68 protein-coding genes, 1 tRNA gene and 2 riboswitches (1 of these 71 cut by a window edge) are annotated in these 87,873 nt (G+C 59.8%); of the genes, 27 read left to right on the top strand and 42 right to left on the bottom strand.

Annotated features, from left to right (window positions below; translation table 11 throughout):
- Positions 1 to 462 (bottom strand): sulfite exporter TauE/SafE family protein (locus JZX87_RS22045; protein WP_206828027.1); only part of this gene is annotated, 462 nt, incomplete at its 3' end.
- Between the two features lie 264 nt (positions 463 to 726).
- Between JZX87_RS22045 and rplS the strand changes: the two genes are divergently transcribed.
- Entirely contained in the window at positions 727 to 1,263 is a 537-nt protein-coding gene (rplS, locus tag JZX87_RS22040) for a 50S ribosomal protein L19 (protein WP_148147784.1), read from the top strand.
- A gap of 60 nt (positions 1,264 to 1,323) precedes the next feature.
- Here rplS and JZX87_RS22035 read toward each other — a convergent pair whose 3' ends face one another.
- Positions 1,324 to 2,631 carry an MFS transporter gene (locus JZX87_RS22035; RefSeq protein WP_206828025.1) on the bottom strand — a complete coding sequence of 436 codons (1,308 nt, stop codon included), beginning with the start codon at positions 2,629 to 2,631 and terminating at the stop codon, positions 1,324 to 1,326.
- 119 nt (positions 2,632 to 2,750) lie between these two features.
- Positions 2,751 to 3,776, bottom strand: a complete 1,026-nt coding sequence (locus tag JZX87_RS22030; RefSeq protein ID WP_148147782.1) for a sensor domain-containing diguanylate cyclase — start codon at positions 3,774 to 3,776, stop codon at positions 2,751 to 2,753.
- A 351-nt stretch (positions 3,777 to 4,127) separates the two neighbouring features.
- Here JZX87_RS22030 and leuC point away from each other — a divergent pair, with 351 nt between their 5' ends.
- Positions 4,128 to 5,537 carry a 3-isopropylmalate dehydratase large subunit gene (gene leuC / locus JZX87_RS22025; protein ID WP_206828024.1) on the top strand — a complete coding sequence of 470 codons (1,410 nt, stop codon included), beginning with the start codon at positions 4,128 to 4,130 and terminating at the stop codon, positions 5,535 to 5,537.
- Between the two features lie 61 nt (positions 5,538 to 5,598).
- Here leuC and JZX87_RS22020 read toward each other — a convergent pair whose 3' ends face one another.
- Positions 5,599 to 6,162, bottom strand: a complete 564-nt coding sequence (locus JZX87_RS22020) for a L,D-transpeptidase family protein (RefSeq protein WP_206828022.1) — start codon at positions 6,160 to 6,162, stop codon at positions 5,599 to 5,601.
- A 135-nt stretch (positions 6,163 to 6,297) separates the two neighbouring features.
- Here JZX87_RS22020 and JZX87_RS22015 point away from each other — a divergent pair, with 135 nt between their 5' ends.
- Complete coding sequence (locus JZX87_RS22015) at positions 6,298 to 6,978, top strand: response regulator transcription factor (RefSeq protein ID WP_112453880.1); 681 nt, start codon at positions 6,298 to 6,300, stop codon at positions 6,976 to 6,978.
- A complete protein-coding gene (locus JZX87_RS22010; RefSeq protein ID WP_206828020.1) occupies positions 6,979 to 7,434 on the top strand; it encodes a cyclic nucleotide-binding domain-containing protein in 456 nt (151 codons plus the stop codon). It abuts the gene before it with no gap.
- A gap of 203 nt (positions 7,435 to 7,637) precedes the next feature.
- Here JZX87_RS22010 and JZX87_RS22005 read toward each other — a convergent pair whose 3' ends face one another.
- The 6 genes from JZX87_RS22005 to tesB form a co-directional block, all read right to left on the bottom strand.
- On the bottom strand, positions 7,638 to 8,438 hold the full coding sequence (locus JZX87_RS22005; RefSeq protein WP_206828019.1) for an exodeoxyribonuclease III: 801 nt from the start codon (positions 8,436 to 8,438) through the stop codon (positions 7,638 to 7,640).
- Positions 8,439 to 8,647: 209 nt separating this feature from the next.
- Positions 8,648 to 9,295, bottom strand: a complete 648-nt coding sequence (locus JZX87_RS22000; RefSeq protein ID WP_206828017.1) for an outer membrane lipoprotein carrier protein LolA — start codon at positions 9,293 to 9,295, stop codon at positions 8,648 to 8,650.
- A 105-nt stretch (positions 9,296 to 9,400) separates the two neighbouring features.
- Positions 9,401 to 12,097 carry an FtsK/SpoIIIE family DNA translocase gene (locus JZX87_RS21995; protein ID WP_206828015.1) on the bottom strand — a complete coding sequence of 899 codons (2,697 nt, stop codon included), beginning with the start codon at positions 12,095 to 12,097 and terminating at the stop codon, positions 9,401 to 9,403.
- 208 nt (positions 12,098 to 12,305) lie between these two features.
- Positions 12,306 to 13,667, bottom strand: a complete 1,362-nt coding sequence (locus tag JZX87_RS21990) for an ammonium transporter (protein WP_148147774.1) — start codon at positions 13,665 to 13,667, stop codon at positions 12,306 to 12,308.
- A 28-nt stretch (positions 13,668 to 13,695) separates the two neighbouring features.
- A complete protein-coding gene (locus JZX87_RS21985) occupies positions 13,696 to 14,046 on the bottom strand; it encodes a P-II family nitrogen regulator (RefSeq protein WP_183686359.1) in 351 nt (116 codons plus the stop codon).
- 207 nt (positions 14,047 to 14,253) lie between these two features.
- Complete coding sequence (gene tesB, locus JZX87_RS21980; protein ID WP_286194997.1) at positions 14,254 to 15,132, bottom strand: acyl-CoA thioesterase II; 879 nt, start codon at positions 15,130 to 15,132, stop codon at positions 14,254 to 14,256.
- 87 nt (positions 15,133 to 15,219) lie between these two features.
- Between tesB and JZX87_RS21975 the strand changes: the two genes are divergently transcribed.
- Positions 15,220 to 16,434: a ubiquinone biosynthesis hydroxylase gene (locus tag JZX87_RS21975; RefSeq protein ID WP_183828585.1), complete on the top strand. Its 1,215-nt coding sequence runs from the start codon at positions 15,220 to 15,222 to the stop codon at positions 16,432 to 16,434.
- Positions 16,435 to 16,587: 153 nt separating this feature from the next.
- Here JZX87_RS21975 and JZX87_RS21970 read toward each other — a convergent pair whose 3' ends face one another.
- The 4 genes from JZX87_RS21970 to JZX87_RS21955 form a co-directional block, all read right to left on the bottom strand.
- Entirely contained in the window at positions 16,588 to 16,776 is a 189-nt protein-coding gene (locus tag JZX87_RS21970) for a Trm112 family protein (RefSeq protein ID WP_183995044.1), read from the bottom strand.
- 282 nt (positions 16,777 to 17,058) lie between these two features.
- Positions 17,059 to 17,736 carry an LON peptidase substrate-binding domain-containing protein gene (locus JZX87_RS21965; RefSeq protein WP_183828588.1) on the bottom strand — a complete coding sequence of 226 codons (678 nt, stop codon included), beginning with the start codon at positions 17,734 to 17,736 and terminating at the stop codon, positions 17,059 to 17,061.
- A gap of 105 nt (positions 17,737 to 17,841) precedes the next feature.
- Positions 17,842 to 18,846 carry a thioredoxin gene (trxA, locus tag JZX87_RS21960; protein WP_206828013.1) on the bottom strand — a complete coding sequence of 335 codons (1,005 nt, stop codon included), beginning with the start codon at positions 18,844 to 18,846 and terminating at the stop codon, positions 17,842 to 17,844.
- A gap of 62 nt (positions 18,847 to 18,908) precedes the next feature.
- Positions 18,909 to 19,418, bottom strand: a complete 510-nt coding sequence (locus tag JZX87_RS21955; RefSeq protein ID WP_148147769.1) for a prolyl-tRNA synthetase associated domain-containing protein — start codon at positions 19,416 to 19,418, stop codon at positions 18,909 to 18,911.
- A 255-nt stretch (positions 19,419 to 19,673) separates the two neighbouring features.
- On the opposite strand from JZX87_RS21955, the gene JZX87_RS21950 reads away from it, so the two are divergent.
- A tRNA-Gly gene (locus tag JZX87_RS21950) sits at positions 19,674 to 19,748 on the top strand.
- A gap of 181 nt (positions 19,749 to 19,929) precedes the next feature.
- Positions 19,930 to 20,166 (top strand): hypothetical protein, encoded by a 237-nt coding sequence (locus JZX87_RS21945; RefSeq protein ID WP_206828011.1) that lies wholly within the window; start codon positions 19,930 to 19,932, stop codon positions 20,164 to 20,166.
- A gap of 129 nt (positions 20,167 to 20,295) precedes the next feature.
- Here the strand turns inward: JZX87_RS21945 and JZX87_RS21940 are convergent, their stop codons facing one another.
- Both JZX87_RS21940 and metA read right to left on the bottom strand, forming a co-directional pair.
- Entirely contained in the window at positions 20,296 to 21,318 is a 1,023-nt protein-coding gene (locus tag JZX87_RS21940) for an aldose epimerase family protein (protein ID WP_206828009.1), read from the bottom strand.
- A gap of 118 nt (positions 21,319 to 21,436) precedes the next feature.
- Positions 21,437 to 22,357 (bottom strand): homoserine O-acetyltransferase MetA, encoded by a 921-nt coding sequence (gene metA / locus JZX87_RS21935; RefSeq protein WP_148147766.1) that lies wholly within the window; start codon positions 22,355 to 22,357, stop codon positions 21,437 to 21,439.
- Positions 22,358 to 22,419: 62 nt separating this feature from the next.
- Positions 22,420 to 22,497, bottom strand: a riboswitch (SAM riboswitch).
- Between the two features lie 123 nt (positions 22,498 to 22,620).
- Here metA and JZX87_RS21930 point away from each other — a divergent pair.
- From JZX87_RS21930 to JZX87_RS21895, 8 genes are all read left to right on the top strand, one after another.
- Positions 22,621 to 23,277 (top strand): thiamine diphosphokinase, encoded by a 657-nt coding sequence (locus JZX87_RS21930; protein ID WP_206828007.1) that lies wholly within the window; start codon positions 22,621 to 22,623, stop codon positions 23,275 to 23,277.
- Positions 23,278 to 23,286: 9 nt separating this feature from the next.
- On the top strand, positions 23,287 to 25,113 hold the full coding sequence (locus JZX87_RS21925) for an ABC-F family ATP-binding cassette domain-containing protein (protein WP_206828005.1): 1,827 nt from the start codon (positions 23,287 to 23,289) through the stop codon (positions 25,111 to 25,113).
- A 172-nt stretch (positions 25,114 to 25,285) separates the two neighbouring features.
- Positions 25,286 to 25,738, top strand: coding sequence for a response regulator (locus JZX87_RS21920; RefSeq protein WP_206828004.1), 453 nt, complete (start codon positions 25,286 to 25,288; stop codon positions 25,736 to 25,738).
- A gap of 101 nt (positions 25,739 to 25,839) precedes the next feature.
- Complete coding sequence (locus JZX87_RS21915; protein WP_206828002.1) at positions 25,840 to 26,235, top strand: VOC family protein; 396 nt, start codon at positions 25,840 to 25,842, stop codon at positions 26,233 to 26,235.
- Between the two features lie 227 nt (positions 26,236 to 26,462).
- Positions 26,463 to 26,568, top strand: a riboswitch (TPP riboswitch).
- A gap of 39 nt (positions 26,569 to 26,607) precedes the next feature.
- Entirely contained in the window at positions 26,608 to 27,618 is a 1,011-nt protein-coding gene (gene thiB / locus JZX87_RS21910) for a thiamine ABC transporter substrate binding subunit (protein WP_206828000.1), read from the top strand.
- A 27-nt stretch (positions 27,619 to 27,645) separates the two neighbouring features.
- Complete coding sequence (gene thiP, locus JZX87_RS21905) at positions 27,646 to 29,265, top strand: thiamine/thiamine pyrophosphate ABC transporter permease ThiP (protein ID WP_206827998.1); 1,620 nt, start codon at positions 27,646 to 27,648, stop codon at positions 29,263 to 29,265.
- The gene (locus JZX87_RS21900; protein ID WP_206827996.1) at positions 29,258 to 29,965 is read left to right on the top strand and encodes a thiamine ABC transporter ATP-binding protein; all 708 of its coding nucleotides are present in this window, start codon (positions 29,258 to 29,260) and stop codon (positions 29,963 to 29,965) included. Before thiP ends, JZX87_RS21900 begins: the two co-directional genes overlap by 8 nt.
- 316 nt (positions 29,966 to 30,281) lie before the next feature.
- A complete protein-coding gene (locus JZX87_RS21895) occupies positions 30,282 to 31,700 on the top strand; it encodes a M48 family metalloprotease (RefSeq protein WP_244654442.1) in 1,419 nt (472 codons plus the stop codon).
- A gap of 26 nt (positions 31,701 to 31,726) precedes the next feature.
- Here JZX87_RS21895 and JZX87_RS21890 read toward each other — a convergent pair whose 3' ends face one another.
- From JZX87_RS21890 to JZX87_RS21870, 5 genes are all read right to left on the bottom strand, one after another.
- Positions 31,727 to 32,593, bottom strand: a complete 867-nt coding sequence (locus tag JZX87_RS21890) for an RNA polymerase factor sigma-32 (RefSeq protein WP_148147757.1) — start codon at positions 32,591 to 32,593, stop codon at positions 31,727 to 31,729.
- Positions 32,594 to 32,872: 279 nt separating this feature from the next.
- Positions 32,873 to 33,445: a CarD family transcriptional regulator gene (locus tag JZX87_RS21885; RefSeq protein ID WP_148147756.1), complete on the bottom strand. Its 573-nt coding sequence runs from the start codon at positions 33,443 to 33,445 to the stop codon at positions 32,873 to 32,875.
- 404 nt (positions 33,446 to 33,849) lie between these two features.
- A complete protein-coding gene (fdxA, locus tag JZX87_RS21880) occupies positions 33,850 to 34,188 on the bottom strand; it encodes a ferredoxin FdxA (protein ID WP_112505794.1) in 339 nt (112 codons plus the stop codon).
- A gap of 193 nt (positions 34,189 to 34,381) precedes the next feature.
- The gene (locus JZX87_RS21875; protein WP_148147755.1) at positions 34,382 to 34,819 is read right to left on the bottom strand and encodes an RNA-binding S4 domain-containing protein; all 438 of its coding nucleotides are present in this window, start codon (positions 34,817 to 34,819) and stop codon (positions 34,382 to 34,384) included.
- Between the two features lie 6 nt (positions 34,820 to 34,825).
- Positions 34,826 to 37,936, bottom strand: a complete 3,111-nt coding sequence (locus JZX87_RS21870) for a helicase-related protein (RefSeq protein WP_206828039.1) — start codon at positions 37,934 to 37,936, stop codon at positions 34,826 to 34,828.
- A 494-nt stretch (positions 37,937 to 38,430) separates the two neighbouring features.
- Between JZX87_RS21870 and JZX87_RS21865 the strand changes: the two genes are divergently transcribed.
- Positions 38,431 to 38,586 (top strand): DUF3309 family protein, encoded by a 156-nt coding sequence (locus tag JZX87_RS21865; protein WP_112458869.1) that lies wholly within the window; start codon positions 38,431 to 38,433, stop codon positions 38,584 to 38,586.
- 32 nt (positions 38,587 to 38,618) lie between these two features.
- Positions 38,619 to 38,873, top strand: coding sequence for a YMGG-like glycine zipper-containing protein (locus JZX87_RS21860; protein ID WP_148147754.1), 255 nt, complete (start codon positions 38,619 to 38,621; stop codon positions 38,871 to 38,873).
- Positions 38,874 to 38,980: 107 nt separating this feature from the next.
- Here the strand turns inward: JZX87_RS21860 and phbB are convergent, their stop codons facing one another.
- Positions 38,981 to 39,709: an acetoacetyl-CoA reductase gene (gene phbB, locus JZX87_RS21855; RefSeq protein WP_206828038.1), complete on the bottom strand. Its 729-nt coding sequence runs from the start codon at positions 39,707 to 39,709 to the stop codon at positions 38,981 to 38,983.
- 44 nt (positions 39,710 to 39,753) lie between these two features.
- The gene (locus JZX87_RS21850) at positions 39,754 to 40,935 is read right to left on the bottom strand and encodes an acetyl-CoA C-acetyltransferase (RefSeq protein ID WP_206827993.1); all 1,182 of its coding nucleotides are present in this window, start codon (positions 40,933 to 40,935) and stop codon (positions 39,754 to 39,756) included.
- A gap of 222 nt (positions 40,936 to 41,157) precedes the next feature.
- Here JZX87_RS21850 and phaR point away from each other — a divergent pair, with 222 nt between their 5' ends.
- Complete coding sequence (gene phaR, locus JZX87_RS21845; protein WP_183829193.1) at positions 41,158 to 41,739, top strand: polyhydroxyalkanoate synthesis repressor PhaR; 582 nt, start codon at positions 41,158 to 41,160, stop codon at positions 41,737 to 41,739.
- A gap of 83 nt (positions 41,740 to 41,822) precedes the next feature.
- Here the strand turns inward: phaR and rpmF are convergent, their stop codons facing one another.
- The 3 genes from rpmF to mtgA form a co-directional block, all read right to left on the bottom strand.
- The gene (gene rpmF, locus JZX87_RS21840; RefSeq protein ID WP_112458846.1) at positions 41,823 to 42,008 is read right to left on the bottom strand and encodes a 50S ribosomal protein L32; all 186 of its coding nucleotides are present in this window, start codon (positions 42,006 to 42,008) and stop codon (positions 41,823 to 41,825) included.
- A gap of 167 nt (positions 42,009 to 42,175) precedes the next feature.
- Positions 42,176 to 42,838 (bottom strand): glutathione S-transferase family protein, encoded by a 663-nt coding sequence (locus JZX87_RS21835; protein ID WP_206827992.1) that lies wholly within the window; start codon positions 42,836 to 42,838, stop codon positions 42,176 to 42,178.
- 67 nt (positions 42,839 to 42,905) lie between these two features.
- Positions 42,906 to 43,652 carry a monofunctional biosynthetic peptidoglycan transglycosylase gene (mtgA, locus tag JZX87_RS21830; RefSeq protein WP_206827991.1) on the bottom strand — a complete coding sequence of 249 codons (747 nt, stop codon included), beginning with the start codon at positions 43,650 to 43,652 and terminating at the stop codon, positions 42,906 to 42,908.
- Positions 43,653 to 43,793: 141 nt separating this feature from the next.
- Between mtgA and JZX87_RS21825 the strand changes: the two genes are divergently transcribed.
- Entirely contained in the window at positions 43,794 to 44,717 is a 924-nt protein-coding gene (locus tag JZX87_RS21825; RefSeq protein ID WP_206827990.1) for a polyprenyl synthetase family protein, read from the top strand.
- Positions 44,718 to 44,785: 68 nt separating this feature from the next.
- On the opposite strand, the gene JZX87_RS21820 is transcribed toward JZX87_RS21825, so the two are convergent.
- Positions 44,786 to 45,442 carry a YiaD family glycine zipper/OmpA-like lipoprotein gene (locus tag JZX87_RS21820; RefSeq protein ID WP_148147748.1) on the bottom strand — a complete coding sequence of 219 codons (657 nt, stop codon included), beginning with the start codon at positions 45,440 to 45,442 and terminating at the stop codon, positions 44,786 to 44,788.
- A 123-nt stretch (positions 45,443 to 45,565) separates the two neighbouring features.
- A complete protein-coding gene (locus JZX87_RS21815; RefSeq protein WP_206827989.1) occupies positions 45,566 to 46,042 on the bottom strand; it encodes a cupin domain-containing protein in 477 nt (158 codons plus the stop codon).
- Between the two features lie 73 nt (positions 46,043 to 46,115).
- Between JZX87_RS21815 and JZX87_RS21810 the strand changes: the two genes are divergently transcribed.
- Positions 46,116 to 46,718, top strand: a complete 603-nt coding sequence (locus JZX87_RS21810) for a TetR/AcrR family transcriptional regulator (protein ID WP_206827988.1) — start codon at positions 46,116 to 46,118, stop codon at positions 46,716 to 46,718.
- On the opposite strand, the gene ispG is transcribed toward JZX87_RS21810, so the two are convergent.
- The 5 genes from ispG to JZX87_RS21785 all read right to left on the bottom strand — a co-directional run bounded on the left by ispG (position 46,719) and on the right by JZX87_RS21785 (position 54,523).
- Positions 46,719 to 47,972 (bottom strand): flavodoxin-dependent (E)-4-hydroxy-3-methylbut-2-enyl-diphosphate synthase, encoded by a 1,254-nt coding sequence (gene ispG, locus JZX87_RS21805; RefSeq protein WP_206827987.1) that lies wholly within the window; start codon positions 47,970 to 47,972, stop codon positions 46,719 to 46,721. It abuts the gene before it with no gap.
- Between the two features lie 98 nt (positions 47,973 to 48,070).
- Positions 48,071 to 49,264 carry an MFS transporter gene (locus JZX87_RS21800; protein WP_206827986.1) on the bottom strand — a complete coding sequence of 398 codons (1,194 nt, stop codon included), beginning with the start codon at positions 49,262 to 49,264 and terminating at the stop codon, positions 48,071 to 48,073.
- Positions 49,264 to 50,073, bottom strand: coding sequence for a DeoR/GlpR family DNA-binding transcription regulator (locus tag JZX87_RS21795; protein WP_286194996.1), 810 nt, complete (start codon positions 50,071 to 50,073; stop codon positions 49,264 to 49,266). The genes JZX87_RS21800 and JZX87_RS21795 overlap by 1 nt, the downstream gene beginning before the upstream one ends.
- Positions 50,074 to 50,196: 123 nt before the next feature.
- Complete coding sequence (gene pyc / locus JZX87_RS21790; protein ID WP_206827982.1) at positions 50,197 to 53,670, bottom strand: pyruvate carboxylase; 3,474 nt, start codon at positions 53,668 to 53,670, stop codon at positions 50,197 to 50,199.
- Between the two features lie 112 nt (positions 53,671 to 53,782).
- Positions 53,783 to 54,523 carry a LuxR family transcriptional regulator gene (locus tag JZX87_RS21785; protein ID WP_148147741.1) on the bottom strand — a complete coding sequence of 247 codons (741 nt, stop codon included), beginning with the start codon at positions 54,521 to 54,523 and terminating at the stop codon, positions 53,783 to 53,785.
- A gap of 272 nt (positions 54,524 to 54,795) precedes the next feature.
- On the opposite strand from JZX87_RS21785, the gene JZX87_RS21780 reads away from it, so the two are divergent.
- Positions 54,796 to 56,583, top strand: a complete 1,788-nt coding sequence (locus tag JZX87_RS21780) for a glucan ABC transporter ATP-binding protein/ permease (protein WP_183829228.1) — start codon at positions 54,796 to 54,798, stop codon at positions 56,581 to 56,583.
- A gap of 658 nt (positions 56,584 to 57,241) precedes the next feature.
- Here the strand turns inward: JZX87_RS21780 and JZX87_RS21775 are convergent.
- On the bottom strand, positions 57,242 to 65,704 hold the full coding sequence (locus JZX87_RS21775) for a glycoside hydrolase family 94 protein (RefSeq protein WP_206827980.1): 8,463 nt from the start codon (positions 65,702 to 65,704) through the stop codon (positions 57,242 to 57,244).
- A 341-nt stretch (positions 65,705 to 66,045) separates the two neighbouring features.
- Between JZX87_RS21775 and JZX87_RS21770 the strand changes: the two genes are divergently transcribed.
- Positions 66,046 to 67,215 carry a M20 aminoacylase family protein gene (locus JZX87_RS21770; RefSeq protein ID WP_502711331.1) on the top strand — a complete coding sequence of 390 codons (1,170 nt, stop codon included), beginning with the start codon at positions 66,046 to 66,048 and terminating at the stop codon, positions 67,213 to 67,215.
- A gap of 174 nt (positions 67,216 to 67,389) precedes the next feature.
- Here JZX87_RS21770 and JZX87_RS21765 read toward each other — a convergent pair whose 3' ends face one another.
- The 6 genes from JZX87_RS21765 to JZX87_RS21740 form a co-directional block, all read right to left on the bottom strand.
- Complete coding sequence (locus tag JZX87_RS21765) at positions 67,390 to 67,527, bottom strand: hypothetical protein (RefSeq protein WP_206827978.1); 138 nt, start codon at positions 67,525 to 67,527, stop codon at positions 67,390 to 67,392.
- A gap of 190 nt (positions 67,528 to 67,717) precedes the next feature.
- Positions 67,718 to 68,692 carry a threonine ammonia-lyase gene (locus tag JZX87_RS21760; RefSeq protein ID WP_206827976.1) on the bottom strand — a complete coding sequence of 325 codons (975 nt, stop codon included), beginning with the start codon at positions 68,690 to 68,692 and terminating at the stop codon, positions 67,718 to 67,720.
- 119 nt (positions 68,693 to 68,811) lie between these two features.
- On the bottom strand, positions 68,812 to 69,624 hold the full coding sequence (locus JZX87_RS21755) for an endonuclease/exonuclease/phosphatase family protein (protein ID WP_206827974.1): 813 nt from the start codon (positions 69,622 to 69,624) through the stop codon (positions 68,812 to 68,814).
- A gap of 52 nt (positions 69,625 to 69,676) precedes the next feature.
- A complete protein-coding gene (locus JZX87_RS21750; RefSeq protein ID WP_206828036.1) occupies positions 69,677 to 71,137 on the bottom strand; it encodes a phospholipase D-like domain-containing protein in 1,461 nt (486 codons plus the stop codon).
- A gap of 65 nt (positions 71,138 to 71,202) precedes the next feature.
- Positions 71,203 to 72,558, bottom strand: a complete 1,356-nt coding sequence (locus tag JZX87_RS21745; protein WP_206827973.1) for an aspartate aminotransferase family protein — start codon at positions 72,556 to 72,558, stop codon at positions 71,203 to 71,205.
- Positions 72,559 to 72,713: 155 nt separating this feature from the next.
- Positions 72,714 to 74,147, bottom strand: a complete 1,434-nt coding sequence (locus JZX87_RS21740; RefSeq protein ID WP_206827970.1) for a M20 family metallopeptidase — start codon at positions 74,145 to 74,147, stop codon at positions 72,714 to 72,716.
- Positions 74,148 to 74,671: 524 nt separating this feature from the next.
- On the opposite strand from JZX87_RS21740, the gene JZX87_RS21735 reads away from it, so the two are divergent.
- From JZX87_RS21735 to JZX87_RS21715, 5 genes are all read left to right on the top strand, one after another.
- Positions 74,672 to 76,270 (top strand): ABC transporter substrate-binding protein, encoded by a 1,599-nt coding sequence (locus JZX87_RS21735; RefSeq protein ID WP_148147733.1) that lies wholly within the window; start codon positions 74,672 to 74,674, stop codon positions 76,268 to 76,270.
- 158 nt (positions 76,271 to 76,428) lie between these two features.
- A complete protein-coding gene (locus JZX87_RS21730; RefSeq protein WP_148147732.1) occupies positions 76,429 to 77,433 on the top strand; it encodes an ABC transporter permease subunit in 1,005 nt (334 codons plus the stop codon).
- A 16-nt stretch (positions 77,434 to 77,449) separates the two neighbouring features.
- The gene (locus JZX87_RS21725; RefSeq protein ID WP_206827968.1) at positions 77,450 to 78,370 is read left to right on the top strand and encodes an ABC transporter permease subunit; all 921 of its coding nucleotides are present in this window, start codon (positions 77,450 to 77,452) and stop codon (positions 78,368 to 78,370) included.
- A gap of 2 nt (positions 78,371 to 78,372) precedes the next feature.
- Entirely contained in the window at positions 78,373 to 79,236 is an 864-nt protein-coding gene (locus tag JZX87_RS21720; protein WP_206827966.1) for an ABC transporter ATP-binding protein, read from the top strand.
- Positions 79,233 to 80,087, top strand: a complete 855-nt coding sequence (locus tag JZX87_RS21715) for a dipeptide ABC transporter ATP-binding protein (protein WP_206827964.1) — start codon at positions 79,233 to 79,235, stop codon at positions 80,085 to 80,087. Before JZX87_RS21720 ends, JZX87_RS21715 begins: the two co-directional genes overlap by 4 nt.
- Before the next feature lie 55 nt (positions 80,088 to 80,142).
- Here the strand turns inward: JZX87_RS21715 and pbpC are convergent, their stop codons facing one another.
- Both pbpC and JZX87_RS21705 read right to left on the bottom strand, forming a co-directional pair.
- The gene (gene pbpC, locus JZX87_RS21710; RefSeq protein WP_206827962.1) at positions 80,143 to 82,224 is read right to left on the bottom strand and encodes a penicillin-binding protein 1C; all 2,082 of its coding nucleotides are present in this window, start codon (positions 82,222 to 82,224) and stop codon (positions 80,143 to 80,145) included.
- Positions 82,225 to 82,490: 266 nt separating this feature from the next.
- Positions 82,491 to 87,873, bottom strand: partial view of an alpha-2-macroglobulin family protein gene (locus JZX87_RS21705; RefSeq protein ID WP_206827961.1) — the 3' portion only. 71 nt of this gene lie beyond the right edge of the window; 5,383 of the gene's 5,454 nt are visible here — the last part of the coding sequence; its start codon lies off the right edge, out of view; its stop codon occupies positions 82,491 to 82,493.

Genomic DNA, 87,873 nt, shown 5'->3' with positions numbered 1-87,873 from the left:
TATCATCGGCAGTGCGGTGAAGCTCCCTCCTCCGGGCGGATGAGATGGGGCACGAAGCCGATTAGCCCATCTATGCTCCTCGGAAGAAACCTTCGGCTTGAGCAAGGGCCCCGCCGCAAAAATTGCCGTCGCCGCAGCAAGCAGCCACGGCACAAGCGCGCGGAAGGACGGATTGTCGAGCGACAGCAGGATCAGCGCGCCGGCGAGCCCTCCCACAAGCGACACGACGCCCAGCACGGCAATGCTCCGCCATCGATGCAGAATTTCCGCCCGATAGGCGATCGTCGATGTCACATACCCTGGAAACTGCACGATCGATGACGTGGCATTGGCCGAGATTGGCGGAATGCCGGCGAGCGTCATCACCCCGAAAGTAAGAAACGTGCCGCCGCCCGCAATCGCGTTGACAGCACCCGACAGAAACCCCGCCGCGGCCAGCAGCAGAATCATCATTATTGTCATTTCGCAATTTCCTCTTCCCGGAAATCCAGATATCCCGTTCCGAGCAAGGCAGCAACGATGCTCGCGACAAAAATTGCGACTGCGGGATGACAAACGCCCCGTATTGGTGTATTGGCCGGCGCGGAAATGGGAAAACTCCCGTCGACCAGCAACAAAGAATGGCGAATTCGCTAGCCCACAAGGCACGTCGCGAGGCCCTCGGATGAGGTGACCAAGGACGGGAGGCGCTCTGGCTGTTTCAGAAGAACTGAAAAGGTTTGACCGATGAACATCATCCAGCAGCTGGAAGCCGAACAGGCAGCCAAGATCGAAGCTCAGCGCAAGCTTCCTGAATTCTCCCCGGGCGACACGGTCCGCGTCAACGTACGCGTGACGGAAGGTACCCGCACCCGCGTACAGGCTTACGAAGGCGTCTGCATCGCTCGTTCAGGCGGCGGCATCAACGAGAGCTTCACCGTTCGCAAGATCTCCTACGGCGAAGGTGTTGAGCGCGTATTCCCGGTTTACTCGCCGCTCGTCGAAGGCGTCGAAATCGTTCGCCGCGGTAAGGTCCGTCGCGCCAAGCTGTACTACCTGCGCGATCGTCGCGGCAAGTCGGCTCGTATCGTCGAGAACACCGGCACCCGCGCCCGTAAGCTGAACGACGCCGAGCGCGCCGCAGTTGCCGAGGAAAAGGCACGCATTGAAGCTGAAAAGATTGCAGCAGCACAGGCACTGGCCGCCGAAAAGGCAGCACAGGAAGCCGCTGAAGCAAAGGCTGCTGAAGAAGCAGCAAAGGCAGCAGAAGCTTCTGCAGAATAAGATTGCCGGTTACGGCATGAGAAAAAGGCGACCTTCAGGTCGCCTTTTTTGTTTGTGCGACTAGCGTGGACCGTCCGCATGTGCCGACGGCGGCACGTCCTTCGTCTCGCGCCCGAGCATCTGGCCCACGATGATCACCAGCACACCCGCTACAGCAAGGCATGCCGCCAGGAAGAACATTGGCAGGATGTTACTGCCCGTCGCGTCATTGATCCAGGGCACGACATTTTGCGCGATGAAGCCGCCGAGATTGCCGACCGAGTTGATCGCAGCCAGCCCAGCCGCAGCCCCGGCTCCCTTCAGAAAGCGTGACGGCAGGCTCCAGAACACCGGCTGGCCGGCAAAGATGCCCGCTGCGGCAATGCAGAGGAAAGCGAACTGCAGATAGGGCGAGGTCACCAGGACGGAAGCCGCCAGGGCCGCGGCACCGACAAACGCTGGCCCCACAATATAAGGCGTCTTTTTCTCGGTCTTATCGGCAGCCGAAGGAACCACCCAAAGCGCGACGGCGACGATCAGCCAGGGAATGATGTTGATGAAGCCGTTGGTCGTGTTCGATACGCCAAAACCCTTGACGATCGTCGGCAGCCAGTAGCTCAGGCCATAGGCCGCCAGCGGGAAGCCGATGAAGCAGAGGGCCATCAACAGCACGCGCGGATTGATCAGCGCCTTGAAGCCGTGGCCCGCATCCTCGTCCATTCCAGCATTTTCCTGCGCCAGCCGATCTTTCAGCCATTGCTTCTCGTCATTCGTCAGAAACTCTGCCTTTTCGGGCGTGTCGGCGAGATAGAAGAAGGTGAAGGCGCCGGCGATGACGGCGGGAATGCCGGTCGCGAGAAACACCCATTCCCATCCCTCAAGCCCCAGTGTGCCATCGAGATCGAGCAGCATGCCGCCGAGCGGCGCGCCGACCGCATTTGCGAGCGCACTGAAGATCATGAACAGGCCGACCATGCGACCGCGATAATCTTTCGGAAACCAGAGCGTCAGCAGATAGAGCACGCCCGGAAAGAACCCCGCCTCACAGGCACCGAGCAGAAAGCGAAGGATATAGAACATCGTCATGTTCTGGGTGAAGGCCAGCGCGATCGTCACCAGCCCCCAGGACACGATGATCCGGGTGAACCAGATTCGCGCCCCGAAACGGGTCAGGAAGAGATTGGCCGGCACCTCGAAGATGAAATAGCCGATGAAGAACAGCGAGGCGCCGAGGCCATAGGCATATTCGCTCATCCCGAGTGAATCGACCATCTGCAGCTTCGCGTAACTCACGTTCTGCCTGTCGATATAGGCAATGAGATAAAGGACGCCGAGAAGCGGCATCAGCCGCCAGGTGATCTTAGAGATCGTATTGCTTTCAGAGACCAAGATTTCCTCCCCGGCCAGCAGCCGTGTCTGATCTGTGGGGAGGAAATTAGGTGCATCACTGGATGCGGCAAGAGACCGCAGGCCTCTTTGAGACGAGGAAGCCGTTGCCCCGTGCAGGATTACCGCAGCACAAACCGGTCGCGGCCCGCTTCCTTGGCTTGATAAAGCGCCTCATCTACGGCCTTTAAGAGACCCAGCCGCTCCGACCCCGCCTCCGGCGCGAGAGCAGCGCCGATGCTGAGACGCGCGGTGACGATGTTGTCGTCAACGACGAAAGGCCGGCGAAACTCTTGGAGCAGGGATTCGGAAAGCTCGGAAAGCGCTGCGACATCCGGCGGATCGGGCACGAAGATCGCAAACTCGTCACCGCCCATGCGCACGACCACATCCTGCGCCCGCACACACTCGCTGATCCGTTTGGCGGCATGGGTCAGAACCTGATCGCCCGCATGGTGCCCAAGCTTGTCGTTGATCTGCTTGAAACCGTCCATATCGAGATAAAGCACGCCGAACCCCTGCTGCGAGGAAAGCGCGTTGGCGAGCATCACGTCGATCAACGAGACAAGTGCCGACCTGTTGTAAAAACCGGTCAGCGGATCGGTCATGGCCGCAAGCTTCAGCTTTTCCTCGGCAAACTCCATCATGAAATTCGCCTTCTGCAGCCGCAGGAGACCGCTTGCCACGTCGGCAAACTGGCGCAGGTTGCGAATCTCGACATCGGTAAGGTCCCGCTGCTCGACATCGAGTAGGCAGAACGAACCGACCGGAAGATCAGGCTCCAGCGATACCGGAGCACCGGCATAAAACCGGAAACCTGGAGCGCCTTGAATTGCGGGAAAACTTCGGAATTCCGGGTGCCGGCTGAGGTCGGGCACCACGACGACTTCGTTGGCATAAACCACGCGGGAGCAGACGGAATCTTCCCGACTGCATTCACCGATCGGAATGCTACCGACCTGGCAGGCAACCCGCTGCCAGTCCTCGTCTATGATATTGACCGCAGCACAAGGGGTGCCGAAAACATCCTTGGCCAGTTGCACGAGCGTGGAAAGTTCAGACGTCGCATTGCCATCGACCGAAATCAGCCCCCGGACGGAAAGCAGACGATCAGCTTCATTGGCAGGAAGCTGGGCTGTAAGTGCCATACGCACCTCCTCGTTGTCCTCATCACCGCCGCCGCATGCAAATAAGGACACAAAAAAAGAGCTTTAACTGCCTGTCGCTTGTGCCATGCGCCCCTAATCGAAGCAATTGCCGTCCCTCTAAAAAACTGGTAATAGACCGGCCATGGGATCGAAATTCGGATGCCTCGCGAACAAATTTATCGTGCTGCAGGACCACAAGCGTCTGCCGGCACGCTTCTTCGCATCCGTATCCGGCGCTCTCAACAGCCGACTTAGCTGACGGTCGCTTAAACGCGACCCGTGCTGCGGCACACGCTTTTGCCGCGACAAATCCCCCTTTTCAAAAAACTGTTCTCGAACGGAATGGCAGCCATGAGCGCACCTCGCACCCTCTACGACAAGATCTGGGACGACCACGTCGTCTTTCAGGACGAAAACGGCACCTGTCTTCTCTACATCGACCGTCACCTGGTTCACGAGGTGACGTCGCCGCAGGCTTTCGAAGGCCTGCGCATGGCCGGCCGCAAGGTCCGCGCGCCCGAAAAGACGCTCGCCGTCGTCGACCATAACGTCCCGACCACGGCAGACCGCCACGAAGGCATCAAGAACGAGGAAAGCCGCATCCAGGTCGAGGCGCTTGCCCAGAACGCTCGTGATTTCGGCGTCGAATATTATTCCGAAAAGGACGTCCGCCAGGGCATCGTCCATATCGTCGGACCGGAACAGGGGTTCACCCTGCCGGGCATGACCATCGTCTGCGGCGACAGCCACACCTCCACCCACGGCGCATTCGGCGCGTTGGCGCATGGTATCGGCACGTCCGAGGTCGAGCATGTTCTCGCCACTCAGACGCTGGTGCAGAAGAAGGCCAAGAACATGCTGGTGCGTGTCGATGGCAAGCTGCCGGAAGGCGTCACCGCCAAGGATATCATCCTCGCCATCATCGGCGAGATCGGTACCGCCGGCGGCACCGGCCACGTTATCGAATTCGCCGGCGAGGCGATCCGATCGTTGTCTATGGAAGGCCGCATGACGGTCTGCAACATGACGATCGAAGGCGGCGCTCGCGCCGGCCTGATCGCGCCGGACGAGACGACTTTCGAATACATCAAGGACAAGCCGCGCGCACCGAAGGGCAAGGCCTGGGACATGGCGCTCGACTACTGGAAGACGCTCTACACCGAAGAAGGCGCTCATTACGACAAGGTCGTCGTCCTCGATGCCGCAAACCTGCCGCCGATCGTCACCTGGGGTTCTTCGCCGGAAGACGTCACGACCATCGAAGGCACAGTGCCGAATCCAGACGAGATCCAGGATGAGAACAAGCGCACGTCGAAATGGCGCGCGCTGGATTACATGGGCCTGAAGCCGGGCACGAAGATGACTGACATCGCCGTCGATCGCGTCTTCATCGGCTCCTGCACCAACGGTCGCATCGAAGACCTGCGCGCCGCCGCAAAGGTAGTCGAAGGCAAAAAGGTGGCCTCGACCGTTTCCGCCATGATCGTGCCGGGCTCCGGCATCGTCAAGGAACAGGCGGAAGCCGAAGGCCTCGACGTGATCTTCAAGGATGCCGGCTTCGAATGGCGCGAGCCGGGCTGCTCGATGTGCCTTGCAATGAACGACGACCGTCTCAGCCCCTACGAGCGCTGCGCCTCCACCTCGAACCGCAATTTCGAAGGTCGCCAGGGCTACAAGGGCCGTACCCACCTCGTCTCGCCTGCAATGGCGGCGGCGGCGGCCGTGGCAGGACACTTCGTCGATATCCGCGACTGGAAGTAAACTGCTTTCGTTGAATGACGTTTGAGATGCCCGGCCAAAGTGCCGGGCATTTTGTTTTGGATTACCCCAGAACCTTCACTAACGTCCCTTTTCGCAGATGCGGCAACAGCCGCTTCATGTCGCGCGGATGAACCGCCACGCACCCGGCCGTCGGCTGATAACCCGGCTTGATCAGATGAAAAAAGATTGCCGAGCCGCCGTAGCGCTTGCGAGAGGTAATGTTCCAATCCATCACCAGACAGACATCATAAAGCCCGTCCGTCCGCTTCATTTCTTCATGGCTCGGCTTGAAAGGTGCCCCCATGCGCTGAGTGACCAGCCGGTTATAGGCCGCATGCTTCGGCTCGTCGCACCACAACATGTCCCCGGATATTCGCCGCATCGAAAGCGGCGTCTGCGGCAGCCTGATCCGCTCGCCGCGGGTGAAGCCGGAAATCAGCTTCATGGCCGCAATCGGCGTCGCCCCATCCCCTTCCCGCTTGAAGGCAGAGGTGCCGGAACGACCGAGCGCCGCCTGCAAAGTGATTCCCTTGAACGAGATAATCGCCCTTTGCCGGTTGCGAGGCGCAGTCCGGACGGTCACGACGGATTGCTTTTGGGACTTTTGCACACGGAAAAGCGGCATTTTCTCACGAGGTTTTGCTTTGAATATCATTTTGTTTGAAATCATAGCATCTTGGGCTTTACATCGGGGAGCCCTAAATACGCTTAGATTCCGACAACACGGACGAAAACGGGCGACACGAAAGGCAAGAGCTGTATGGCAAGAACGATACTCCTGGTAGATGACGACAACGACCTGCGTGAGACGCTGGTCGAGCAATTGTCGTTGTACGACGAGTTTTCGCTGTTGCAGGAGGAGAATGCCACCAAGGCCATGAACACGGCCAAGACGGCGCAGGTCGACCTTCTGATCATGGATGTCGGCCTTCCCGACATGGATGGCCGCGAAGCCGTCAAGCTCCTGCGCAAGAACGGCTTCAAGGCGCCGATCATCATGCTCACGGGCCATGACACCGACAGTGACACGATCCTCGGCCTCGAAGCCGGCGCCAACGATTATATCGTCAAGCCGTTCCGCTTTGCCGTCCTGCTCGCCCGTATCCGCGCACAGCTGCGCCAGTACGAGCAGAGTGAGGATGCGACCTTCACTGTCGGCCCCTACATCTTCAAGCCGAGCCAGAAGCTGCTGACCACTGACGACGGCAAGAAGATCCGCCTGACGGAAAAGGAAGCGGCAATCATCCGGTATCTTTACCGCGCCGGCCAGAAGGTTGTTACCCGCGATGTGCTACTGGAAGAGGTCTGGGGTTACAATTCCGGCGTCACCACACACACGCTAGAAACCCATGTCTACCGTCTTCGCCAGAAGATCGAACGCGACCCGTCCAACGCCGAGATCCTCGTGACCGAAAACGGTGGCTACAAGATCGTCCCGTAAATGGCACTGAACGACGATATAAAGCTTCTTTCAAGCGTTCCGCTGTTCCGCGAGCTGGATGGCGATCAGCTGCGTCTGATCGCCTTTGGCGCGGAACGCCGTTCGCTTGCCGAAACGCAGGAACTCTTTCGCGAAGGCTCTCCCGCAGAAGCAGCCTATATCGTCGCCAGGGGGCAGATCGGGCTTTATGCAGCCGACCGCTTTGGCGATATCCGCCACCAAAAAACGGTCGGTCCCGGCACGCTTCTGTCCGAACTGGCGCTGGTGACGATGGTAGAACGTAAATTCACCGCCGTTGCGGCTTCCGATGCCGAAGTGATGAAAATCAGCCGCCAGCTTTTTCAGCGCCTGCTGGAAGAATACCCGCAGGTCGGTCGGTTGATCGAAGCCCGTATCCGGGAAAATATCGCCGGGCTTGCCAAGGCGGCTGCGGCGATGGAACATCGGTTCCGGTAAAGCGCCTCCTCTTACGCTCTCACAGCGCTTGTGTTTCGATCCTCGGGTCAAGCCCGAGGATGAAGAATGCTGAACGGATGATATGCCCAAAGCAGGCTTCGATAATGGAAATATGCTCGCTCACCGCGAGACACCAGGAAATCTACGCACTACTCCGTCATCCTCGGGCTTGACCCGAGGATCCAGACACAAGCCTGCCAGCCTCAGAACTTGAACACCGCCGTCACCGGCACATGGTCCGACGGCTGGTTCCAGCCGCGAGCCTCTTTCAGAATATCGATCCGTTCGAGGAATGGCCCAAGCTCCGGCGAGGACCAGACGTGGTCCAGGCGACGGCCCTTGTTTGCGGCTTCCCAGTCCTTGGCGCGGTAGCTCCACCACGTATAGATCTTCTCCGGCTCCGGCGTGAACTGGCGCATCAGGTCCAGCCAGCCGCCCTTGGCGATCACGTCCTTCATCCCGTCGGTCTCGACCGGCGTGTGGCTGACAATCTTGAGCAACTGCTTATGCGACCAGACGTCGTGCTCGAGCGGCGCGATGTTGAGATCGCCGACAAGGATCGACGACACGCCGGGCATATCCGCCTTCAGCGTCTTCATTTCCTCGACGAAATCAAGCTTGTGGCCGAATTTCGGATTGATCTCCCGGTTCGGCTCGTCGCCGCCCGCCGGCACATAGAAATTATGCAGCCGAATGCGGCGCGACCCGCGCTCGAAGATCGCCGATATGTGCCGCGCATCGCCCATGCCGCAATAATTCTGCCGATGGTCTTCCAGAAGCGGGATCTTCGAGGCGATGGCAACGCCGTGATAGCCCTTCTGGCCATGTACGATGATGTGCTCGTAGCCGAGATCCTTGAGCGGCTGATACGGGAACTCCGGCTCCTGGCACTTGATTTCCTGCAGGCACAGAATGTCCGGCTGGTTGCGGACGATGAACTGCTGCACGATCGGCATGCGCAGGCGTACCGAGTTGATATTCCAGGTGGCCAGGGAAAATGTCATGGAGAACCTCGATTGTCCGTCGAGGTCTAGAGCAATTCCAGCAAAAGTGGGAACCGGTTTTGCGTCCGGAATTGCGTAAGACCAAAGGAGATAGAGCACTACTGGCGATCCAATGATCGCTGGCAATGCTCTATGTTATTTGGCGATTGATGAGAAGCAAAAAGGGCCGCGAATGTCGCAGCCATTTAGACAGTATCGGGATGTAAATCTCAGCCGCGACCGCGCACTTCGGCATAGTCGATCGCAAACACCTTCTCGTCGAGGCTGACGCCTGTCTTGACGTTATAGATCATCACCGAGGTATCCTTGCCCTGATTGTCGGTGATCGTCCACTGACGCAGGTCATAGGTCTTGCTGTCGAACATCATGGTGATCGTCGAATCGCCAAAGATCGTCTTGTTACCGAGCACGATCGTGGTGAGATCGCTCTCTTCTTTCACGCCGCGCACGGCATCGTTGGAAAGATCGATCCGGTCTGCCAGAAGCAGCGTCAAAGGCGTCTTTGAAAGCGGATAGAGATCCCAGGTCTTCAGTTTGATATTGCCGACAACGACATTTTTTCCATCGGAAATCACGCGCAGCGGCGATGGATCCTCGAAATTGAAACGCAGCCTGCCGGGACGTTCGATATAGAATTTTCCGCCCGTCTGCTCGCCGCGCGGGCCGAACTGCACAAACTCGCCCATCATCGTCTTCACGGACGAAAAGTGGTCGGCGATCTTCTGCGCGGCCGCGCCGCCACCGCTCTGTGCGGAAGCCGCCACAGGCAGAAATGCGGAAGCGGCAAGGCCGAACAGGCCTGCGGAAAACTGTCTACGATCAATCCGGATGGAAAGAGCTGTTTTTTCTTTGGTCATTCTGGTCTCCATCCAAATGCACTGGGCCGCAAACGCGGCGTCATGATGACTTGCCGGCGGCTTGGCAAGCCGTAGCCGACACGATCACGAAAGACTTACCCGCGACTAGCGCTCGATAATATCGGCCTCGGTCGGCACGAGGATCTCGCGCTTGCCGGCGTGGTTTGCCGGACCGATCAGCCCTTCCTTCTCCATCCGCTCGATCAGCGAGGCGGCACGGTTGTAGCCGATGCCGAGACGCCGCTGGACATAGGAGGTCGAAGCCTTGCCATCTCTCAACACGACTGCAACGGCCTGGTCGTATGGGTCATCCGAATCCGACAGATTGGACATGCCCGCCGGGCCGCCACCGCCGCCGTCTTCATCCTCATCGTCGGCCGTGATCGCTTCGAGATATTGGGGCGACCCTTGAGTTTTCAAGTAGGCGACGATTTCTTCAACCTCATTGTCTGAAACAAACGGCCCGTGAACGCGCTGAATGCGCCCGCCGCCGGCCATGTAGAGCATGTCGCCCTGGCCGAGCAGCTGCTCGGCACCCTGCTCGCCGAGAATGGTGCGGCTGTCGATCTTCGACGTCACCTGGAAGGAGATACGGGTCGGGAAGTTCGCCTTGATCGTACCGGTAATGACGTCGACGGACGGACGCTGCGTAGCCATGATAACGTGGATACCGGCGGCACGTGCCATCTGCGCCAAGCGCTGCACGGCGCCTTCGATATCCTTGCCGGCGACCATCATCAGGTCCGCCATTTCGTCGATGATGACGACGATATAGGGCATCGGCTCGAGATCGAACTCTTCTGTCTCGTACATGGCCTCGCCCGTCTGGCGGTCAAAACCGGTCTGCACGGTGCGGGTCAGGATCTCGCCCTTTTCCTTCGCCTGCTCAACACGGGAATTGAAGCCGTCGATATTACGAACACCGATCTTCGACATCTTTTTGTAGCGCTCTTCCATCTCGCGGACGGTCCACTTGAGCGCAACGACAGCCTTCTTCGGATCTGTCACGACCGGAGACAGCAGATGCGGAATTCCGTCATAGACGGAAAGTTCGAGCATCTTCGGGTCGATCATGATCAGGCGGCATTTCTCCGGCGTATAGCGATAGAGAAGCGACAGGATCATCGTATTGATGGCAACCGATTTACCGGAGCCGGTGGTACCGGCGACGAGAAGGTGAGGCATCTTGGCAAGATCGGCTACGACCGGCTCACCGCCGATCGTCTTGCCGAGCGCCATGGCGAGCTTTGCCTTGCTGCCTTCAAAATCCTTCGAACCGATCATCTCGCGCAGATAGACCATCTCGCGAGTGCGGTTCGGCAACTCGATACCGATCGCGTTGCGGCCAGGCACGACGGCGACACGGGCGGCGATCGCGCTCATCGAGCGGGCGATATCGTCGGCCAGGCCAATGACGCGGGAAGACTTGATACCTGGCGCCGGCTCCAGTTCGTAAAGCGTTACGACCGGGCCGGGGCGCACATGGATGATCTCGCCCTTGACGCCAAAGTCTTCCAGCACGCCCTCCAGCATGCGGGCATTCTGTTCCAGCGCATCGGCCGAAAGCGATGCATCACGTGCAATGGCCTTCGGCTCGGTGAGCAGATGGACCGAAGGAAGCTGGAAACCGTCCGGACGAATAAACGAGCCCTGCGCATCGCGCGAGACGCGTGCACTGGGCTTCGGCGCGGGAGCTGCGGGCGTGACACGTGCAGAACGGCCACCAGCCTGAGGTGTACGCGATGCCAGGAACGGAGCGTCGTCATCATCCTCGTCATCGGCAAGAATGCCGGACGGACGGCGGGGGATATCGTCCATGTCGAATGGCGGATCATCATCGTGGTCATGGCCGTAGATCGGCGGAGCGGAAACCACCCGGCGCGGATTGCCGGCAACCCGTTCACCAGCGCCGTCGAGCGACGGCTCCGTCCGGCGCGTGTCGCCACCGGCAGCCTTTGCCCGCACGGGCTCGTTCAGCTTGCCGAACTCGTCCTCGTTGAAATCGTAAGGCTGGTCGTAAGCTTGGCGCGCACGCGGCTTCATGCCCACCATACGGCGCAGACGGGCCTGGGTAATGTACCAATAATGCGCGGCAAGGCCGAGCGGCAGGAAGCGTTCAAGGAACCCGCCGTCATCCTCCTCTTCGTCTTCCTCGTCGCGCCGCGCGCGAGAGACGACGGCCGCAACAGGCTTGTCGTCATCTTCCTCTTCCACATCCAGCTCGAGCGGATCACCGACGAGACCGGAGGCGAACAGCATCAGCCAGATGCAGGGAACGGTGAAGATGCCGCCCAGCACCATAGCGACCATGCCGGTCGGATAGGCGCCGACAAACAGTGCCGGAAACCGCAGGATCATGTCGCCGATAACGCCGCCGATACCGTTCGGGATCGGCCATGTCTGCGGCGCGGGAAAACAGCCGAGCGTAGCCGAAGCCAGCAGCGTTCCACCGCCCCAGGCGGCGATACGCGCCGGAATGCGATCGAAACGACGGCCGGAGATCAGCGCCAGCGCAAAGGAAAGCACAGGCAGAAGCGCGATGAGCCCGGCAAGGCCGAGAAACTGCATCATCAGGTCGGCAAAGGCCGCACCGCCGAAACCTAGAAGATTGGTGGGGGGATTATCGGTAGCGTAGGAAAAGCTCGGGTCGGCGACATTCCAAGTGGCAAGCGCCGCAACGGCAAGCGCAAGGCCCAGGAAAATACCGAAGCCGATCAGCGCAAGCGCCTGCCGGAGCACGAAAGAGCTGAGAACCGAGCGGGTTGACCGGTTTGCCAATGCCGCCGAACTGCTTCTGCTCATCGTATCTGCCCGCCGCCTGTGAAACGAAATAAGGTGCGCAAACCGGCAAATGCCGTCGCACAATTCCAAGACAAGGTAACGCGGGGATGGTTAACGCAGCTTTAACCACATGATCCACTGGCCGCTTCCAAACACGAAAATGGCCCGGCACAAGGCCGAGCCATCTGATTTTGGCAAAGGATCGGGCCGGTTGATACCGGCCGGCCTCTTAGCTGTGATAGGCGGATTCGCCGTGTGCAGCGAGGTCGAGACCTTCGCGTTCGGCTTCGACCGGAACGCGCAGGCCGACGATCAGGTCGACAACCTTGTAGAGGATGATCGAGCCGATACCGCACCACAGGATGGTGACGACGACTGCCCAGACCTGGGTCATGAACTGGCCGCCCATCGTCACGCCTTCGGCATAACCGATGCCGCCGAGCGACGAGGATGCGAAGATGCCGGTTGCCAGAGCGCCGAAGAGACCGCCTGCCCCGTGAACGCCGAATACGTCGGCCGTGTCGTCATAACCGAACTTGTTCTTGATGACGGAGACAAAGAAGTAGCAGATCGGCGAAACGAGCAGACCCATGATGATCGCGCCCATCGGACCGGCAATGCCGGCAGCAGGCGTGATGGCGACGAGACCTGCGATCATGCCCGAAACTGCGCCGAGCAGCGAAGCCTTGCCACGGGTGAAGGTTTCGACGACCGACCAGGAAACGACGGCAGCAGCGGTTGCCAGGAACGTGTTGACGGTTGCGAGCATCGCACCGCCCGAAGCTTCGAGGTTCGAACCGGCATTGAAGCCGAACCAGCCGAGCCACAGCATGGCGGAACCGACCAGCGTCAGCGTCATCGAGTGCGGAGCCATCATGTCCTTGCCGAAGCCGGTACGCTTGCCGACCATGATCGCACCGATGAGGCCTGCAAGACCCGCATTGATGTGAACGACGGTGCCGCCAGCGAAGTCAAGCGCGCCCCAGCCGAAGATCAGGCCGTTTGCGTCCCAGACCATGTGTGCGATCGGGAAGTAGACGAAGGTGACCCAGAGCAGGCAGAAGAGCACGGCAGCCGAGAACTTGATGCGTTCGGCGAAGGCGCCGACGATCAGAACCGGCGTCAGGGCCGCAAACGTCATCTGGAACAGCATGAAGATGAATTCCGGAATGACGACGCCATCCGAGAAGGTCGAAGCCGTCGACTCGATCGTGACGCCGGAGAGGAACATCTTGGCCGTACCGCCCCAGAAGGCAGAGGTGCCGCCGCCGAAGGCGAAGGAATAACCGTAGATGACCCAGGCGAGCATGATGGAGGAACCGATCACGGTGCACTGCATCAGCACGGAGAGCATGTTTTTCGAGCGGACGAGACCGCCGTAGAACAGCGCAATGCCCGGCATGATCATGAAGAACACCAGAAGGGTGCAGAGGAACATGAAGGCGGTGTCGCCCTTGTCCGGAACTGGAGCGGCAGCAGCAGCCTCGGCAGCGGGTGCTGCTGCGGTCTGCGCGAAAGCGACAACCGGCGCAAACAGGGCTGCAGCAGCTGCGCCCATGCGTCCGAGGTTGGAAATCTTGGTCAATTGCATGGTTTGAAAACTCCCCTGTAAGCCGTGCTTAGAGCGCTTCGGTATTGGTTTCGCCGGTACGGATGCGCACGGCCTGCTCGATCGAATAGACGAAGATCTTGCCATCCCCGATCTGGCCGGTCTTCGCAGAAGAAGCGATCGCCTCGACAGCCTTCTCGACGAGATCTGCGGAAACCGCGATCTCGATCTTCAGCTTAGGCAGAAAGCTGACGGCGTATTCGGTGCCGCGATAGATTTCGGTGTGTCCCTTCTGGCGTCCGTAACCTTTGACTTCGGTGACGGTCAGGCCTTGGATACCGACAGCCGTGAGTGCTTCGCGCACCTCATCCAGCTTGAACGGCTTGATAATGGCCATCACGATTTTCATCTGGCTTCCCATCCTTTGTTTATTTCGGCCAAAGCCGACTCTCCTCATCACCGGCAGTAAAGCCTGCGACTGAGCATCTACATTCAAAGGGCGTGCCAGTTTCGAACGGCGTTTAAGTTATTGAAAAACAAAGATAGAAATCCGAGGCCTCATAAATGAGGCAAACGAGCGCCATAAAGACGCCGAATTTCTGTGCATTTTCATTTTTATGCACAATAATTATTCATTTGCCTTTTTACGAATCAAACCTTCCTGAGCCACGGACGCCACCAGCACTCCCGAGCGCGTATAAAGACTGCCGCGCGTCATTCCCCTGCCGCCCGAAGCGCTTGGGCTGTCCTGACTATAAAGCAGCCAATCGTCGAACCGGATCGGCCTGTGGAACCACATGGCGTGATCAAGGCTTGCTGCCTGCAGTCGCGGATCGAAAACGGAGGTGCCGTGCGGATAAAGCGAGGCATCGAGCAGCGTCATATCGGAGAGATAGGCAAGGATGGCCGCCTGCAAGCCACGATCGCCGGGCACATCACCGACCGTGCGAACCCAGACATCCTGAAGCGGCTCCAGCTTCTCCGTCGTCAGGTAATGCTTGAGCGACGTAGGGCGAAGCTCAATCGGGCGGGGCCGCTCCCAATAGCGGCGAATGGCTTCCGGCGCCTTGGGCAGGAAAATCCGTTTGAACTCGGCCTCGTCAATCAGCTCCTCCGGTGCCGGCACATCCGGCAGGGCGATCTGATGCTCATAGCCCTCCTCATCCCGCTGGAACGATGAGGACAGGGTGAAGATCGCCCGCCCATGCTGGATCGCCTGCACCTGGCGCGTGGCAAAGCTGCCGCCATCACGAAGCCGCTCCACCTGATAGACGATCGGAACGCTCGGATCGCCAGGACGCACGAAATAGGCATGCAGCGAATGAACGAATCGATCGGCATCGACCGTTCTTTGCGCCGCCACCAGCGCCTGCGCGATCACCTGTCCACCGAACACGCGCTGCCAGCCGATATCCGGGCTCGTGCCGCGATAAAGATTGTGCTCCAGCTGCTCCAGATCGAGCGTCTTGATGAGCTGTTCCATCGGGTTAGGGCGCGAACCTGACATTTTTACGAACTCCGGCAATAGGAAGCGACGACCGGATGATCTATATCCACCCCATCAACAACCACAAGACTGACGGGAGCCTGTGAGATGCTGGACATGATGGTGGTCGGAGCGGGATATGTCGGCTTGGCGGCAGCAGTCGCGGTCAAGCAGGCCGCCCCGCACCTCAACATCGAAGTCGTGGAAGCGGCTCCGGCGCATGTATGGGAGAAGGATGAGCGCGCCTCTGCGATCATCACGGCTGCCAGCAAGATGCTCGACGTACTAGGCGTCTGGGACGATATCCTCGTCCACTCCCAGCCGATCAACCGGATGATCGTCACCGACAGCCGCACCTCCGATCCCGTGCGCCCGGTTTTCCTCACCTTCGACGGCGAGATCGAGGAAGGCAAACCCTTCGCCCACATGGTGCCGAATGTCGAAATGGTGAGAGCACTAAGGGGAGCCGCAGAACGGCTGGGGATCGCCATCCGCCACGGCCTTTCCGCTACTGCTTTCACGACCACGAACACCAGCACGACCGTCACGCTGTCAGACGGCTCCACCATCGAGACCAAGCTGCTCGTCGCCTGCGATGGCGTGCGCTCGAAATTGCGCGACATGGCCGGCATCCGCACAGTCAACTGGCAATACGGACAGTCGGGTATTGTCACGACCGTCGCCCATGAGCGTCCGCATGAAGGCGTGGCCGAAGAACATTTCCTGCCCTCCGGCCCCTTCGCCATCCTTCCCCTACCGAACAACCGCTCGTCTCTGGTCTGGACGGAACGGACGGACGATGCGGAAAGGCTGATCGCCTCCGATGATCTGATCTTCGAGGACGAATTGCAGCGCCGCTTTGGCCATAAGCTCGGCGAACTGACAGTTGTCGGCGGCCGCAAGGCCTTTCCGCTCGGCCTCACCCTGTCACGCGCCTTCGTCGCCCCGCGTTTCGCCCTTGCTGGCGATGCGGCCCACGGCATCCATCCGATCTCCGGCCAGGGCCTCAATCTCGGCTTCAAGGATGTCGCAGCTCTTGCCGAGACCATTGTCGAGGCCGATCGACTGGGTCTGGATATCGGCTCGCTCAACGTACTGGAGCGCTACCAGTCCTGGCGCCGCTTCGACACGTTCCGCATGGGCGTCACCACTGATGTCCTCAACCGGCTATTCTCCAACGACATCACTCCGATCCGCATCGCACGCGATTTCGGCCTCGGCCTCGTCGAGCGCATGCCGAAACTGAAGGATTTCTTCATCACTCAGGCAGCCGGAACGGGCGCGGAAGGAAACCCGAAGCTTCTGGCCGGCGAGCAGATTTGAGTAGCGCAGCGATCACAGGCAAAGCCAACGTACATTGCCGTCATCCTAGGGCTTGTCCCTAGGATCTAATCACGTCGCAAAAAATCGAAGCCCAGCAGATCCTCGGGACATCCTCGGGTTAAACCCGAGGACGACGAAGAGCGATAGGAAACGTCAGTCCTCGATCTTCCGCGCTTCGGACACCAGCATGATCGGAATGCCGTCACGGATCGGATAGGCTAAACGCGCGCCTTCCGAAATCAGCTCGTTGCGCTCGCGATCAAGCGAAAGCGTGCCCTTGGTCAGAGGGCACACGAGCAGATCGAGCAGCTTCGGATCGACATTGCTGAGCTTTTCGTCCACCACTTAGAGCCTTTCCTGGTTAAATTGAAACGTTCTGTTGGCTCAAACGGAGTCGGATAGTCGTCCGGCCGGCGCGAGTCGTAGCCAAAGCATACGGCCAAGCCGGCCGGACGACTAGGCGGCCCGTTTCAGCCAACCCGAAGGGCCGGGCATCTTTCCGCCAGGATCAAAGGCGATCGGCTCGACCGTACCTTCGGGTATGCCCTTCGCCAATCGCCTTTGCCCTGACGAAAACCTGCTCCGGCAGAACGCTTCAATTTAACCAGGAAAGGCTCTGAGGCCTCACTGTAAAATCGTATCGGTATCCGCCAGCCCTCTTGCCAGCATGATTTCCGTGATCGCGATCAGCGTTTCCGCCCGCGTCTTCAGATCCGGCGCTTCCAGCAGCGCCTGCTTTTCCGCCGGGCCGAAAGGCGACATCATCGACAGCGAATTGACCAGCGTGCGATTGCCCGCGCGCCCGACACTGTCCCAATCCACTTCCAGCTTGTTGGCGTCGAGATAGGCCCTGAACACCCGCAGCAGTTCCCGCCGGTCGACAGAGGCCTCGTCATCCTCTTCCGACAGATCGCTCATGAAAGGCGCGAACCGGAACATTCGATAGGGCTGACTATCGTCTGCTTCGTCCAGCAGCCGGAAACGGCACACACCGCTGAGCGAAAGGATATAGCGCCCGTCGCCGGTCTCGGCGAAAGAGGTGATACGCCCCAGGCATCCGACGGAGGAAAGCGCCGGCCGCAACGGATCGGACGCATCCGACGGCTCCAGCAGGGAAGGCTGCACGACGCCGATCAACCGGTCGCCGGCAAGGGCCGCATCGAACATGGCAAGATAACGCGGTTCAAAGATATTCAGCGGAAGCTGGCCACCCGGAAGCAAAAGCGCTCCGGTCAGCGGAAACACCGGCATGACTTCCGGCAGATCTTCACGTTTTACGTACCGCGCGTTTCCCACATGCATCGGTTCGGCACCTCCCGCAGACTGCTCCTGATTACAGGTTTATAACCCGATATCTGGGGCTCCAACCGCCGATCGCAAGACCGGCGGCAGTGGATAACGTATTGTTTAGGAAAAGAGGATGGACGAAAGACGGCGACGGGCTGCAATCGTCGCGGGATCCTTCGGACCCCAAACCTCGAAGAACTGCAAAAGTTCCCGACGCGCGCCGTCATCGTCAAAAGTCCGGTCCTTGCGCATGATCGTCAGAAGATGGTCGGCCGCCTGTTCACGCTCGCCCTGAACGTTGAGGATCTTCGCAAGCTTCATCCGCGCCGCATGGTCATCCGGATTGGCGTCCAGCTCGCGTGTCAGCGCCACCGGGTCACCGAGCTTGCGGGCTTCGATGATCTGGTCGAGCTTCTTGGAAACCGCCTGGATGGCCGGATTGGCCGTCATCTCTTCAGGCAGGGATTGCAGCATCTGGCCGACACGCTCCGTTTCGCCCATGGCGATCAGGCATTGCATCATGCCGGCCGCCGCCTTGGCGTTCTCCGGATCGGCCTGCAGAACGGCGCTGTAAAGCTGTGCAGCACCCTCGATGTCGCTTGCGGCAAGCAGGCCATCCGCTTCACCGAGGATCGCCTCGATTTCGGCTGCCTGATCGGCACCGGCCGGACCTGCAACCTTGTCGATGAACTCGTTGACCTGACTTTCCGGCACAGCTCCCATGAAACCATCGACTGGACGGCCGTCGACGAAAGCAATGACCGCGGGGATAGACTGGATACCGAGCTGGCCGGCGATCGATGGATGGTCGTCGATATTCATCTTGACCAGCTTGACGCGTCCCTGAGCTTCGTTAACGGCCTTTTCGAGCACGGGTGTCAGCTGTTTGCACGGACCGCACCAGGGCGCCCAGAAATCGACCAGAACCGGCTGGCGGCGCGATTCGTCCAGAACATCCTTAGCAAAGCCGGCCGTCGTCGTGTCGCTCACGTAACCACCCGCCGCCGGCTCGGCGGAAGCAGGACTTGCCGCGGGCGAACCGAAGCTTGCCGTCTGGCTACCGTATCCGCCGCCATAGGATCCGGCGCCGTAAGATCCAGCGTAGGGATTATCGTTGCCGCTCATGGATGTTCTCCCGGGAAATCAGGGTGTGAACCCTTTTAATTGTCTGCCCGAAACATCGTATGTCAGTCCGTAACTTTCAAGACAAGCGGCGTGTGACCGGTCGCCTCCAGAAAACGGATGAGATCGTTTCGTCCAATTGATGTCGTCGCATCATTGGAAAGCGGATGGCCGTTGATGATCTCGTGTTTCATCAGGTCTTCATCCAGCACAAAGGTGACATTCCTGTCCGTGTCGCAAAACGCGCCGAACACCGTCACCGAGCCCGGCACGACGCCGAGATATTCGAGCATCATCTCCGGTCTACCGAACGAGACACGGCTCGACGCGCCGATGACCTTGTGAACCGTCTTGAGATCCACCACCGCATGTTCCTCAACCGTCAGGACGAAATACTGGTCCTTCTTGTCCTTCACGAACAGGTTCTTGGTGTGCCCGCCGGGAATCTGATCTCTCAGCTCCTGCGATTCGGCCACGGTGAAAACCGGCTCGTGCTGTTTCGTTGTGTGGGAAATGTCGAGACTGTCGAGAAAAGCGAACAGATCGGCGGCTGTCTTTGGCATATTTTCGGTCACATCCGGGATCGGGATTAGCGAGAGATGCGGACTATAAAGATAAGCCCGTCCACCTCCAAGCCATTCTCCACATAATCACCGAAAGCCAAAACCCCTGCAAAGCAAGGGACTTAGCGGAAAATGAAAAAATCTTTGCCCGGATCGTCATTTCTCTGTTGCATTTGAAAATCGTCTGGGCCATATAGCGCCTCGTCGGCGGCAACGAGCCACTGACCAGCCGGCTCCGAACTACCACACGGACCGACGGATTGATGAGCGGGTGTAGCTCAGTGGTAGAGCACAACCTTGCCAAGGTTGGGGTCGAGGGTTCGAACCCCTTCGCCCGCTCCAGTCCCTCCCAGGAAAAAGCAATCAGGCTGATGAAGCGTCGGATCAACCTGACGCATAACATTTTCTTGTAGATCCAGCCATTCTTGATCTTTTCTCTGCCCCCCAGGAAAATCTTTCCGAGATTGCCGATTGACTTATTCGCCCAAAGCAGAACAAAGTGGGAACGAACAAGGATATCCAAATGGCCCACGCGGAAAAATTCATCGTCCTGCAATTCAAGAAGAACCGCGGCAATATCGTGCCGGGCGAAATGCGTCAGGCGTCGAACGCAGTATCTGCAGAAAAGATTGCCGCTGCCATGGCATCGCGTGTCGTGGGTGTAGCTGCTTATGCAGTGATGGTCGATGAGGAAACCGGCGACATGGCATCACCCCGCCTCATTTCCCAGCATGGTGAAACTGCCGATATCGCCGCATAATTCACCGGAACACTGTGTGCTGCCCGCAAACAGGGAGCGCAACGCGGCTGAAAGCGGCTAACGGTCTTGCGGTGAACCGAGCAGGCGACACGCACCTGCTTCAGTCACACAAGAACCCGACCCACCGCCTCAACTCTTCGAAAACACGTAATCCGTTTCCTGACGCAGCACTTCGCCCGGACGTAAGACCGCGTTCGGGAAATTCGCGTGATTGACGGCATCCGGCCAGACCTGCGTTTCCAGGCACAAGCCGGCATAGTTTCCGTATTTGCGCCCATCGAAGCCCGGCACCGGCACATTGACCATCACGCCGGCATAAAACTGCACGCCCGGTTCCGTGGTCCTCACTTCCATTGAGACACCCGAATAAAGGCTGCGCACCAGCGCCACAGAGCGTTTGGCAACACGCTCGTTCGACAGGCAGTAATTATGATCGAACGGCACCTGGCGGCCATCCTCGAGCGTGCGCCGCACCGGGCCCATCTGGCGCAGGTCGAAGGGCGATCCGGTCAGGTCATTGAGCTTGCCGGTCGGAACCAGCCTTGCATCGACATCCGTTATCCTGTCGGCGGCAATCATGATCTCGTGGCCGAAAATGTCTTCGCGGCCGTCGAGGTTAAAATAGGAGTGCTGACAGACATTGGCAGGCGTCGGCTGGTCCGACACGCTTTCATAGACGACCGAGAGCACGCCATCCGCCTTCAACCGGTAGGTCGCGGTCACCGTGCAATTGCCGGGATAACCCGCGCGCCCATCGGCATCGGTAATCGAAAGCACCACCCTATCGGACTGATGTTCGACAATTGTCCAGTTGCGCTTTCCCATGCCGTCCGAGCCGCCATGCAGATGCGTGACACCGCGCTCGTTCAGTTCGAGCTGGTAATCGCGGCCATCGATCGAGAATTTTCCATCGCCGATCCGGTTGGCGCAACGGCCAGGCGTGGCACCGAAATAGGGTGAATAGGCCGGATAGGAGGCAAAATCGTCGAAACCGAGCACCAAAGGCGCATCATGCCCTTCAAGGCGCAGGTCCTGAATGACCGCACCCCAGGTCATTACATTGGCAGCCAGCCCGCCGCCGCTGATCTGGACACGATACACGGGCTCCCCGTCCTGCGTGGTGCCGAACACCTCGAATGCCTGCCCTGCCATGAGTTTCCTCCGCCGTTTTTATCGGCGGCAAACTGCGCGATTTGGCAAGGTCCCGCAATGGGAAACGGCGACGCGCGGCGTCTTTTCCCGACACCGCCCCAGAAGCCACACCAAGCGCCTATTCGGTACCAATCTTGTCCATGTCGTAATGGGTCGTCTGGTACATCTCGTTGATCCAGTTTCCGAACAGAAGATGCGCGTGACTGCGCCACCGGTTCTGCGGCGTCAGCGTATCGTCGTTATGCGGAAAATAGTCATGCGGCATCTTGATCGGGATACCGGCATTCACGTCGCGAAAATATTCGTCCGCCAGCGAGGTGGAATCATATTCGACGTGGTTGAACATGTAGAGACGGTTACCCTTCTTTTCATGCACGAGGCAAAGGCCCATCTCGTCGGATTCCATCAGGATTTCCAGATCGGACTTCTTCTCGACATCCTCGCGACGCACCTCTGTCCAACGTGACACCGGCACCTGGAAATCATCGGAAAAGCCGTTGAGATAAACCGAGGCCGGCGCGAGATTGCGGTGACGGTAAACGCCGAAAGCCTTTTCAGTGAGTGCATGTTTCGGCACGTCGTGAAAATGGTAGATCGCCGCCATCGCGCCCCAGCAGACATTCATCGTCGAATGCACATTGGTCGTCGTCCAGTCAAAAATCTGGCGCATCTCGTCCCAATAGCTCACATCCTCGTAGTCCATCTGTTCCACCGGCGCACCGGTTATGATGAACCCGTCGAACTTGCGGTCCTTCACCTCTTCCCAGGTGTGATAGAAGGAAAGCAGGTGCTCCTCGGACGTATTCTTCGCCTTGTGCGTACCGAGTCTTATCAGCGAAAACTCCACCTGCAGCGGCGAAGCGCCGACAAGGCGCGCCATCTGCACCTCGGTTTTGATCTTGTTCGGCATGAGGTTGAGAAGCCCGATCTGCAGCGGACGAATGTCCTGGCGCACGGCGACCGTTTCGGTCATGACGCGCACGCCCTCGGAAACGAGGGTGGTAAACGCTGGAAGCGTATCGGGAATCTTGATCGGCATAGTAAGGCCCCACAAACAAAAAGCCGGCAACGAAAAATCGCAACCGGCCCGTGGGAAGTGAAGTCTAACTTCTCGCGGCCCTTTAGCGACTTTTTTAACGTGGCTGCAAGCCGGCCGGCCAAATCACCACGGAAGTTCGGTTTATCAGATAATCCTTGCGAGAGCCTCCGTCAATGGGAGCAAATTTGACCTGACGCCACCATGGCGCGACCGAAATAGGCATATGCACTGTTTCCCTTCCGCTACCCTTTGCGCTATGGGCAATGCCCATGGCCAATTCGACCTTCACAATCCTGCTCGGCGGCAATCTTGTCGTCACCGATCGCGTCAGAAACGCGATCGCGGGAAGCCGTGTGATTGCCGCAGATAGTGGCATGCGCCACGCGGCCGGGCTTGGCGTGATACCGGAACTCTGGGTCGGCGACTTCGACTCTTCCGATGAAGACCTGATCGCCCGTTTTCCCGAGGTGGAGCGAAAAACCTATCCGCCGGCCAAGAACGAAACCGATGGCGAGATTGCCACAGCCGAGGCGATCGAGCGCGGCGCAAGGCGTCTGATCCTGATCGGCGCTCTAGGCGGCGAGCGTTCCGACCACGCGCTGCAGCATTTTCTGCTTGCCATGAGCCTTGCAGAACGCGGTTTCGAAGTGCTTCTCGCTTCCGGTGATGAGGAAGCGATACCCTTTTTGTCGGGCACGAAAACGATCGACCTTCCCAAAGGCGCGCTCTTTTCCGTCCTTGGCTTTTCCGCCCTGTCGGGCCTCGATATTCTTGGCGCACGATATCTCTTGAAGGATTTCTCGCTGCCTTTCGGCTCCTCCCGCACCGTCTCTAATGTTGCGGAAGGGCCGGTCGAATTCCATCTAAAGAGCGGCAAGGCGATGATCCTTGCCCGTCCCCACGATTTTTCCGGAGCATAAACGGTCCTCATGGCACCTCCCATTCTCAAGCTTGACGATATCTTCCTGAGCTTCGGCGGCGCGCCCTTGCTAAACGGAGCCAGCCTGCAGGTGGAACCGGGTGACCGCATCTGCCTTGTCGGCCGCAACGGCTCTGGCAAGTCGACGCTGATGAAGATCGCAGCAGGCATGGTCGAGGCGCAGTCGGGCGAAGTCTTCCGTCATCCGTCCGCAACGATCCGTTATCTCGAACAGACGCCCGATTTTGCTGGCTACACGACCGTGCAGGCCTATGCCGAGGCGGGCCTTGGCCCGGGTGACGATCCCTATCGCGTCACCTATCTGCTCGAACATCTGGGCCTGACCGGCGAGGAAGATCCGAACCGTCTTTCCGGCGGCGAATCCCGCCGCGCAGCACTTGCCCGCGTCATGGCGCCGGAGCCCGATATCCTTCTGCTCGACGAGCCGACCAACCATCTCGACCTGCCGACCATCGAATGGCTGGAAGACGAGTTGCGCAAGACGCGCAGCGCGCTGGTGGTCATCAGCCACGACCGCCGCTTCCTCGAAAAGGTCTCCAACGCCACGGTCTGGATCGACCGCGGCACCGCCCGCAGGCTATCGCGCGGTTTCGGCCATTTCGAAGCCTGGCGCGATCAGGTTCTCGAAGAGGAAGAGATCGAGCAGCACAAGCTCGGCAAGGCAATCGAGCGCGAAGAACACTGGATGCGTTATGGCGTCACCGCAAGGCGCAAGCGCAACATGCGCCGCGTCGGCGAGTTACAGGCCATGCGCGCCGCCTATCGCGGCCATAACGGACCGCAAGGCAACGTTCAGGCCTCGGTTGCCGAGGGCCGCGAGTCCGGCAAGCTGGTCGTGGAAGCCGAGAACATCACCAAGGCCTACGAGGAACGCACGATCGTGGCGCCCTTCTCGATCCGCGTCCATCGCGGCGACCGCATCGGTCTGGTCGGCCCGAACGGTGCCGGCAAGACGACGCTTCTGAAGATACTGACCGGCCAGTTGAAACCCGATAGCGGCTGGATCAAGCTCGGCACCAACCTGGAAATCGCCACGCTGGACCAGAAGCGCGAGGACCTCGATCCCGAGGACACCCTGTCTCATTATCTGACTGACGGTCGCGGCGAGACCCTGCTGGTCAATGGCGAACAACGCCACGTGGCCGGATACATGAAGGATTTTCTGTTCCAGCCTGAACAGATCCGCACCCCGATCAAGAACCTGTCGGGCGGCGAACGCGCCCGCCTGATGCTGGCCCGCATGCTGGCAAAACCGTCGAACCTGCTGATCCTCGACGAACCGACCAACGATCTCGACATCGAGACGCTGGACCTGCTGCAGGAAATCGTCGCCGGTTATAACGGCACCGTCATCCTCGTCAGCCACGACCGCGATTTTCTCGATCGCACAGTGACCTCGACCATCGCGCCCGCAGCCCCGGATGCGCCCGATGGCCGCTGGATCGAATACGCCGGCGGTTACTCGGACATGCTCGCACAGCGCAAGGGCGCCCAGGAAGAGCGAAAAAAGGCGGAAAAAGCCGCCGAAAAGCCGAAGACCGACAATGCGCCGTCATCCTCCGACGCACCCAAATCCAAGGGAAAACTCTCCTACAAGCAGAAATTCGCGTTGGAGAATATTCCCAAGGAAATGGAAAAGGCCGAAGCCGAGATCGCATTGCGAGAGAAGAAGATGGCCGATCCCAACCTTTTCACCAAGGACCCGGCCAGCTTCAACAAGCTGGCGGCCGAGATGGAAAAGCTGCGCGAAAAGCTGACGCAGATGGAAGAGGAATGGCTGGAGCTTGAGATGCTGCGCGAGGAAATCGAGGGCTAAGCAAGATCTCACGCAGCGCCAAAAAATTAAATATTTGTTAGCCTTAACAGATACTTAATTACAGAAAACAGTGTCTCGCCGCGGAACAATCCCGGTGTTCATCGCGTTGGGTGCGTGTTCGATTGCTAAAACATGCAATCGGCAAGACCGAGATGAACTCTGGAGATGTCCAATGCTGACAAGTGTATCGCGTCGTCGGCTGGCAAGTGAGGCGATGAACCAGCGTGTATTGATTATCGAGGATGAGTTTCTGATAGCGCTCGACGTGGCGGACACGATCGAGAGCAAGGGGCTGAAGGTCGTGGGGTTGGCGAACGCCCGCAAGCACGCCCTTTCGCTTGCCGCCCATGCGGATATCGCGCTCGTCGATGTCAATCTTGCCGATGGCAGGACGGGCCCGGAGATCGGCCGCGAACTTGCCGAACAATATGGCCTCACGGTCGTATTCATGACCGGCAATCCAGAAGATATCGCGGATGGCGTAGAAGGAACGCTCGGCGTTCTGACCAAACCCGTCATGCCTGAAGTGGTAGAACAGACGATCGGTTATGCGATCGCCAACCGCCTCGGCGGCATGGCCATCGTTCCCCGCGAACTCAAGGTTTTTCGCGGAAACGCAAACTGAGTCAAAATTCCGGCATGGACTTGTCGAATCCGTGCCGCATCTTTCGTCCTTGGAGGAAAGGCGCCAAGTGATGGCGTCCTTAATCAAGGAGGAATCTCGACATGCGGATGATTTTCGTGAACCTGCCGGTGGCGGATCTTCAGGCTTCGACGGCATTTTACACGGCGCTGGGCTTCAACAAGAACCCGGATTTTTCCGATGACACCGCAAGCTGCATGGTCGTCAGCGAGCAGATCTACGTGATGCTTCTCACCCACGACAAGTTCCGCATGTTCATCAATGGCGATATCTCCGACGCCAGGAAGACGAAAGAGGTGCTGAACTGCCTTTCCGCATCGAGCCGCGACGAGGTTGACGGCTTCAAGGCAAAGGCGCTTGCCGCAGGAGGTGGCGAATGGAAGCCGAACATGGAAATGGGCCCTATGTACGGCTGCAGCTTCCAGGACCTCGACGGCCATGTCTGGGAAGTCATGTATATGGACATGTCCGGCCGGTGATCCACTGGCAACTGTGCCTCACCGATAAAAGATACCTCTCAACCCTCCCCACAAGGGGGAGGGCTAACCTGGACGTGTCGCTTATGCCCGATTGGAAACAAGCGGGAGCGGCGGTTTTTTGTCCCCCTTTTTGGCGGAGATGGCCGGCAGGCCAGAGGGGAATTTCCATGGAGAGAACGATTGTGTTGCCCCTCTTGCCAGCATGAAGCGAGACCGGTAAATCTTTGCACGCTCTAACGGGGTGCCCTGCGTCTGCTGGGCTGAGAGGCGAAACGCCAACCCGCGGAACCTGATCCGGCTAACACCGGCGGAGGGATTAGACGGCTCGCAACCAGCGCCTATTCCCCACATCGACATTTTGAGGAGGCGCTGATGCGCGGGATTTCGACTTTTCTTCTGGCCGCCACGGCCATGCTTTTTACCCCTTTTGCTGCTGAAGCTCAGGACAAGACGCTCACCGTCTATACCTATGAGAGCTTCACCTCCGACTGGGGTCCCGGCCCGAAGATCAAGGCCGAGTTTGAAAAGACCTGCGCCTGCACCGTCAATTTCGTCGGCGTTGCCGATGGCGTGGCGCTTCTCACCCGTCTAAAGCTGGAAGGTACGGGATCGGAAGCCGATATCGCGCTCGGCCTCGATACCAGCCTGATCTCCGAAGCCAAAGCCACCGGCCTTTTCGAGGCGAACGGCGTCGATGCAGGCGCCGTCAAGGTTCCCGGCAATTATGCAGACGACACGTTCATTCCCTATGACTACGGCCACTTCGCCGTCATCTACGACACGCAAACGATCAAGAACCCGCCGAAGAGCCTCAAGGATCTGATCGAGGGGGACGCTTCGCAGAAGATCGCCATTCAGGACCCGCGCACCTCGACGCCGGGTCTCGGCCTTCTGCTCTGGGTAAAGTCCGTCTATGGCGACAAGGCGCCGGAAGCCTGGGCGAAACTCAGGGACCGGGTTCTGACCGTTACCCCCGGCTGGTCGGAAGCCTATGGCCTGTTCACCAAGGGCGAAGTGCCGATGGTGCTCTCCTATACGACCTCGCCGGCCTATCACATGGTCGAGGAAAAAACCGACCGCTATCAGGCCGCAAGTTTTTCGGATGGCCATTACATCCAGATCGAGGTCGCCGGCATCTTGAAACACGCCAAAGACAAGGATCTGGCAAAGAGCTTCCTCGCCTTCCTGATATCGCCGGCCGCACAGGATATCATTCCGACCACCAACTGGATGATGCCGGCCGCCGCCACCGCCGCCCCGCTGCCTGAGGCTTTCGACAAGCTTGTAAAGCCGGAAAAGACGCTGCTGATCGGCTCCGACGAAGTGGCGAAGAGCCGTCAGGCTTGGATCGACGAATGGCTGACCGCCATGAGCAAGAAGTGACATGTCGAAACGGACGGAATATCGCATTTGCTGACGACTGCTGAAAGACGACGCGGCATCGGTGCTGGCCTTGCCGTGCTTGCCGCCATCATCGTCTTTGTCGGCACTGCGATCGCGACGCTGCTGGCCTGGGATGGCGATCAATCGGCATCCCGGCTTTTCACCTCCTATACCTGGAGCATTCTGCGCTTCACGCTTTGGCAGGCGGCCCTGTCGACCTTGCTGTCGGTTGCCTTCTCCATTCCGGTCGCGCTGGCCCTGGCTCGCCGCCCCCGGTTTGCAGGCAGAGCCTGGATCCTCCGCCTCATGGCCTTGCCCATGGGCCTGCCGGCACTCGTCGGCGCGCTCGGCCTCCTCGGCGTCTGGGGCAGGCAAGGGGTTTTGAACGGCTGGCTTACTGCCGCCGGACTGGAACACCCGGTCAGCGTCTACGGCCTTTCCGGCATCCTGCTCGCTCATACATTCTTCAACATTCCGCTCGCCGTGCGCCTGCTGCTCTCCGTGCTCGAGCGACTGCCGGCGGAATACTGGCTTCTGTCGGCCAGCCTCGGCATGAAGCCGGCCTCGATCTTCCGTTTTGTCGAATGGCCGGCGCTCGCGCGTGTCGTTCCCGGCGTTGCGGGGCTGATTTTCATGCTCTGCGCCACCAGCTTCACGCTGGTCTTAGTACTTGGCGGCGGCCCGGCCGCAACCACGCTGGAAGTGGCGATCTACCAGGCCCTACGCTTTGATTTTGACCCGCCGCGCGCGGTCGCACTCGCCTTTCTGCAGATCGCCCTCACAGCGGCCGTGATCGGCCTCATCGCGTTTCTGCCGGCGGCAACCGATACGGTCAGGACCGCAGGCCGAAAGGTCTTGCGCCTCGACGGGCGCTCATCCGCATCCCGCCTGTGGGATGGCCTCATCATTGCTGTCGCCGTCATCTTCGTCGCCTCGCCGCTCTTCTCGGTTTTCGTCGCTGGCCTTCGTGCGGATCTCTGGAAACTCGTCAACGGACCACGCTTCATTCAGGCAGCCACGACAAGCCTCGTGATCGCCGTAACTGCCGCAGTGATCGCCGTCTCCGCATCGCTCGCCATCATCACGGCGCGGCAGACGATCAGGGACCGGCGTGATCCCAATATTGTTGCACGGCTTCTATCGACCTCGCTCGCCGGCACATCCTCGCTCGTTCTCGTCGTACCGCCGATCATTCTCGGCACCGGCTGGTTTTTGGTGCTTCGGCAATTCGGCAATGTCGCCTCGTTTGCACCCTGTCTCGTCGCCTTCATCAATGCTCTGATGGCATTGCCCTTCGCCGTGCGGGTGCTCGAACCGGCACTGGATGACCACCACCATCAGACCGCCCGGCTGGCCACCTCACTCGGCATCAGCGGCCCTGCCAAGTGGCGGCTAATCGATCTCCCCGTCCTGACACGCCCGATACTCACCGCCCTCTCCTTCGCTATGGCACTTTCCCTCGGCGATCTCGGTGCGGTTGCCCTGTTCGGCTCCAGCGAGCTCGTCACCCTGCCTTGGCTGGTCTACAGCACGCTATCGAGTTACAGAACGAACGATGCCGATGGGCTGGCGCTGATCCTCGGCGTGATCTGCCTTGCCTTGACCATACTCGGCACCGCGGGCAAAAAGGAAAACGCGAATGCATGACGGCATCGTCCTCGACAAGGTCGCGCTGACGCTCGGCAAGACGAGTTTCGCTTTCGATTGCCGCATCGAACCGGGCGCAGTCACCGCGATCGCCGGCCCGTCGGGCGCAGGAAAATCGACGCTGCTTAATCTGATTGCCGGTTTCGAGCGCCCACAATCGGGCCACATCCTTATCGCCGGAACCGACCAGACCTTGAGCCACCCGTCGGAAAGGCCGGTCTCAGTGGTCTTCCAGGATCACAACCTCTTCGCCCATCTCGACATCTTCACCAACGTCGCGCTTGGCCTCGACCCGTCTTTGCGGCTTTCCCCGCAAGACAGGGACCGCGCCGAAAACGCCTTGGTGCGCGTTGGTCTTGCCGGATTCGGCAAGCGCATGCCGGGCTCGCTATCGGGAGGAGAAAAACAGCGAGCAGCATTTGCCCGGGCTTTGCTGCGCAACAAGCCGGTGCTCCTGCTGGACGAACCTTTCGCAGCGTTAGACGCCGATCTGCGTCTGCAAATGTCCGCCCTTCTTCTTGACCTGAATAAGGAAACTGCAAATACCGTGGTCATGATAACCCATGACCGCGAGGAAATTGCCCGCATTGCAGATCGCATCCTGCATGTCGAAAAGGGGCAGATCGCTGCCGACGAGGCAAAGGCGGATTACCTTTCGCGATTTGCCGCACCCGTTTCGGCCCTATCCGGCACTGTGTGAACGAAAGTCATCAAGCGTGCATGGGCACCGCCACAATTTGGACGTGGCCCAATGGCATCGGCGTTCAAGTTTATTTTCTTTTCATACCCAGTAGGCAATACATATTCATTTAGGAATATCTGTGCAGTTGGCGCGAAAGACGGTAAGCGACAACGGGCGGAAGACGAAGCCAGACGCGACGGCAGGATGCCGAAGTGTAATTCCGGAGATGGTAGTGCGGGCGAAGACTGTAAAGACGGATCGTGCCAGGTGGCCGAGATTTTGGCAGCGTAGCCGCGCATTCCGTTCCGCAGCCACACTCTTTGCCGCCACCTCGATGCTTTACGGCTGCCAGTCGATCTTCGACCAAGCCTATACACCCAATGTCTCGCCGTCGGAAAACCCGCAGACTGTCGACCAGGTTCAGAAGAACGACCCACGCGCCGCCATGGGCGCCCGCGAGCACCCGCGCATCGTCGCCAGTTACGGCGGCGAATATCGCGATGCGAAGACCGAGCGTCTGGTCGCGCGTATCACCGGTGCATTGACGGCCGTTTCGGAAAACCCCACCCAGTCCTTCCGCATCACCATTCTGAATTCGCCGGCAATCAACGCGTTTGCGCTGCCGGGCGGTTATCTCTATGTCACCCGCGGTCTGCTGGCGCTCGCCAACGATGCGTCGGAAGTGGCGGCCGTCCTGTCGCACGAAATGGGCCACGTCACCGCCAATCACGGCATCGAGCGTCAGAAGCGGGAAGAGGCGGAAGTCATTGCCAGCCGAGTCGTCGCCGAGGTCCTGTCGAGCGATCTCGCCGGCAAGCAGGCGCTCGCCCGTGGCAAGCTGCGTCTCGCTGCCTTCTCCCGCCAGCAGGAATTGCAGGCAGATGTTATCGGCGTGCGCATGCTCGGCGAAGCCGGATATGATCCTTATGCAGCCGCTCGCTTCCTTGATTCCATGGCAGCCTATGCCCGCTACTCCGCCGTCGATCCGGATAACGACCAGAGCCTCGACTTCCTTTCAAGCCACCCGAATTCGGCCCAGCGCGTCGATCTCGCGCGCCGCCATGCCCGCGCCTTCGGCCAGGAAGGCGTCGGCGACCGTGGCCGCGACTATTATCTCGCCGGCATCGACGGTCTGCTTTACGGCGACAGCCCGCAGGAAGGTTATGTTCGAGGCCAGACGTTCCTACACGGCAGCCTCGGCATCCGCTTCGATGTTCCGCCGGATTTCCGGATCGACAACAAGGTCGAGGCGGTGCTCGCAACCGGCCCCGGCGAAAGCGCCATCCGTTTCGATGGAGTTGCCGCCGGCGACAATAACAACCTGACGAATTACCTGACGAGCGGCTGGGTTGCAGGATTGCAGCCGGAAACCGTGCGTGAGACGACCGTCAACGGCCTTCCGGCCGCAACCGCCCGCGCCTCCGCTGAGCGCTGGGATTTCGACGTGACCGTCGTGCGCCTCAATGAGCAAATTTTCCGCTTTTTGACAGCGGTACCAAAGGGTAACACGACCCTGCAATCTACGGCAGATACGCTACGCAACAGCTTTCGTCGTATGACGCCGGAAGAAATAGCCTCCCTGAAGCCGCTTCGGGTGCGTATCGTCACGGTTGGCCCAAGTGACACTCTTGCATCGCTCTCGGGACGGATGATGGGAACGGATCGAAAGCTCGATCTTTTCAAGCTCATCAACGCGCTACCGGCCGGCGCGACGGTGTCGCCCGGCCAGAAGATGAAGATCATTTCCGAATAGCGGGCTGAAGGAACACGCCTTCGTACTCAGCAGGCGGCGGCAGCCATCTGCGGATTGGCGGAGACGAGCGCCGACTTCAGCTTCTCGATGGCGCGGCTTTCGATCTGACGCACGCGTTCCTTGGAAATTCCAAGTTCGGTACCTAGCGCTTCGAGCGTTGCGCCGTCATCCGTCAGCCGGCGAGCACGAATGATCTTCTTCTCGCGGTCGTTAAGTTTGGTGAGCGCGCCCTGCAGCCATTTCAGCCGCCGTTCGCCGTCGATCATCCCCGAGACCTGCTCGTCGGGAAGTGGCTCGTTGCTCTCCAGCATGTCCAGCCGTTCGCCGCTATCAGCATCACCGGCAATCGTCGGCGCCTGCAGCGAGGCATCGTTGGCGGAAAGACGTGCATCCATTGTCTGCACATCGTTTACGCTGACACCGAGCGCCACCGCGATCTCTTCATGGATGGCACGGGCAGTAAGATTGCTGTCACCGCGGGCGAGCTTTGCACGCAACCGGCGCAGATTGAAGAAAAGCGCCTTCTGCGCAGAGCTGGTCCCGCCGCGCACGATCGACCAGTTGCGCAAGATATAGTCCTGCATCGAAGCGCGGATCCACCAGCTGGCATAGGTTGAAAAACGAACGTCCCGCGCCGGCTCAAACCTTGCCGCCGCCTCAAGCAGCCCTACATAACCTTCTTGAACGAGATCACTCATCGGCAGACCGAAGCCGCGAAACTTCGAAGCCATGGCTATGACGAGACGCATATGCGCGAGTGCAATCTGGTTTCGTGCATTCTGATCTTGGCCGTCTTTCCATCGGATGGCAAGATCACGCTCCTCTTCTCGGGCGAGATAGGGAGCTGACATCGCTATCTTGATCATTGTGCGGTCTGCGGACATGGCTGTCATCGTCTTCTCCGTCAACGGTTCTGATATGACGATGAACAGCGGGAAACCTTGCAAACGCACATCCGCGAAGGATGCCAACGTTAGTTCGGACTGCTGATCTCGCCCCCTCATCAGCGACCCGGAACATCCTGGTCGCAACAGTTTCAGAAGGGAACCGAGGGCAGCGTTACGCAGCAATCAATTCGCCGTTCCGGCGGGTCAACGCGGCGACAGCGCAAAAGTTCCAATAAAAAAACCCGGCTCAAGGCCGGGTTTTTTTATTGCTGTATCTCAGAAAAATCAGGCAGCTTCTTCCTGCGCTTCATCCTCATCAAGGCTCTTGCCGCGCTTGGGTCCCTTGGCAAGATTGACCTCTACAAGACGAACAGCTTCGGTATCCGACATCTTGTTGACGGCCGCGATCTCACGGGCCATTCGGTCGAGAGCAGCCTCATAAAGCTGACGCTCGGAATAAGACTGTTCCGGCTGGTTTTCAGCGCGATAGAGATCGCGGACCACTTCAGCGATAGAAATCAGGTCACCGGAATTGATCTTTGCATCATATTCCTGGGCACGGCGCGACCACATGGTGCGCTTCACACGAGCCTTGCCCTGCACAACCTTGAGCGCGCGTTCGACGAAATCCGTTTCCGAAAGCTTGCGCATGCCGATAGCAACGGCTTTGGCGACCGGAACCTTCAGGCGCATCTTATCCTTTTCGAAGTCGATCACAAAAAGCTCGAGCTTCATGCCAGCAACTTCTTGCTCTTCAATCGCACTGATCGTACCAACGCCATGAGCGGGATACACGATCGATTCGCCGGTCTTGAAACCCTGGCGAGCCGGGGAATTCTTCTTCTGCTGAGTCGTCATTCGTTTCAAAAACTCCCTTCTACTCACCCACATCTGGGTCAGGGGAAAGCCGGGTCTGTCAGGCCCGGATGAGACGGGGGAAACCGTCGGGTCACTCCATACTGGTCCGACAAAACGCGCGCGAAAAAACAAATCCCATCGCTGAGCTGCGACCGACAACATGAAACGAGTTTATGTCTCGGGGAGCGCGTGTGATTGATCTGTGCTTTCGTGATGTTTTTTGGGCACGCGAGTGCCGCCTTGTGGAACAGTATCTCTTGTCTACCACAAAAAAGTGCGGAAATCAATAATTTGCTTCACAGAGTCCGCAAAGCAACATTATAGCGTCCTGCCTATGAAAGCAGCAACGCTTCAATGGCGCCTGCGACAGCAAGGCAGGCACATCCCGGCTGGACAACCTAGACTCAGTCGCCCTTGCCCGGTTCCGGAGAGAAATACTTCTCGTACTTGCCCGCCTCGCCGTCAAGCTCCTTGGCGCCGTCCATCGGATCTTTCTTGATCGTGATGTTTGGCCAGATCTGGGCGAACTCCGCATTGATCTTCAGCCATTTGTCCAGCCCCGGCTCGGTATCGGGCTTGATTGCCTCGGCAGGACATTCAGGTTCGCATACGCCGCAATCGATGCATTCGTCGGGATGGATGACGAGAAAATTCTCGCCTTCATAGAAGCAATCCACCGGGCAGACTTCGACGCAGTCGGTATATTTGCAGCGGACACAGTTATCGGTCACGACATAAGTCATGAAGCACTCCACATCAACGCGTTGATCAGGACACGATTGGGAACGGTCGGGCCCCGAGGGCCGGACGGGGGCAACGCAACCGCTGGAACGACAGAGGCGGGCTATCCGGCATTTTCGAACGTCACGTAAAGCCTTTATCCAAGCTTAGCAAGGATAAACCATTTCGAAAAAACGCGGAAACAGGGCGCATTTTCTAATCATCGTCCCAATTGATCCCGGCACCCAAGTCGGCATCACCAGCATTGGGAAAAAGACGGTCTGTCTCGCGGCGTTCCTTTTTAGTCGGACGGCCGGATCCCTTGATGCGCTGCGCCTGTTCCAGCATCGTCAGGCGCTCGGTTTTCTCGCGCGGTGGGGTGAGATCTTCGTAGAGTTCCTTGGCCTCTTCGTAAGGCCCTCGCCGCTTGCCACCGGACTTGACGACCAGGATGAGATCGCGCCGATCGAGCGCGATTTCCACCCGATCGCCTACCTTCACCTGGAAGCTCGGCTGGCGGATCGAAGCCCCGTTCACCTTCACATGGCCGGAATTGAGCAGGCTTTGCGCGAGTGATCGGGACTTCACCATGCGGGTGAAGAAAAGCCATTTGTCGATGCGTTGCCGCAAATCCCCGGATGGCTTTTCGCTCATGACCCTTTACTTCTTCATCTGCTCCTTAAGAGCAGCGAGTTTTGCGAAAGGAGAATCCGGATCGATCGGCTTTTCCTTGCGCGGCGGCTTTGCCTCGAAACGTGCAGGCTGGTTGTTCTTCTGCCCGCCGCGTTCCGGACGCGGACCACCCTCGTTGCGTTCGCCACGGAAGGGACGATCGCCCTGCGGACGCTTGTCACCCCTGCGGTCGTTGTTACGGTCGCGACCCTGGCCTTCGCGCTTGTCCTGCTCACCGCCGCGGCGGTTGTCACGACGATCACCATCACGGCGGCCCTGCGGAGCATTTTCGCCGCCGGCATTGCGCTGGCCGCCACGATCACCACCCCGGTCACCGCCATGACCGCGGCGATCGCCCTGCGGACGGCCACCACGCTGGTTGTTTTCACGACCGCCGCCCGGGCGCCACAACAGAACCGGCTTCGGCTCTTCAGCTTCCGCAGGCTTCGCACCTTCGACTTCGGCAGACAGCTCTACGGCTGCAGCCTCGACAACCGGTTCAGCCGCAGTTTCGGTTACTGTTTCAGACGGGGCTTCCGCAGTGTCTGCGTCTGCCGTTTCTTCAACAGCAGATGCTTCAGCCGAAATCTCCACAGCGGAAATCTCGTCCGATGCTGCGGATGCAGCGGCGGCCGGCGTCTGGCTGGCGAGATAGGCCTGAGCCTCTTCCGCAGTTACGCTGTCGGCCCGATAGCCGAGACCCTTAAGAATTTCTTCCATATCGTCCGGCGTTGCACCGAGGATCGACAGCATGGCCGTCGTCGTGGTGAACCGGCGACCGTCATAGGCACCTTCCGGACGCGGCGTCGCACCCGGCTTCCACTGCAAGAGCGGACGGATAAGGTCTGCAAGACGTTCGAGAATATCGACGCGAACCGCACGCTTCCCGAGGAAACGGAAACCGGCGAGCTTGTAGAAGGTCCGCTCAAACGACGGATCGGCAACAACCGACGTGCGGCCAGCGGCAAGAGCCGGAATAAGGTCGCCATAACCCGGCTTGTCGAGACCATCGTTCTTCAGCGCCCACAGCAGCGTGATAAGCTCGGCCGGAGCCGGCTTCAACAGCGCAGGCATGAAGACGTGATAGGCGCCGAAACGGATGCCATAGCGGCGCATCGAGGCGCGAGCATCCTGATCGAGGGACTTCACGTCCTCGGCAACATCGCGACGGAACAAGACACCGAGATTTTCGACGATCTGAAACGCTAGGCCCTTTGCCAGACCCTGCAGGTCTTCCGCGCGCGACAGGTCGTCGAGCGGCTTCAGAACCGTTGCGATATGATGATTGACGAAACGTTCGATGCGGGCGGCCACGTGTTCGCGGGCATTGCCGGTCAGCTGTTCATCCGACAGCAGGATGACCCGTGGGCGCATGACATGGTCGCTTGCCGCAAGACGGGCAACCGGATCGCCGAGCCAACGCACGGAACCATCGGAACCGACGGCAAGATCGTTATTGCCGGAAGCATAGAGACGGGCGGCACGCGCCTCGAACTCCAGCGCCAGCGCCTTTTGTGAGGCGGCCTGAACAGCCTTGGCATCCGGTCCTTCGGTCCCCGAGACCGGAGTAAAGCGGAATCCCGCCAACTGTCCGACGTGATGTCCCTCGACAAACACATCGCCATTCACACTGATTTCTGCTTCCAGCATCGCATTCTCTCTTAGGCGCCTCATGAGCACAGATGTCCTGCGATCAACAAAGCGTTTCGTCAACCTTTCATGTAGCGCGTCCGACAACCTATCCTCGATTTCCCGTGTCTTTTCTTGCCAGTGTGTCGGATCGGCAAGCCAGCCGGGTCGGTTTGACACATAGGTCCAGGTTCGAATCTGCGCGATTCGGGCAGACAGGGTATCGATTTCGCCGTCGGTGCGGTCGGCACGGCGAACCTGCTCCGCCATGAAGTCCTCGTTCACCGTGCCGCGACGCACAAGATCGAAGAAAAGCGTCGAAATAAGGTCAGCATGCTGCGCCGGCGCAATTCTTCTATAGTCTGGAAGCGCGCAGGCGTCCCATAATTTCTCCACACGCTCCGGCGTGGTAACGATATCCTTCACTTCCGGATAGCGTGACAGATAGTCGAGAGCCTGGCTGTCAGTAGCCGGCAAAGCACGCGTCAGCCCCTGTATCGTCGGATTTGCATCGAGACTGCGACGAAGCTCATTGAGCGACGAAAAGCTGAGGTTTTTCGAACGCCACTGCAGCACCTTTACACTGTCGAAATGATGCCCCTCGATCCTCTCCACCAGCTCGTCGTCGAACGGGGCGACCTGTCCCGTCACTCCGAACGTGCCATCGTGAAGGTGCCGTCCCGCACGACCGGCAATCTGCGCCATTTCGGCAGGATTGAGATTGCGGAACTGGTATCCGTCGAATTTCCGGTCCTGTGCGAAGGCGACATGGTCGACATCGAGGTTGAGGCCCATGCCGATCGCATCGGTGGCCACCAGATATTCGACATCACCTTCCTGATAAAGGCCGACCTGCGCATTGCGGGTGCGCGGGCTGAGCGCTCCAAGCACGACGGCAGCCCCGCCGCGCTGGCGGCGGATCAGTTCGGCGATCGCATAAACCTCGTCGGCCGAAAAGGCGACAATCGCGGTCCGCTGCGGCAGGCGCGTGATCTTCTTCTGGCCCGCATAAAAAAGCTGCGACAGGCGCGGGCGCTCAACGATCGTAATACCCGGGAGAAGTTTCTCGAGGATTGGCCGCATGGTTGCAGCGCCGAGAAGAAGCGTCTCGTCGCGGCCGCGCAAATGCAGGATGCGGTCGGTAAAGATATGTCCGCGCTCAAGATCGCCGGCAAGCTGGACTTCGTCGATCGCGACGAAAGAGGCCTTCGTCTCGCGCGGCATCGCCTCGACGGTGCAGACCGAATAACGCGCCATATGCGGCGTGATCTTCTCTTCACCGGTGATCAGTGCAACATTGTGATGCCCGACCTTCTCCACCAGCCTCGTGTAGACTTCGCGCGCGAGCAACCGGAGCGGCAGGCCGATCACGCCTGAGCCGTGCGCCACCATGCGCTCGATCGCGTAATGGGTCTTGCCGGTATTCGTGGGGCCAAGCACGGCGGTAACGCCACGCCCGCTAAAAATCATGGGCTGAGAATTCAAAGCGAAGTTCCACGTCTAATCAACCACGGGCTCCATTGTCGCCTGAAGTTTCGCAACACATGGCGACGCAACGCGACAAACGCAAGAAGAAAGACGCTGAGGCGGCTGAAAACCGGGATGACGACATCTTCGGAACAAAAGTGAACGAATCGGCGACGAATCGAAGACTCACTGGATTCACGCTCCGTTCTCACAATATATAGACACAGAAACTAGACAGACACATCATATTGTACCAAAGGACATTCCGCCGACTTTCCCGACGAGAACAGGTCAAGGACTCGTATCGCTTCGAGAGTCAATTACCCGACCAAACAGCATTTTTTTGACGGATCAGAAGTCGGAGACATCTCTCAACGTCCGTTAACCGCCCGTAACCAGGAGTGAGAACAAGGACTTCCACGCCAATGGAACAAAAGTTCCAGCGCCACGTTCTCACCGCAAATTCATCCTGGCTTCAGGAAAGCGGAGATAAACCCATGCTCGGAACGGTTCTACTCGTAATACTCATTCTGCTCCTTATCGGCGCTCTGCCGAATTGGGGACATAGCCGGAATTGGGGTTATGGTCCTTCGGGCGGCTTGGGTCTCGTCGTTCTTATCATCATCATCCTGCTTCTCATGGGCAGGATCTGAACTATCAACGTGGAAGGGAAGGAAACCGAGTTATGAAGAAGATCATGCTGATCGCCGCGCTTGTCGGCACTCTCGCGTCGTGCACCTCGACCGAAAAGGGAACGGCCATCGGTGCAGCATCCGGCGCGGTTATCGGCGGCGCCGTAACGAACAGCTGGGGCGGCGCGGCAGTCGGCGCTGTCGGCGGCGGTCTGATCGGGGCAGCCATCGGCGAATCCCAGAAGCACCGCGGCTACTGCGTCTATCGCGACCGCTATGGCCGTACCTACGAAGCTCGTTGCCGCTAAGCGGCACGTTTTCAGCTGAATATGTTAAGGCCGGAATCGGGAGAGGATTCCGGCCTTAATTTTTGATGATCTATATTGCCTGCAAGTAGCAACAGGCCCCGGCCTGTTCAGCCGGCCATATACTGGCCGCCGTTGGCGGTAAGCGTCGAGCCGGTAATGAAACCCGCATCGTCGGAAGCCAGAAACACCACGCAGCGGGCAATTTCTTCCGGCCTGCCAAGCCGCCCGACCGGGATATGCGGCAGGATCTTTTCCTCCAGCACATGTTGCGGAATGGCTTTCACCATGTCCGTCTCCGTATAACCCGGGCAGATCGCATTGACGGTGATGTTGCGCGACGCGCCTTCGAGCGCCAGTGCCTTGGTGAAACCGACATCGCCGGCTTTCGCGGCTGCGTAATTCGCCTGCCCCAACTGGCCTTTTTGCCCGTTGATCGAGGATATGCTGATGATCCGGCCAAAACCGCGTTCCCGCATCCCCGGCCACACGGGATGAGTCATGTTGAACAGGCCGGTGAGATTGGTGCCGATCACTTCGTTCCACTGCTGCGGCGTCATGCGATGAAACATGTTGTCCCGCGCAATGCCGGCATTGTTGACGAGAACCTCAATTGGACCCATCTGCTTCTCAACAGCCTCGACACCGGCAACGCAGGCATCGTAATTCGACACGTCCCACTTGAAAACCGGAATGCCGGTGGCGTCGTGAAACTGGGATGCACGCTCGTCATTGCCGTGATAACTCGCAGCAACCCTGTATCCTGCGGCCTTGAGGGCGACCGAAACCGCGGCACCGATGCCGCGCGTACCACCCGAAACGAGAGCAACTCGCCCCATCATTCTTCCTTCTCTTTTAAAACCGCGTCACGGTTCAAGGGCGTTCATGGACGTTCCAGACACATGGCAACCCCCATGCCGCCACCGATGCATAGCGTCGCCAGCCCTTTCGACGATCCGCGCCGCTTCATCTCGAACAACAAAGTGTTGAGAATGCGAGCGCCGGAAGCGCCGATCGGATGACCGATGGCGATTGCTCCGCCATTGACGTTGACGATCGACGGATCGAGACCGAGATCACGGACTACCGCGCAGCTCTGCGCAGCAAATGCCTCATTCGCCTCGATAAGATCAAGATCGGAAACTTTCCAGCCCGCCTTTTCCAAGGCTTTGCGCGACGCCGGGATCGGCCCCGACCCCATGATCTGCGGGTCGACGCCTGCCGTTGCCCAGGACGCAATGCGTGCGAGCGGCTCGATACCGCGGCGAACGGCTTCTTCTTCCGTCATCAGTATGACGGCGGCAGCACCATCATTGAGACCCGAGGCATTTCCGGCCGTTACCGTACCTTCCTTGTCGAAGGCAGGGCGAAGTTTGGCCATCAGGTCCAGCGTCGCGCCGGCCCGGATATATTCGTCCTGGTCGACGGTGACATCACCCTTTCTTCCCTTGACGACGAAGGGCAGGATCTCGTCCCGGAACCGCCCTGCCGCCTGTGCAGTCTCGGCTTTGTTTTGCGAGGAAACCGCATACTGATCCTGGTCATCGCGGGAAAGCTGCCATTGGCGGGCGATATTTTCCGCCGTAATTCCCATGTGATAACCGTAAAATGCGTCGGTCAGGCCATCCTTCAGCATCGTATCGACCATATTGAAGTCACCCATCTTCACACCGCCGCGAAGGTGGGCGCAATGCGGCGCCATCGACATCGATTCCTGTCCGCCGGCAACAATGATCTTCGCGTCGCCAAGCGCAATCTGCTGCATACCGAGCGCGACAGCACGCAGACCTGATCCGCAAAGCTGGTTGACGCCCCAGGCGGTCGCTTCCTGCGGCACGCCTGCCTTCATCGCCGCCTGCCTTGCGGGGTTCTGCCCCTCGCCTGCCGGCAGGACCTGGCCGAGGATGACTTCATCCACCTCGCCTGCCTCGACCCTGGCGCGCGCCAATACCCCCTTGATGGCAACGGCTCCGAGTTCATGCGCCGGCACGCTTGCGAAGGCACCGTTGAACGAGCCGACAGCGGTACGACCCGCAGCGGCGATGACAATAGAAGGATGAGGCATGCGTTTCCTCCGGCATTATTGTTGGCCGGACACTGGCAAAGCTCGGTCGAGGTGTCAAATGGACGCATGCGACATCGGCTTTGAAGTCATTTGCTGCGCAACACGATTTTCGTCGCGCCGCACAAAAACATTGTCTCGGCGCATGGTTGAGCTTACATTTCATGCTGGGAGAAGGGCGCTTGCCCTGGAAATAATAAGATTTGTGCTGTGGGAGGCAAAACGATGGCGAAAGCCGAAGGCGAGACGGTTATCAAGAAATACGCCAACCGGCGGCTGTATAACACTGGCACCAGCACCTATGTCACCCTGGAGGATCTCGCCAAGATGGTGAAGAAGGGTGAGGTTTTTGCGGTGCAGGACGCAAAGACCGGCGAGGACATCACCCATTCGGTCCTGACACAGATCATCTTCGAGCAGGAATCCAAGACGGGAAACACGCTTCTGCCGGTTTCCTTCCTGCGCCAGCTCATTTCTTTCTATGGCGATCAGATGCAGATGGTCGTGCCGACATTCCTTGAGCAATCCATGCACGCTTTCACCGAACAGCAAGTACAGATGCGAGAGCAGATGACACGCGCCTTCGGCGAGACGCCTTTGGCCAAGAACCTTCACGCTCCGATGCAGATGATGGAAGATCAGGTGCGTCGCAACACGGAAATGTTCCGTCAGGCTATGCAGATGTTCGCACCCTATTCCGCCCCACCGGCAAGCCCGGCACCGAAAAAAGCCGAGGCACGCGATATCGACGAGTTGAAGGAACAGCTCCGCAGCCTCCAGAGCCGGCTGGACAGCCTCGGCGCCTGACACTGCAATCCTGAAAATAGAATTTCGCGCAACAAAAAAGCCCGGTCAGACCGGGCTTTAAAGTTTCTGCTCGAGAAAAACGCTTATGCGCTTTCCTTCGGCGTCAGAACCTGGCGACCGCGGTACATGCCGGTCTTCAGGTCGATATGGTGCGGACGGCGAAGTTCGCCGGAATTCTTGTCCTCGACAAACGTCGGGGTAGCCAGCGCGTCTGCGGAGCGGCGCATACCGCGCTTGGATCGGCTAACTTTTCTCTTTGGTACTGCCATTTGTGTTACTCCACTTCGTGCAAAACGCCTTATTCGGCCCCTGTGAGGCCGAACCCGTCACGTCTCGATCTCGGAAATTTGGCTGGCTTATACATGCACGTCAGGGCTTTGACCAGTCCCCACAGGCATTTTTTCGCGGCCGCGCCGGATTCGTCGAATCCAGCCATTCATGCTTCGTCCGCCGGCACGATCCAGGTCTCGGCAAGCGCTGCCGTTTCCCACGCCTTCCACGCCGGATGCACCTTCATCGCCGCCATATAGGCAAGCACAACCTTGTCGGACACGAGGTCATATGCCTCGAACCGGTTGACCACCGGCGCGAACATAGCATCTGCCGCCGAAAACTCGCCGAACAGATAAGGCCCGCCCGAGCGCGCCGTCAGCTCGGTCCAGATCGCGGAAATCCGCGCGACGTCGGCATCCACGCCCGCCTGCACGTCCACGGCCAAGTCGAGCCGGCGTTTTGGCCGCCGCAGGTTCATCGGGCAGGCATTGCGTATACCCCTGAAGCCGGACAGCATCTCCATCGAAACGGAGCGCGCCAAAGCCCTATCGGCAACAGCTTTCGGCCAAATGGCTCTCTCCGGAAAAAGCTCGGCAGCATATTCGATGATCGCAAGCGATTCCCAGACGCGAAACGCACCGTGATGCAAACACGGCACCCGGCCTGTCGGCGAGATTTCCCTGAATTTCGGATTGCCACCGTCATCATCGAAAGGGATCAGCACTTCACGAAACGGAACGCCTGCCGCCGTCAATGCGATCCACGGCCGGAACGACCAGGACGAATAATTCTTGTTGCCGATATAAAGGGTGAGTTCTTCAGCCATGACAGTCTCCAGCTTTTGCCTCACGCTACAGGCGCAGGCCAAAAGCCTCCAATGAAAAGCCTAGAACCTAGTCATAAATGCATTTGATATATTCGCCGGAATTCCTCGCCCGCCGATCGATGACGGCAGCCAGACGGCGCATGCCGCGGCCCGGTTTGCTGGCGACGCGGGTAAACGGATTGGGGAGCGCCACGGCCAGCAGTGCTGCCTGGCTGGTGTTGAGCTTTGCCGCACTTGTCTTGAAATAATGCTGTGCGGCGGCCTCCGCACCATAGATGCCCGGCCCCCATTCGGCGACGTTAAGATAGATTTCCAGCATCCGCCGCTTCGTCCAGATCGTATCGGCAGCAATCGCCAGCGGCATTTCCAGCACCTTGCGCACGAAGAAACGACCGTTCCACAAAAACAGGTTTTTCGCCGTCTGCATCGAGATCGTGCTGGCGCCGCGTGTCGCCTCGCCGCTGAGAGTATCCTCGACTACACCGCGCATCTGTTTCCAGTCGACTCCGCCGTGAAAGCAGAACTGCCCGTCTTCCGACATCATCACCGCGCGCACGAGATTGGGCGAGATCTCGTCGAGATCCACCCAGCGCCGGTCATAGCCGCGCAGGAGAAACAGTTCCGACAGCATCAGCGTCGAGACCGGCCGGGTAAACGGCACAGCGTAAACGGGAATGAGCAGATAGGGCAGGATGAGAAGTGCAGCGATGATGAGAACGGCCTTTCGGCCAACACGCGAAAGCGATCCCGCCTTTTGCCGTCGCGGCATGGCGGGTTCCTCTTCCTCAGTCTGCCGATCTGGCGTGATATCCAAAACGAAGTTCCCAAGAGCCCCGATAAGCAACCCGATGTTTCATAGCCAGTATGGCGGCATGTGACGAGTCTTTCGCGTTAAACTTCCTGTGGGGTGGTTAAACCCGTTGCCAGCGCTGTGGCGGCATGCAACACAGCGGCCATGAACACGAAGCCCGCCGATCAGCCCCTTTTCGAGACCCGACTGAGAGAGAGCGCCGTCGAGACGGAAGCGCTGCTGATGCACCTGCTTTCGCCGCAGGCGCTGGAGGACGAGATCACCCGGCCGGAAAACCTGACCGCCGCCATGCGCCATGGAACGCTGAACGGCGGCAAGCGGTTGCGACCTTTCCTCGTTGTCGAGAGTGCCGCCCTGTTCGGCGGAGACCGCGAGACGGCACTGCGCATCGGCGCGGCACTCGAATGCCTGCACTGTTATTCGCTGATCCACGATGACCTGCCGGCCATGGACGACGACGATCTGCGCCGCGGCCAGCCGACGGTCCACAAGGCCTTCGATGAAGCCGTCGCCATCCTCGCCGGCGACAGCCTTTTGACCTACGCCTTCGATATCATCTCGGCACAGGAAACCGGGCTTGCCGCCGAAAGCAAGGTGCAGTTGATCTCCGCACTTGCCCGTGCTGCCGGTGTCGGCGGCATGGCCGGCGGACAGGCGCTTGATCTGGCTGCCGAGAAGAAGGCGCCCGACGAAGCAGGCATCCGCACCCTGCAGGCGATGAAGACCGGCGCATTGCTGCGGTTTGCCTGCGAGGCAGGCCCGGTCATTGCCGGCGCATCCGATGACGACCGCAAGCGGCTAAAACTCTTCGGCGAAAAGATCGGCCTTGCCTTCCAGCTTGCCGACGATCTGCTCGACGTCACCTCCGATGCGGCAACGCTCGGCAAGGCAGCCGGCAAGGATGCCGGACGCGGCAAGGGCACGCTGGTCGGATTGCACGGAATGGATTGGGCGGAAAAGACGCTGAATGCGCTGACGACAGAAGCTGTCGATCTGCTCGCACCCTATGGCGCAAGATCAGAAATCCTGCAGCAGGCGGCGCGCTTCGTCGCCAATCGCCAGAGCTAGGCCGGCAAAAACCGGCTTGACCGAAATGACCCCACCGCCGACCTGAACAGCCGGCGGTGGGTTTGTTTTTACTGCTGGATCGGAGCGATCGCCACTTCGACGCGGCGGTTCTGCGCGCGGCCGTCCGGCGTTGCGTTGGAAGCGACCGGCTGCGACGGACCAAAGCCCATGGTCGAGATACGGCGCTGGTCGACACCACGGCCGCCGAGATAATTGGCAACGGAAGCCGCACGACGCTCGGAAAGCGCCTGATTATGCTGCAGGCTGCCGGTCGAGTCCGTGTGACCGTTGACGTCAATATAGGTCTTGCCGAACTTGTTGAGCACGATCGCGACGGAATTCAGCGTATCGTAGAACGGCGGAATGACCTGGTCCTGGTCGGTTGCGAACGTGATGTTCGACGGCATGTTGAGGATGATGCGGTCACCCTGGCGCGTCACGGAGACGCCGGTACCCTGCAACTGCTGGCGCAGTTCGGCTTCCTGGCGGTCCATGTAATTGCCGATCGCGCCACCGGCGAGACCGCCGATTGCGGCACCGATCAAGGCATTGCGGCCCTTGTTACCGCCGCCGATGACGAGACCGCCGAGTGCGCCGATACCGGCACCGATCGCGGCGCCGCCCGCAGTGTTGGAAACCTTCTGCTCGCCCGTATACGGATCGGTCGTGGTGCAGGCAGAAAGGAAGGTCGCGGCCAGCGCGACAATGGCAAATTTCTTGAGCATTCGAATCGTTTCCCGTCCTAGGTGGTCGCACTTCCTTACCATGAAATGCGGCGAAACGAGGAAAGGACTGTTCTCTCCCCATCATTGGCCACTGACGGGGAGATCACATGACTGCAAATTCCATCATGCGGCAGGAGGAAGGATTTCGATACGGTTGTGCAATCCGCTGGCAACGATGGCCGGAATATCCGGCGGCGTCATCGGCGGAAATGCCGTCTGTCCGAATTCAACCTTTTCGCCGACATCGACGAAGAAAGCCTCATGCAGGCTGCCGGGCGAGTTGATGATCAGCATCCGCGCATCGGTTTTTCCGGGATTGCGGAACGCGTGCACCGTGCCGGGCGCGATATGAAGCGCCTCCCCGGCTCCCTTCCTGTGCCACGTACCGTCGAGCAGAAACTCGTACTCGCCCTCCAGAACGTAAAAAGCCTCGTCATCCGCCTGGCGGTGCATCGGCGCGCCTTGTCCGGGCGCGGTGCGATTTTCGATCAGCGTGAACTTGTCGCCCGTTGTGGTGCTGCGGATATGGAAGGTCAGCAGATTACCGAGAAAATGCACCGTCATCGGCGCGGTGTCGTGGGGATCGACCTTGGCGGTCATGTCGTCTTGTCCTCTCTTGTATTTGTGATACAATAACCTCTTAATGAGACAAATTTCTCATAAAGGAAATGTGATGACAGGTCAAGTATTGCGCGAAACAGGCTCCGGGCGGATCAACCAGAAGAAGAGAACGCGCGCCGAATTGTTGAGAACGGCACGCAGGATGATCGAGGAAGGGGCATCATTTTCGGTGGCCGATGTGGCCGATGCGTCAGGCATTTCCCGCGCTACCGCCTATCGCTATTTCTCCAAACCGGACGACATTTTGCGCGAGGCCGCACTGGATGCGGTGGCGGAGCAGGTTCATCTTTCCGAGGGCGTTGCGAAAAACGGCACGGTCGAGCAGCGGCTGGACGAGATGGTCGGCCGGATTTTCCGCATGGTCGCCGAAAGCGAAAGCGTTTTTCGCGCATTTCTGGCGGCAGCGGCCACCAATGATCAGATCCCGCGCACAGGCCGCCGCCTTCCCTGGCTGTCGGAAGCGCTACAGCCGATCGAGGAAAAGCTGTCGAAACCGGCTTACGAAAACCTGCTCGCCGGCCTGTCGCTGCTGACAGGCATCGAAGCGATCATCGTGCTGCGCGACGTCTGCGCCATGGATATCGACAGGGGGGAAAAGGTCGTTCGCTGGTCTGCCCAGGCCATGCTCGCAAAAGCGCTGGCCGAGGCAAAATAATTATTCGGCAGCTGTGCGGTTCTGGCCGAAACGGTTTTCGATATAGTCCGTAACGAGCTTCTCGAAATCGCCGGCGATGTTCGGGCCTTTCAGCGTCATCGCCTTCTTGCCATCTATGAAGACGGGCGCGGACGGCGTTTCACCCGTACCCGGCAGCGAGATGCCGATATCGGCATGCTTGCTCTCGCCCGGACCGTTGACGATGCAGCCCATGACGGCGACGTTGAGCGCCTCGACACCCGGATATTTCTCGCGCCAGACCGGCATGTTCTTGCGGATGTCGGCCTGGATGTTCTGGGCCAGTTCCTGGAACACGGTAGAGGTCGTGCGGCCGCAGCCCGGACACGCGGCAACCACCGGAATGAACTGGCGAAAGCCCATGACCTGCAGGATTTCCTGGGCCACCTGCACTTCCTTCGTCCGGTCGCCATTCGGCTCCGGCGTCAACGAAACGCGGATGGTGTCGCCGATCCCGTGCTGCAACACATAACCCATTGCCGCCGACGAGGCGACGATACCCTTGGAACCCATGCCCGCTTCGGTGAGACCAAGATGCAGCGCGTGGTTGGAGCGCTCGGCCAGCATCGAATAACAGGCGATCAGGTCCTGAACCTGGCTGACCTTTGCGGACAGGATGATGCGGTTGCGCGGCAGGCCGATCGATTCGGCCAGCTCGGCCGAAATCAGCGCCGACTGCACGATCGCCTCATGCATGACCTGGCGGGCTGAAAGCGGCGAACCGGCTTCCGCATTGCGATCCATCAGCGTGGTCAGGAGGTCCTGATCTAGCGAACCCCAGTTGACGCCGATACGCACCGGCTTGTCGTAGCGGATCGCCATCTCGATGATGTCGCCGAACTGCTTGTCCTTTTTATCCTTGAAGCCGACATTGCCCGGATTGATGCGGTACTTTGCCAGCGCTTCGGCGCAGGCCGGATGGTCGGAGAGCAGCTTGTGGCCGATATAGTGGAAATCGCCGACAAGCGGCACATCCATGCCGAGCCGCAGAAGGCGTTCGCGCACCTTCGGCACGGCGGCGGCACTTTCGTCGCGATCGACAGTGATGCGCACGATTTCCGAACCGGCCTTATAGAGCGCTGCGACCTGCGCCACGGTAGCATCGATATCGGCAGTATCCGTATTGGTCATCGATTGCACGACGACCGGCGCACCACCACCCACGATGACCCCGCCCACATCGACCGCAACGGTCTGACGGCGCGGTTTCGGATCGAAGTCTATGGGTGATGTCATGGTCAGGTCTCGGTGCCTACAAGCAGAGTTGCAATTCAGGTGGCGTATGCATTGCCGCTTGTCAACCACCGAGCCGTGTCAGTTTTGCGGCATCGGCCTCAATGATGCGCTCCATCCGCGTGACGGGCGAGCCGGGAGACCGCCAGCACGACAACGAGAAAACCCGACAGCGCAAGGAAGATCGACGCCAGCCCGGTATGTTCGGCAACGAAGCCGATCACCGACGGCGCAAGCAGAATGCCGGAATAACCCATCGTCGTGACGACCGACAATCCGACACCGGCAGCCATGCCCGGCAGATTTCCGGCGGCCGAAAACACGATCGGCACCATGTTGGATATGCCGATACCAGCCAGCGCAAAGCCCGCAATCGCGACGGTCGTATTTGGCGCAAGCCCGATGATCGCCAGCCCACAGATCGCGATCGTGCCGCAGATCCGAAGCGTCATCACCGCACCCAGGCGGTCACGGATAAGGTCGCCGGCAAACCGCATGATCGCCATGGTGAGTGAAAAGCCGGCAAAGGCAAAACCGGAAAGAGCGACGGATGCTCCAAGCTCATTGCGCATATAAAGCGCGCCCCAATCGAGAATGGCGCCTTCCGGGATCATGCAGAACAACGCGATCACGCCGATCAGCCAAGGCAGCGGCGAACGCGGCAACCGGCTGCGTGTCTCGTCCTTCGCCTCGTCCGGATGCGGCGCGTCATGCAGCACAATCCTCCAGCAGAGGGCGACCATCAGCGCCGCAATCAGCGTGACGATGACCGAATGGCTGAACACGCCAAGCTTCTGGATCAGAAACCCGCCGCTTGATGCCCCCAACAGGCCGCCGAGGCTCCAGAAAGCGTGGCAGGATGACATGATCGCCCGGCGCATATGCTTTTCCGTCGCCACCGCATTGGCATTCATCGCCACGTCCATCGCCCCAATCAATCCGCCGAACAGCGAGACGGCGACCGCGCCGGTCCACACATCTCCCGTGAGGGAAAGCAGCAGCAGCATGGGCGTCAGCAGCACTGCCGCGAATTTTGAAACCGTGCTTGAGCCGAACCGGGCGATCTGGCTACCGGCAATCGGCATCATGATGATCGAGCCGAGGCCGAAAGCCAGGATCATCAATCCAAGCTCTTTTTCGCTGAGCCCAAGGCGCGAGGCGAATTCCGGGATTTTCGGCGCCCATGAGCCGATCATGAAACCGTTCATCAGGAAGAGAAGCGCAACACCAGCCCGCTCCCTGGTCAGATAGGATCCGAGCGGCCGGCTGGCCTTTTCGATCTCGAGTTGGCTCATCAAATGTTTCCTCTCGATGCGATTTTTTCGTTGCTTGAGGCGGCGGCACCGCATCGATGCGCCTCGACACCCTGAATAGCTATCTTTCTGACCACCGCGTCGTCCGCATCGGCCTCGAACACAATGGACAGAGGAGCCTGAAGCGCATGCACATGGAATGCCGCCCTCAGGCCCAGCTTGTCCGAGGTGATGGCCGCAAGGCTGCGTTTGCTCGCGGCACAGGCCAGCCGCTTGAAGGCGGCATCTTCGAAAATATCCGCAGAGAGCCCTTCTTCCAGCGTCAGGCCGCAAGCGCCGAGAATGCACAGATCCGGCCGTATCGTTTCCAGCTGCCGGATGGCAGTCGCATCGAGCGCTGCACCGACTGCCGGGTCCACCCTACCGCCGATCATGATCAGCTCGACACCTGGCCGGCCTGAGAGTTCTGCGGCAATTGCCGGCGTATTGGTAACGGCGGTCAGGCGAAAATTTTCCGGCAGGCTGCGGGCGATGGCAAGATTGGTCGAACCCGCATCGAAGAAGACGACACTGCCTTCTTCAAGCAGGTCCACCACCTTTTGCCCCAGCATCACCTTTCGATCCGGCTGCTCGGAGATGCGGGTTTTCAGTGGAACCGTCTTGCCGACCGGCAACAGCGCTCCGCCATAAACCCGCTCGCATTCGCCGCGTCCCGCCATTTCCCTGAGGTCGCGCCGGACCGTGTCCTCCGACACCCCAAACGCCTGCGCAAGATCCTGCGCCGCAACACGCCCCTTGGCGCGAAGCTCAGAAAGTATCCTCGCCTGCCTCTCACTGACAAATTGATCCATGCCGAAATCATGCATGAGTCGGCATAAATACGCAATATCGTGCAACAACACGAAATGTGTCGCGACGCAAAAAAGGCGGCCCACTGAGTGAGCCGCCTTGCATCAATCAGCCATGAGCCGAACTCAGGCGGCGTAAACCACCAGCAGATCCTTGGCGTCGATCTGGTCGCCGGCCTTAACGATAACCTCGGTGATCACGCCGTCCTTCTCGGCATGCAGCGCGGTCTCCATCTTCATTGCCTCGATGGAGAGCAACACATCGCCCGCCTGCACCGTTTGGCCGGAGGAGACGTATACCGTCGAGACGACACCCGGCATAGGCGCGCCGAGATGTGCGGCATTGCCTGCTTCCGCCTTGCGGCGAACAGCACTGGAGGCGGCGCGATTGCGATCCGGCACCTTGATGCGGCGCGGCTGGCCGTTGAGTTCGAAGAACACCGTCACCATGCCCTGCGCATCGGCCGCGCTGACGGCCTGGTTGACGATGACAAGTGTCTTGCCCCGCTCGATATCGGCGAACATTTCCTCGCCATCTGCCAATCCGTAGAAATAGGTCGGCGTCGGCAGAACGGAGACCGGACCGTAAGTTTCCGAGGCCAGTGCGAAGTCGGTGAACACCTTCGGATACATCAGATACGAGGCAAACTCGAAGTCATCGACCTTGCGGGAAAGCTTCTCCTCGATGTCACTGCGCTCCTTGGCAAGATCGGCCGGCGCAAGCAGCGAACCGGGCACGGCGGTGTAAGGCTTTTCGCCCTTCAGCGCCTTTTTCTGGATCCCTTCCGGCCATCCGCCCGGAGGCTGGCCGAGATCGCCCTTCAACATCGAAACGACCGATTCCGGGAAGGCGATATCCTTGTCCGGGTTTTCGACATCGGCCACCGTCAGGTCTTGGCTGACCATCATCAACGCCATGTCGCCGACCACCTTCGAAGACGGCGTCACCTTGACGATATCGCCGAACATCTGGTTCACGTCGGCATAGGTCTGGGCGACCTGGTGCCACTTGGTATCCAGCCCCAGCGAACGCGCCTGTTCCTTGAGATTGGTGAACTGGCCACCCGGCATTTCGTGCAGATAGACTTCCGATGCAGGCCCCTTCAGATCGCTCTCGAAGGCCGCATACTGGTTGCGCACCGCTTCCCAATAGAACGAGATCTTTCTGATCCATTCCGTATCGAGACCCGGATCGCGCTCTGATCCGGAAAGGGCTTCGACGATCGAACCGAGACACGGCTGAGACGTGTTGCCGGAAAACGCATCCATCGCCGCATCGACGACATCGACGCCCGCATCGACGGCGGCAAGCACGGTCGCTGCCGAAATGCCCGACGTATCATGCGTATGGAAATGGATCGGCAGTGAGGTTGCCTCACGCAGCGCCTTGAACAGCACGCGCGCCGCAGCAGGCTTCAACAGCCCGGCCATATCCTTGACCGCGATGATATGCGCACCGGCCTTTTCCAGATCCTGCGCCAGGCCGACATAATATTTGAGGTCGTATTTCGGCCGCGCCGAATTGCCGAGATCGCCGGTATAGCAGATCGCCGCCTCACAGAGCTTGCCTTCCTCGTTCACCGCATCCATCGACACACGCATGTTGTCGACCCAGTTCAGGCAGTCGAACACGCGGAACAGGTCGATGCCGCCATTTTCGGAGCTGCCCTTCGCCGCCTGGCGAACGAAATATTTCACGACATTGTCGGGATAGTTCTTGTAGCCGACGCCATTTGCCCCGCGCAGAAGCATCTGCAACAGGATGTTCGGCGCCGCCTCGCGGATCAGCGCCAGCCGCTCCCACGGATCTTCGGTAAGGAAGCGCATCGAAACGTCGAAGGTGGCTCCACCCCAGCATTCCAGCGAAAACAGGTTCGGCAGAGCGCGGGCATAAACCCCGGCAATGCTGGCGATGTCATGCGTGCGCATGCGGGTGGCGAGCAGCGACTGGTGGCCGTCACGCATCGTCGTGTCGGTGATCAGCGCCCTGCCTTCGCCGCGAATCCATTCGGCAAACCTCTTAGGCCCCAGCTCATCGAGCTTCTGCTTGGTGCCGGCCGGGATCGCCCCTTCGATGAACGGCAGGACGGGCTTCGAGATTTTGTCCGATGGCGTCGGCCGCCCCTTCGTCTCCGGATGGCCGTTGACGGTCACGTCGGCGAGATAGGTCAGAAGCTTCGTCGCGCGGTCGGCGCGCTTCACCTGTTCGAACAGTTCCGGCGTCGTATCGATAAACCGCGTCGTATAGGTGTTGTCGCGGAATTTCGGGTGCCCGATGATCGCTTCGAGGAAGGTCAGGTTTGTAGCCACGCCACGAATACGGAATTCGCGCAACGCGCGATCCATGCGGCTGATCGCTTCTTGCGGCGTCGATCCCGAGGCCGTCACCTTGACCAGCAGCGGATCGTAATAACGGGTGATGATCGCACCCGTATAGGCCGTACCGCCATCCAGCCGGATACCGAAGCCGGCAGCCGAACGATAAGCGGTGATACGCCCGTAGTCCGGGATGAAGTTCTGTTCCGGATCTTCCGTCGTGATGCGGCACTGAAGGGCGTGGCCGTTGAGCCGGATATTCTCCTGGGCAGGCACGCCCGATTCCGGCGTACCGATTGCAAAGCCTTCCAGAATGTGGATCTGCGCCTTGACGATATCGATACCGGTCACGACTTCCGTCACCGTATGTTCGACCTGGATGCGCGGGTTCACTTCGATGAAGTAGAACTTGCCGGTCTCGGCATCCATGAGATACTCGACCGTGCCGGCGCCGACATAATTCGTTGCCTTGGCGATCTTCAGCGAGTAGCTGGCCAGCTCTGCTCGCTGTGCCTCGGAAAGATAAGGAGCCGGCGCGCGCTCCACCACCTTCTGGTTACGTCGCTGGATGGAACAATCGCGCTCGAACAGGTGCACGACATTGCCATGCGTATCACCCAGCACCTGGCTTTCGACGTGACGGGCACGTTCGACCAGCTTTTCCAGATAGACCTCGTCCTTGCCGAAAGCCGCCTTCGCCTCGCGCTTGGCCTCGACGACTTCCTTGGCCAGGTCCTTGGGGTCGCGGATGGCGCGCATACCACGACCGCCGCCGCCCCAGGAAGCCTTCAGCATTACGGGATAACCGATTTCCTCGGCCATCCGCGCCACTTCTGCAGCGTCGTCCGGCAGTGGATCGGTAGCCGGCACGACCGGCACGCCGACGGAAATGGCCAGATTGCGGGCCGCCACCTTGTTACCGAGCTGCCGCATCGTATCGGGCCGCGGACCAATGAAGATGATGCCAGCCTCATCGCATGCATCGACGAATTCCGGGCTTTCCGACAGGAGCCCGTAGCCGGGATGGATCGCGTCGGCGCCGGAAAGTTTAGCGACCCGGATCACTTCTGGGATCGAGAGATAGCTCTCGATCGGCCCGAGATCCTTGGCAAGATGCGGGCCGCGGCCGACCTGATAGCTCTCGTCCGCCTTGAACCGGTGCAGCGAAAGTTTGTCTTCCTCCGCCCAGATCGCGACCGTCTTGATCCCGAGCTCGTTGGCAGCGCGGAAAACGCGGATTGCGATCTCGGATCGGTTGGCAACAAGGATCTTCTTTATCTGCAAAGCGCTCTCCCCACGGCAATTTGAGTTTGTTGCACCGCAAGAGATCAATATCCCTGAAATTACGCAAGTATAAAGTTGGCCGAAAATGGCGCCTCAAGTTGCACAGATTGCCTCAGGCGATCAGCGCCAGACGAAACGCCAGCGCAATCAAATGCTGCCGGTTGTTAGCACCGAGCTTTTCGTGCAGCCCGTTGATGTACCAATCGACTGTATGGCTGGAAATATCCAGCTCCTTTGCTATCTCGTTAGAGGTAAGCCCGTTGGCCAATAGAAGTGTGATTTCCATTTCCCGCCGCGTCAATTGCACATCGCTCAAAGGCGCATTCTCGAAGATATCCGCCTTGTGGCGAAGCTCAAGCAACTTCCAGAAAACCGCTTTGGCAGCCGCATCGAACAGGCTGATTTCGGCCGGCGAGAGGTCGACCGGATTGCCGCCAACCGCGAAACTGCCGACAAGTCCGTTGCGGCCATGGACCGGAAACAGATATCCGTCGTGCAGCCCGTGCCGCGCGGCCTCCTGAAGCATCCTCTTCATTCGTTGACGATGCGGATCGGCCTTCAACGTCAAAAGCGCATCCTTCCAGCGGAACGGCCGTTGAGCCAGGCGCAGCCATCGAAGCGTCGGATCGATCAGCGAATATTTCCGTTGGGTATAGAGTTCCGTCCAGTTTGCCGGCCATTCGGCGGCAAGGACTGATCTCTGCAGATTGAGCTGCGGCAGGGGCTGGATGAGAAGACTGTAAAAATCAAACCCATAGCTACCGACCAGGCTTTCCAGCTCGGCGGTAACCTGTTCCGGCGTCTTTGCTTCCCCAAGCAACACCAGGAACTGGACAATCATGGTAATATTCAATACCGCCCCCGAGCCCGAACCGGGCATGCCGAATTACATATGCTACAATTGCCGAGATAGTTTACACAGACGGTTAGGATTGATTGAAACCGGGCCGCCAAATCTAGCATCGCTGAATCGATAAACACCACAAATACGTGCATTCCTATTTTTCTACACGACACACCATAGCGACACAATCTCGCCTACGATAATGGCTTGGAATCGCCTTGTATTGTCCATAAAGCTCTGTGACCCACATTAGGGTGAAAGTGACTGAAGAGGTTAGACGGTTGACACTATTTCAGGTTTATGGGCGGGCACTTGGATACCTGGGCAAGAACAAGTGGCGCGTGACGGCAATCGTCATCGCCAACATCGTGCTGGCCGTGATCACCATCGCAGAGCCGATCCTGTTCGGCTGGATCATCGATGCGATATCCTCCGGCGGTGCAGTGACCAATGTCCTGATCCTATGGGCAGCTTTCGGCTTCTTCAATACGGTAGCATACGTACTCGTGGCCCGTGAGGCTGACCGGCTTGCACACGGCCGGCGTGCATCGCTGCTGACAGAGGCCTTCGGGCGGATCATCTCGATGCCGCTCTCCTGGCATCACCAGCGCGGCACTTCCAACGCCCTTCACACGCTGCTTCGCGCCGCCGAAAGCCTTTTCGGTCTTTGGCTCGAATTCATGCGCACGCATCTCGCAACCGCTGTGGCGATCCTCTTCCTGATCCCGACCGCAATCTCCATGGACTGGCGCCTCAGCCTCGTACTGCTCTGCCTCGCCGTCTTCTACTGGGTGATCGGCGTTGCGGTGATGAAGCGAACCAAGGAAGGCCAGGCCTCGGTGGAAAGCCACTATCACCAGGTGTTCTCGCATGTCAGCGATTCGATCAGCAACGTCTCGGTCCTGCATAGCTACAACCGTATCGAGGCTGAAACCCAGGCCCTCAAGGTCTATACCAAGGACCTGCTGAAAGCCCAGTATCCGGTTCTCGACTGGTGGGCGCTGGCAGGCGGCCTCAACCGCACGGCCTCGACCGTCTCCATGGGCGTTATCCTCGTCATCGGCACCACGCTCGTCCAGCGCGGCGAGATCCGCGTCGGTGATGTGGTCGCATTTATCGGTTTCGCCAACCTTCTGATCGCCCGCCTCGACCTGCTGCGCCAGTTCGCCACCCAGATTTTCGAGGCCCGCGCCAAGCTCGAAGATTTCTTCGCGCTCGAAGATTCCGTCGATGACCGCACCGAGCCCGCCAATGCCGGCGAGTTGCGCGATGTCAGCGGCGAGGTCGAATTCCGCGATGTGAGCTTCGGTTTCGCCAACACCAAACAGGGCGTTCACAACATCTCGTTTACCGCCAAGGCCGGTCAGACTGTTGCGATCGTCGGGCCGACGGGTGCCGGCAAGACAACCCTCATCAATCTTCTCCAGCGAGTTTACGATCCACAACAGGGCAAGATCCTGATCGACGGGATCGATATCTCGACCGTCACCCGCAAATCGCTGCGCCAGCAGATCGCCACCGTCTTCCAGGATGCCGGCCTTCTGAACCGCTCGATCAGCGACAATATCCGCCTCGGCCGCGAGGGCGCCACGGAAGCCGATATCATCAAAGCTGCGGAAGCCGCGGCCGCGACCGAATTCATCGAAGACCGCCTCAATGGTTATGAGACTGCGGTCGGCGAACGCGGCAACAAGCTGTCCGGTGGCGAACGCCAGCGTATCGCAATCGCTCGCGCAATCCTGAAAAATGCCCCGATCCTCGTTCTCGACGAGGCGACCAGTGCGCTCGACGTCGAAACCGAAGCCCGGGTGAAGGTAGCGATCGACAAGCTCCGGCAGGACCGCACCACCTTCATCATCGCCCACCGCCTGTCGACCGTGCGCGACGCCAACACCGTCATCTTCCTCGATGGCGGTCGTGTCGCCGAAGTGGGAAGTTATGACGAGCTGAGCCGCCTCGGCGGCCGCTTCGCCTCGCTCCTGCGAACCAGCGGCTTGCTGGACGACAGCGAGGATGATGACGCGTCGAAGAAGGACAAGAAACCGGAGGCGACGCCGAACCCGGCGTGATGCAGTTTTTTGGATAGATTACTATACGGCCCGGCGCTCCATAAGACGCCGGGCTTTTATGTTTGTGGGATAAGCCTTTTGCGTGGCGTCATCCTAGGGACACGCCTGAGCATGACGAAAGAGGCAGCGGTTCTTACGCGGGCTTGCCGCGGTGGGGACGAAATCCGCCCTCCCCGCAAAAAACATCATTGCCAATCAATCACCTGGCGAAAATCATCGCCGACGATCATCCCCACACCCGGCCAACCGTTTAACCTGATCACGTCATCAAGCAGGGGGCCGGGTCGCGAACCGGACGCCTACGGACGAAAGATCCGGCGCACGATGATGCTCGTTAAGCGGAAGGACATGCCGTCAGGGCAAAGTCCTTCACCGGAACGGAAAAACGGGATGCTCCTCACCCGTCAACCTTCCGGAACGCTTCACGATCGGGCGGGCAGAATGCCTGACACCAATACCCACCCATTATCGCACTGCCCGCCTCCCCAATCAGCCGACCGTGACGGGATTTTCCGTTGCGGTCACCTGTGCTGCGCTTCTTTTGGATGGAGACTGTCTTATGCCGACGTAGAAAAGCATCGCCCCGAAAACCATTCCGGTTTCCGGGGCGATGCCATCGCATTCGATGTCACGTCACGCAGTTGTCTGGCTTTGCTGCCTATTTGGACGAGAGCAGAAACCCGCCATCCTTGCCGGCAGACTTGCCATCGACGGTAACATTGCCGCCTTCGACCTTGATCTTGTGGGCCTTGCCCTCGATCGTCAGTTCGGCCTCGAAACCATCCCAGCCGGTCGGCAGCGACGGATCGACGGTCAGACGATCGCCATTGCGCTTGATGCCGAGAATGCCCTCGATCGCAGCGCGATAGAGCCAGCCGGCGGAACCCGTATACCAGGTCCAGCCACCACGGCTCTGATAGTCGCCGGCGCCATAGACGTCGGCGGCAATGACGTAAGGTTCGACCCGGTAGGTATCGGCCGCCTCGCGGGTCAGCGCATGGTTGATCGGGTTCAATATCTGGAAGCACTTCCAGGCATCGTCACCACGTTTCATCTGCGCCAGCGCCAGCACGACCCAGATGGCTGCATGCGTGTACTGACCGCCGTTTTCGCGCACACCGGGCGGATAGGCCTTGATATAGCCGGGATCCTGCCGGGTCTTTTCGAACGGCGGGGTGAACAGGCGGATGATGCCCGCCTCTTCGTCCACCAGCTGTTTCATCACCGCATCCATCGCCTGGTCACGCCGGTCCACCCGGCCTTCGCCGGAAAGTACGCTCCACGATTGGCCGAGGCTGTCGATGCGGCATTCGTCGCTCTTGGCAGAACCGAGCGGCGTGCCGTCATCGAAATAGCCGCGACGATAATAGTCGCCGTCCCAGCCGTCGGTTTCGAGCGCATCCTTGAGCGTGTCGATATGCTTCTTCCAGCGATCAACGCGCTTCTTGTCCTTGCGCGCTTCGGCGTAAGGAATGAAGTCGCGCAGAGCGGCCGCCAGGAACCAGCCGAGCCAGACACTCATGCCACGACCTGCAACGCCGACACGGTTCATGCCGTCGTTCCAGTCGCCGCCGAGCATCAGCGGCAGGCCCATGTCGCCGGTGCGGTCGATCGCGAGATCGAGCGCACGCGCCGCATGTTCATAGAGGTCGGCGATCTCGTTCGTCACCTCGGGCTGGATGAAGGCATCGTGCTTCGTCTTTTCGAGGATCGGACCGGAGAGGAACGGCAACTGCTCTCCCAGAATGGTCTGGTCGCCGGTGACCGAGACATACTGGTTGATCGCATAGGCGAGCCACACCACGTCGTCGGAGATCGTCGTGCGCACGCCGGAGCCGTTATGCGGCAGCCACCAGTGCATCACGTCGCCTTCCTTGAACTGGCGCGACGCCGCATTGATGATCTGCCGGCGGGCAAGCGACGGCTCGTGCACGAGGAAGGCCAGCGTATCCTGCAACTGGTCGCGGAAGCCGAATGCACCCGATGCCTGATAGAAGGCGGTACGGGCCATGATGCGGCAACCGAGCGCCTGATAGGGCAGCCAGTGGTTGACCATGTTGTCGAGCGACTTGTCCGGCGTCGAGATTTTCAGACGACCGGTGAACTCGTTCCAGAAGCCACGGTTCTCTGCCAGCGCACCGTCGAACCTGACGGTCTTGAGCTCGGCGGAAAGCGCAACTGCCTCCTCCTTCGTTGCGGCATCACCGAGGAAGAAGGTGACTTCCGTTTCCTGACCCGGAGCAAGCTCCACGTCATAGGCGAGCGCCGCACACGGATCGCCATCGAGATCGAGCGAACCGCTGAGTGAGGACACACCCGCCACCGCAGCCGGCATCTGAACCGAGCCGAAGCGGCCGACGAATTCGCGACGGCTTGCCGTGAAGCCGGTCGGCATCTCGCTCATGCCGAGGAAGGCAAAGCGGCTGAAATTGATGCTGAACGCGTTGTTGGCAAACAGCGTGCCCGTCGCCTCGTCCCGCGAAGGCAGGATGAAGGGAACAGTCTTTGCCGTGTTCGCACCGAGCAGCCATTCGACATAACCGTAAAGCTTCAGCTTCTTCGTTTCCGAGCCGGAGTTCTTCAGCTTGATATGCGAGAACTTGGCATGACGCGTCCGGTCGACGGTCTGGGTCAGTTCCAGCTTCAGGCCGTCCTCTTCGGACGAGAAGACCGAATAACCGAGGCCGTGGCGGGCTTCGAACAGGACTTCCGGGCGACGCGAGAGCGCAGCGAACGGCGTATAAACCTTGTTCGTTTCCGTATCGGATACGTAGAAACCTTCACCCGGACGGTTGATAACGAGATCATTGGTCCAAGGCGTCAGCTGGTAGTCACGGGAGTTTTCCGCCCAGGAGAAGCCTGCACCTTCGGCCGAAACGTGGAAGCCGAACGTATCGTTGGAGATGACGTTGATCCACGGATGCGGCGTCGACTGGCCACCGTTGAGGCGGACCACATATTCGTTGCCCTCTTCCGAGAAGCCGCCGATGCCGTTCCAGAATTCGAGATCCGTAGGCTCCTTCGGCAGGACTTCGGGAGCGGCAAAGATCTCGCCGTTCAGAAGCGGACGACGATCGGCATCGATCTGCTGTTCCGTCGAAGGCGCAAAGATCGTGCTCGTACGGTTGAGCTGATCCCCGAATTGGCCGTTACGGGCATGCAGGACGACGCGGGAAGCGGCGATCAGGCCATCAGCGCCCGCGCCTTCCAGAAGATCGCGGCGCAGCGTGAACACATGCGTGCGTCCGCCTTCCTGGCCCATGCGGGTCGCCATCTGCTCGATCGACTGCTGCATGTCCTGTGCATCGTCGGCCCCGCGCTCGTTGAAGATCACGAGATCGGAGACTACGCCGCGCGAACGCAGATATTGCTGCGCCAGGATGGCTTCCTTGGCGACCGGCATGTCCGCCTCGTCATTGATCCGCAGCGTGAATATCGGAAGGTCGCCCGAAACCGAGGACGGCCAGAGGCCCGACTGCTTCTGCATGCCTGCCTGCAGCGTCTGCTGGTCGGCGCGAAGCTGCATGTCGGGATAGACGAGATAACGGGCCAGATGCTGGAAGACGGCCGCATCCTGCGAGGTGACGCCGAGATGGCGCATCTGCATCTGCGTACGCGTCCAGGCCTGGGTCAGTTCGCTCTGGAAGCTTTCGGCGTGGCGATAATGTTCAATCGCCTTGTCGAGATCTTCGCGTTTCGGTGCTGCGATCGTCCAGAAGACGACGCTGACCTTCTTGCCGGCCGGAACCCGCACGCTGCGGCGCAGCGATAGGATCGGATCGAGCGTGAAGCCGTCGGTATTCGACAGCGACGCGCCCGGATCGAAGGCAGCAGCCTCCGACAGCGTGCGGCCACGGCCGAGGAATTTGCGGCGGTCGGTTTCGTATTCGGTCGGGCGGTCCGTTCCGGCGTGGTCGGCGGCGAGATGCGCAACCAGCATGTCCGGTTCGCTGTGATCGCGCTTGTTGCGCCATGCGCGGATCACGTCGCCGCGCTTGCCGATTTCGGTATTGATAAACATGCGCGAGAAGACCGGGTGGCCGTTATCGCCGTCATCACCCGCAATCACCGGCTCCATATAGGAGGTGACTTCGATGAAACGGTCTTCGGTGCCCATATTGAGCAGCGTCACGCGACGGCCTTCGGCATCGTGCTCGGTGCCGACGATGACCTCGACCGTGCTGGTCAGGTCGCCGACCGTCTTGTGGAACTCGGCCTTTTCGTCGCCGAATACCGCCTTCGACTGCTCGCCTTCCGCACGACGCGGTTCGGTCGTGGTCGACCACCAGTCATTGGTCGCCGTATCGCGTAGGAAGATGAACTGACCCCAGCGATCTTCCGTCGGATCTGGTCTCCAGCGCGAAACGGAGAGGCCGTTCCAGCGGGAGTAACCCGAACCGGTCGCCGTCATCATTAGCGAGTAATGACCGTTGGAGAGCAGCACCAGTTCGCGGTCCTTGGTGGCCGGGCTGGTGATCGTGCGAATTTCCGGACGAAGCAACTCGCCGCCGCCGGTACCCGGCTTTTCCTCGTGCTTGGCGCTCATCACCGGAATGTCGCGCGGCGCCTTTTCCTGCAGCAGCAGTTCGGCCGCCTCGATCACCGGATCGGCGTGGAAGAGCTCGCGCAGCAAGCCGTTCATGACGACGTTGGCAACAGCAGCAATCGACATGCCATGGTGGTGGGCATAGTAGTTGTAGACGACAGCGCAGCGCTTGCCTTCCGGCACACGGGTCGGTGTGAAGTCGACCGCATCGTGGAAACCGTAAATGCCGAGCGCACCGAGTTCGCGCAGTTCGGCAAGGTTTTCGACCGCTGCCGTCGGGTCGTACTGGCTGGCAAGGATCGACGCGTAAGGCGCGATGACGGCGTTCTGGCCGAGACCACGCTTTAGACCCAGCGTCGGCACACCGAAATTGGTGTACTGGTAGTGCATCTGATGGTCGAGCGCGTTGAACGCGGCTTCCGAAATGCCCCACGGCGTGCCGAGGCGGCGGCCATGGTTCATCTGTTCCTTGACGATCAGGTTGTTGGTCTGGTTGAGGATACCGCCCTGACGCTCCTGCATGACGAGCGGCGGCATCAGGTATTCGAACATCGAACCCGACCAGGACACCAGCGCACCGCGCGCACCGATCGGCACGACATGGCGGCCGAGCTTGTACCAGTGCTCGTTCGGCAGGTCGCCCTTGGCGATGCCGAACAGGCTGGTGAGGCGAGCCTCGGACGCGAGCAGGTCATAGCAGGCTTCGTCGACTTCGTTGCTCTCGACCCGGTAACCGATCGACAGAAGACGACGATCCTTGCGGAACAGGAACTTGAAGTCCATCGCAAAGGCGATCTTGCGGGCACGGACACTAAGCGACGCGAGGCGATCGCGCAGCTCTTCGACATTGGCGTTATCGAAGGTACTGTCGGCAATATGCGCTTCGCAGGCGGTTACCAGCGAGGCGGCCCACTTGGTCACTTCCTCGCTCTGGCTGGAGCGAACTTCGTGGTCGAGATTGTGCGAAAGCTTCTGGATCTCGCGCGCCAGCACCGACAGGTTGATGATGCGGATCGAGGCGAACTCGTGCTCGCGCTTGACGGCGGCAAGCGCATTGGCAAAGCCGTTGATCCGCTCTTCGAGACGGCGACGCAGCGGACGCACGGTCTTGCGATCGTCGGGAAGCGCCTTCAGCGTTTCACCGAGAATGCCGGCGACATCACCCAGACCATCGAGATTGCCCTGCAGATGCGCCGACGGCGCTTCTGCCCAGATGCGGCAGGCAGACGAAATCGCAATCAGGTGACCGGCGAAGTTACCGCTGTCGACCGACGACACGTAGCGCGGCATCAGCGGCTTCATCGTGTCGATATGATACCAGTTATACATGTGGCCGCGGAACTTGTCGGCCTTTTCGACGGTCGCAAGCGTCTGCTCAAGCCGTTCGATCGTCTCGGCAAAGCTGATCCAGCCGAAGTGACGCGCCGAAATGGTCGACAGGAGATAGACGCCGATATTGGTCGGCGAGGTGCGCTTGGCGACCGACGGATTCGGCTTTTCCTGATAGTTGTCCGGCGGCAGATAGCTGTGTTCTGGCGTCACGAACATTTCGAAATAACGCCAGGTGCGGCGCGCGATCTTGCGCAGCTCGACCGACACGTTTTCCGGCACGAACAGCTTGTCTTCCGTCTCGGCCGACTGGCTGACATACCAGGCAACGAGCGGCGAGAAGATCCACAGGATTGCAAACGGAATGCCGACGAGGAAGGCATTGTCGCCCGGGATGGCGGCAAGAATGATGCTGAGCACGGCGATTGCCGGCGCATGCCACATCGACCGGTAATAATCGGTCGGGCTGCCCTGCGCATTCGACTGGATAGACGCAGCCGTCTTCCATTCCAGCATCAGCTTGCGGGAAACGAACAGGCGATAGAGCGAACGGCCGATCGCGTCCGTCATGATGCAGGCAGAATCGGCAATGAAGACGATCCGGAGCGCCACCTGAGCATTGGTCGAGCGGACGTCGGACCAGACGGAATAGAAATGCGCCTTGGCAACGTTGTCGCTCGAACGCGGCAGAAGATTGGTCAGAAGCGAGATCGTCGGAGCGACGAACAGCGAGAAGATAAGCAAAATCTGCCAGATCAGCGCGCCAAGCGGGTCCATGCAATACCAGCCGAGCACGGAGGCGAAGAACCATGCGATCGGAGTGAGCGACCGGCGCAGGTTATCGAGCATCTTCCAACGACCGAGCGCGGTCACACCACGCTTGGCGTCGATGATGTAAGGGATGAGCTGCCAGTCGCCGCGTGCCCAGCGATGCTGGCGCGAGACTTCGACCTCGTAACGGGTCGGGAAATCCTCGACCAGCTCGACATCGGTGACAAGAGCGCAACGCGCGAAAGACCCTTCGAGCAGATCGTGCGAAAGAACCGCATTTTCTTCGATACGCCCCTTCAGCGACGCTTCGAAAGCATCGACGTGATAAAGGCCTTTACCGGTGAACGAACCTTCAGACGTCAGATCCTGATAAACGTCGGAAACGGCGAAGACATAAGGGTCGAGACCGCGGCCGACGGAGAAGACACGCTGGAAGACAGAAGCTTCTGTACCGGTCGTCAGCGACGGGGTCACGCGCGGCTGCATCAGGCCGTAGCCCTTGATAACCTGATTGGTTTCAGGATCGAGAACCGGGCGGTTGATAGGATGGTGCATCTTGCCGACGAGCTTGGTCGCCGCATCACGGATGAGGCGGGTATCGGCATCGAGCGTCATCACATACTGGACGTTTGCCGGAACCGTATTGGCGCCCTGCAGATAGGTCGTGTCACGGTCACCGCGCAGGAGCAGGTTCAGCTCATGCAGCTTTCCGCGCTTGCGCTCCCAGCCCATCCATACGCCTTCGTTCGGATTGAACAGGCGGCGGCGGTGGAGAAGGAAGAAGCGATCGCTCTCGACTTCATCCTTGTAGCGCGCGTTGAGCGCAACGATTTCGCGCTTGGCATAATCGAGGATTTCGAGATCGGCTTCGGTCTGCTCGGTCTTGGCATCGCGCCAGTCGGAAAGCAGCGAGAAATAGATCTCGCCATGCGGGTTGGCGAGATAATGAACTTCGAGATTGCGCACCAGTTCATCGACCGTATCGCGGTCGGTGATCAGACACGGCACGACGACCAGCGTCTTCGCCTCTTCCGGAATGCCTTCCTTGAACTCGTAACCAACAAGCCGCGCGGGTTTGACGAAATAGGTGACGACCGTGTTGAACAGGCCGGTAGCACCTTCAGACGCCGGAAGTGCGAACATCAGAAGCAGGAAGAAGACGACGATCAGCGGGATCGCAGCCTGGACCAGGAAATGGCCGGTGATCGCCAGTGCAAGAACGGTGAGCAGGATCACCGGAGCGGCAATCGCCAGCCAGTTCAGCTTGCGATAGGCGCGCACAGCCCGCTGCAGGATCGGCGGATTGTAACCGACGGCCGCCTCCAGCTCCTTTCGGTGACGGCCGACGATGAACGCGCCGACATTGGTCTCACGCACGTCCGGGTCTTTTTCGGCAGCTTCCTGCGAAAGCTTGATGGCAGCCTGGGTGACTTCCGCTTCGCTGCGCTTGGAAAGCCGGGCGAGCTTTTCGATACGGTTGCGATAGGCGTTGCGCGAACCGAAATCGAGCGCCTCGTAATCGGTGTGCTCGCGGAACAGCTTGTCGATCTGGGAGACATCCTCGAACCAGACGCTCCATTCCGTATCGATGATGAGACGCAGGCTCTTGATGATATTGCCCATCGTCACGTTGCCGGAAGACAGACGGCTCTGCTCAGACTGCGTTACCGTTTCGACATCGGTACCGGCCTCGGCAAGACGGCTTTCCAGCCAGGTCGTCGCAAACGTCGTCGACTGGGATGCATTGCGCAGACGATAGAGGAACTGCGCCGCAAACGTGTTGTCGCGCGCCAGATCGGCGACGCCGGCAAGCACCTTTGCGCTTTCCGTCTCGTCGTTCAGACGGATGATCTCGTCGGCGACGTCATTGGCGCGCTTGCGCATGTTGCGCGAACGGTCGACGCGGGTCGCGATACGGCGCAGGTTCTCGATCAGCACGAAGCGGATGAAGGACGGCAGCGCCCAGAGCTCGCCGATTTCGAGCGGTTCGTTTTCCTGGAAACCCTCGACCATGGCGGCCAGCGTCTCGCGGTTCACGCCCGAATGGGTGTGGGCCACGTAGAGCCATGCGAGCGCCAGAACGCGCGGCATCTTCTGTCCCTGGATGACGCGCGTCGGCAGCTGCTTGAAGAATTTTTTCGGGAAGTCGCGACGGACTTCCTGGATCGCCTCTTCGACGATGTAATAATTGTCGAGCAGCCATTCGGCCGCCGGCGTGATCGAAGCGCCCGCATCCACATCCAGAGCCGCAGCGCGATAGACGCGAAGGATTTCCTTCTCGTTGTCGGAATGCTGCTGGAAGAACTCGAAGGACATGAGGCCAGGAAGCTCCTGCCCCTCGCCGCGGCCGAGCCGCACGCCGCAGTCTCTCAGATCTTCTATCGTCAGATAGGCCGCACGGATCGAATCATTGTGATCGACCTGCTTGACGTCTGTTTCGCGCGAGGAACCGGGCTTCGGAGTATCAAGGGACATGGACACGCTTCTGAATGAAAAATCGGGGTTTATCGGCCAAATTTCTCGGGCCTACGCCGGAAAATCACGCCGCCATCTGGGAAATGGCGCCAAATTCCGGTGCAATCCGCGCGAAGGGAGATAGAGGCCAGCTTGAATATTGCAAATCAAAGACACCAATTATCGCCAGCCACAGCTCGGATTGACACAGTTTACTCCATTAACCTTGGCAGCCTGAATAAAGGCTGAACGAATTCAAACGATTGATTCAGGAAGAAAATCGCAAAGCTTGAGGCGCTCGATTGGCGCATGGCGGCCAATGGGCTATACCCGCGCCTTCTCTTCGCGAAAGCCAGAAAGGCATGATGATGACGCTCCGATTTTCAAACGACATGACCGACGTGATCGCGATCCGCCGGCATCTGCATGAAAATCCGGAAATCGGCCTTTCCGAAATCAAGACCTCGGACTTTATTGCTGAAAAGCTTGAGGAATATGGCTACCAGGTAACACGCGGACTGGCAAAGACCGGTATCGTCGCAACGCTTAAAAACGGCAACGGCGAGCGTTCCGTCGGTATTCGCGCCGATATCGACGCCCTGCCGATCACCGAAGAGACCGGCCTCGAATATGCCAGCAAGAACCACGGCGTAATGCATGCCTGTGGCCATGACGGACACACCGCCATGTTGCTGGGCGCCGCAAAGATCCTGGCCGAACGAAAGAATTTCGATGGTACGATCCATCTGATTTTCCAGCCCGCCGAAGAAAATTTCGGCGGCGCCAAGATCATGATCGACGAAGGCCTGTTTGAGAAATTCCGCTGCGATGCAGTTTTCGGCATGCACAACGATCCGGCCATGCCCTTCGGCAAGGTCTTCGTCAAGGACGGCCCGCTGATGGCTGCAGTCGATGAAGCCCGCATCACCGTCAATGGTCGAGGCGGTCACGGCGCCGAACCGCAAACGGCGTCTGACCCGATCGTTGCCGGTGCCAGCATCATCATGGCGCTGCAGACGGTGGTGTCGCGCAATCTCCACCCGCTCGATCAGGCGGTCGTCACTGTCGGAGCCTTTAATGCCGGCATTGCCAGCAACGTGATCCCCGAGCGTGCGACGATGGCAATCACTATTCGCTCCTTCGATCCGAAGGTTCGCGACATGCTGGAAGAGCGCATCCGCGGCATCGTCGAGGGACAGGCGTCAAGTTACGGCATGTCGGTAACGATCGATTACGAACGCGGCTATGAAGCGACCATCAATCACACGGCGGAGACGGATTTCGTCCGCGATCTGGCGAAGAAGGTGGTTGGCGCCGAGAATGTCGCCGAGATCGAGCGCCCGATGATGGGGGCAGAGGATTTCGCCTATATGCTGGCGGAACGCCCCGGCAGCTACTTCTTCCTCGGCACGGCCAAGACCGACAACGACCCTTCGCTGCATCATCCGCGCTTCAACTTCAACGACGACGCGCTGCCTATCGGCGTCAATCTCTGGGTCGAACTGGCCGAGACATATCTGCCGGCCAAGTAGGATCAACACGCAGCAGACGGCAATGCTGTCGAGATAGCACCACACTAAACCGTCATGCTCGGGCTTGTCCCGAGCATCTGCTGAGCCGATTTTTTTGGAAACTGTCAAATCCTCGAGACAAGCCCGAGGACGACGTAAATCAAGGCTGAGTAAACCGCCTCAGCCTTGAGAGACTTAGAAAATACCGAGCGTCACCGCGCCGACAAAGGCGAAAGCCGCCACGGCGATTGCCAGATGCGTGGCGGATTGCCAGCTGCCGAACAGCGAGTGGCGATGGGAAAGCGATCGTGTCTGAACAGTCGAATGCCGCATGATCTTCCTCCAGCTTTACAGAGCCACCATTCTCCGGGTGATGACTGATGCTACCTTATCCCTATCAACTTGGTAGAGATAAAGTTCCAAGCAAATAGAACGGATTGGAAAATCCTTTTCCGTTAATGCCTGTATTGTGGCGTTAACGGTTTATTATGCCTCCGGTTCCGGCGCCTGCCCTTTTGTCGCCTCAATCCGGGTTCCGCTCCAGCGCCATGCGGAAAATATCGCCATCGACATTGCCGCCAGAGCAGACCGCAATCACGGTGTCACCGAGCGTTTCGCCATGGAAAAGCGCCGCCGCAAGTGCCACCGCTCCACCCGGTTCGACCACGATCTTCAACCGGCTGAAGGCAAGCGCCATGGCCTTCAAGGCCTCGGCTTCGGTGACGACAAGCCCTGGGCCGCAGAGTTTTGACATGATCGGAAAGGTGATGTTGCCCGGCTGCGGCGTGATGATCGCATCGCAGAGCGAACCCGATTGCGTGGCATTCTTCTGGATCATGCCGGATGCCAGCGAACGCGTGACATCGTCGAACCCTTCCGGCTCGCAGGGGTGGACGGTAAATCCCGGCGCCTTGGCGGCAAGCGCCAGGGAGACACCTGAAATGAAGCCGCCGCCACCTGTCGGGACGAGAACGTCGGCCTTTTCGATACCCAGTTCCTCTGCCTGTTCGGCGATTTCGAGACCCGCCGTCCCCTGACCGGCGATCACCAACGGTTCATCGAACGGCTTGACCAGCGTCAGGTTGCGCTCGGCCGAAAGCCGCGCACCGATCGCATCGCGATCCTCCGTCGCGCGATCGAAAAGCACGACTTCGGCGCCATAGGCTCGGGTGTTCTCGATCTTGATGCGCGGTGCATCGGACGGCATGATGATGACGGCCGGGATGCCGTGCAGCTTTGCCGCAAGCGCCACGCCCTGCGCGTGATTGCCGGAAGAAAACGCGATCACGCCTTTCGCACGAACCTCCGGCGAAAGCCCCGAAATCGCCGACCATGCACCGCGGAACTTGAACGATCCCGTATGCTGCAAGCATTCGGGTTTGACGAAAATCCGCCGGCCGGCGATCTCGTCGAGAAAGGGAGAGGAAAGCAGAGGCGTGCGGCGGATATGGCCGTCGAGACGGGCTCGGGCGGCTTCGATCATGGCAATATCGGTCATGGAAATCCTTGCTCGGGAAAGGCGGCGGCGCGTGAACGACAAAAGCCTATTATCGGCCCGGCTCAAGGTAAAGCGACGACAATCGGGAAGATTGTCACCCAGTCAATTCAACACGAAATTCAGTCGGCAACGCTCGCGCCGATCTTCACCACCGCCTTGATCGGCAGATGGTCCGATGCCCGGCGCGAAAGCGGCGTATCATGCGTTTCGACACGGTCGATAAGCCCCGGCCGGTTGGCCATGATGCGGTCGAGCGCCAGCACCGGCAGTCGTGACGGGAAACTTGGCACCGCCGATGGCAGGCCGAAAACCGTCGCCAGCGTATTGAGCGAGGAACGATCGCCCAGCCGCCATTCGTTGAGGTCCCCCATTAGCACGGTCGGATATTCTTCGCGTGCGCGCAGGATATCGAGGATCATCCGCGCCTGCTGCTGGCGGGACCGATTGAGCAGGCCAAGATGCGCGGCGATCACCCTGAATGTCTTTCCGCCCGCCAGGTCCAGTTCCGCCATCAGAGCGCCGCGCGGCTCCAGCCCCGGCAGCTTTACCTGATGCACGTCACGCACCACCCCCTCGCGGAAGAAGACGACATTGCCATGCCAGCCATGCGCGCGCGCGACGCCAGATACCGGCACCGGGTAAAGCCCCGTTTCCCGCTCCATCCAGGCGAGATCGAGAAGCCCGCGGCGCTCACCGAAGCGTGTATCCGCCTCCTGCAGCGCGATGATATCGGCACCGATTTCGCGGATCACCTGGGCGATCCGGCCAGGATCGAATTTGCCATCGACCCCGACGCATTTGTGCACATTGTAGGATGCGACAAGCAGGCCGGTTGACGGATCATGCTGTGAATGGATGCCAATCCCGCGCGCCTTTCGGGCGCGGATCGACGCAATGATGCTGGCCGGCAAGGTTGTACGTTTCTCGTGCATCACCGTCATTCTTCAAAGCATGACCGACGCGGGCCGCGCCGACCGGTACAGATCACAGATAGGGTGAACCCAACCAGAGCACCCGTTCAAGCAGGCGTTTTGCAAATGGTCGTGAACGAAGACCATGCAGCGTCACCTCTTCCGCAGAGGAAATAGCCAGGTCGACCCTTCGTTCCAGCGCTTGCGCAAATCCACGATCGAAAACTTCAAGATCGACCTCGAAATTCAGCCTCAGCGAGCGGGGGTCGATATTCGAAGAACCGACATAGGCCCAGCAGCCGTCGATAGCCATCAGCTTGGAGTGGTTGAACGGTCCTGCCGCCCGCCAGATGCGGCAATAGTTTTTCAGCATCTGGTCGAACTGAGCCGTCATGGCGAGATCGACTAGTTTCAGGTTGTTGGCGCTCGGTACGACGATATCGACCACTACGCCGCGCCGCGCCGCCGTGATCAGCGCAGTGATCAGCTCCCGGTCGGGCAGGAAATAAGGTGAGACGATCTTGATCGAGGACCGGGAGATGGAAAAAGCGCCCATCAGCATCTTCTGGTTCGTCTCGACACTGCGATCCGGACCGGAGGAGACGGCTCGCATTATGGTCGGCGAACCGGGCCGCATGCCAGGTGTCGGAACCTTCCAAGCTTCACCCTCCAGCTTTTCGTCGGTGGAAAACTCCCAGTCGGCAGCCGAGATCGCCAAAAGATCGGCCACAACCGGTCCGGTCACGCGGAAATGCGTGTCGGCGGCACATTTATCGCCGCTAAATTCGCATGAAAATCCCTCGCGGATATTCATGCCGCCGGTAAAGGCTATTTCGCCGTCGATGGCCATGATCTTGCGGTGGGTCCGCAGGTTCGCATAGGGCAGCCGTAGGCCGGTAATGACATTGCCGTTGAATACATCGACGGTGACGCCGCCCTCACGCAGCATGCCGAGCACGCTCGGCACGGAATAACGTGCACCGACGGCATCAATCAGCACCCGGACCTCGACACCACGCCGCGCCGCCGCACTCAGCGCCTCGATAAACCGCGCGCCGATCCGGTCCCGGTCGAAAATATAGGTTTCGAGCAGAATGGAACGGCTCGCGAGCGCGATCTCTTCGAGCATTGCGCCATAGGCTGCATCACCATTGTCGAAGGCGGAAATCGTATTGCCGGTCGTCAGGTGGTGCCGGGTGACGCGGTCGCCAAGCGTCTTCATCCCCCGAAACCGGTGGCCAAAGTCCTCGATCACCTGATCATCGGTCGCATCATAGGAGGCGAAATCGAAACGCTCCGCTCCCTGCAGCAGCGAGCGCCGGTCACCGATGACGTTGCGGCGGATACGATTGACGCCGGCGATCAGATAAAACGCCGCGCCGACGATGGGCGACAGCAGAATGACGCCGACCCAGCCGACAGCTGAGCGGACCTCTTCCTTCGTCATTGTCGCGTGAACGGCCGCAGACGCGCCGGCCACCACCGAGACAATGAACAGGATGTGCGGCCAATAGGCGTCGATAAGCGAGATCATGGCGTCCAATATAGGGACGCCATGATACTAGGCAATGCGGCTAGACAATTGGAGAAATCAGCGGTTTAAGCCGTCAGCTCCTTGGCGAATTTTTCAAGCCCGCGCTCGACCTTATCGAACATGTCATCGACCTGCTCGTCGGTAATGATCATCGGCGGGCAAAACGCAATCGAATCGCCGATCGCGCGGCTGATGACGCCCTCCTCCATCAGATATCCGAACAGCTTCGGCCCGAGCTGTCCGGCGGTGAAGCCTTCGCGCGGTGCAAGCTCGAAGGCGCCGATCAGGCCGACGCCGCGGTGTTCGATGACCAGCGGATGATCAGCGATCGACTTCAGCCGCGCCAGGAATTTCGGGCTGAGCGACCTGACATTGCCGACAAGATCACGCTCCTCGATGATCCTGATATTTTCCAGCGCCACGGCCGCGGCAACCGGATGGCCGGCGGCGGTAACCCCATGACCGAACGTGCCGATCTTTGCCGATTCATCCGCCAGCGGCTGGTAGACGCTTTCATTGATCAGAAGCGCCGAGATCGGCTGATAGGAAGACGAGATCTGCTTCGAAAGCGTCATCATGTCGGGCTGCAGCGCATATGTCGTCGTGCCGAACATCTCGCCCGTGCGACCGAAACCGCAGATCACTTCGTCGGCGATGAACAGGACATCGTATTTCTTCAGAACCTTCTGGATCGCTTGCCAGTAACCGGTCGGCGGCACGATGACGCCGCCCGCCCCCATCACCGGCTCGCCGATAAAGGCGGCGACCGTATCGGGGCCTTCCTTGAGGATCAGGTCTTCCAGATCCTTGGCGCAGCGCTCGACGAACTGTGCCTCGGTCTCGCCCTCAGTCTTGAAGGCACGGTAGTGCGGGCAGCTCGTGTGAAGCACGCGCGCGATCGGCAGGTCGAAGGAACGATGGTTGTTCGGCAGGCCGGTCAGGCTGGCAGACGCGATGGTGACGCCGTGATAGCCCTTGGTGCGGGAAATGATCTTCTTCTTGTCCGGCTTGCCGAGCGCGTTCGACCGGTACCAGACGATCTTCATCGCCGTATCATTTGCTTCCGAACCCGAATTGGTGAAATAGGCCTTCGACATCGGCACCGGCGCGATCTCGATGAGCTTTTCGGCAAGCTCGACCGAAGGGCTGTGCGTGCGCGCCGTGAACGTGTGGTAATAGGGCAGCTTTGCCATCTGCTTGGCCGCGGCCTCGACCAGACGGCTTTCGCCGAAACCGACGCCGACGCTCCAAAGCCCAGCCATGCCTTCGATATACTGCTTGCCGGCATTGTCGTAGACATGGACGCCTTCGCCGCGCTCGATCACCAGCGCGCCATCGCGCTCCAGCGCCCGTGCGTTCGTGTACGAATGCAGATGATAGGCCTTGTCGCGGGCCTCGATGGAATTGGGCTGGATCGTCACGGACTGTTCTCCTCTCGCACGAACGCGAATAGGAAATTCATAAGAGGAATCCCGCGGATTTCCAGCCCTCAAACGCGATTTAGCCGAGCCCGCCGTTTAAAATAATTGACGGGCTCATGAGCAATTTTCATAGGTCCGATCACCGCACCGACATACTAGCGCACAGACATGGCCGCGATCGGCGGCTCTGCCTGAGCGGGGATCGGGCTCTTGTAATCCTGCCCCTTGTGCCGGCGCTTGAGATCGGCCCATGCGGCTTCGCGCAGCTGCTCGCTGGTCATCGCCGCAAGACCCGTGGCCGCCATCACTTTCGCGACCGAAGCCATACCCTTGTGGGCGAGCGCGCTCTTGCCCTGCGCAACCACCTGCCAGGTATGAAGCTGCGTGCCGATAGCGAGCGTCGCACCATAGGCCTGAACAGTCGGCACGACCCAACTGACATCGCCCACATCAGTCGATCCGCCCATCTGGCGAACTTCGTTGTGAGGCGGCAGAACGAAGTCGGCAAGCGGGATATCCCGCTGTTCGAGGCGCTCCTGCGCCCAGCTGGCCGCAACATCCTCGGGTGTCAGTGTGGCGCGGATCTTTTCCGCAAATTCGATATCCGCAGCATCGAAGGCCGGCGGCCCCATGCTCTCCCAGATATCCTGCATCGTATCCATCAGCGGCGTGTTCACCACGAGGTTGGAAACGCCGGCAAGCGTGACGGATTCCATCTTCGTCTCGGTCATCAGCGCCGCGCCCTCGGCCACCTTCTTTACCCTCTCGATAAGCGCGAAGAGACCGGCGAGATCCGGCGCGCGCACGACATAACGAACCTTGGCATGCGCCTGAACGACGTTCGGAGAAATGCCGCCAGTGTCCAGCACCGCATAATGAATACGGCATTCGGACGGCATGTGCTCGCGCATATAATTGACACCGACGCTCATCAGTTCGACGGCATCGAGCGCGCTACGACCCAGTTCCGGCACGGCGGCGGCATGGGCGGCACGGCCGGTAAAGGTGAAATCGATGCGGCAATTGGCAAGCGACGTCTCACGCTGCACCCCGGCAAAGTTGCTCGGATGCCAACTGATGGCGATATCGACATCGGAAAAGGCGCCGTCACGCACCATGAAGGCCTTGGCGGCACCACCTTCTTCTGCGGGGCAGCCGTAATAGCGAACCCGGCCCGGCGTGCCCGTCTTTTCAAGCCAGTCCTTGAGTGCCGTCGCCGCCAGAAGAGACGCCGAACCAAGCAGGTTGTGGCCGCAGCCATGGCCGTTCGCGCCTGCGATCATCGGATCATGCTCGGTTGCACCCGCTTTCTGGCTGAGGCCCGCCAGCGCGTCATATTCGCCGAGAAATGCAATAACCGGACCACCGCTACCGGCCTCGCCCATCACAGCGGTCGGGATATTGGCAACCGCATCGGTAATCCGAAAACCCTGCGCCTCCAGCATCTCGCGATGGGCAGCAGCAGACTCCGTCTCCATGTAGCAGGTCTCGGGCGTCTCCCAGACTTGGTTGGCCAGTTCCGCGAACACCTCCGTTTTACGATCCACGAGATCCCAGACGAGAGGGAGGTTCGAGTTGCCATCGGTCATGAAACAGCCGCCTTGATTTCTAGCTAAGATGAGTTTTGGGTATGGAATGCAATAACCGCATACCTATCCCTTTCCGGGCCAAGCGCAACGCATAATGCAAAGAATTAAGGCTATGCGCATCGATTAGGCAGCGTCACCGCAGTTGTGATCAAATCCCGAATCTTACCGTCTCGACAACCGAGTGATAATCGCTATTCTCGCGCGCCACGGGAAGCAGACACGCTGAGCGAGCATTGCTTCACCGCAAAACAAATATGGAGTGAATGAGCAAAGACCAAGCATGACGTTCTGCATTTGTCGCCTCGATTGAAAATCTATTCCTTGAGGCAGCCGATATGTAGGACGACCCGCATGATCCTGCAGTTTCATCCGAGATGGGGAAATATATTTCGACCGGCATAGAGTTGGGCTTGCCGGTCAGGAGGTGAACAACACAGGACTTGGTCAAAAGATGCGGCAAAACGCATCGTAAATCAGGGAAATCAACCGTGCTGGCAAAGCCGGCACAGGTAGGGAGACTATCAATGAAACGTGTACTTACTCTCGCAGCGGCAGCGCTTCTGTCCGCAACATTCTTTGCCGGCGCCGCCAGCGCGAAGACCTTCGTTTATTGCTCCGAAGGTTCGCCAGAAGGCTTCGATCCGGGCCTCTATACCGCCGGCACGACCTTCGACGCCTCGGCTCATCCGATCTTCAACCGCCTGCTCGAATTCAAGCCGGGCACGACGCAGCCGGAAGCCGGTCTCGCAGAGAGCTGGGAAATTTCCGCTGACGGCACCGTCTACACCTTCAAGCTGCGCAAGGGCGTCAAGTTCCAGACCACGGACTTCTTCACCCCGACCCGCGAATTGAACGCAGACGACGTCATCTTCTCGATCGGTCGCCAGATTGACGAAAAGAACGCCTGGAACAAGTACATTTCCGGCGGCACCTGGGAATATGCCGACGGCATGGGCTTCCCGAAGCTGATCAAGTCGATCGAAAAAGTCGACGACCTGACGGTCAAGGTCACGCTGAACCGTCCGGAAGCACCGTTCCTGGCCAACCTTGCCATGCCGTTCGCTTCGATCCTGTCGAAGGAATATGCCGACAGCCTCGAGAAGGACGGCAAGAAGGAGCAGTTGAACCAGAACCCGGTCGGTACCGGTCCGTTCACCTTCGTCGCCTACCAGCAGGACGCCATCATCCGCTACAAGAAGAACGCCGACTACTGGGGCACCGCTCCGAAGATCGACGATCTCGTCTTCGCGATCACCAGCGACGCTGCCGTTCGTTACCAGAAGCTGAAGGCCGGCGAATGCCACCTGATGCCGTTCCCGAATGCCGCCGACGTTGAATCGATGAAGTCCGACCCGAACCTGGAAGTTCTGGAGCAGGAAGGCCTCAACATCGCCTACCTCGCCTACAACACGACCCAGGCTCCGTTCGACAAGCCGGAAGTTCGTATCGCTCTGAACAAGGCGATCAACAAGAAGGCCATCGTTGACGCCGTCTTCCAGGGCATGGCAACGCCTGCAACCAACCCGATCCCGCCGACAATGTGGTCTTACAACAACGAGACCAAGGACGACACCTACGACCTCGACGCTGCCAAGAAGATGCTGGCAGACGCTGGCGTCAAGGATCTCTCGATGAAGATCTGGGCAATGCCGGTTTCGCGTCCATACATGCTCAACGCACGTCGCGCTGCTGAAATCATGCAGGACGACTTCGCCAAGATCGGCGTCAAGGTCGAGATCGTTTCCTACGAATGGGCTGAATACCTGTCGCGTTCGAAGGCAAAAGACCGTGACGGTGCCGCAATCCTCGGCTGGACCGGCGACAACGGCGACCCGGACAACTTCCTCGACACCCTGCTCGGCTGCGATGCAGTTGGCGGCAACAACCGCGCACAGTGGTGCAACCAGGAATTCGACGCTCTCGTGAAGAAGGCCAAGGTCACCTCCGACCAGGCTGAGCGCACCAAGCTTTATGAGCAGGCACAGGCCGTCTTCAAAAAGGACGCTCCCTGGGCAACCATCGATCACTCGCTCGCCGTCGTTCCGATGCGCAAGGGTGTGACCGGCTTTACCCAGAGCCCGCTCGGCGACTTCACTTTTGAAGCAGTCGATATCGCCGAGTAAAACTGGCCTATCACAACTTTTTGCCGCGGGACGCGTTGCGTTTCCCGCGGCATTTTCTTATGAGACGCCTAAAAATATGGCGGTGACGCCGATATGGTTTGATCCATGGCTTGACAAAAGCCCAGGTCGGTCCAGCCCCCTTTCCGCAAAGGCTTAAAATGTTTGGCTTCCTTCTGCGGCGCCTCGCCGTCCTGATCCCGACTTTCATCGGGGTCTCCATCATCGCCTTCTCCTTCATCCGGCTTTTGCCAGGTGATCCGGTTGCGCTCCTTTCGGGTGAGCGCGTCATGTCTCCGGAGCGTCACGCGCAGATCAGTGCGCAGCTCGGCATGGACCGGCCGATGATCGTGCAGTATTTCGATTATCTCGGTGGCGTACTCACCGGCGACTTCGGCACCTCGATCGTCTCGAAGAAGCCGGTTCTTGATCAGTTCCTGACACTGTTCCCGGCAACGGTCGAACTGTCTTTCTGTGCCATCATCATAGCGATCGCGCTCGGCATTCCCGCCGGTGTCATTGCCGCAATCAAGCGAGGCTCGATCTTCGATCAGGGCCTTATGGGCATCGCACTGGTCGGTTATTCCATGCCGATCTTCTGGTGGGGTCTGCTGCTGATCATCCTGTTTTCGGGCACCCTGCAGTGGTTCCCGGTATCGGGTCGCATCTCGCTGATGTTCTATTTCCCGCAGGTCACCGGCTTCATGCTAATCGACAGCCTGATTTCCGGCCAGAAGGGGGCTTTTGCCTCGGCACTCAGCCACCTCGTTCTGCCGTCGATCGTGCTCGCCACCATTCCGCTCGCCGTCATCGCCCGCCAAACGCGCTCGGCCATGCTGGAAGTTCTGTCCGAAGACTATGTGCGCACCGCCCGCGCCAAAGGCCTGTCGCCATTCCGCGTCGTCGGCATCCATGCGCTGCGCAACGCCATGATCCCGGTTATCACGACGGTCGGCCTGCAGGTCGGCGTCATGTTGGCCGGCGCGATCCTGACCGAGACGATCTTCTCCTGGCCGGGCATCGGCAAATGGATCCTCGATAGCGTCTTCCGCCGTGACTACGCCGTCATCCAGGGTGGACTGCTGCTGATCGCCGCGATCATCATGACGGTCAACCTGATCGTCGACCTGCTCTATGGTCTCGTCAACCCGCGTATCCGCCACTAAGAAGGAGCAAAATCCCATGGCTGACGCCACTCTTACACCAAAGGCTGCGGAGCCCGTCTCCTCGGCCCAGATGCGACGCCAGATGCTCAAGGAGTTCTGGTTCTACTTCTCGGAAAACCGCGGCGCCGTGATCGGCCTGTTCGTTTTCCTGGCTCTGGTTCTGGTCGCGATCCTCGCACCGGTGATTGCCCCCCATTCACCGTTCGAACAGTATCGCGATGCGGTCTTGAAGCCGCCGGTATGGGCTGAAGGCGGCACCGCCAACTATATTCTCGGCACCGATCCGGTCGGTCGTGATATCCTCTCGCGCCTGATCTACGGCGCGCAGTATTCGCTGTTCGTCGGTCTGGTCGTCACCAAGCTGTCTCTGATTTCCGGCATCATCGTCGGTCTTCTGGCCGGTTATTACCGCGGCTGGCTGGACACGATCATCATGCGCCTGATGGACATGATCCTCGCCGTTCCCTCGCTGCTTCTGGCGCTGGTGCTCGTCACCATTCTCGGTCCGGGCCTGAACAGCGCCATGATCGCGATTGCCGTGACGCTTCAGCCGCATTTCGTGCGCCTCACCCGCGCCGCCGTGATGGCCGAAAAGACCCGCGACTATGTCACCGCCGCCCGTATCGCCGGCGCAAGCCCGCTGCGCCTGATGTTCCGCACCATCCTGCCGAACTGCACCGCACCGCTGATCGTCCAGGCAACCCTGTCCTTCTCCAACGCCATTCTCGATGCGGCCGCTCTCGGCTTCCTCGGCATGGGCGCTCAGCCGCCGACACCGGAATGGGGCACGATGCTGGCCGAAGCCCGCGAATTCATTCTGCGCGCCTGGTGGGTCGTCACCTTCCCGGGTCTCGCAATCCTCATCACCGTTCTTGCCATCAACCTGATGGGCGACGGCCTGCGCGATGCGCTTGATCCGAAGCTGAAGAGGTCCTGATCATGTCGCTTCTGCAAATCGACAATCTCACCGTCGAATTCGAAACCGCCAGCGGCTGGTTCCGCGCCGTGGACGGCGTCTCGATCTCGGTCGACAAGGCCGAAGTGCTCGCCATCGTCGGCGAATCCGGCTCCGGCAAGTCGGTCTCCATGCTGGCCGTCATGGGTCTTCTGCCCTGGACGGCAAAGATCACCGCCGACCGCATGCTTTTCGAAGGCAAGGATATCCAGGCACTCAGCGGCGCCGAGCGCCGCAAGCTGATCGGCAAGGATATCGCCATGATCTTCCAGGAGCCGATCGCCAGCCTCAACCCCTGCTTCACGGTCGGCTTCCAGATCGAGGAAGTCCTGCGCATCCATCTCGGCCTAGGAAAGAAGGAGCGCCGAGCGCGCGCCATCGAACTGTTCAAGCAGGTTGGCCTGCCGAACCCGGAAGAGCGCATGCATGCCTTCCCGCATCAGATGTCGGGAGGCCAGTGCCAGCGCGTGATGATCGCGATCGCAATCGCCTGCAATCCCAAGCTCCTGATCGCCGACGAGCCGACCACGGCGCTCGACGTGACGATCCAGAAGCAGATCCTCGACCTGATCATGGACCTGCAGGCACGCACCGGCATGGGCCTGATCATGATCACCCATGACATGGGCGTAGTGGCAGAAACCGCCGACCGCGTCGTCGTGCAGTACAAGGGTCGCAAGATGGAGGAAGCCGACGTGCTTTCGCTGTTCGAAAACCCGAAGAGCAATTACACCAAGGCGCTTCTGGCAGCCCTGCCCGAAAACGCCACCGGTGACCGCCTGACCACGGTTTCCGCCTTCTTCGACGGCAACCCGGAACCGGCACCTTCCGCAGGAGCATCGGCATGAGCGACGTAAAGACCACCGACACCATGCTCGAAGTCCGCGACATCAAGCGCGACTACGAACTGCCAGGCGGCTTCATGAAGCCGAAGAAGACGCTTCATGCGGTGAAGGGCGTTTCCTTCAGCCTGGAACGCGGCAAGACGCTGGCGATCGTCGGTGAATCCGGTTGCGGGAAGTCCACGCTCGCCCGCATGATCACCTTCATCGACGAGCCGACATCCGGTGAGCTGATCATCGACGGCAAGAAAATGGACACCCGCCCGGGCCATCTGACGTCGGAAATGCGCCAGAAGGTGCAGATCATCTTCCAGAACCCCTACGGTTCACTCAACCCGCGCCAGAAGATCGGCGACGTTCTGGGTGAGCCGCTGGCTATCAACACCGACCTGTCTGCTGCCGAGCGCCGCAACCGCGCCACCGAAATGCTGATCAAGGTCGGCCTCGGCCCGGAACACTATAATCGCTACCCGCACATGTTCTCCGGCGGTCAGCGCCAGCGTATCGCCATTGCCCGCGCGCTGATGATGAACCCGAAACTGCTGGTGCTCGACGAACCGGTTTCCGCACTCGACCTTTCGGTTCAGGCTCAGGTGCTGAACCTGCTCGCCGACCTGCAGGACGAGTTCAACCTCACCTACGTGTTCATCAGCCACGATCTCTCGGTCGTTCGCTACATCGCAGATGAGGTGATGGTGATGTATTTTGGCGAGGCGGTCGAATACGGCACGCGCGACGAGGTGTTTTCAAATCCGAAGCACGAATACACGCAGACCCTGTTCAAGGCGACGCCGAAGGCCGACGTGGACTCCATCCGCGCCCGTATAGCGGCGAAGAAGGCTGCTTCGGCGGCTTAATACTCACTGCTCGCGACAGATATGGGACCGGAGAGAGAAATCTCTCCGGTCTTTTTTATTCGACGAACACCCTCACCGTCGCAGCCTTTCCCGCTGCATCGATCACCGTCAGCGTCGAAAACCCCGCGCCTTCAGGCTGCCATTCATTGGTGCGTCGGCGGGAGAGAGCATCCAGTGGCTTGCCGTTGGCGAGCCAGCGGAACGGCGGACGACCGCCCTGCAGTTTCAGCACCAGCGGCGAGAGTTCGCCCGATGACGCTCCGAGATCGACCTTCGCCCCTTCCGGCGGATAGACGATCTGCGGCGCAGTCTCGCGGGACGAAGAGCGGATCAACCCGCTTGCGGTGACGGCAAAGCGCCGCTGCGCAACGGCCAAATCCGATTGCGCCAGCCGCACCGCACCCGGCGGTGCAGAAGGATGCGGCGTGAACGGCACGCCGGAGCGCGAAAACGCCTCGAACAGGATCGGCGCCGCCGTCTGGTAACCGGCAATGCCCGGCACTGCGCCATTATCCGGCCGCCCGACCCAGACGCCAAGCACATAACGCCCGTCATAACCGACCGACCAGGCATCCCGATAACCGTAGCTGGTACCCGTCTTGTAGGCGATGCCGAGTTTCCGGCTGCCGGTCGGCGGCAGGACGTCGGAGAGGATATCCGTGACATTCCAGATCGCCTGCCGCTCCAAGAGGATCTCGCTGTCGAGCACGGCCGGTTTTTCGTCGATGCCATTGCCGACCCGCACCGGCTGCCCGCCATTGGCAAGCGCCGCATAGGACTGCACCAGATCCTTGAGCGTGATGCCGACACCGCCAAGTCCGATCGCCAGCCCCGGCGCTTCGCTTGGCGGCAGGACGGGCCTGACATCGGCACGGCGAAAACGGATCATCAGACGCGACGGTCCGACCGCATCGAGCAATCTCACCGCCGGCACATTGAGCGACAATTGCAGCGCCTGCCTGACCGTCACATCGCCCTGATAGGTCATGTCGAAATTCTTCGGCCGGTAGCCGAAGAAATCCGCCGGCCGGTCCTCGATCATGGTTTCCTGGGAAACCAGCCCCTGCTCGAAAGCAAGCCCGTAGATGAACGGCTTCAGCGTCGAGCCCGGCGACCTGAGCACGCGCGTCATGTCGATCCAGCCGGAACGCCCCGCATCGAAATAATCCGCAGATCCCACTTCTCCGACGATCTCGCCGCTCGTCGCATCCGCCATCACCATGGCGAGCGAGACTTTTGGGGCGAACTTTGCGGAAGCCTCTCGCGCCACCTCCTCAAGTTGTCTCTGGATGCCACGTTTCAGCGTCGTGCGATATTCTTCGGCCTTGGGCTGCTTGCGGATAGCGGCTTCGGCAAGATGCGCGGCATAGGCCGGCAATTGCAGCCTTTGCCGCGGCACCGCATCAAGCGACGCCCGCTCCGCTTCGCCCTCACCCGTCACCTCGGCCACCGCGGGACGGGTCAGCACCCGTTCGCGCGCGGCATGAGCCGCCTGCGGATGGCGATCCGGCCGACGCATCTCCGGCGATTGCGGCAGGGCGACGAGAAGGGCTGCCTCCGCAACGGTCAACCGTTTCGGCTCCTTGCCGAAATACGCGAGGCTCGCAGCTCTGACCCCTTCCAGATTGCCGCCATAGGGCGCGTGGGTGAGATAGAGTTCGAGGATCGCCTTCTTGTCGAGGCGGCGCTCGATCTGGATGGCGCGGGCAAGCTGCAGGAGCTTTGCCGAAAGCGATCGGGTCTCGCGCGGCTCGATCAGCCGCGCCACCTGCATGGAAAGCGTCGAGGCACCGGAGACGATCCGGCCATTGGTGAAAAGCTGGAAGGCCGCGCGGCCAATCGCAAGCGCATCAATGCCGCCATGCTGGTAAAACTGCCGATCCTCATAACCGATCAGCATGGCGAGAAAACGTGGATCGACATCCTCGACATCCGTCTTCAACCGCCAGCGCCCTTGCGGGGTGGCGAACGCACGCAGCAACTCGCCATCGGCATCCAGCACTTCGCGCGAGGTGACCGTGGCATTCTCAAGTGGCGGCGGATAGGCGCGATCGGCCCAGTCAAGGCCGAGGGTCGCCGCTCCCACCAACAAGAGGCAGGCGCCGAAACCGACCGAGAATTTCCACCTGCGCTTCATGCGGGTTCTTCTGTTGTCCGTTTTCCGATCATGCGCCGAACCTTCGGCAACGTCCGCCCCTCAGGCTGCCGCCACCTTCTCCCCGTAAACGGGGCAAAGGACCTGTGCCGCAGCCTATCCGTCCACCTCCAAGGTTGCGCGAGCCACGTCCCCTCTCCCCGCCTGCGGGGGCCCGTAGGGCGGGTAGAGACCCGTGGCTCTACCCAGGAATGGGCTAGGGTGAGGGGCAGGCCTACCGAAAATGCAGAGGATGACAAGCAATCACCTCACTGCGCCGCCAAAACCTCCATCTTGCCCATCGCCGTCCGGCCCGAGAACTGCGGGCGGTACATGTCGTCCACCTGGGCTGCCGGATGATCATAAACACCCGGCGTCACGGCACGCACGACGTAAGCCAGCGTGATCTGTCGATTGTCACCCTGTGAACGATCGAAGGCGGCCACAAAACGGTCGTTGCGGAATTCCGTATGCGCCGCCTGCACTTCCTCGATCCAGTCGAAATTGGCAAGATTGGCGCTGTTGACGATACTTGGATTGTCGATCTCGAAACCGGCCGGCAGAAGATCGGTGACGACGATACGCGACGGCCAGTCATTGGTCTCGGTGACGTTCAAGACAACAACATAACGTTCGTTCTGCTTCGCCTCGCTGACATTCGCCTCCTCGCCTGCCATCGTGTAATAGGTCCGCGAGATCTGGAACCCGTCGCCGCCGGCAGGCAGCGGCGTGGCCGGTGCGGCAACCGTGGTGATCGCGGCAGACAGGGCATCGCCGCTGTCATTGCGGATGGTCAGCGGATGATCGAGCAAAACATCCCCCGCCATCTGCGACATCAGCGTGCCGCTATGGGCAGCGCCATTGACGTTGAGGCGCAGGCTGTCATCACCATTCTGCAGCGCGCGGGCGGCAAGCAGCATCCAGGTCTGCTCCTGGGTACTGGTGTATTTCTTGACCGCCCATTCCTTGGCAACGACATCCGCCAGCGCCGGCACGATCGGCGGCACCGGCCGGCTTTCGGCGGCGAGCGCCAGAACCGCAGCCCCATCACGCAACGACGAACCATAGTCGGAACGGGCAAGGCTCACCTTGTGGACCTGCGCATTTTCCGACATCTGCAGCGCATCGTTGAAGATGCTGCGCGACCGCTGCCCATCGCCGTAAAGCGACAGTGCGGCCGCGATATGTGCCTTGGCAAGCGGTGTCGGGAAGTCATTGAGCATCGTATCGGCGTAATAGCGCAGATCGCTGATCGCGGCCTTGCGGTTACGGGCGAGAACATAGAGCGCATAAGCGATCTGGTTGCCCTGGTCGCGCACGTTCGTCGTATAGGCGAGCGTGTTCTGCAGGTTTTCCAGCGCCTGCACCAGCGGCTGTTCCGGCACGTCATAACCCTGTTCACGGGCACGCGAGAGGAAATCGCTCACATAGGCATCGAGCCAGAGATCGTTGCCTGCGCCATCCGGCCCCCAGAGGCCGAAACTGCCGGCGGAGGCCTGGAAGGACAGCACGCGATAGATCGCATCCTGTATGCGCTTCTTCACCTCGGCATCATCGGCAAGCCCGTTCTGCACCGCCATTTCGCTCAAGTAGAGAAGCGGCAGAGCCCGGCTCGTCGTCTGCTCGGCGCAGCCGTAGGGATAGCGGTCGAGGCTCATCAGCAGCGCCGGAATATCGAAGGCGTTGGAACGGCTGACATTGATGCTGACCGAAGCCCCCTGCAGCACGCTGTCGGCGAGAAGATTGCCATCGACGGTGACGCTCGCTCCAGGCCGAAGATCGACCAGCCTCCGCTCCGTCACCGGCATCGCGGCCGGGCGGACCGGGATGTGGAGAACCTGATCGACGGAGAGACCGGCGTTATTGGCAAGCTTGATCGACACCGTCGCATCACCCGGCTCGATACCGACCAGCGGCAGCGTAACGCTGGCTTTACCCCCAGCGGTCAGCTCCACCGGCTTCACCGCGCTCTGGCCGACAGCCACCGCATTGCTGGTTTCGACTGTCAGGTCATAGGTTCCGGCGGGACCATCCGTATTGGCGATATCGAGCCGCAGATTGCTGTCGTCTCCGGGCGCCAGAAAGCGCGGCAGGCTGGAGGTGATGACGATCGGATCGCGGATGATGACATCCCTGACGCCGTGACCGACGCCAGATTTCGACCATGCGACGGCCATGACCCGCGCCGTGCCGTTGAATTGCGGAATATCGAAGGAGACTTTCGCCTTGCCTTCACCATCCAGCTTCACCGGGCCGGAGAAGAAGGCGACCAGCTTTTCCTTCGGCGGGCTTGCCTGCAGCGCCATGCTGCCGCCATCGCCACCGGTCCTTAGACGCCCCGTCGCGCCAAGCGACCCATCGATAAGGCGACCATAGATATCGCGGATTTCCAACCCCAGACGACGCTGGCCAAAATACCAGTCGTCGGGTGCTGGCGGCTCATAACGGGTGAGATTGAGAATGCCGACATCGACGACCGCGACCGTGACATAGGCGTCTTCCATGGCACCTGCTCCCGCCACCTGCAGCGAAATATCCACCGGCTGACGCGGCAGCGTCTTTTCCGGGGCGTCGATGGCAATCGCCAGATCACGGGTCCCGGGATCGACCTTCAGCCATGTGATCCCGATCGCCCGCATCGGCATGCGGTTATCACGTGCTTCGCCCGGACGATAAAGGGTTGCGGTCACATAGGAGCCAGCACCCCAGTCCGCAGTCACCGGAATTTCGACCTCACCGCCATTTTCCGCAATGCTCGCGGTCTTAACCGAGATCAGCTCTTCCGAACCAGCCATCACCATCAGCTCGCCGGCATAACGCGACGAGATTTTCAGCTTGGCGGTATCGCCAACCTTGTAGCTCGGCTTGTCGAGCGCGACTTCCAGCGCATCCGGCGTTTCAGTCGAACTGGCGGTGACGAACCAGCCGGCATCGAATTCGACGCTGGAGGCCGGGCCGCCGATATCGGCCGTCTCGACCTCAAGGCGATAACGCCCCCATTCAACCGGAACGGAAACACGACCGCCATCGGTTGTGACGTCGACTGTTCCGTTGGAAACCTGACGCGTGCGGGTGATCGGCTCGTAACGCCAGGAATTGCCGTCGCGATACCATTGGTAATCCCGCTCGACCTTGACGAGCTTCCACGGCAAGCCTTTCAGCGCCTGCTTGGCGCCGGCCTCGTTCACCAGGATGACATTGAAATTGCCGACCGCACCTTCCGGCAGATCGCCGGAAAATTCCGGCTTGATGCCGATCCGCGGTCCGTCAGCCTTCACCGGCAGCGACAGGTTGCGCTCGATCGCCCGGCCTCCGGTCTCCTGCATGCGCACGACGATATCGGCATTGATGAGTTTTGTCGTCGACGGCAGTTCCGCCACATCCGCATCGAACGTGGCCTTGCCGTTCTCGTCCGTATCCTCCAGCGAATCGAGTGGGATGCGGACGGTCTCGGTCTCTTCCTCGTCTGCAAGCCCGAACTGGTAGCCCGGGAAAGCCGCGTTTTCGCGGGTCGGCTTCAGCGCGATCTCGCCTTCGAGGCCGAGGCCGGCCGCAGGCGCGCCATAGAGATAACGCCCGTCGATGGAAACCTTGGCCGGCTCGCCGACAACGATCTCCTTGGCCTCGCTCGCCATGTCGAATTCGATGCGATCCGGCACGAAATCGTCGACGAGAAATGTCTTCTCACCGATCGCCGAGCCCTTGGGGTCGGTAAACACCTGCATCGTCCAGGTGCCGCGCATAGATGTATCCTGCAGGGCTAAATCGAGCGTATAGCCGCCGATATCGCCGTTTTTCACCATCCGCCGGTCCTCCACGCCATCCGGGCGCATGAAAACGAATGTGAGCGGCAGATTTTCGATCGCCGTTGCGTCGACATTGCGGGCGAGCGCGCTCGCATGCACCACTTCGCCGGGGCGATAGATGCCGCGTTCGGTCCAGGAGAGAAGGTCGATCGCACCGGGGGCTGGACGTCCGGTGACGCCACGGTCGGACAAGTCGAAACCAGCGCGGGTCATGTCGAGGAAGACGTAATCCTTGCCTTCACTCTGGGCCGCCAGCACCGCCGGCACCATGGCCGCCATGCCGCGCATCAGGCCCGCAGTGAAGGTGGCGCGGCCATCCGCATCGGTCTTCGCCGTGCCGAGCACCTCGTTGTTCTTGGCCAGAAGCTGAAGGTCGACGCCTTCGATCGGCTTGGCGGATCCGAGCGCGCGGGCAAACACATGCAGGCCATCGGTGCCGGCATAGGTGGTGAGACCGATATCGGAAACGACGAACCACTGCGTCGCCTTGTTGTCCCATTCCTGATTGACGGCATTGGCGGCGGAAGCCGTCAGCACATAGACGCCGGGCTTGCGTTCCGGCAGCGCCTCGTCAACCGGGAAACTGGTCGTCACATCCTTGTTGAGATCCTGACCGAGATCGATCGTGCCCTGCCAGACCAGTTCGCCGTTTTCCTGCTCGATCCGGTCGGCGCTATAGCCGCTCATCTGGGTGAGAAACTGCGAGTTGGTGAGCAGCGGCGCGATGTTGCGATCACCGATCCGATAGAGTTTCAGGTTGGCACGCTCGGTATTCACCGAAACGATCGGGATGCCGCGACGCGCGGTCGACGGCAGCACGAAGCTGTCGCCGGTAAACCGCACCATCGGCGAGCGGTCCTTGACGTAGAGGTCGAGATCCACCTGCGCCGGCAGCGGCTCGTCAACCGAGGACGGCAGGCCACGACGAAGAGAAAGCTTGTAGCGCTGACCATGGGTCAGGCCCTCGACGCAGATCTGATTGTCCTTGGCCTCCATCGCCTTGGGCGCCTGCCCGTCAAGCGTCACGAAGGGCGCATAATCGACCCCAGCCTTCACCAGAGGCTCGGAAAACTGCACGCAGGCGCGCGGATTGGCGCTGTCGGCATCCACGGTGTTGCCGCTCACGCGAAAACCTTGGCGTTCACGTAGATCGTTATAAGCGGCCTGAACCGTGCGGGCACTGACCAGTGCAAGGCTCTGTTTGTAGGCAGTGAGCGCCTGACGATAATTCTGCTGTTTGGCGAGTGCCGCACCGAGCACTGCAAGCGCATCGGCACGGGCCTGCGTCGAGCGCGACATCAGATAACCGTTGATCGCCGCAAGCGTGCCTTCGCTGTCGGCCGAACCATTGTTCTTGGCAATGCCCGCGGCACGCGCCAGCGCGATCCACAGATCGCCGTCGTCGGGAAAGAGAGACAGGGCACCCTTGTAATTATAGATCGCCGTATCGACCCGGCCGGCAAGCAGCTCGGACTGCGCCACGGTTTTCAGGTTTTCAACACCGTAACCCTGCTGGTTGTCGCCGAGCGTCAGCCCGTCCTTCTGCTCGCGAGCCTGCTGCAAGACCTCGTCCGACAGGAAGGAAAGCCGCGGCGGGGCACCGATATCCGGCTGGACAGCCACTTCGACGATCTTGCCCGCAACGGCGCCGGCAAAAGTATTGAGCTGGCCGTGGTCGGATTTGAGAAAGCACCACTTGGCTTTGACATTGTACGTGAAGGCACGGCACTGGTTGTCGCCGATGCAGGCGGTCTCGCACTGGTCCTGGCTGACATTCTTCACGGTCCGAAGGTCGAAGCCAAGATAGTCGCCGTCAACCGTCGTCTCTATCCGCCGTTCCTGGGCA

The sequence above is a fragment of the Agrobacterium sp. Ap1 genome, assembly GCF_017313375.1.
Taxonomy (GTDB): Bacteria; Pseudomonadota; Alphaproteobacteria; order Rhizobiales; family Rhizobiaceae; genus Neorhizobium; species Neorhizobium cellulosilyticum.
This window is presented reverse-complemented; position numbering and strand designations above follow the sequence as displayed.

Excerpts from the sequence above, each read along its gene's own strand:
- rplS (WP_148147784.1), top strand. The coding sequence starts at position 727 with ATGAACATCATCCAGCAGCTGGAAGCCGAACAGGCAGCCAAGATCGAA.
- JZX87_RS22030 (WP_148147782.1), bottom strand. The coding sequence starts at position 3,776 with ATGGCACTTACAGCCCAGCTTCCTGCCAATGAAGCTGATCGTCTGCTT.
- leuC (WP_206828024.1), top strand. The coding sequence starts at position 4,128 with ATGAGCGCACCTCGCACCCTCTACGACAAGATCTGGGACGACCACGTC.
- JZX87_RS22020 (WP_206828022.1), bottom strand. The coding sequence starts at position 6,162 with ATGCCGCTTTTCCGTGTGCAAAAGTCCCAAAAGCAATCCGTCGTGACC.
- JZX87_RS22015 (WP_112453880.1), top strand. The coding sequence starts at position 6,298 with ATGGCAAGAACGATACTCCTGGTAGATGACGACAACGACCTGCGTGAG.
- JZX87_RS22010 (WP_206828020.1), top strand. The coding sequence starts at position 6,979 with ATGGCACTGAACGACGATATAAAGCTTCTTTCAAGCGTTCCGCTGTTC.
- JZX87_RS22005 (WP_206828019.1), bottom strand. The coding sequence starts at position 8,438 with ATGACATTTTCCCTGGCCACCTGGAATATCAACTCGGTACGCCTGCGC.
- JZX87_RS22000 (WP_206828017.1), bottom strand. The coding sequence starts at position 9,295 with ATGACCAAAGAAAAAACAGCTCTTTCCATCCGGATTGATCGTAGACAG.
- JZX87_RS21995 (WP_206828015.1), bottom strand. The coding sequence starts at position 12,097 with ATGAGCAGAAGCAGTTCGGCGGCATTGGCAAACCGGTCAACCCGCTCG.
- JZX87_RS21990 (WP_148147774.1), bottom strand. The coding sequence starts at position 13,667 with ATGCAATTGACCAAGATTTCCAACCTCGGACGCATGGGCGCAGCTGCT.
- JZX87_RS21985 (WP_183686359.1), bottom strand. The coding sequence starts at position 14,046 with ATGGGAAGCCAGATGAAAATCGTGATGGCCATTATCAAGCCGTTCAAG.
- tesB (WP_286194997.1), bottom strand. The coding sequence starts at position 15,132 with ATGTCAGGTTCGCGCCCTAACCCGATGGAACAGCTCATCAAGACGCTC.
- JZX87_RS21975 (WP_183828585.1), top strand. The coding sequence starts at position 15,220 with ATGCTGGACATGATGGTGGTCGGAGCGGGATATGTCGGCTTGGCGGCA.
- JZX87_RS21965 (WP_183828588.1), bottom strand. The coding sequence starts at position 17,736 with ATGCATGTGGGAAACGCGCGGTACGTAAAACGTGAAGATCTGCCGGAA.
- trxA (WP_206828013.1), bottom strand. The coding sequence starts at position 18,846 with ATGAGCGGCAACGATAATCCCTACGCTGGATCTTACGGCGCCGGATCC.
- JZX87_RS21945 (WP_206828011.1), top strand. The coding sequence starts at position 19,930 with ATGGCCCACGCGGAAAAATTCATCGTCCTGCAATTCAAGAAGAACCGC.
- JZX87_RS21940 (WP_206828009.1), bottom strand. The coding sequence starts at position 21,318 with ATGGCAGGGCAGGCATTCGAGGTGTTCGGCACCACGCAGGACGGGGAG.
- metA (WP_148147766.1), bottom strand. The coding sequence starts at position 22,357 with ATGCCGATCAAGATTCCCGATACGCTTCCAGCGTTTACCACCCTCGTT.
- JZX87_RS21930 (WP_206828007.1), top strand. The coding sequence starts at position 22,621 with ATGCCCATGGCCAATTCGACCTTCACAATCCTGCTCGGCGGCAATCTT.
- JZX87_RS21925 (WP_206828005.1), top strand. The coding sequence starts at position 23,287 with ATGGCACCTCCCATTCTCAAGCTTGACGATATCTTCCTGAGCTTCGGC.
- JZX87_RS21920 (WP_206828004.1), top strand. The coding sequence starts at position 25,286 with ATGCTGACAAGTGTATCGCGTCGTCGGCTGGCAAGTGAGGCGATGAAC.
- JZX87_RS21915 (WP_206828002.1), top strand. The coding sequence starts at position 25,840 with ATGCGGATGATTTTCGTGAACCTGCCGGTGGCGGATCTTCAGGCTTCG.
- thiB (WP_206828000.1), top strand. The coding sequence starts at position 26,608 with ATGCGCGGGATTTCGACTTTTCTTCTGGCCGCCACGGCCATGCTTTTT.
- JZX87_RS21900 (WP_206827996.1), top strand. The coding sequence starts at position 29,258 with ATGCATGACGGCATCGTCCTCGACAAGGTCGCGCTGACGCTCGGCAAG.
- JZX87_RS21895 (WP_244654442.1), top strand. The coding sequence starts at position 30,282 with ATGCTTTACGGCTGCCAGTCGATCTTCGACCAAGCCTATACACCCAAT.
- JZX87_RS21890 (WP_148147757.1), bottom strand. The coding sequence starts at position 32,593 with ATGACAGCCATGTCCGCAGACCGCACAATGATCAAGATAGCGATGTCA.
- JZX87_RS21885 (WP_148147756.1), bottom strand. The coding sequence starts at position 33,445 with ATGACGACTCAGCAGAAGAAGAATTCCCCGGCTCGCCAGGGTTTCAAG.
- fdxA (WP_112505794.1), bottom strand. The coding sequence starts at position 34,188 with ATGACTTATGTCGTGACCGATAACTGTGTCCGCTGCAAATATACCGAC.
- JZX87_RS21875 (WP_148147755.1), bottom strand. The coding sequence starts at position 34,819 with ATGAGCGAAAAGCCATCCGGGGATTTGCGGCAACGCATCGACAAATGG.
- JZX87_RS21870 (WP_206828039.1), bottom strand. The coding sequence starts at position 37,936 with ATGATTTTTAGCGGGCGTGGCGTTACCGCCGTGCTTGGCCCCACGAAT.
- JZX87_RS21865 (WP_112458869.1), top strand. The coding sequence starts at position 38,431 with ATGCTCGGAACGGTTCTACTCGTAATACTCATTCTGCTCCTTATCGGC.
- JZX87_RS21860 (WP_148147754.1), top strand. The coding sequence starts at position 38,619 with ATGAAGAAGATCATGCTGATCGCCGCGCTTGTCGGCACTCTCGCGTCG.
- phbB (WP_206828038.1), bottom strand. The coding sequence starts at position 39,709 with ATGGGGCGAGTTGCTCTCGTTTCGGGTGGTACGCGCGGCATCGGTGCC.
- JZX87_RS21850 (WP_206827993.1), bottom strand. The coding sequence starts at position 40,935 with ATGCCTCATCCTTCTATTGTCATCGCCGCTGCGGGTCGTACCGCTGTC.
- phaR (WP_183829193.1), top strand. The coding sequence starts at position 41,158 with ATGGCGAAAGCCGAAGGCGAGACGGTTATCAAGAAATACGCCAACCGG.
- rpmF (WP_112458846.1), bottom strand. The coding sequence starts at position 42,008 with ATGGCAGTACCAAAGAGAAAAGTTAGCCGATCCAAGCGCGGTATGCGC.
- JZX87_RS21835 (WP_206827992.1), bottom strand. The coding sequence starts at position 42,838 with ATGGCTGAAGAACTCACCCTTTATATCGGCAACAAGAATTATTCGTCC.
- JZX87_RS21825 (WP_206827990.1), top strand. The coding sequence starts at position 43,794 with ATGAACACGAAGCCCGCCGATCAGCCCCTTTTCGAGACCCGACTGAGA.
- JZX87_RS21820 (WP_148147748.1), bottom strand. The coding sequence starts at position 45,442 with ATGCTCAAGAAATTTGCCATTGTCGCGCTGGCCGCGACCTTCCTTTCT.
- JZX87_RS21815 (WP_206827989.1), bottom strand. The coding sequence starts at position 46,042 with ATGACCGCCAAGGTCGATCCCCACGACACCGCGCCGATGACGGTGCAT.
- JZX87_RS21810 (WP_206827988.1), top strand. The coding sequence starts at position 46,116 with ATGACAGGTCAAGTATTGCGCGAAACAGGCTCCGGGCGGATCAACCAG.
- ispG (WP_206827987.1), bottom strand. The coding sequence starts at position 47,972 with ATGACATCACCCATAGACTTCGATCCGAAACCGCGCCGTCAGACCGTT.
- JZX87_RS21800 (WP_206827986.1), bottom strand. The coding sequence starts at position 49,264 with ATGAGCCAACTCGAGATCGAAAAGGCCAGCCGGCCGCTCGGATCCTAT.
- JZX87_RS21795 (WP_286194996.1), bottom strand. The coding sequence starts at position 50,073 with ATGGATCAATTTGTCAGTGAGAGGCAGGCGAGGATACTTTCTGAGCTT.
- JZX87_RS21775 (WP_206827980.1), bottom strand. The coding sequence starts at position 65,704 with ATGTCCCTTGATACTCCGAAGCCCGGTTCCTCGCGCGAAACAGACGTC.
- JZX87_RS21770 (WP_502711331.1), top strand. The coding sequence starts at position 66,046 with ATGATGATGACGCTCCGATTTTCAAACGACATGACCGACGTGATCGCG.
- JZX87_RS21765 (WP_206827978.1), bottom strand. The coding sequence starts at position 67,527 with ATGCGGCATTCGACTGTTCAGACACGATCGCTTTCCCATCGCCACTCG.
- JZX87_RS21760 (WP_206827976.1), bottom strand. The coding sequence starts at position 68,692 with ATGACCGATATTGCCATGATCGAAGCCGCCCGAGCCCGTCTCGACGGC.
- JZX87_RS21755 (WP_206827974.1), bottom strand. The coding sequence starts at position 69,624 with ATGCACGAGAAACGTACAACCTTGCCGGCCAGCATCATTGCGTCGATC.
- JZX87_RS21750 (WP_206828036.1), bottom strand. The coding sequence starts at position 71,137 with ATGATCTCGCTTATCGACGCCTATTGGCCGCACATCCTGTTCATTGTC.
- JZX87_RS21740 (WP_206827970.1), bottom strand. The coding sequence starts at position 74,147 with ATGACCGATGGCAACTCGAACCTCCCTCTCGTCTGGGATCTCGTGGAT.
- JZX87_RS21735 (WP_148147733.1), top strand. The coding sequence starts at position 74,672 with ATGAAACGTGTACTTACTCTCGCAGCGGCAGCGCTTCTGTCCGCAACA.
- JZX87_RS21730 (WP_148147732.1), top strand. The coding sequence starts at position 76,429 with ATGTTTGGCTTCCTTCTGCGGCGCCTCGCCGTCCTGATCCCGACTTTC.
- JZX87_RS21725 (WP_206827968.1), top strand. The coding sequence starts at position 77,450 with ATGGCTGACGCCACTCTTACACCAAAGGCTGCGGAGCCCGTCTCCTCG.
- JZX87_RS21720 (WP_206827966.1), top strand. The coding sequence starts at position 78,373 with ATGTCGCTTCTGCAAATCGACAATCTCACCGTCGAATTCGAAACCGCC.
- JZX87_RS21715 (WP_206827964.1), top strand. The coding sequence starts at position 79,233 with ATGAGCGACGTAAAGACCACCGACACCATGCTCGAAGTCCGCGACATC.
- pbpC (WP_206827962.1), bottom strand. The coding sequence starts at position 82,224 with ATGAAGCGCAGGTGGAAATTCTCGGTCGGTTTCGGCGCCTGCCTCTTG.